This window comes from Pseudoalteromonas sp. L1 (assembly GCF_021728095.1).
Lineage (GTDB): Bacteria > Pseudomonadota > Gammaproteobacteria > Enterobacterales > Alteromonadaceae > Pseudoalteromonas.
Genome location: NZ_JAKKCT010000002.1, coordinates 519,042 through 634,384 on the forward strand (window position 1 = coordinate 519,042; position 115,343 = coordinate 634,384).

Consider the following 115,343-nt stretch of genomic DNA (forward strand, 5'->3'; position numbering starts at 1 on the left):
TTACCAGCAACTTGGACACTGACTTGGCTCGCTGCAAGTTTTTGGTTAGTGCTTTTATTCGAAAAAAGCTCACCGCAGTGGCAAACGTATCATATTGATTACCAAAAGATGCGATTCGTTTTAACCTCAGTGGTATTTGTATGCCATATATTTGTGATTGGCATGAGCATCTATCCTGAGTAGCCCTTTTCTCGCGTTTGCGGTAACATCCGCGGCTCAGATTTTTAAGGACTTGCTATGATAGATCAACTACGCGCCAAGCTAGACCACCTCGGCGAAAATTACGTTGAAAAAGGTGCTCACTTCAAAATTAAAGTGATCCCATTTTTTTGTGCGATTCACATCAAAAAAGACCACAAAAACCAAGGTTCTTTAAAGCTGTATTCAAATCAGCTCATTGAAATATTTTTAGCAACCATGTTTTTGCTATTCGGATTAATGCTTTTTGATACAGATGCAGGCTTTACCCATGGTCCTATTCATATCGTTATTGCCGTTTTAATTAGTTTTAACTTAATCTTTAAGCAAATTGCCATTGAGGGTTTGAAAACTCGCTTAGCACTTTGCCCTGAAATTACAGTTGAAACACCGCCAGAACAAGGCAAATAACAGCATGTTTTTAGACCCGAGTTGGCGCATATTAACGGTTGGCGATGGTGATTTATCATTTTCGCATGCTTTAGCAAGTCATTTAAAACCTAAAAAGCTTGTTGCTTCGACCTATGATGATGCAAATACCATAGAACAAAAATATGCCGACAATGCACTTAGCGCCTTGCAACAACTCAATATACAAACACTTACCGAGTTTGATGTAACAAAACCTGAATCGTGGCAGCGCTTAGGAGATGCTCGTTTCGATGTGGTAATTTTTCAATTTCCACTCATTCCAGCTTTTGTAGGTGAAGCTGCATTTAAAGCTAATACAAAACTCGGTGGTATGAATGTATTAAACCGTGCTTTGTTGCATCGCTATTTAGACTACGCTAGTCAATTCGCATTAAATAAAAACGGCCCAATGCTGTGTTACATCACCTCTAAAGATGTAAAACCCTATCGCGAATGGAATATTGAAGGCAGCTTAAATCAAGGGCTTAATTGTCAGTACTTGGGGCAAATGCCATTTGATATTAACCTGTTCCCTGGCTATAAAATTCGCAATGTTGACCGCGATAAGCACGTTAAAGACACCAGTGGCATTACCTACGTCTTTAGCGAAAAAACGAACAGCGAGATTACCTCTAAGCTGACTTTACCCGCTTATTTAGGTGATAAACACTGTGCATTATGCCGCGTAGGTCCTTATATGGCACAAGAAGATGAAGACAAACATTTGTTAAGCAAAAAACATAAGCAAATGGAAAAATTTGAACAGGATTGGCAAGCATGGCTTGCACAAAACAACGAGGAGTAACCATGAACTTTGTGATTGTCGGTACCAATTTTATAAGCGACACGCTACTAAGTGCAGCCAAACAAATTGAACAATTCTCCTTATATGGCGTGTGCTCTCGAGAGCAGCAAACAGGCGAAGCTTTTCTTGCAAAGCACGACATGGCTGACGCTAAAGTGTTCACTAATATTGAACAAGTATGCCAAGACCCATTAGTCGATGCTGTCTACATTGCTGCACCAAATAGCCTACACAAAAACTACGCTGTCATGTGTTTAGAAGCCGGTAAACATGTTTTAGGTGAGAAGCCTTCGGCTGCTAATAGCAAAGAGCTTGCGGCAATCATTCAAGCGGCAAAAACCCATCAACGCTTATACATGGAAGCGATGATGACCACGCATTTACCAAATTTTGCACGCTTAAAAAATGCCCTCACAAAAATTGGCACACCGCGTAAATATATTGGTCAATATAGTCAATACTCATCACGTTACGATAAATATAAAAATGGTGAGCGGCCAAATACTTTCTTGCCAGAATTTGCTAATGGTGCACTGGTCGATTTAGGTATCTATCCGCTTTATATTTTACTCGCTTTATGGGGCGCGCCTCAAAGTGTAAAAGCCAGCGGTGTGTTGCTTGAAACAGGTGTTGATGGCGCTGGCGATGTGTTATTGAATTACGCCGATAAACAAGCGGTGATCAGCTACTCTAAAATCTCGCAAGGTGATAATTTTACTGAAATTCAAGGTGAAAAAGGCCGTATTCGTATCGAAGCGGTATCACTATTAAAACGTATGCAGTTTATTGGTAATGATGGCACGGTTGAAGAGCTCTCAGAGCCATTTGATGAACACTTTATGCGCCACGAAGTAAGCCACTTTATTAATGCAGTAAAAGCAGGGCAGATTGAGTCGAGTGTCAACACACATACTTTATCAAAACAGGTTATGGCTGTGCTTGATGAAGCAAGAGCTCAATTAGGTGTTGTCTACCCTGCTGATAAATATAGCTAAACTTTCGTTTAGACTCTACAGCCTTAAATAATCATTAAGTTTGAAATTATTTTTTCTTGCTGTGATTATATTTACTCTCATTATTTTTGCACTATGGTTAATAATAACTGTTGTAAATTAATGAGAGTTTACCTTTGTCTATTAGGTATTTATTAAGAGCTGTCTTTGCAGCAACGATTACCCTAGCAGCTGGATTATTAATCATTATCCTAATGCTAAAATCAGGTCTATCTGACAGCCAACAGGCTGCACAACAACGATATGAATTGAGTCATCTCGCTAAATTATCGTCGTCTAACTCTATCAAATTAACAGAACTTGCTAGGCAATATGTTGTTACTCTACAGAGCAAGTATAAGCAACAATACTTTGAACTAGTTGGACAAATCCAAGGGGATATTGCTTGGCTCAATGGCGAAAAGAAAAGCTATTTAGCAAGGCTACAAACCTATAATGTCGATAAGTCTGATTTAGCATTACTCGCAGAGTCAAACGAGCTTTCCTTGAAATTAGTCGAAACAGAAGAGCAGGCATTCGCCCTAGTAGATCACCTTGTAGGGCAAGATCCTCATGTAATCAGTGAGAAAGACAAAAGCCAATGGATTGACGCTATCGTATTACTTACCGATGAAAATTACATGACTGAAGTGGGCAAAATCCAGCAACCTGTTAGTGCATTTTTGTCTTCTATAGAGCGCAAAAGTGCCGAACAAGTCACACAAAACAATGATAAGGTTTCAACATTCAGTATTATCAGTATTGCTTTTGTTATTGCAATTATATGCACTTTAATACTTTGCTATATTCAGCTAGAGAAAAAAGTGATTAAGGCAACACAAGGGCTGATTACTGAAGCAAACCGAATTTCACAAGGCGATTTATCACGCTACATTGACCATGTCAGTAACGACGAAATTGGTAAGCTTGCTGCCAGCTTTAACTTAATGGTTGATAAACTTTCAAGCCTTTTAAAAGAGATTAATAGTCTTTCTGATCAAGCACAGATTTCAGCAGCTAACCTCGATAGCGTATCTCAGCAAGCAAAAATACTTAATGATAGACAAAGCCAAGCTATCGAAGTTATATCTAGCTCCGTTTATGAAAACTCCACAGCTGTGAAAGAAGTATCGCAGAACTGTGCAGAAGCAGCGCAAAGTGCAACAGCTGCCAATAACAAAACGCAAGAAGGCTTAACCATTGTCGATAAAGGGATCAAATCTGTAGAGTCCGTCGCCGCCACACTCAATCAATCATTGAATGACCTCAATAACTTAGAGTCATCAGTCAAAGAAGTGACCGTTATTTTGAGTGTGATCAGTAACATTGCAGAACAAACTAATTTATTAGCCCTTAATGCTGCAATCGAAGCTGCTAGAGCCGGCGAACAAGGTAGAGGCTTTGCCGTTGTGGCTGATGAAGTGCGCACACTGGCGAGCCGAACTCAAAGCTCGACGCTTGAGATTCAAGATAAAATTGATTCGCTGCAAGCCGCGAGTAATGCCGTAACAAATCGCATACGCTCAAGCGATTCACAGATCAAAGAAGCTGTTGTTAACTCTGAAAATGTGGGGCTTATGCTAGAAGAAATAAGTACCCAAGCTCATTCAATTTCAGATGCAAACTTAACAATAGCGTCGGCTTCTGAGCAGCAATCTCAAGTCACTGAAGATATTGCTCAGCGTTTGAATGATGTTCAAGAAACAAGTAAAGAAGCTCAAATGCAAACTGAAAAAATTTCTGTTTCATCAAGTGAGCTTTCTAAGCTAGCCAGTAGCTTAAATGCACAAATAAACCGCTTCAAATTAAACTAGCCACCCAATGAGACTGGGTGACTAGTTTAATACCATTTAAAATCTATAGGTAACTGAAGCCCCTAAAGTTTGTGGGTTCACAACACCCACATAACCTTGCGGGTAACGACCACTGGCAGGCTCTCTTGCTGTGTACTCTTGCTCATCGAATGCATTATTAATAAATGCACTAATCAACCATTGCTCAGTATCGTAAGTAATCGTTAAACGAGTAAGGGTATAATCGCCCGCAACGCGCTCTTCTGTGTTTGTTAAGTCACCATAAAACTCATCAACATAATTAGCGCTCAAATTAACTTTTAGGCTATCTGTAAACCAATGCGATAAACCTAAGCTTGCTGTTAATTCAGGAGCTGAGTTAAGGTCATTATCCACAGCTTCAGGAAATGCTGACGATTCATCGATTTTAGTTTTTAATAATCCTAAACCACCATGTAATTGCCATTGGTCGCCCAACATACTGTATGCTTCAAGCTCTAAGCCGTAGCTGTGTGCATCTTCAATATTAGTAATTCTCCGTGCTGCGCTCAGTGCCTGATAACCGTTAAAGTTGTTATAAAACACATTAGCACTAATATTTAGATCGCCATTATTTAAAACACTACGGGAGCCAATTTCATAGGTGTTTACCGTCTCTTCATCGTAGTAGTAGTAATCTTCAGCAGTAAAGTCTAATGCGCCACCACCGGCGTTGTAACCTCTGCGAGCACTTGCAAATAACGTTGTTTCTTCGGTAATTTTGTATTGCAGGGCAAGCTTAGGTAAACGTAGAGTATGCGAGTCATCTAATTGCTCAACAAGCATGTCACCGCGAAATGCCATATTGAAGTTACGTACTTGTTCTTCACGTTCAATACGCAGCCCTGCTGTTAAAGTAAGTTGGCTATTCAAGTTAAAGCTTGATTCACCGTAAATTGACGTTGATTTGCTGCTATCGTCACCGAAGTAATAAGTAGCCCCTACACTCTCAAAATCTTGGTCGCGGTCAAAATAAGCAAGCCCGACAAAACCTGAGTAAAAATCACTATTTAAGCCAAAGTTTAATTTAGTATCTAGGGTTACATTTGATTCATCCATCGAAACATCTGATTCAGCACTTTGTTGCGGCTCATAGGCATCAAATGCCCATTTGTAATCCATATAGGCAACGAGCACATCCAGCGAGAAGTTTTCATTAATTTTGTAGTCAACATTGACCTGTGTTGTATCTGATTCAGTATCCAGAATACGTTGAAATAGCGGTATATAATCGGTTGGCTCAGCAGCTTCAAAGTATTTACGTCCAGCGTTACCCTCTTCGTTGTATGTTGAATAGGTCAGTTGTACAGATAAATCCTCGAATGGGGTATAAAGGAGTTTGGCACGGGTGCTACTGGTGTCCAGCTTGTTTAGTTCTTGATCTGTTGGGTTTGTGTCGTACACTGGTGGGTTAGAGAAAGTCTCACCATCAATATATTGCGTTGATAAGCGAAATGCTAACACATCTTCAACGAGTGCCCCCGATATAACCGCCGCCGTATCAAAATAGTTATCTTGATTACGATAACCAACGCGCACTGCTCCCTCAAATTCTTGCGTTGGGGCTTTAGTTTTCATGTATACCGCACCTGCAATACTATTTCGGCCATTGCTTGTAGATTGCGGGCCTCGGTATACTTCGATCTGCTCCATATCCCAAAGGCCAGTATCACCCGTAAGGTCTGCAACAAAGGGCTGGCTTACCCCATCAATTAATGTTGAGACACGCGCTTTCGAGCCACCACTAAACGAGTTAAAACCTGTTGCACCGCCATTGCCAGACACACCCCGCATATCCGGTACTGCGCCAGTTAACACAACCACATTAGCCATCTCTGAAAGAGCTTCTGATATAGATGCAAGCTGACCATTTTCAATTAATGACGTATCAACAACAGCAACTGATGACATGGTTTCTTTCAATGATTTTTCAGTTTTTTCACCGGTGACAACAATCGTATCCATCGATTTTCGATTACTTTCGTCATCAGCTAATACGGCTGTATTAGTAACAAGTAATAAAGCTGCAATCACAGCTGATAGTGAGTTTAATTTAAATGCAGTGGCCAATTTTCTTTCCCCAAAAAGAGATTATTAGTATTTATGAATGTTTGAGCTAATAGAAAAGCGCGAAAAATCTAGCACAACGAAAACGCTATTGCAATTGAGTTTAGTTATCATTTAGAATTATAAAAAATAACTACAACTAACTACCTATGTTTTTTACTTTATCAACCTTACTGCTTGCATTAGCGGTGGGGATATTTTATTGCACTCGAAAGCAGCAACGCTTATTAATAAAACCTTTGAACAAACGTTTTCGAGGGGTCGCTGTAAGCTTAGTAATCACCGCTATTATTTTGACCTCTCAACAGTTTTCAAACTCCGCAACTGTATTTTTAGTCATTTTTACACTGATGATAATGTTAATGCTGATCCCACTTCTAAGCTTGTTCTATAAAAAGGATAATTCATGACTCGCTCTCAAAAATATCAGCCAACATGGCTAGGTAAGACCTTCGCAGGCGCACTACTAGGATTAGCGCTTGCTTTTATACTTATCGCTTTTTTTGCGTGGTATGGTCCAGGCGGGATTGATGCGCGCGATAAAGTACAGTTCAACATGTGGATGATTCCCCCCTTGTGGTTATCTATTTTTAGTTTCACTTACTTATTTAATTCTGCAAAACAGGCATGGCTACTTTTAGGTGGGTTAACTGTACTGCTTTACACAGGCTTTTTTATGCTAAGAGGTGGGCTATGAAAGTAAGGTCTGATATTTTACGTACCTATCAAGGTGTACATACTTGGACAGGGATCATCGCAGGTTTAGTGCTATTTATTGGCTTTTATGCAGGCAGCTTAACCATGTTCAAGCATGAAATCCAACAATGGGCAGCTCCTCTACAAGCTTCTAAAGTTACGGTTGAGAACTATGATTACCAACCTTTAGTGGATGCTGCAATAGCTGAAAAGCCAGCGCAACTGGCAAAAGGATTTAGTCTCGATTTACATACTGAAAATGCGCCTCTTTCTTGGTATGTAAAAGGTGGCCCACGTGGTATGCACCTAGATAATGAGCTACAAACAGCTTATTTAAGCGCAAAGGGACAGCTCACAATAGAACAACAAACAGAGAACAAACTCGCTGATTTAGTGGACTATTTACATCGCACTGCAGGCATTGCAGGCGAAATTGGTCATGATCAGTCAGGGGTTTATGTGTTGGGCATCGCTTCTGTCTTGTACTTTTTGGCGCTTGTCTCTGGCGTAATTATTTTATTGCCGACCTTAGTGAAAACATTTTTTGCGCTTCGTAAAGAAAAAGGCCCAAGCCGCTTTTGGCTCGATAGCCATAATCTAATTGGCATTGCCAGCTTACCTTTTCATTTAGTGATTGCATTTACTGTTGTGGTGTTTGCTTTTCACGATTTTATTTATGGTGGTCTTGCTCAATTTTATGGCGATAAGCCTTTATTTGAACGCACTCCCCCAGCAGCACAAAGCTATCATATTAAAGATTTACCACGTATAAATGAGCAAATTTTAGCTGCTAAAAACTATGCACCAGGCTATACCCCGATTCATGTCCGCTACAGCAACCTAAATTCAGCCACTCCATCAGCTGTATTTATGATGAGTAATAAACAAGCCGTCGTACGCGGTCCAGAAACTGATTACTTGTTTATGAATCCGTATACTTTAGAAGTGGTAAACTCTAGCTATCCGCAAGGTGATGAAAGTATTTGGGGCAATATGGTCGCCAGTATATTTTCTTTACACTTTGGCACCTACGGTGGTGAATGGGGACGCTGGGGCTACTTTATTATGGGCCTACTGGGCGCATTTTTATTCTATTCTGGTAACTTACTATGGATTGATAAACGTTTTAAAAAAGACCCGACTAAACGCAGTACTTTATTCATGGCAAAGCTTACGATTGGTGTGTGTTTAGGCTCGATGCTTGCTGTCGTAAGCACCTTGATCACCGCCAAATGGCTGCCCAGCATCGCTGCTAATACTAATTACGGCACATTAATATGTTATTACGCAGTATTTTTTGCATTTGTTGGATTCACCTTTGTAAAAGGCACAAGCAGAGCAACTGCAATGGGCTTATATTTACTTGCAGCCTTATGCGCAACCATGGTTATTTCTAGTTTTGTAAAATTGCTGACAACACATAATGGCTTTGCTCTGTATTCAAGTTATTTAGTGGATGCTGTCGCCATTATTTTCAGCGTTATTTTCTTTGCACTTGCTAAGCGAAACCAGCGCAAAGCAGAGCCTGACAGGATCATGCCAAACTTCAATAAACTAAGCCAAGCTTAAGCTAGCACTTAGCTGGGGTAGTAAAAGAATTTACTACCCTGTTCACACTACTAATAACTAAATTCATTTAACGAAAAATATTTCTTAAAACTAAAAACATCAGTAGAATCGCGGCAAATTCTAGCTTAAAAATTTCATAAGGACAGTGATGCCGCGCACTATACCACCGTTTCTAATTGCTGTTATTTGCGTTCTTCTAGCCATGGTTACAATTCAATCAGGCGCTTCTGTTGCTAAGCAATTATTCCCTTTGATTGGCCCTGAGGGCACAACCGCTTTACGCCTTGGTTTTTCTGCCGCCATTTTATGTTTAATTTTTAAACCTTGGCGTGCCTTTCCTCCTGTTGGCCAAAGAATGCCAGTCATTGTTTACGGGCTGAGCTTAGGCGGTATGAATATTCTGTTTTATTACGCCATAGAGCGTATTCCTTTGGGTATTGGTGTCGCACTGGAGTTTACTGGCCCACTTGCAGTTGCCCTACTTTCATCACGAAAAAAGCGCGACCTTTTCTGGGTTGCCTGTGCGATTGCTGGCATTATTTTGTTACTACCCGATATGAAAGGCGAAGACAGTTTAGATCCGGTAGGTGTTATATTGGCATTAGCTGCCGGTGCTTGTTGGGCATTTTATATTTTGTTTGGCAAAAAGACCGGTAACCAAGGCTCTGGCGGTATGACTGTAGCAATGGGTATGAGTGTTGCTGCTATTGTGTTAGTACCTTATGGTGCAGCGTCACAAGGTATGGCCTTATTAAGCTGGGAAGTTCTGCCATTAGGTATTTTAGTTGCCGTTATGTCGAGCGCATTGCCCTATACCCTTGAGATGGTAGCACTGAGAAATATGCCAGCCCAAGGCTTTAGTATTATGATGAGTTTAGAGCCTGCCATAGCGGCACTCGCCGGATTTATAATCTTAAGTGAATTTTTAAGCATATGGCAATGGCTTGCTATTTTACTTGTGATAACAGCATCAGTGGGCAGTTCAATGTCCTCTAAAGAGTAAATTTTAAGTCTCAAAAAACATGTAAAGTACATTCTATGAGTGTAGCCAAGAGCCACACTCATAGACTTTTAGTTTTTAAAAGCTCAACCCAAGTGATACCCAATAACGTCGACCATCTTCAACATAGCCGTATTCATCTTCAGTGATTTCTTTATCAAACAGATTATAAACACCAAAACCTAACTTAATGCTGCGGCTTAAATCATAGTTACCACCAATATCAGCCAAGGTGTAGTCTGGTGCAATTAGGCTGCTTTGTGATGGCCCTGTTGTAGGCTGGCTTTCTTCACCACGGTAATGAACGCGTAACCACGTGCCTAGCTTATCAACCGGACGCCAATTTACTGAGGTTTGGACAATATGCTTAGGTAATTGGTTAAGTGGACTGCCCTTATATTCACCGGTTTTTTGCTCAGAATCTGTGTAAGTGTAATTTGCACTTACATCAAGCTCACTGGTAATGTCGTAAGATACAGATAACTCAAAACCTTGCGTGACGGCTTCATCCACATTGACATAGGTCGTCGGCATTGAACCAAACTGGTTTGGTCCATCGGTACACTGTGTTAATGGGCATGAAATACGGGTAATTTTATCATCAAATTCGTTGTAGAATATTGTACTCGAAAGAGTTAAATCACGATTTGCATCATAATAAATACCCATTTCATAGTTTACTGACTTTTCAGGGTTCAAATCAGGGTTACCGTAAATGTTACCGCCACGGCTCACTTGCCCCCAAGCTGCGGTAGATTGACGAATATTCGGCGCTCTAAAGCCTGTTGAAATCCCCCCTTTAAGTGTTATCGCTTTTGATGCAGTGTATACACCATATAATCGAGGACTAAAGTGGCCTGCAAAGTTACCATCATGATCGTAACGAAGCCCTGTTGTTAGCTTGAAACGCTTAGTTGCACTCCATTCATCTTCAGCAAACACCGACCATTGCTCATTCTCCACATGGGTTAAATCACTAATGCGGTTACTGGTGTAATCGTCCAGCTCTTCTTTTAAATACGACGCACCAAATGCAGCGTTATGATTGGTAAAAGGTAAAGTCCAGCTTGTTTGTGCATCCGTATTTTCAACATACATTTCACGAGAAGTATTATCGAATTTATCGTATTTTATGTAACTGCGTGATGAGCCAAAATCATAAAAGCCATTATGACTCAATGAATAGGTCTCTTGCTCATATTCAGTTGTTGATGATTCAGGGCAACCATTGCGCCCACAACTTTCGCCCTCAGCTAAAGGAGCAACCGTTTTACCTAATGTTTCATCGAGCTTTTGTCGTGCGCCGCCTATCTCAAGCATCACTTCGTGACTATCTGATGGGGTTAAAATAAACTTCGCTTTTAAGTTACTTTGCTCTTTGCCACGAAAGCCTGCTTCAAAATCGTCTTCATCACGCTTTGAAAATTGACCCGATAGCTGCATACCTAATAACTCAGGAATTAAGCCACCCGCAGTAAAGAAACTGCCTTGATTGATATTACCCGACTCACTTGACTCTTGAATGGTGCTGTCTAAACGCAGTTCGCCATACCATTTTTCTGGTGTTTTGCGAGTAATAATATTGATAACCCCACCAATTGCATCTGAGCCATATAATGACGACATAGGACCGCGGATAACTTCGATACGTTCAATCGCCGAAATAGGTGGAGTCCACGCCCCTTCAACACCTGGGCCATCACTGTTTGGGCGGGTTTCGCGTGAGGTTTGGCGTTGACCATCAATTAAAATTAAGGTGTATTGGTTTGCCATACCACGTAGGCTAATGTCCTTTCGGTCCCCGCCGCCTGTTACAACAACACCGGGCACGTCAGTCATGGCATCTGTTAAGTCACGATAAAAGCGTTTTTCTAGTTGTTCACGATCAATCACACTAATACTCGCAGGCGCTTCTTTAAGCATTTGCTCATAGCCAGATGCTGATACCACGATTACTTCCATATCTTGTTTTTTATCATCTGCATTTGCGTAGCTAGACAATCCAGCTAACACTGCTGCGCTAAGTGGTAAAAGCGTAGAAACTACCCTCGACATAATAATACTCCGTGACATTTGTTTTATAAATGATAATAATTAGCGTTTGCGATATTAATGAGAAGTCCCTATTTCTACAATTTACGATTTCTTAAAACTGAATTAAGAAGGCCTGAACAATGAACTCAAAACTAGTTAAAACATTACGAGTATTTTCTCGAACAGTTGAAACAGGCAATATGAGCAGTGCCGCAACAGAGCTGGCAATGACCACATCTGCGGTAAGCCAACACATCAAACATTTAGAACAAGAGGTTGGGTTAAGTTTATTTAATCGAAGCCCAAGAGAATTGACCCTAACAGAAGCTGGGCATGTGTATTATCAAAGCTGTTTGAAAATGCTCACACTGGCAGAACATGCCAGTAGTCAATTGCAAAATTTGCAAAGAAATCCAAGTGGGGAGCTAAAACTGGTTGCGCCGGTTGGTTTTGGCAGTGGTTTATTGAGTGAGCCGTTAAAACAGCTGATCCATCAATTTGATGATTTAAGCATTCAGCTTGTTTTAACAGATGAACCCGTCGATATGATCAAATCTGGCGCTGATTTGGCCATTGCAATCGGCCCTTTAACAGATTCTAATTTAGTGGCTCGTAAACTCGCAACATGGCCACTTAAATTATGCGCCCATAAAGATCACCCGCTCAGCAAAATTCAGCACGCAACATGGAATGATCTTGAATGCCATGCCAGAGTTTCCCATATCAGCGCCGACAGTAATGCATTCAATGCACTTACCCTTGACAGTAAACCATTACCTAAGGCAAAAATTATCGTCAATAATATGCAAGGTCTTACCAAGCTAGTGTGTGATGGCGTGGGTTATGGTGTACTGCCTGAGCCTGAAGTGAGAAGTTTATTAAAAAGCAAAGAGCTTATAGAAATTGCTCCTGAGTGGTCTTTACCTGACTATACTGTGTTCGCCGTTACACCCGCTAGAGATAGCCTTGCAGCGAAAACAAAAACAGCAATCGAGACACTAAAGCAATGCTTTAATCTCGTAACCAACGATAAAGAGCTCATTTAATTAGAAAAGTGTATGGTTAGCCCAAAGCTAACCATACACCAACAACCATCATCAAAGCACCGGCAATACGGTTCAACCACTTAACGTTATCGCCTTTATCTAAAAACACCCGCAAGCTCTTACCACCTGTGGCATAAATAAGCATACAAATAAACTCACTAAGCATAATAATACTCAGCAATATAGCTAACTGAGGTGCAACGGCGGCATCAACATTAATGAAAGGGGGCAAGAGTGATATCATAAATGCCCACCCCTTAGGATTCGCTATCGCAGTAATAAACCCTTGCGAGAATAATTGGCTACGCGCTATTTTCTGCTTAGCCTCGTTGCCAAGTTTAAAGCTTGTTTTTGCGCGCCACATATTGATGCCAAGGTAAATAAGGTAGGCCCCTCCTAAGTATTTTAAAACAGCAAATAACTCAGGATAGTTAAGCATTACACTGGCAACTCCAATCACTGCAGCAATAGCAACCACTGCAACACCGAGCACTTCACCTACCATCATCCAAAGAGTACGTCTAACGCCTACACTCATACCGAGTGTCATGGCAAGTGTCATACACATTCCTGGTGTAATAGAAACAAAGAAAAAGGTCGGAATAAAAACCGCGAGTACTGCCAAATCGAGCATAAATGCAATCACATGTTCGTTGCTTAAAAAGAGAAAGCGATTAAATCACATTCATTTCAATAAGCAAACAAACACGCGATCACTGACATCACACTCGCTTGAGGATTATAAAAACATGCCACCCGATGCTTCAATACGCTGTCCGGTGACCCAACGATTTTCATCGCCGAGTAACTGAGCAATCATAGGACCGATATCATCCGCTTGACCAACTCGCCCCATAGCGGTAAATGAACTCACTAATTGCGCAACATCTTCATTATCACGCACAACACCACCCCCAAAATCAGTGGCAATTGCGCCAGGTGCAACGACATTCACCGCAATATTACGCCCTGCAAGTTCTTTTGCCATGTATTTGGTCATGACCTCAACAGCCCCTTTCATGGTGGCGTAAGCTGCCTTACCTGGTAAAGCAAACCGTGTCAGCCCTGAAGATAAGTTAATAATGCGCCCGCCACCGCTTATCATCTCATGCAGTGTTTGCGTTAAGAAAAACACTCCTTTTACATGTACATTCATCAAATTATCAAACATGGCTTCACTGGTATCAGCAAATGCACTGTCACTACCATGACCTGCATTATTGATTAAATAATCAAACCGAGATGTTTGCCATTGTGTTTTTAAAATGCTTTCAAGTGATTGTTTAAATTCAGCAAAACCTAAAATATCGCTAACATCAAGTTGCATAGCGACTGCTTTTGCCCCCAGCGCTGTGACTTCCTCTACGACTTGTTGCGCTTCATCTTTATGGCTTCGATAAGTAAACACACAATCAAAACTCTTACGTGCCAAACTTAATACCGTATTTTTACCTAAACCGCGATTACCACCTGTGATCACTGCAATTTTGTTGCTCATCGTTGTTACCTTTTTGCTTTGAAGTAATTTTGAGCAACCAGTATATTTACACTGCAAAACTAGATAAACCATGTAAAATTGAATTAACTGTTCGTAAAAAACAAACAATCATGAATGAACTTAATGCTATGAAAACCTTTGTTCAGGTAGCTGAGCTAAAAAACTTTTCAGCTGCAGCACTTGCACTGAGTATGCCTAAGTCGTCTGTCTCGCAGTTAGTTAAACAACTCGAAGATACCCTAGGTGCTCGGCTCCTAAACCGCACAACAAGGCGGGTTACACTCACCAACGAAGGCACTGTTTTTTATCAGCGATGTAAAGATATGCTTGCTGATATAGACGAACTACAAACTCTATTTCATAAAAATGACGAAGCGTTATCAGGGCGTCTTAGAGTAGATATGCCACAACCAATTAGTCGGCGCTTAGTGTTGCCGAATCTAGAGCATTTTTTATCTGCACACCCACAATTAGAGATTGAACTGAGTAGTTCAGACAGGCGTGTGAACTTAATTGAAGAAGGGTTTGATTGTGTAGTGCGAGTCGGTAATTTAGAAGACTCATCGCTGATCGCTAAAAGAATTGGCCACTGCCCGATGATAAACTGTGTAAGCCCAAGTTATATTAAACAGCATGGCAACATCACTAAACTGGCTGATTTAGCCGAGCACTACATTGTTCGCTATAGCCAAACACTCGGTCAACTTGACCCAGGCTTTGAATACCAAGATACACAAGGCGATTGGCAAATTCTAGCCATGAAATCGCAGCTCACAGTTAACAATACGGATGCCTATAAAGCAGCGTGTTTAGCAGGGCTTGGCCTTATTCAAGTGCCACGCCATGGAGTTATCGATGAGCTTAGCCGAGGTGAGCTCGTACAAGTTTTACCTGACTATAACTTGCCGCCCATGCCAATTAATATCGTCTACCCGAATCGACGTCATTTACCAAGGCGTACTCGGGTGTTTATTGATTGGTTAAGCGAGCAACTACAACCTGTTATCGAGCAAAAATGATAAGCGTTCATCAGCTTTAGATGGCGTTAACTCAATGATTTCAGGTTTAACTACATTTTCGATTACAAAAGGATCTTCAGCGACAATTTCTTCGATCTCCTGCTTGGAAACATCGACTGCAATAATGCCGCCGCCTGCATTAGGCTGTAAGCTTCCAGATAACACAAAGATACCTTTATCGAACCCCGACTGGAGCCATTTTTTATGGCCTTCCATGAAATCTTTAGCTTGAGATTTATTATCTGAGAACGTTAGTTGAATTATAAACATTTTTTATTCCTTTTTACGTATAGCTTGAATTAACTTTCAAAATACTTGGGCTACTGTAAATCACATAAACATAATGACTTCCATATGGAGCTAACCACATCTTTTAGTTGACGTAATCAACAGTAAAAGTAATGTAATTTCCTGCTTTAAATAGTTATAAAACTGCTTATCTATTTTTTAATACTTTATTATGATACAAATCCTCAATGGGAAAGATCATCGTATAGTCATCCCAATTAAGATTTCCATCCTCAATATCAAAATTTAGAAAGAGCTCTACTTTTTTATAAGGTTCATAATCAGGGTGACCGACAGAGAAAATAAATATTGCAAAATCGACCGTGGAAATGTGCCCATCATTAAACTCAATATCTAATATATGCCCCGAAATATGTTTTGCATTAACTACCGATAGTTCTGACATGTTTAAATAAACATTACTCATGATACTTACGAATTACCGCAACTTTATCATCTTCTAGTTCAAGCACTTCCATCATTGTTTGAGAATATTCAATCGGCTGTTTACTTTGTGGGTGTACACCTTTTGCATAATTTTTGTATCGAATCGCAATGGCTGATTTGTTAAAAACAAATACGTCTAATAACGTCGCTTCATATTCAGTATGTGCTCCCAAATAAAAAGTCATCCCCTTTCTCATCGACTCTTTGCCATCAGGTAATCTAGAATCATCAACAACATAAGGTAAATGGGAATGCCCAATATCGTCTGTTAGTAAAGACAGGTATTTTTCTAACTCAACACTAGATGCATTAGGAGACTGAGTAGCTGTCATAAGCTTGAAATATGTTTGTGCGAATTTTTCCAAATCTAACTCTTTAGAAGCTAAAGAAAAAGAAGAGGTTAATAATAAGGTAAGCAATAAAATATTTTTCATTAAAACTCCATTTTCTAAATAAACTTAATATCAAGCCAATGGGCTTTTTCCATATTTAGCTCAATTTAATCTTAATACCTTTAACAACTAATTATTAATAACAGAAAATCTTACCTCTATCTACAGCAAATAAATGGCAAATTGATATTTGGCTAATGTAGTAACAAAAACAACTCATTAAATCGATTTCTTTACTTTGAAAGAAACTTTACAACCATAAATACAAAAATCCCCGCTTCGAGGGCGGGGATTTTTAATATAAACATTTAACTAATTACTGAGTGACACTTTCAGCGGCAGCTGGCTCTACAGGCTCTTCTTCACTTAGTAAGTATTTATCAAGCCATTGCTCTTGCTCCCAAAGCACATGCAATAGGCTCTTACGAGCGCGATAACCATGAGCCTCATACGGCAGCATCACTAAGCGGGCTTCTTTACCAAGACCTTTTAATGCCGCGTACATACGCTCGCTTTGCATTGGGAATGTACCTGAGTTTGGATCTTCTTGACCGTGGATCATTAACATTGGCTCATTGATTTTCTCAGCATGGAAAAACGGTGACATAGCCGCATACACACCTTGGGCTTGCCAAAAATCACGCTCCTCACCTTGGAAACCAAATGGCGTTAAGGTGCGGTTATAAGCACCACTGCGAGCAATACCTGTTTTGAATAAATCACTATGAGCTAATAAGTTTGCCACCATAAAGGCACCATATGAGTGACCAGCTATAGCAATGTTATCTTTATCTGCAATGCCCCTTTCAACTAACACATCAACCGCAGCTTTAGCACTTGCCACCAGCTGTTTACGAAATAAATCATTTGGCTCTTTGCCATCAACACCCACAATTGGCATTTTCGGATCGTCAAATACCGCAATCCCTTTTGCAAGATAAGGCATTGGCCCCCAATAACCAATATAGGTAAATTGATAAGGAGACTCACGTACCTGTGAAGCAACCGCTTTATCTTTATATTCAAGTGGATAAGCCCACATTAACACAGGTAATGTGCCTTGGGTTTTATCATAGCCTGGTGGCAGGTATAAGGTACCACTTAGCTCAACACCATCATCACGCTGATAACGAATAAGCTCTTTTGTGACCCCTTTAAACTCAGGGTAAGGATGCTCAAACGTCGTTAGTTGTGTCAGCGTATCGTCGTCTAAATCACGGATAAAAAAGTTAGGTTGCTCGGTTTTAGATTCTCTAATGGTAATGAGTCGCTCACCTTCATCATCCAGCATCGCACGAATACGTTCATAATAAGGTGCAGCTGATTGCCAAATACGCATTTTTGAGTTTGTTTTTACATCATAACGATCTAAGAATGGGATATTCCCCTGTTCAGATGCCCCATTACCACGTAGGAAAACATAACGCCCGCCAACGACTTTTATAACACTTACACCGAGATCGTTTCGCTCATAAATGGGTTTACCTGGATCCTTATAAGCATCGTTATAGCTGCGCTCTGAAAATAACACGCGATTTCGATCAGCATTGCGCGGCTGAATAACGTATGTGCGTAACTGCCTATCACTAAAGCGCCATTCAGATAACAGTGCAACATTATTATTGCCCCACTCTATTGAATCAAAGCGACGTTCGACTTTAGCAAATAATTTTGGGTCACGTTTAAACGGTGCACGCAAGCTATAAAGATAGTCATGATGAGGCACGTCTGTTTTCATATCGCCGCCATCTTGCGCCTGTGCCCAAATAACTTCTGCACCTTGATCTGCACGCCATTGAAACTCACGAGGACCAGTACGAACACTGTCATAACCTTGTGGGATGTTGTCTGCTAGCGGCTGCTTAGCAAGTTCAGCTAACGTATACCCTCGCATACCCCATATTTGCCATGTGGCTGCAAACCGGCTGTAAGGAACTTGATATGAGAATGGCTCATCAATCATGCCTACTAAAATATTGGTTGAATCAGGTGAGACTGAAAATGATTTAATTAAGCCTGGTTGGCCAATCGGCTGTGCCTGACCACTAAGCGGAATATAGGTAAGTTGGCTTTGTCCATAAAACTTAAATTGCGCCTCATCAAATGGGCTACTAAGTAAATTTTGATACGTACGCGCAGGGGCTTTTTCACCGCTACTTTGTTGAATAACGGGCACTGCCCCCGTAGTGTCATTCGAAAGGCGTGCTTTGCCTAAATTAACGGCTGCATTAGCAACCAACGCACTGCTATCTGGTAGCCAACTATAGGGCGAACGAGTAAGCACTGAGTTTAAAGCGGTGTCACTTAACTGCCTTGCTTGTTTAGTACTGACATTATAAACCCATAAGTTTGCAGCAGACGCTTGTTCTACAACGAACGCTAAATACTGGCTATCGCTAGACCAACTTGGCGCGCGAATAATGCCTTGAGGTAACCCCGTTACCTCTATTTCGGTGCCTGTTTCAAGATGCTTTAGAACGATATTTGTAAATTTTGTTCGCTCTCGAGAACGTGAGAAATTAGCAGGGTTAAGCTTTATACCCGCTAACTTAAGCTCTTCTTTTGACAGGTCTTGTAATGTTTCAATGCGTTTTCTATCGAATAACGCCAACCACTGACCATCATTTGATAGGTAGCTACTGGGCGCTAATTTAGCATCAACAACAGCCGCAAGAGCTGGTGACGGAGTTTGGTATCCTTCGTTGGCAAAACTGGAGGCACTAACGGATACGCCAATAACTAGCGCAAAAAGCAATTTAAATGCTTTCATATCGGTTCCTTTTTCGTTTTTATTCTCGATAATCTAGACAGTTTAGGGCAATTCATAAAGAGTTTCGACTCTTTTAGCTGCCAATCAGTGACTTAAACCTGAAAATTACGCTAAAATAAGCGTACTCTTTTCACTACTTATCGCTAAATATAATGATTAAAAAAACAGGCAAAGTCACAATTTGGGATGTTGCTAAAGAAGCTCAAGTATCCAAATCTACCGTGTCTTTAGTCCTAACAAACAGTGATAAGGTCAGTAAAAAAAGTAAGGATAAAGTACTTAGCGCAATTGAAAAGCTGGGGTATGTATACAATCGTGATGCAGCGGCACTGAGAAGTAAACGCTCAAACTTGGTTGCCCTTGTCATTAATGACTTAACTAACCCCTATTCTGCGCAACTGGCAGTAGGCCTTGAAAAGCATATTTTAGCTTTAGGTATGTTACCTATGTTGGTAAACATTGCTGAGGATGTTGAAAGGCAAAAACAAGTTGTAAAAACATTAAAAGAATATAATGTCGCTGCTTTTATCATGTGTCCGGCTCCTGGCACTGAGCAAAGCTGGCAAGATGATCTAATAGAAAGCGGGTTTCCTGTTATTAATATTATGCGTGAGATCCCATTTTCTGCAGCCCCTTGTATTCTGCCGGATAATAAAAAAGGCACGCATGTAGCCACCTCCCATATTCTGTCACAGGGTATTGAAGACATTGCTTTTTTAGGTGGCACTAGTGAAATATCTGATTACCATGAACGATTAAGCGGCTTTTTATCAGCTTTAAAACAATTTAACATTCATGATGAAAAATGCGTCATTGAAGCCCCCACCAATCGCCAAGGTGGACGCGAAGCGTTCGATAAATTGATTACGCAAGCACCCAGTACGCAAGCAATTATTTGTTTTAATGACGTGATAGCATACGGCGTTATTGAAGCTATGCGCCAACATGGCCTTGAGCCTGGAAAAGACATCAAGGTCGTTGGCTTTGACGATCTTGAAGACTCACGCTTGATGCTGCCTTCTTTATCAACCATTGCTATCAATGCCGATGAAATAGGCAAAAGAACCTGCCAAGTACTCAACGAATTGCTCAATCAGTCGACTCCCCCTGTTCGAACCTTGGTGGACGTCAACCTACAAATAAGAGACTCAAGTAAATGAAAAAAGTGTTAGTGATCGGCTATGTGTGGCCTGAGCCAAATTCCTCAGCAGCCGGCACACATATGATGTCATTATTGCGGGCTTTTCGCAGCGAAGGTTGGCAGGTTGAATTTGCAAGCCCTGCACAAAAAACAGAACACATGGTCGACCTCAGTGATGATGGCATTAGTACACAGGTTATTGCACTAAATTGCTCAAGTTTTGATGACTATGTGCAATCTTATAATCCCGATATTGTTATGTTTGACCGTTTTATGATGGAAGAACAATTTGGCTGGCGTATTGATAAATACTGCCCTAACGCTCTGAAAATTCTCGACACTGAAGACCTTCAATGTTTAAGAAACGCCCGCCACGAAGCACATAAAGCAGGGCGCGAATTTACCACAGCAGATTTACACAGCGATATTGCAAAACGTGAGATTGCCGCCATCTTGCGCTCTGACATTAGTTTGATCATTTCACACTTTGAAATCCAGTTACTGAATGACGTATTCAACGTTGATGCAGCCTTGCTCCATCACCTCCCCTTTTTAGTTGATTTAACAACATTGCCCCTGGCCACTAAATCATTCAGTGAGCGCAAACATTTTATGACGATAGGTAATTTTCGTCATGCGCCAAATTGGGATGCTGTTTTGTACTTACAACAGATTTGGCCGTTTATTCGAAAACAATTGCCTGATGCCGAATTACATATTTACGGCTCTTATCCACCACCCAAAGCAACGGCACTTAATAATCCAAAAACAGGCTTTTTAATTAAAGGCTGGGCTGAAGATGCCTATAAAGTAATGGAAGAGGCTAAAGTGTGCTTATCGCCACTACGTTTTGGGGCTGGGATCAAAGGTAAATTACTTGAAGCGATGATTATGCAAACACCGAGTGTCACCACCCCAATTGGCAGTGAAGGTATGCACAAAGATGAACCTTGGCCGGGTGCCCTATGCGAAAGTACCGAGCAGTTTGCCGACGCAGCGGTTGCACTTTACAAAAGCGAAGCGCAATTTACTCAAGCCCAACAACATGGGCAACAGTTACTGCAAAAATATTATGATAAATCAAAGCTTCAAACCCAATTAATCGCTAAAATAAAGGCCGTGAGTGAATCTCTTATTAGCCATAGGCAAGCAAATTTCACGGGGCAAATGCTGAAACATCACACTATGCGTTCAACACAATATATGGCGCAATGGATTGAGGCAAAAAATAAGTAAATTCCTCTTAAATATTACTAGACATAGCGGCGTTTGCCGCTAAAATCGCGCTGGAAAATTTAACCGATATTGTCTTTAGCAATGACTATATCTTATTGAAATTTGGTCTATCCTTAACTGAACAATTTAACCTTTGGTTCAAAACACCTTTGAAAAACGCAACGTTTACTGAAAAACGAAAATTTATCGTTAAGCTGGGTAAAATGCTCCATAAATATGGCACACCTGCTTACCGACTTGAAGCGCACCTAATGGAAGTTGCTACATACCTTGGGCTCAAGTCTTCCTTTGTTATGTCGCCCACATCCGTTACTTTTGTGATCTGGACAGACGGTCACGAAGAAGAATACACCCATGTTGCACGTGTAGATCCTGGCGATCACGATTTAGGCTCTCTGGCTGATACCGATGACTTAGTAAACAAAATGCTCAATGGCGAGTTAACGTTACAAGAGGTTGATAAACAGCTCGACATTATTTACACCATGCCTAATCCGTACAACAAATTTACCACAGGTGTCGCGTTTGCAACCTCTGGTGGTGCATTTGCAATGTTAATGGGCACCAGCTGGAATGACGTATTTTGGTCAGCATTACTCACGCTCGTTGTTTATTTATTTGTACTTTGGTCAACACGTTCTAAACGTGTCGCTCATATGCTCGAACCATTAGTCGCAATCGTTTCAGCAATTTTAGCCTGTGCAATTAGTGTCTATCTTGATGCCGAAATAAACATACGCTTAGTGGTGCTTTCTGCCATTATTGTGTTTATACCTGGGCTTGCCCTTGCCCTTGGGCTCGCTGAACTTGCAGCAAGACACTTAGTATCTGGTACAGCAAGGGTGATGGACTCCTTTATGCTGTTATTTAAGCTTTATTTTGGTGCTTTTATAGGGATTGGAATTGGCTTTGCCCTCTTTGGACAAACAGACTTTATACAACCTGAGCCATTACCCAAGTGGACAGCATGGCTGGCTATTTTTATGCTGTGTAGCAGCCTAATTGTCATTTTTAGAACCAAGATTAAACATGCCGTTTGGTCTATTGCCTCTGGCTTTATTGCTTATGGAACCAGTATTGGCTCGGCAATGTATCTAGATTACACATTAGGTACTTTTGTTGGTGCACTTGCTGTGGGTGTGTTTAGTAATTTATTTAACCGTGTAGCAAATGCGCCTGCTTCTATTGTTGCTATGCAAGGCTTAATTGTATTGGTTCCGGGCAGTAAAACTTATATTGGTCTTAACTCATTAATTGAGGGTCAAGATTTTGTATATGCTGATCACATTGGTCAACAAACCTTTTTGATCTTCATGTCGCTCGTGGCAGGCCTTATATTCGCAAACGTTGCACTGCCACCGAAAAAGAGCTTGTAACACTATTAAGCCCTAGGTTTCCTGGGGCTTTTTGCCAAAAATAACTCACCAATATCAATACGAATAAAGATTAAAAACCCTTTCCCCTATCGAGTTCTTCTTTACATTAGTCCATATAACTAGTTTACAAAAGCAGCATTCAATGAAAGTATAAATAAAGTGCACATCGTCTTTAAACATATAGTTATTTGCTTTATTTGCCATGTAACAAGGAGGTTTCATGTTCCCACTCGAGGTTTTTGTAACTTATACACTTGCTTGCTTATTGCTCGTTATCTCTCCTGGGCCAGATAATTTACTCGCGATTGGACGAGGATTAAGTCAAGGTCGAATGGCGGCGGTTATGTCGGGAGTGTCTTCTGGTGCGGGTATTTTATTTCATGTTATTGCCGCTACTTTTGGCCTGACGCTGTTAATTCAAACCTCTGAAGTCGCATTTTATGTCGTAAAACTAGTTGGTGCCGCTTACCTAATTTGGTTAGGTGTAAAAGTGCTACGTACGAAAAACCTCTTTTCATTAGAGCCTGCTAAGAAGCAATCTCTAACAACTATCTTTTCTACCGGCTTTCTCTCAGCTGCATTAAACCCCAAACCAGGGATCTTTGTTCTGGCATTTGTACCCCAGTTTGTGAACCCTAACTTGGGTTCAGTAACAATTCAAATGATTGGTTACGGGGTTTGGTTTGCGATATTAACAGCAATTGGCTTTAGCCTAATGGGTGTTTTTTCATCGCAACTCTTTAAATGGTTGAAAGATAAGCCCAAGCTAGTCTCAGGGCTAAATATTGGAGCTGGGATCACGTTTGTTTCTTCAGGGCTGGCTGTCGCATTTATGAAACAACGATGAATTATCAGTAGGAGGTAAAAATGAAGTGTTCAGTAGATAGCAGAAGGTATTTTCTTTATCGAGTACACAGTAAATTCGCGCATACATTTTTGTAAAAAAAACATAGAGTTATTAATTTAGCATCATCTTATTATTGGTATTAACTAGCAGTTTTTGCACTTAATGAACGTCAAAATTAGTTCTTGCCGCGTAAAAGTAGTGGACGAAGATAAAACAACTAACACTATCTCCACTCTGTCTTTTCATCAGCAAAGGAATTTCAATGAAAACGTTTTTATTAATCATAACCACATTACTTTATTCTCTCCCCTCATTAGCGAATAAAGTGTTAGCTCCCACATTCATCAACGTATTTAATGAAGGCTCGCGCCTTGAGGTCATTGATTATGTTTCTAATAATATGTCTGAAAATGTAATAGAAAGGTTTGGTATTGATGCGCATGTAGGCGACTTTCTAAACTCCCAAAATACCTATGGCGAGCTCCAGCTAGTAAACATTTTACCATCCGAAGGTAACAATGAAATAGTCGAAGTTATATCCAGCAACAATCAGCTAAAATACAACCTAATCATCAATAAAGAGGAGAACCCTCCTCATAAATTTAATTATTTCACATTACAAGACCCTGAATCCCAAGAAATACCTAAAAAGCCGATTTCTAAGCAAGAACTAAAAAAAGCACTGACTAGCTTTATAAATAACCTAGCTGCTAAAAATGCTTTTTCAGGCTCTGTCTTAGTCGCTAAAGGCCGTAACATCATTTATCAAGACGCTGTTGGCTATGCGAATCGAACATGGAATGAAAAAAATGAAATAGATACACGATTTGCCTTAGGCTCAATCAACAAAATGTTCACTGCAATTGCGGCGTTACAGCTAATTGAGCAAGGGAAATTAAAATTTGAAGATAAGCTAATCCAGTATGTTGATAAGAGCTGGCTACCCAAAGAACACGCTGATTTGATCACTATAAGGCAGCTCATGACACATACATCAGGATTAGGAAACTTTTTTAACGACGAATTTAATCAAAGTAATAAAGAAATATACAGAGATCTAGCTGCATACAAGCCACTGATATCAAAGAGCGAACTGCTATTCAAGCCAGGTACACGAAACCGCTATAGTAACTCAGGAATGTTAATGCTTGGCTTAGTTATCGAAAAAGTCTCTGGCGAAAGCTATTACGAATATGTTCAAAAAAATATTTACAATAAAGCAAATATGCCTAATTCAGGAAGTTTCGAGCTTGATTCGGTAACAAATAACTTAGCATCTGGTTATTTAAAAAGATCGTATAGCGACCAGTGGGTAGACAGCCGTTACACCAGAGCGGTTAAAGGCAGCCCCGCAGGTGGCGGTTTTTCTACTCTCGAAGATTTACATAACTTTTCTCTGGCTCTAACCGAATTTAAATTACTCAGTAAAGCTTTTACCGAAGACGCTTACTCTGAGAAGACACAATATAACTCTGCTTTTTGGTACGGCTATGGTTTTTCTGTAAGTGGCGAGCCTAACAATCGTAAAGTAGGACACGGCGGTGCCTATTTAGGGGTTGATGCGCGTTTAGATATTCATCTTGATAGTGGATTCATTGTCGTCATACTAGCAAACCAATCAGATGTAGTCGCCCCAGTGAGAAGAAAAATTGACGAGTTAATCAGCCGTTATAATCTATAAGCCCAAACTATAAGCCCAAACGAAACGTTTAGCTGAACGACTAAAGGAAGACTTGGATATTGCAAAACTAGAAGCTATCTTAATTTTTATTCTGGATTAGCTGCTTACACAGTAAAAGTAAATCGAACACTTCGCTAATCACGATAGCTCATCTACATTTGAGATAGAAAAAACAATTTTAGTAATATCCATACTGCTACAAGCTTGCAATTAGATTGTATTAATAAGATTACTGAACATTACACTGAGCCCAAGGAAGTTAAGTTTGTTGTAAAACATTTTCATCATCTAGCAAACTTGGAAACAACGCTTAACAAGTTAAGCAGTAATAATTTAGTAAGCTGAAGAATTCAGAGAGGTAAAATAATGAGTAAAGCAGAACTTCCTGTAGCCTGGATTGAGAATGAGCCCCCTATTCAGCCAGGGTTATATTTTGTAGCTGTTAGGTATGAAACTGGGTTTGGTTCTTATGATTATATTGATTGGGATGGCGAGAAATGGGAAAAAGATAAATCTATAAAGGTTGTTGGTTGGGTGGCTTTGTGTGACTTTTTAAAATTAATTGATGCTGGTTGGCCTTTAAGTGATGATCAAGATTCAGCATTAAAAGACTCGCTTAAAAAATATAAAGCTAACGACGATAAAGGCTTTGTCGAATTTAAATAAGCTTTACTCATATTATCAAAATAATACCAAATGCTTGGCTAAGTGTTCATTTTTCGCCAAATATAGCCAAGCACTTTCTGCAAATTTAGTGGATATTAAGTTGAGGGGATTAAAATTCTGTATCAGCTTAAACTGCTAAATATCTAGCACAGCATCTAACCTACCTTCGAAGTGGATGGCTAATTGAAAAATATAAGATTCCAGCTATGGATTGGCATTGTCCATTCCTTTGAAGCGCTCAATATGTCCACATACATAATTTCATCAAACTATTTTCATTGGGAAGTGCGCCCTTTGTTTCAGTGAGCTTTCTAAATTGGCGGTGCACAGCTTCATAAAACCCATCACTTTTAAAAATACTCCTCCCTGCGTTATGATGTACCAAGCGCATTATTACCTCTTAATCTCATGATAGAAAAAACATTTAATCAGTTACTCGCCGCTTCCATTTCGGCAATTAATTCAGTCACGTTTACGCCTAAGTTAGTGGCTTTTATCAATCATATTGTAAATTTTGATTGTGCTGTTATAACGGGTTTAAGAGGTAATAAACATCCAATTTATTTGTTTGACTCAATTACAGAGTCACGTGAGCTACTTTTTGAGCGCTACTTAACGGCATCGTTTCGTGATGATCCCTTTTATCAGATGATTTTAAGCAACAAAAAACAAGGGGTTCATTCTTTAAAGGATATCATGAACAATAAAGCTAAAACCTCCTCAACCGATTACTCACATTTTTACTTACAAACAGGTTGGCAAGATGAGCTTTGCCTCGTTATTGAGATAGAGCCTGAGCGCTGGGTCATTATTTACTTAGGTAAAACCAAAAAAGACCATTTATTTACTCATGAAGATATAAACACATTAAAGTCACACTTTTGTCTAATTCAGTCACTATGTCAGCAACATTGGCTACAAGCAGAATTTCTTCTTGCTGAATCTTTATTGCAACCTGCGCTTCATACTGAGAAAAAACGCGAATTAATTAAGCATGCCCTATTCACTTTTGGTCAGCACTTACTTACAAAACGTGAAAAACAAATCGTAACCTTAATTATTCAAGGCCTTGATAGCCAAGAAATAGCAACCCAGCTTGGTTTATCTGAAGGCACAGTTAAAAACCACCGAAAACGCATCTATGCAAAATTACACGTGGCTTCATTAAGTGAACTTTTCCAGCTTTTCTTAAACCACCTAATTACGCAATAAACCTAAAACTGTCCCTTTTGAGACATACAAATCGCGGTTCTCTATCCGTACTCTGTCAACCTGATAGTAAAAATTAAGACAAGACAGATGACACTTATTCAACAATTAAATGATCGCGGGCTAATTGCTCAAGCTAGTAACATTGAACAGATGCAGCAGCAACTCGATGATGCACCTCAAACTGTGTACTGTGGTTTCGACCCAACTGCGGGAAGCCTTCATATTGGTCATTTAGTACCACTTATTATGCTTAAGCGCTTTCAAGACGCGGGCCATCAAGCAATTGCGCTTATAGGTGGCGCTACAGGTATGATTGGCGATCCTAGCTTTAAAGCTAATGAGCGCAACTTAAATAGCGAGCAGATAGTCACAGATTGGGTTAAGGCATTAACAAGCCAAATTCAAAATTTATTATTGCCTCATTTAGATAAACCCTTACTAACGGTTAACAATGCTGACTGGATAAAGGAAATAGATGTCATCACTTTTTTCCGTGATGTAGGCAAGCACTTTTCTGTCAATAATATGATCAACCGAGAGTCAGTAAAACAACGTCTGCACCGCGCTCAGCAAGGTATTTCGTTTACTGAATTTAGTTATTCTTTGCTACAGGCTTACGATTACGCACAGCTAAATCGTCAGTATGGTTGTAGTATACAAATTGGTGGTAACGATCAATGGGGTAATATTGTCAGTGGTATTGATCTTACTCGCAGGCAAAATAGCGCTCAAGTCTTTGGCTTAACCTTGCCGTTAATTACAAAATCAGATGGCACTAAATTTGGAAAAACAGAAGGAGGCGCTATTTGGCTTGATGCAACAAAAACGTCTCCTTATGCTTTTTACCAATTTTGGTTATCAACAAGCGACGCTGATGTTTACACGCTTTTGCGCTATTACACCTTTTTAAGCTGTGAAGACATTAATGCAATTGAACAACGAGACAAAGCAAGTACAGCTAAACCTGAAGCACAGCTGATACTCGCAGCAGAAATGACACGCTTTGTTCATGGTGAAAAAGAACTTAAAAGCGCACAGCGCATAACACACGCTTTATTTACAGGTCATGTTCAGCAGTTGAGTTTAAGTGAGCTAAAACAATTAGAACTCGATGGTTTGCCTTGCATAGCAAGTGCAACGCAAAACATGCTAGCGTTATTAGTAGAGACTGGATTAGCTAAATCAAAGCGTATTGCGCGGGAACTAATAGACAGTAACGCCATTAGTGTCAATGGCGATAAAGTAACCTCAGATAATCAAGAGCTTGATTTTGGGTTATTTGACCAGTATTGGCTAATCCAACGTGGTAAAAAGCACTTTTGCTTAATTAAGCGACAAGGTGCCTAATAGCCTTCACTAAAATGCGGATAAACGTGCCTAAAACACGTTTGTTCGCGTCGCCACATTCACAAAGAACTGTTAATAATTGCGAGTTCAAATAGCGAATATTTGCACACTTTTACATCTATAAGTTATGAATCATGCGCTAATTTTCATCTCAAAGTTAATAAGTAAACTTAATTTATTAAAGAAACGAAACTTTTTAACAATTAAAAAATGCAGTAAATTCAATTAAATAAATCATAAAAAGCCATTTGATTTAATCTATTTTTAACATTTCATAACTTTTCATTCAGATTCAAGACTCCCCTGCATTTAAAAGCGTTTAATAGCCTCTCAAACTTAAAATGACAGCGCTGCCTAAAATCAGAGCAAGAAAAATAAGCAACATTAAGTTGCGTTAGTTTGACAACAATTCAGTGCTATGTGCATCCACACAAGTACAAACACAAATGATAAGACAACAGTTCGAATTCAAGGGGATCGACAATGTTAAGCTTGAACAAAAATAAATTAAGTTTAGCTATCAGCTTGTCATTGGTAAGTGCGGGTATCAGTTTACCTGTATTTGCTAATGAGGCAGATAAAGCTACCACCGATGAAGTAGAAGTTATTCAAGTCCGCGGTATTCGCGGCAGCGTTGTAAAGTCACTCAATACTAAACGCTATGCAAACTCAATTGTAGATGCCGTTACATCAGAAGATATTGGTAAGTTTCCTGATCAAAATGTTGCCGAATCGCTACAACGTATAACGGGCGTATCAATGAGCCGCGCGTTTGGTGAGGGTGAACGTATTAGTATTCGTGGTACCTCAGAAAACCAAAACCGTACTTTATTAAATGGCCAAGCAGTTGGCTCTGCAGATTGGTGGGTCGATTCATCAGCAAGCAGGGGCTTTAACTATACGATGCTTCCTTCTGAAATAGTATCAGGCCTTGAAGTCTATAAATCACCTGAAGCCGACATTGATGAAGGTTCGATCGGTGGTACGGTAATTGTTAGAACACGCAAACCTCTCGATCTTGAAGCAAATAAAATAGCAGGCTCAGTGCTGATGCAGCACAGCGAGGTTTCTGGCGAAACAGACCCACAACTTGCAGGTCTTTACAGCTGGAAAAATGACAACGAAACGTTTGGTGCACTCGTCTCTGTTTTCAAACAAAAACGTAATCTTCGTCGCGATGGTATTGAAGCATGGAGCTGGACACACCGCGATGTCACTCTAGAAGATGGCTCTGTTATTGAAGATGTGTACACACCCGGTGGTGGTGGTTCAGCCATGTTCACCCAAGAAAGAATCAGAACAGGCTTCAATTTAACACTTCAATACCGCCCAACAGACGATATTGATATTACCTTTAATGCACTTGATTCAACAATGAAAGCCAATAATGCCAACCAAAACTTTCTTTGGTTACCTGGCTATGGTGGTTCACAATACACGTCTTTAGATGTGGTTGATCATGACAAAGTAGGTCGCTTCGCCCAAGCTGGTACCTTTGGTTTATCTGAAACTGGGAATAATGTTCTTGATGAAACAAAAGTTCGTAATTCAGAGCTTAAAACCAATTCATACGATATTAAACTGGTTCATGAAGGCGAAACGTGGAAATCATCTTACCACATTGGTGTAACAGAAGGTTCGGGAGGAACTCAAACAGACCGAAGCGTTGGCTGGGAAGGTAACACGGTACATAGCTACAACGCGGCAAACACTGAAAGTATTGAAACAAGTTACGCCAACGATCCTGCCGATGGTAGTTTATGGAATTTAGGCTTTTTACGTTACGACTCAAATGATGCACTCGATAAAGAATACTATGCGCAAACAGATTTTGAGCGTGCAATTGATGTCGCAGTATTCAGTAAAATTAAGTTCGGTGTTAAATACCGTGATCACAAGCGTGAAAATGTTCGCTTGCAGTCACAGACTCGCACAGATCTAAACTGGAGCCTAGCCGACTATTCGAACCCTGCACCAAGCGACTTCTTATCGGATATTGGATCAAGCGGTACATTGCGTGATTATGCAATGACGGATCTTGGAAAAGTACGTCGTGATGGTGATGCCCTTGATTGGCAATATAACCTACTGTTCGATAGTAACTTTGCAATCGAAGAAAACATCTTCGCAGGTTATGTAAAAGCTGATATCGATGTGGAAGGTATGCGTGGAAACGTGGGTGTGCGTTTAGTTGAAACCAAACAAACCACAGGTGCCTATGTAGGACCTGCTGATGCTAAAGCGTGGCAAGAAGAAGAAACCAGTTACTTTGATATTCTTCCAAGCTTAAATTTAGCAATTGACTTAAATGACGACATGTTACTTCGTATTGGTGCTGCACGTGTAATGACGCGTCCAGACTACGCCGCAATGACGAATGCCACAACCTATAACACAGAAACTCGTGTAGGTACTGGTGGTAACTCAAATATCGACCCATACCGTGCAACACAATTTGATGTTGGCTACGAGTGGTATTTCGCTGATGCAGGCATTTTTTCAGCCGCTCTGTTCTATAAAGACTTACAGTCTACTTTAGGCAATAACACCCAAACCGAAATATTTAACGGTGTGGAAATTGAAATAAGCCGTCCGATTAATGGTCCGTCAGGCACATTAAAAGGAATAGAGCTTGGTTTCCAAACAGAAATAACAGAAGGGTTTGGGGTCGCAGCTAACTACACATTTGTTGATGGAGAGTCAAAAGACTTAGAAGGCAATGATGTGCTTATTCCTGGTATTTCTGAGCATACGTATAACATCAGCACTTACTACGAAACTGAACGTTTTGGCGGTCGAATTTCTTATAACTTCCGTACTGGTTACGACACAGGTCGTGCATGGCCTGGTTATCAAGATGATTACGGCCAAGTTGATGCCACTTTTAACTTTAATATCACTGAAAACATCACCGCTGTTTTCGAAGCAACTAACCTAACAGATGAGCATACCTTCAGCTATCAAGAGGAAGGCGTTAAGCAAGCACTTACAGGCGTATATGCTGATGGGCGTCGCTTTTCTGCTGGGGTTCGTTTCAATTTCTAGTCGACACACTTGCTAACACAGGTATCCGACTATCGCCATGGATGGTGAGCCTCAATGCCCTGAGGTCTTTGAGCGGTGGACTTTGTTCACCGCTTTTTTTATTGATTAAATAGCATGTGTTGTTCTAGCAATCATGGCTAAAACAAGTACAATCAATGACTAAAGAGCTTTTAAAATCTTAAAATAAATTACCAGTGTCGCTCATAACCACTCACCCAAAAGATGCAAAACGTGCAACTCGAACCATGCAACTATTTGCATGGCTGGTCACTTATGCTCTTTTATCTTGTAGTGTAAAAGCCGATCTTCTCGATGCCACATTAGCTTATCATCAAGGCGATTATAACAAAGCTCAGCAACAGTTTTACGAGCTTGCTCAATTAGGTAATGTAGATGCGATATATAACATTGGTGTTATGTATTTGCATGGTCAAGGCCGTGAGAAAAACCCAGCTAAAGCCTATGCGTGGTTTAATTTAGCCGCTGATTTTGGCCTAGAAGAAGCACGCGATACTGCAAGGCTTATCGCCAAACAAAGTGAACAACAACACCAAGCACTTGAAGATGCATACGCAGCCTTGTTAACGAATATTAGTTATGAAAAGTATGATCAAGAACTGCGCCCAGAACTAACCGCAGAGCCTGTGCATGAACAAAGTGTGTATCGTAGCTATACCGTTGAACCAACCTACCCCGAACACGCCTACAACAATGGTTTAGAGGGTTGGGTTTGGTTAGAGTTTGATATTGATAAAAACGGCGCTGTTGGCGATATTACACTCGTAGACTCTTACCCCAAAAATACGTTTGACAAGCCTCTCATAAATGCTGTCAAACGTTGGCAATATGAAGCACCTAGCGAGATAGAGCACGCATATTATAATCGCTCTTTGCTCTATCACTTTACAACCTTCAAAGGTGAGCAATACCAGCAAAGTTTTCAGCGTCAGCAAAAAAGTTACCAAAGTGAAATAAGCGAACTAATAGATGCAGCCGAACAAGGCAATGCACTAGTTCAATACTATATTGCTAATTGGTTAAGCTCTGATAAGTACAATGCTAGTAAATTATTAAAATATCACTGGCAAAAAGACACCGCCAGTAGTGAGTTATTACTTACCTCAGCCCGTAATGGTTACGCTAATTCTCAATACCGAATAGGCGCTAATTTGCTGCGCGGTGATTATGGTCGAGTAGACAGGCAAAAAGGCTTAAATTGGGTTTTATTGGCCGCGCAAAATGGTTTTGCTAATGCTCAATATCGCCTTGGTCGTGAGTTATTAAACAAACAGTATGTTGATTATGCGCCTAACAAAGCACGAAAATGGTTAATTGCGGCAGCCGCACAAGGCCACTTTAGAGCTAAACGCGATTTAGCAGCACTTCTTTTTGAATTAAACGAACCCGTTGCTGATATTCAACAGGCATTAGATGATGCATTAAAACTAGATAAAAGCCATCCACAACTATTGTTGCTACAGGCCAAACTTCAACAACAACAAAAACAAATCGAAGAAGCTAAGTTCTCTGCACAAGCTGCTCTCAATGAAGCACGCGACAGAAACTGGAGTACTCAAGCCATTTCAGCCTTTTTAACGCTACTTAATTAACCACTTGATGTAACAAAATATCAGTTTCAATACCATCAACCTGACTAAACACTAATTGTGTTCCATCCACAGAACTACTCATTGTCAAATTAACTCCTATATCTAACCCATAAGCACCTAGTTTTTTAATAAATATATTTTCTTGTGAAGCAATGACATAACAATACAAAGATAACTGATGGCCTTCACGAAGAATATAATACATCCCCCCTTCAAATAAGGCTGGCTTATATAAACTAAGTGATGGCAATAGTTGTGATAAGGGAACATGTTGCTCTAAAGCTGCTGACAGGTAAACACGCAATGTGTGCTCATAGTTAATGTAGGACGGATTCAATTGCCACAGAGGCTGAGCTGGCGATAACCTGCGGGGTGTCACATTATTTGCCTTTAATGAGTTACTGCTCAGTTGCAAATCATACTGCCAATCTTGCCATTCACCCTGCTGCGATTTTGCTTGATAAAAAATAGTTTGGCTATCATCAGACCAACGAACCGCGTTCAATTGCTCAAAGCCTGAAATAACGGGAACCAATCGGCGTGAAAAAGAATTTATTAAATACACATTTTGTCTTTCATCTAGCAACAATAATGTATCGCCATTAGGCGAAAATTGCAGATATTTTGGCGTAATATGGCTGGGTAATTGAGCCACTCGATTGGCTCCTTTTCGGCGTTGATGTTTAATCCAAATCTCTGCTTGAGAATACCGAGTGACACCAGGGCGCTGTACAGAAATAAATGCAACCTGCTCACCATTGCTTGATATGGTAGGCATGAAGTCCATACGGGTTGAAGAGGCAAGCTGAGTGGTTTTATCAACACTTATTCCGTCACTGCCTTTATGTAAACTGAGTTGATAGGCATTTATTTGCGCTAACCCCTCTGCATGGGCAACGTCGCCATTAACAGGGTTTACATCTAAACTGGCAATAAACCCCATAGGTTTATGTAATGAGTGTTTTACCCCCTGTAATGTGCTGCGCATCAGTTCATCTTCCACTGACCAAATATGTTTTGCAAACGCGCCATAGATGGGCTGTTGTTTATACTGCTGACGACTAATAATGCGCTGCTCACTCAGGTTATGCAAATTCACTTCGCTTAGTGTGTACCAAATGCCCTGCTTTTCAACAATCAGCATTTTTCCTTCGCCACTAATATCAAACGCGAGAGGTTTAAACTCCCCTATCAAGGTTGTATCTTGCACTCTGACTTTATCACCCAAACTCAGCGTGTATTTCATCAAACGGGGCTGGTTGTCGTGCCAAACAATGCCAAAAAGTGCATCTGGCTTATACCACTTGAGCCGTGTAGGAGCGCTGCTGGGCTGGCACTGTGTTAAGGTATACTCTGGACTCAAACGCCATGTTTCAATCGCGTTATTAACACCTATTATGCGAATATCACAGCGTAACGGGTCATAACGATAATATGCCAACCACTGACCATCTGGTGACCATACTGGTGCTTCTTCGGAATAACCTGAGCTTTTAATATTATGAACTGTTTGGCTTTGTTGATCGAATACAGCTAAGTCAAACTGATTTTGTAATTCGTTTGACTGACTAAACGCTAAATATCGTCCATCTGGGGAGTAACGTAAAAAAGCCTCAGTGCCTGGTGCAGATGTTACGCGAGCACGGTAATTAAACTCTGTCGGTTTGCCCTTTGCCGTGAATAAATACTGTAAAAATAAAGTGCTAATTACACCGACAACAATACCTGTGACGCCAAACAATGCCATCTTTTTTGGTGAATGTTGACGAGCCTTATCAAACAGTGTTGGCGGTTCACTCACATTGGCAATTAGCTGATAGCCGATTCGAGGAATCGTTCTAATAATTTGCGGTGGAGACTTATTATCATGAAGGCTTTTTCGAAGTTGAGTGACCAGTTGACTCACCGAGTTATCACTGACGATCACATCTCCCCATAGCGCATCCATAATCTGTTCTCGTGAAACAGCTTCGCCCTGTTTTTTTAATAACAAAGACAACAAGGCTAATTGCCTAGACTCTACATCAACCCATTCGTTCTGTATTTTTATTTTCAGGCTCACAAAGTCAACGATGACATCGTTAAGCATTACTTTTTGTTGGGTTGACATCGACATTTGTTCAATTGTTACACAGGTTAATCTATGGTTAAATTAATCGAGAAAGCGTAAAATATAAATAAGGTACTGACAACAAGCAACAAACTCTTGATTTTATTATCATGAGGCAACTTGAAGAACACATTAACCGCTTTATTGGATTTGGCATGGCTTTAAGAACGCTCAATTTTATTAACATTTTTACCTATATTGGTTTTATTTTACTTGTATTTAGTTCAACGTACAGCTTTGCTCAAACAAGTGATAAAGAAAAGAACGCTTTAGAAACCATTCAAATCAGGGGTTTTCATGACAGCGCTGTCAAGTCACTCCATGATAAACGAAATAGTCAATCAATTATAGATACTATTAGCGCACAAGATATCGGTAAATTTCCTGATAAAAATGTCGCAGAGGCACTCCAACGTGTGACCGGTATTTCATTATCACGTATTCAAGGTGAAGGTGAGCGAGTGGGTGTTAGAGGAACAACACCAGAGCAAAACCGTACTTATTTAAATGGTCAATCAATTGCATCAGCCGATTGGTGGATTTCCTCGCAACCCAACAGAGGGTTTAACTATACCTTGTTGCCCGCTGATTTAGTTGCTTCACTCGAAGTCTATAAAACACCACAAGCGGATCATGATGAAGGATCATTAGGGGGAGCGGTTAACATAAAAACTATGCGCCCTCTTACAACACCGAATAAGCACTTTGTGATAAATACGCAACTGCAGTATAACGACCTATCAGGTGAGTTTGATCCACAACTAGCGAGCTTCTATAACTGGAAAAATAGTGCACAGAGCACTGGCTTATTACTAACTTTTAGTCGAAATGAGCGCTCATTACGTCGTGATGGCCTAGAATCATGGGGGTGGCACGAACAAAACTACGCCTTGAATGATGATAACAGCCTCTCCCCTGTAGACAGGCTAGCCGATATAAATCGAGTTTGGACGCCAGGCGGTGGTGGCTCGGCGCTCTTTAAGCAACGTCGAATTCTTACCACTGCAACATTTGCTTTTGAGCACCAACTTAATTTTGATTGGAATATTCAACTAAATGGCTTGTATTCAGTGCTTGATGCCGATAACAGTAACCAAAACTTTTTATGGCAACCAAGCAGCGTTTTTGCCAGAGGGGGCCGCATTCATGACGCTGAAATAATCAACAATACATTGGCTTTTGCTCGTTATAGCAAAGTCACTGATATAAATAGACCTTATAGCACTGCAATGGAAGCTATTTGGCGAGAATCACAAATCGACACGAGCAGTATACAGTTGGTCGCATCGCAACAGGCTGATTTGTGGAATAATACTTACCAGTTAGGCTTTACTCATGGCGGTGGAGGCTCAAAGCAAGACTATACCTCTCAATTCTCAGCAAATACGGCGTTTAGTGTCGACACACGGCAACAACAAAATATCATTGCTGATTATGCCATTTCACCTCTTGATGCTGCACAATGGCAACTCACCGAGGCCAGAAACGACAGTCAAGATTCCACTGATCAAGAGCTTTATATACAAGCTGACTTTGAACGTGCCGTTGATCATTCAATTATTTCTTCTATAAAATTTGGCGTAAAATACCGTGATCATCAACGTGACTTTATTCGCTTACGCTCAATTAATGGCTCATACGATAAATTAACAGAGCAACTTGCTTGGACACTCGCTGATTTTCCTTCGGCTATCCCAGATGATTTTTTAACCGGCATTGGTAATCAGCACACTTTAAAGAACTATAGCTATGTTGATATCAATTTACTTGCAGAGCAATTTAATACACTTAATTTTGAACAGCAGGAAGAAAAAGCCAGTCGTTTTGATATACAAGAAAGAACGACTGCGGGCTATGTTAAGCTAAATTTAAATGGCGATACATACAACGCAAACCTTGGGCTACGAGTTGTTAATACTCGTCAAGATAGCGCTGCTTATGCTCGCATCGCATCGCCTATTGAGCTTCCAGACAGCTACCAATGGCAAACCCACTATAAAAATTACACAGACTTACTGCCGAGTATAAACCTCAACATTGATATTACCGATGATGTGATTTCTCGATTTAGTGTAGCCAGAGTCATGTCTCGCCCGCAATATAATCACTTAATGCCTTCTACCAACTACAATGTCACCCAAGCACAAGGCCAAGGCGGTAACCCTGATTTAGACCCTTACAGAGCCAATCAATTTGATGCGAGCCTTGAATGGTACTTTGCTGATGCAGGGCTATTGTCTGCCGCTTTATTTAATAAAGATGTTGAGTCATTTATTGAGTTTAACCGTGGTGTTGAAGTGCATGAAAACATTGCTATGACAATAGACAGACCAATCAATGGCAGTGGTGGTACGATTCGTGGCTTTGAACTCGGTTATCAACAAGAACTATTTTATGGTTTCGGGTTAATTGCAAATTATACCTTTGTTGATGGCCAAAGAAGTAAACGTAATAATGCCAGCCTTAACGCTATTCCTGGTACTTCAAAACATACTATAAACTTAACTAGCTACTACGAAAACGAACACTTTAGTGGCCGTTTAGCATACAATTATCGCACTGACTTTGCGACTGGCGTGGGTGAAACCATCATGGAAAACTTCGGTCAATTGGACGGTAATTTAACCATAAAACTAAACAAACAATTCGATATTATCGTTGATGCAATAAACCTTACCAACGAAACAACCTACACATATGAACGTAATCAGTATGCTCCTACGGGCATCTATAAGAATGGCCGACGGTTTTATTTAGGTATTCGTTACAGCCACTGATCGCATTTGTTACTAATGCGATTCCACACTGCTATAATCACCGCAGAACATAACAAGCGAAGGGAACTACTATGCTAAAAACTGCTTTAGCCTTAGCCGTTGGTCTTTCAAGTACATTTGCTACTGCCAACGACACAATTACAATTGACGACATTCCAACAATACAATCAGTTATCCAAACAAGCGTAAGCCCTGATGGTGACTCGGTTGCGTTTACCCGCTCAGTGCCACGTACACTGTACAAAGATGAAAATGGTCGTAATTACAGCGAACTTTACATTGTTGATGATGAAGGCGTTGAGCGTCCGTACATTACAGGTAAGGTTAACATCGGCAGCATTCAATGGTCTAAAGATAGCAAAACCATTTATTTTCTTGCTAAATTAAACGATGAAAAATTCACTTCACTGTATCAAATACCCGTTGACGGTGGCCAAGCTCAAAAAGTAATGTCTTTAAAAGACACATCAATATCAACTTACGAGCTAAGCCCTGACAATCAAAAAGTCGCTATTTTAGCACTCCCTGCCAAAAATAAGTCTGAAAAAGAGCTAAAAAAATTAGGTTTTATGGCAGAAGTATATGAGCTTGGTCTTGATAATAAACAGCTTTTCATTGTTAGTCTTGCAAAAACAGACACGCCATTAAAGCCAACGGCATTAAACGTTAGTGATTATGTTAGTGATATGAATTGGTCAGCTAACGGTGAAAAACTACTTGTTAAAACTCAACCAACTGCTCTTATTGATGACAAATACACTAAGTCAATGTGGCATTTATATGATGTTACAAATGACCAGGTAACCTTATCTTTTAAAACCGAAGGTAAATTAGGCGATGCCGAATTATCTGCTGATGGTAAGTACATCGCGATTTTAGGTGCTGAGGATAAACATGATCCAGCTACTGGTCGCTTATTTATTGCTGATACAAAAACGGCAGAAATCACAGAGTGGCTACCAAATTTTATGGGCCATATCGTTGATTTTGAATGGTCTCATAAACGCAATACACTAAACTTCATCGCAAATGTTGGTACAGAAAGTTTTGTTGCAAGTATTAAAACGGGCAGTAAAAAGTATAAAAAGATCATTGAAGAAGGTCGCTTTATTGCCAGCAATTTAAGTGTGTCTGATTCAGATAAAACCTTAACTGTGCGCGCTAATACAGCAAAGCATCCAAATGAGGTGTTTATTATCCGTGGTAATAAAGCAACCCGTTTAACTGATTCTAACCCTTGGTTAAATGATAAACGCTTTGCCAAACAAGAGACTATCTCACTTAAAGCACGTGATGGTGTCGATATAGAAGGTATATTGGTTTACCCTCTTGATTATAAAGAAGGTACCCGATACCCACTAATTATGTCTGTCCATGGTGGGCCTGAAAGCCATGATAAAAATGGCTGGGTAACCAATTATTCTCGCCCTGGGCAAATGGGAGCCGCGCGTGGTTATGCGGTTTTCTATCCTAACTACCGTGGTTCAACAGGTAAGGGGGTTGATTACTCAAAACTAGGCCAAAACGACTATGCAGGCAAAGAATTTGACGATTTGGTCGATTTTAAAAATCACCTTGTAGAAATGGGACTTGTTGATACAAAACGTGTTGGTATCACCGGTGGCTCATACGGTGGTTATGCCTCAGCGTGGGGTGCAACAAAGCTGACTGAACACTTTGCAGCAAGTGTGATGTTTGTGGGTGTATCTAACCAACTATCAAAATTTGGAACAACGGATATTTCTAACGAAATGAATCTGGTTCACGCACGCTCATATCCTTGGGATAAATGGCAGTGGTATTTAGAGCGCAGCCCTATTTACTGGGCGGGCCAATCTAAAACACCACTGCTTATCATGCATGGTAAAGAGGATCCGCGCGTACACCCTGCTCAATCAATGGAGCTTTACCGTTACATGAAAGTACAAGGCAAAGATGTACGCTTAGTCTACTACCCAGGTGAAGGACATGGTAATCGTAAGGTTGCCGCTCAGTACGATTACAGCCTTCGTCTAATGCGTTGGATGGACAACTACTTAATACAGGGCAATAAAAACATGCCTGAATTTGAGATTGACCATGCAGCCAAACTAAAGGCTGTGAAAGATACAGATAAATAATCTATACGCCTTGCTTTAAAAGCAAGGCGTTTTTCTTTTTGTCATTGGCTTTACTTACACTCTAAAACTAATATAACTTATTAAAAGTGTGGGCAAAAAGTAAAAAGGAATTATTTAATGGTGCGTGTAGTATGCTTTTTTATTGGATTGACTATATTCAATTTACAGGCCGAACCAGAGTGCGCAAACTGCCACCAAAGCCAAGTACAAGATTGGCAGTCTTCGCACCATTTTCATGCAATGGAAAGAGCCACAGCCGCTACTGTGCTCGGTAATTTTAACGACCAAACTCTCGAATACGAAGGCCAGCAAGCGCGTTTTTACAAACAAAACCAACAACTTTTTATTAGCATGCCAAACCTTGATGGCAAACTAACTGACTACCCAGTTTTATACACTTTTGGCTATAAGCCATTACAACAATACATGTTTGATATGGGCAAAGGCCACATACAGCTTTTTCCATTTGCTTGGAACTCGCGTAGTAAAGCTGAGGGGGGACAGCGTTGGTTTGTACTGCACCCAGAGCAGAAAAAGCACGACCTATTTCATTGGTCGCAAAAAGGCCAAAACTGGAATCACATGTGTGCTGATTGCCATTCAACTGATTTCAAAAAGCAATTTGACCTTAAAGCTAATAGCTTTGATTCAACTTACTCCAGTATTAACGTTAGCTGTAAAGCTTGCCATGGCGACACCCAAGCTCATTTAAAATGGGCTAATGGCGATAGCAGCATTGCCGATAAGGGCTTTACTCATAATATTAAAAAGCAAACCCCACTTTTTACTCAACAAGCAGATGGCAGTATGAAAAGCGTGCAACCACTCGTAAAAAGCGAGCAAGTGCAAATGTGTGCAACGTGCCATGCTCGCCGCTCACAGCTTGATGACCGCAAAGATCCACACAGCTTTTTACACACTTTTCAAGGTTCATTACTAACACCCGAGCTGTACCATGTTGACGGCCAAGTTTGGGATGAAGACTATGTATGGGGATCTTTTTTACAAAGTAAGATGTTCAATGCGGGGGTTACCTGTAGTAACTGTCATAACCCTCACTCTGGAAAATTAAAGCTACCGGGTAATCAAACCTGTACACAATGCCATAGTCAGGAGATATTCGACACACCAAAACATCACGGCCATAAAGTGGCTACAAGTGGTAGCCAATGTGTTGATTGTCATATGCCTGCAACAACTTATATGCAAGTCGATGACAGGCGCGATCATAGCTTTCGTGTGCCGCGCCCAGACTTAACATTAAAAACCAACGCCCCGAACGCATGTAATAGTTGTCACGAAAGTAAAACCCCACAGTGGGCGGTTGCAAAAATAAAAGACTGGCATCCACATTCAAAACATCTTGGCACAGCGCACTTTTCTGAAGCCTTTTATGCCGCAGATAACCGCTTACCTAATGCATCAACCATGCTAACGAAAATAGTACAGAATAAAGACTTTCCTGACATCATTCGTGCGTCAGCATTAAGCCGCTTAGCAACAACGCCTGATAATAACGCCATTGTTGGAATTGTTCGCTCAGTCAAAGACCCTGAGCCACTCAAGCGACAAGCTGCCATAGAGGCGGCAATGCCATTTGATATTAATCAACGCTGGAAAATGCTGAACCCATTGCTTGATGACAAACACTTACCGATAAGGAGCGAAGCTGCACGTGCTTTAGCCCCCATGTTAATGGAACCCTTCCCAAGTGGTTTAAACGAACGAGATACCAAGCGCTTAAAATCTGCACTCGAAGAGTATAAGAAAAACCAACTATATCAATCAGAAAGAGGCTTTTCGCATACAAACCTTGGCAATCTAGCACTTTCATTGCAACAACCTGAAAAAGCAAAAGCTCACTATTTAAAAGCCATTCAGATTGAGCCGATTTTTGTACCTGCTTATGTTAACTTAGCTGATTTATACAGAAACCAACAAAATGAGTTAGCTGCAAAAGAAATATTAAATCAAGGGTTGGCTATCAATAATACCAGTGCTGACCTTCACTATGCGCTCGCGATGAGTTTAGTTCGCTCTAAGGAAAAGAGAAAAGCACTAACACACCTACAACAAGCGACTACGCTGGCAAGAGATAATGCCAATTACCACTTCACCTACGCCTTGCTGTTACAAGATTTAGGAGATATGCCACAGGCTATTGCAGCTCTTGAACAGGCATTTGAGTTAACACCAAACAACCCTGACATTAGCTATAGCTTAGCACAGTGGTACACCGCACAAAAAAATTACGCTCAAGCACTATTTTACGCACGTAACTTAGCACGCCTAGTACCTAACAATCAGCAAATACAGCAATTTGTTGGGCAACTTGAAATGATGAATAGTATTAATAAATAAAGTAAAAAAGGGCCAATATGGCCCTTTCTCAACTAAATTTATATAGTAATTAATGACCGTAATTCAGTGATTTAGCTTTCTCAATTGCTTCGTTAACATTTAAAGAAGCAGACTCTTGACGAGGTGGAAACTCTACAAATGTTTTAACGTGTTCATTCAGCTTTGCAATAATGGGTTGTAATAACCAACTCTTACGCATAATTTGATGAAAACCCGTTACGCCATCATAGTGCTCTAATGGATCTTTACGTAAGTTGAAAAGTTTAGGCATGCTATGAGTAATCATATCATCATAGTATAAGCCCGTTGGTTTCGTTGCAAAGTGCATTTTCCATGGACCAAAGCGTATTGCTGTTAACTGAGACTCATAGTAATAAAAGAAAAAGTTTCGCGCTGATTTATCCGCTTTACCTGTCCAGTAATCAAGGTTGTTTTCACCATCGATATAAACTTTGTCTGACTTTTTAAGCTTTTCACGCAAGTTCTTTTCACCAAGTGCGGCAGCAATTGTTGGAAACACATCTTCATGCGATGAAATACCATTTAGCTTTAAGCCTTTTGGTATTTTGTTAGGCCAACGTACTAAGAAAGGTACACGAACGCCCCCCTCCCATGTTGTCATCTTTTCACCGCGGAACGAAGTCGTCCCTGCATCAGGCCAACTTGACTGCTCAGGGCCATTATCACTGGTATAAATAACAATGGTGTTATCAGCAATTTTTAGCTCATCTAATTTATCAAGCAGCTGACCTACATGCCCATCGTGCTCTATTAAACCACTACCAAACACATCTTCTTCAGAGCTAATGCCCGTCGCTAAATTTCGACTTTCAGGTTTTAAGTGAGTGTAAACATGCATGCGACTTGTGGCGTGCCAGATAAAGAATGGTTTTTTTGCTTTTACTGCTCGTTCCATAAAGTTAAGTGAGCGTTCTAACACCTCTTCATCAAAGGTTTCCATGCGTTTGCGAGTAAGTGGGCCGGTATCAATAATTTTGCCATTGGCGTAAGATTCGATAACACCTCGTGGGCCAAACTTTTTCACAAACTTAGGATCTTTTGGGTAATCAGCTTGTTCTGGCTCTTCGGATACATTTAAGTGGTATAAGTTACCATAAAATTCATCAAAACCATGCTTAGTAGGCAAGTGCTCATCTAAATCACCCAAGTGATTTTTACCGTATTGAGCCGTCATATAACCGCGGTCTTTTAAAAACTCAGCTAATGTTGGATCGGCTTCTTTAATACCTAAAGGATTACCTGGTTGACCAACAGTTGTTAGCCCTGTTCTGATGGGCAACTGACCCATCAAGAACGCGGCTCGACCTGCGGTACAGCTTGGCTGAGCATAGTGATCTGTAAAAAGTGCTCCCTCATTTGCTATACGATCTATGTTAGGCGTTGGGTAAGTCATGCCGTGAGAGTATGCGCTTAGGGAGATGGGGGCAACATCATCAACCATAATGGCGAGTACATTTGGCTTATCAGCGGCGAGGCTCACTGTGGAGACCAAGCTACAAATAGCGGCCGCTATTATTTTTTTCATAAATCATCCTTTTTGTTTAACTAGTACCTTTACTCTAAAAAGAGCCTATTTCAGTATAGGTTAAAAATATAGCTATTCTAGTTCCGAACTACGAAAAAACGATTTAAATCAAGTTTTCATTGAATAAATTGATTACTTTATTTATCTAATTTTGTGCAAAATCAAATAATATTATCTTACTTGTAAAATAGTCCTTTGTTCATTTTTAATACTATTGAACTAATACTTTAAATAGATTATAAGTAACTAAAGCGTACTTTTTCACTTCCACTTTGTGTAAGGAAAGCACATGAACTGTCGAAAAATCACTCTGTTATTTTCACTACTAATGCCATTTTCTGATGCGCTTGCTGAACAAAAAGAAGTTCAAGACATGTCAGACCCCCTAGCTGTTTATACTCAGGTCGGAGCAGGTACAACCAATAAAGGAATAAATCTTAAGGTTGGGCAAGCTTACGACACAGGCGTTGAAACAACTGCTGGAATGAATGTTATTGAAGTGAAGGGCATTTATGGTGACGCACTGGGTTGGGAGAGCGATCATGTAACAACAGACTCTATTGATTCATTTCGTTTTCGTAATTTCTCTGTTGACCTAACCACAATGAGTGCCACTCAAATAGATGCCAACTATAACTTGAATGCTAATTTAGTGGCTGATGAAAGCATGGATTTATCCTACAGCTATATCAAAGCATTAAAGCCCGTAGGACGTTTTACCTTTTACCCATTAGCAGGTTTAGGCACATCTTTAGGCGAAAACACGTTAGAGGACGACGGCACTCGCGATAGTGGCTATTCAATTATGGGCGCTTATGGCCTAGTAGGTATGTACGCAAAAGTGACAATTACTGACAAAATTTGGCTCAACTATAACCCTTTTTGGCTAACCACTATCGGTGGTAGTGATACCTACAAAGACCATTATTACGGTTACGATCAAAGCCATATTCTAACACACGAATTTGCCGCAAGTTATCAAATAAATCCCAGAATGAACTTCCGCTATTTTGCAAACTGGAATGAAAATGTTGATTTTATGGATGGCGATCATCGCATTGAGTTTAACTATCAGCTCTAACCGTTTTGCAATTTATGCTCTTCTCGTTAACAAAAAACAGAGGCAATAAATAAGTGAAAAAAGTTGTATGTCTGAATTTGTTGGCTGCAACTTTAATAAGCAGCTGCTCCTTTGCTTCTAGTTACGATGACTATGCAATTAAGCCTGCAGAAACACGGCTAGATAATCAACAAAAGATTGATGAGCCAATTTCTTTTTTACCTATCCCTGCTTTTATCACTGAGCCAGCTGTAGGGCCTGGCTTAGGGGTTGTTGGTTTATTCTTTCACGATAATGAAAAGAAAAATAAAACGGGCACAACACTACCAAATAGCATTAGCTTAGTAGGCCTTATGGGCACCAAAAATGGTACTAAAGGTGCTGCCATTGGACATATTACTTTTTGGGATCAAGACCGTATACGCTACCAAGGTATTGTTGGCTGGGCGAGTATTAACCTAGACTTTTACACCTTCGACGAAATAGAACTCCTTACACCGTTATCCCTGAATATTGAAGGGCCTGCCATTTTTCAAAATTTAAAGTTACGTTATGATAATAGTAATTTTTTTTATGGCTTAAAACAGATTTACCGCCAAGTCGATATCAGCCTTGCAGACAACCCTATTGAAGATTTTTTGCTCGATAACGACATAATAAAAGAGCATTTATCGTTAGATATCAATACATCGGGAATTGGTCCCTTACTTGAGTATGATAGTCGTGATAACCCCCTAAACCCAGAAAAAGGCTATAATTTCAAAGCTGAGTACCTCTACTTTGATGAAAGTATTGGTAGTAAAGTCAATTACACAAGTCTAAAATTAACAGCACTTAATTACTGGCAATTGACCAATAGAATTAACTTAGCATTACGAATGCAGTATGACACTGTCACCAATCGAAGTAATAAACGCCTCCCTGTCTACATTCCCCCCAGCATTAATTTACGAGGTGTTTCAGCAACACGATACCAAGGGTTTGATGTGCTTGTTACAGAAGCTGAGTTCAGCTACAAAATAACCAAACATATCAAGCTAAATGCGTTTACAGGTATGGGCTGGACTGCTGACAGTTTTTCAGGTTTATCCAAAGCCAACACAATTGATACAGTCGGAGCAGGCGTTCGCTATCTAGTCGATGAACATTACGGTATAACTATCGGTGTGGATGTTGCGCATGGCCCTGAGCAAAATGCAATTTATATACAAGCGGGTTCAACATGGTAATGAAAACCCTTTGCTCATGACTCAAACCGTCTCAATTTAATTTAGAGTATAAATATTGACCTTGTTAAATTCGCTGCTATTATCAAATACTAATAATTATTAACTAATATCAAAGGCTCAGGGATTGAACTAATGCACAGCATAGCCTCAACTAAATATTATCCATACGCAGATTTTAAGCCCCACGGCCTTGTTGAGTTTTATCAACGTCAAAATACACTTTTTACAACCGCCGTCGGCCCATTCAATGAAGAGATTATTGATGCCCTGTCATTTACTCAACAAACTTATATTGAAAAAATCATCGCAGAGCATGGTGACTGGTGTGAATTAGTTGAGTTTGAAAACTCGTGCATGGCAACGCCTGGTGCCCTTGAAAAACTAATGATGTATTTAGCTGATTTAAAACGCCAGAATAGTGCACCGAAAAAAACAGCCTTTATCATAAAAGAGGGGCTTGAAGGTGGAAACCTGCTGAGTAATACGTACTGCAATTTATATAAAAAAACAGGTATGACTATGCAGATATTTAAATCTAAAACATCTGCGCTGAACTGGTTATCAGGCGAGACAACCACTGCAATAGCTTAGTTATTTAGCACATGTTTTTCTTCATCACGTAAAGTTAATATTTCCACTCCATGTGCGTCACAGCGAGTGGATGCCTCCATTGGGAGGAAGGTTTCTATTTCTCGTAATAACAGTCTAACCGTCAGGTTTAATTTTTAACTTAGCCATTTCTCACTTTACAAAACACTTCGTGCAGCTCTCACTAATTAAAAATACCTATAATACGGGTCAAATACTCATGCACAAATCACATATGACAAGATCCAAAAAGAAGAAGTAAGAACTTTTCACTACTTGCAAGTTGGAATAGCAAGTTTAATTAAGGCTTTTCTCTATAAGTTAAAAAAATTCATCTATCAGGTTTATTTTAATCGTTTGTCGATTTAGAGGGATTACTCTAAAGTTAACTCATCAGCAAACGATGCTGCGATTAACGAGGAAACTAATCATGTTTAAACCACTTTTAAAACGACTTGCTCTTAGCTCATTACTAACATGTTCAGCTTTTGCAATCGCTGAGCAAAGTGACTACAAACTGATGGTAATTAACGACTCAGATTCATCGCAAGCAATTATGCAAGGCCAATACGACGCGGTGTTAAATAGCACAGCGCAAGCAACTGATTTAAATAGTCAATATGAACTTGCATTCAATCGTTGCGCAGCAAGCGTGAAATCTAAAAATTTCAGCCACGCGGAATCTTTGTGTACCGAAGCTATCAAGCTTCTAAATAAAAGCGAAGTACGCGGCTATAAACGTCGAGAGCTTACATCATTCGCTTTAAGTAACCGTGGTATAGCACGCATAATGTCGAAAAACGACACAGCTGCACTATCAGATTTTTATGAAGCGGTAAAAATGTCGGGTAATGATTTAGTTAATCACAACCTCAACCGCGCTAAGAAAAACTTAGCACTTTAATCAAATTGTTGTCACAAAAAGCCTAGTTTGTGTGTTCTCTTGGCTTTTTTATATCCGGAGTCATTGCACACGCGGTGACTTAACCACATTGTTGTCGAAAGCTTAGTTTGTGTGTTCTCTAAGCTTTTTTATTCCGAGTCATTGCACACGCAGTGACTCAACCACATTGTTGTCAAAAGCTTAGCTTGTGTGTTCTCTAAGCTTTTTTATTCCGAGTCATTGCACACGCGGTGACTCAACCACATTGTTGTCGAAAGCTTAGCTTGTGTGTTCTCTAAGCTTTTTTATTCCGAGTCATTGCACACGCAGTGACTTAACCACATTGTTGTCGAAAGCTTAGCTTGTGTGTTCTCTAAGCTTTTTTATTCCGAGTCATTGCACACGCAGTGACTCAACCAAATTGTTGTCAAAAGGCCCAGCTTGTGTGTTCGCTGGGCTTTTTTATTTTTAGCCCATTTAAATTTCATTAAAAAAATTTTCATTAAAAATCATTAATATAAAAATAAGAAAATAAATTTATTCTATTTAAATTAAGCTAAGAGTATTTAAACTAGTTTATAAAATCACACTACATACTTCACATCTTCATCACGCATTAAATATAATGTAAAACAGGCTGCCCACATTGGCCATGCAGCAAAGAAAAGTAAATTATTAAACCCATCTATATATTGAGCATACGAAGAAAGTGTGGATGCGCCGTGTAATAAAAATATTAAACCGTAAGTGACTTTTTTCTTAAACCCCACCACAAAAGCAAACACTAAAATTATTTGCAAGCTTCCTAGAATATAGGCAATTGTATCTGTTGAGCCACTCAACCCATAGAAGTGCTCAAACACAATAGCACTATGACTTGGATTTACAAATTTATCTAAGCTCCACATTAACATAACGATAAACACGCCCAAACGTAATGATAAAAGCGACCATTGCAAGCGATTGTGTGTATCTGATGTAGTTGATTGAATCATTATTTTTCCTTTGAACTATTCACGCTTAAAAACAACAAGACCGAAAATAAAAAGAAACATTACAAAAATAAAATAAAAATGCTTTGAAAGTATTTTTTCTGGCTGTTGGTCTCATTCATCGTCAATAAATTATTTAATCGCAGAGAGAACATTTTGAAATACGCATTTTTAGCGCTGAGTATTTGTGCAAGCTTTGTATCACTTGCTACCGAGAATAATGAGATTGAGGTTATTCAAATATCAGGCGAGCAATTAAAAAATACCCAAATGACACCTAAAGATACGCCTATAAATGGACCTTTTGGCGATGATCTTTTTCTACAAGATATTGCACGAAGTGTAACGCCAATCACCAGTGAAATGATCGAACAACTCAATATCACCACCCTGCAAGATATTTTATCTATTACACCTAATAGCTATTCAGCTAGCGGATTTGGTAATCCGAGCTTACCAACTTTAAGGGGGCAGTTAGGTGAACTATTTCAAGATGGCGTTCGCCGACAAGCAGGTAATAACGGTTTTGGCATTCCAATATCCTTCAATGCTATTGAGCAAATAGATGTAGTAAAAGGTGCACCACCCGTTTTATTTGGTAGTAGTCAGCGAAATGGGGGCTTTGTAAACCTCAGCTCAAAAAAGGCAAATACTGAACAATCTCAAGGCAAACTGGTGCTTTCGGCTGGTCGCTGGGATCACTACTCGGCACAGCTCGATTACACAGCGCCGATAGTAGAAGGTAAAAGTGGCTTCAGAGTAAGTGCTGAACATATTGATAATGGTAGTTTTTATGATTTTTCAGGTTATAAGAGCGATAGTTTATTTGCAGCTGTGCGCTTCTTGCCTGACGCACAAAGTAGTTTAGATATAAATTTCGAGCTTTATCAAGTTGAATTTACAGATAACGCAGGTATCAATCGCCCTACTCAAGCGCTTATTGATGATGGACTTTATATTACTGGTCAAGGTATACAACCCAATGGCAGTACTATTGCAGGAGCGGGGGCTATTATTTCACCCACAGGGCAAGTCCGTATACCGCGAAACCGAGTTTTAACAGACCCCAATAATATCAATGAAGCCACGACCTATTTACTTCACAGTATCTATAAACGTGAACTAAATGATAAAACGACCCTTAAAAATACAACTTATTTTCAGCACCTGCAACGTGAAGAAGTCGCTCAAAATAGCTTTGTAGAGATCATTGATGGTGCTGACACAGCCCAAAACCGCACTGAGTTAAGCTACCAATGGAATGATAGTCAAAGCTCTATTTTTGCGTTTGATGTTCGCTTTAACAAAGTAAAAGGGTTCAGCCAATTTACCACTGAAGCAGATTTGCCCATTGATTTAACAGGCCCGATTGAAAACCGCCGTATCCCGCTCACAACAGAGCAAAAATCAAGATTAGTTGAATTAAAGCCAGGTGTATTTGTATCTCCGGGAGCCCAATACGATTTAGATAACGACGGTGTTGGAGATTTTTCACTCTCTGATACAACCGATTCAACCAGTTGGCAAACGGGGCTTGCTTTTGTGCATGACAGTCAATGGTCTGAAAAATTGCGCACAAGTTTAGGCTATCGCCTTGACTATTATGATGTAGAAGCTCGGGATCCCATTGCACCACAAGGTCAAGTTGCAGCGCGCGATAATATTTATGAAACCCTGCACGCTGGGCAGATTAGTGTTAACTATAAACTCACTTCAGAATTAACCTCTTATATTACAGGGAGCTATAACGAAGCGACCTCCAATAGCATGGCCGGTGGTAATGTTTTAGGAAGTGATAACCAAATTAGCGCACAAAATTTTGCAACCGATAACACCCTTGCTGAAATTGGTTTAAAATTTTCACCAACTGACAGCCCGTGGTATGTCGATGCGGCTTTATTTAATCAACGTCGTAGCCTCAGGAATCGTGATGGAAGTAATACGGGTATTCGTACAAAAGGCTTTGAAACGCAGGTGTTTTATGATGCTGGGCAATACTGGTTTAATGCCGGTTACAGCTATATAGATGCCCGCTACGATAATTCAGCAAGTAGCCAAGACTCAAACCAAGTCGCTGATGCATTTGATAATTCTCGTCCTGATATTATTAATGGTACAGGTATTGGCGCACCTAATTTCGCGTCTTTTCCGCCATCAACTAGGCGAGTGCAAGGTATTCCCGAACAATCATTTAGCTTTAACAGTGGTTTTTCTATCACTCCTCAATGGGATATTGGCTTAGGCGGTATATACACCAAAAGCTATCCGCTTGATTTTTTAGCAACCGTGCATATTCGCGATCAATACACTTTGAATGTGAATACACGATATGCCTTCAGTGAGCAAACGTCTTTACGTTTAGATATCACAAATGTGACTAATCAAGATAACTGGCGTCCTGTTTTTGAAGGCGGTTACTTTGGCTCAACTTTAGTTTTTCCTGAGCTTCCTATTCATGCCAAATTGACCTTTCAACATACCTTTTAAGTAGGGCTACTCATGTTAAAGAAAATAATCTTACTCGTCGGCGTCTTAATTGCCGTTACTGCATTTTTCTATTTCGATTTACATCAGTTATTAACACTGAATGGCTTAAAAGGTTCGATGGATCAATTTAGTCAGTGGCGTGAACAATCACCACTATTAGTGATAGGCGCGTTTTTTTTACTTTATGTTGTCGTTACTGCACTGTCACTGCCAGGTGCAACAATTTTAACGCTGGCAGCGGGTGCGTTATTCGGCCTCATTGAAGGTCTACTTATCGCTTCATTTGCTTCAACTGTGGGTGCAACAATCGCATTTTTGGTTTCTCGTTATTTACTGCGTGACGCAATAAAATTGCGTTTCCCAGAGCGCCTTACAGCCATAGATGCAGGTGTTAAAAAAGAAGGTAGCTTTTATTTATTTACGCTACGTCTTGTACCTATTTTCCCTTTCTTTCTCATTAACCTTTTAATGGGTGTAACGGCGATTAAAGCCTGGACTTTCTTTTGGGTAAGTCAGCTAGGTATGTTGGCAGGCACGTTTGTCTTTGTAAACGCGGGTACACAACTAGCGCAGATAGAAAGCTTATCTGGAATCTTATCGTTTAACTTAATTTTGTCTTTTACTCTATTAGGTGTTTTTCCTTTTATAGCCAGAGCGTTATTAAATACCATCAAAAAGCGCAGAATCTATAAGAACTTTTCAAAACCAAAGCAATTTGATCGCAACATGATTGTCATAGGTGCCGGTGCCGGCGGATTAGTAACCAGTTATATAGCAGCTGCCGTAAAAGCAAAAGTGACATTAATTGAAGCAGGTGAAATGGGTGGTGACTGCTTAAACTACGGATGTGTGCCCAGTAAAGCGATTATAAAAAGTGCTAAAATTGTTGAACAATTTCAACAAGCTGACAAGTATGGCTTAGAAAAAAGCAGTGCAACCTTTTCATTCAAAAAGGTGATGGCTCGAGTACACCAAGTTATTGCCGATATTGCCCCTCACGACAGTGTTGAAAGATACACTAAACTGGGCGTTGAAGTTATTAAAGGTTATGGCAAATTAATCGATCCATGGACGGTTGAAATTGCTTTAAGTACAGGTGGTAAACAAACTCTTAGTGCACGAACAATTGTGATTGCTACGGGTGCTCGTCCGTTTGTTCCACCTTTACCAGGCTTGGAAGAGGCAGGTTATGTCACCAGTGATACGCTTTGGAGTAAATTTGCTCAGTTAGATGAGCCGCCCAAAAAGCTCGTTGTGTTAGGCGGTGGGCCAATTGGTTCAGAGCTTGCGCAAAGCTTCGCTCGACTTGGTTCGCAGGTCACACAAGTAGAAATGGCTGAGCGGATCATGATAAAAGAAGATTTAGAAGTCTCTGAATTTGCTACTCAAGCACTGAAAAGCAGTGGCGTTAATGTATTGACCAACCACCAAGCACTTCGATGCGAAGTTCGTAACAACAAAAAATACTTGGTTGTTCAGCACCAAGAGAAAGAGTTCGACATTGAGTACGATGAGTTACTATGCGCTGTGGGTCGAAGTGCTCGCTTAACAGGTTACGGCCTTGAAGAGTTAGGCATTGAAACCAACCGCACTATTCAAACCAATGACTATCTCGAAACCCTTTACCCTAATATTTTTGCCGCGGGTGATATTGTTGGTCCATACCAGTTTACCCATGTTGCTGCGCATCAAGGTTGGTATGCCGCGGTTAATGGTTTATTTGGCCACTTTAAAAAGTTCAAAGTCGATTATCGTGTTATCCCTTGGACGACATTTATCGACCCTGAAGTCGCCCGTGTTGGGCTCAATGAACAAGATGCAATATCACAAAATCTAGACTACGAAGTAACTCGTTTTGAGTTTGCAGAACTAGACCGTGCCATCACAGAAAGCGCAACGAATGGCTTCATCAAAGTAATTACACCTAAAGGTAAAGATAAAATTCTAGGCGTCACTATTGTTTCTGAGCATGCGGGTGACTTAATTGCTGAATTTGTCCTCGCAATGAAACATGGTCTAGGCCTGAATAAGATACTTGGCACTATTCACAGCTACCCAACATGGGCCGAAGGAAATAAATATATTGCAGGCGAGTGGAAGCGTGCCCACGCCCCCGAAAAAGTACTCAACTTACTTGAAAAGTATCACACTTGGCGAAGAGGTTAATATGCTGAAATTTATACGCTTTATTGGTTTTTTAATTTTACTTACTATTATTAGCAATGCCACGGCAAAGGATAACCCAGCCCAAGAAGAAGCATCGTTACACTCTGTTTGGCAGGCATTACTTATCAAGCATGTCGTTGCAATTAATAACGCTACGAATACGCAAGTTGATTATGCGGGATTTAAGGCCGACCAAACTCAATTGCGCAGCTACTTAAGTGCACTTTCTCAAGTAAGCCAAGCAGAATTTAACGCATGGCCAAAGTCCAAACAGTTGGCCTTTTTAATCAATGCTTATAATGCGTGGACCATTGAGCTTATTTTAACTCGGTATCCAAAAATTGATTCCATAAAAGAGCTTGGCAGTTTCTTTAGCTCTCCTTGGAGTAAAGAGTTTATCCCTTTATTAGGTGAAACACGCAGCTTAGATAACATAGAGCATACTTTAATCAGAGGGAGTGATACTTATAAAGAACCACGCATACACTTTGCTGTAAATTGTGCCAGCATCGGCTGCCCAGCTCTGCGCGGTGAAGCCTATAACGCCACTCACCTTGATGCACAGCTAGAAGAGCAAACAACACGCTTTTTAGCAGACACAACGCGCAACTATATAAATGAAGATAAACTTCACTTATCGTCTATTTTTAAGTGGTACAAAGAAGACTTTGAGCAAAGCTTTAGAGGAGCCCACTCGCTGAGTGAATTTATATTGCTTTACTCAGACGCATTAAATTTAACAAATAATCAGATAGCTAAAATAAAAGCAAACAAGGTGGCTATTAAGTTTTTAGATTACGATTGGGCACTTAATGATACTCAGTGATCAACCTACATTAATTCGTTTTTTATTGTTTTTAGCAAGCATGGCTTATTCGGTTTTAGGCCATGCTCAAAGCTGGCAAACAACAGTAAATGAAGGGGTAAATAAACCTGTTTACTTTCATGCTTGGGGTGGTGATGCACAGATTAATAGCTACATTCAGTGGCTTGGTAAGCAGGTTAAACAGCAGTACAACATTGACTTAGTTCACATTAAACTTGCAGACACCAGTGAAGCGGTAAGCCGAGTGCTTGCAGAAAAGTCAGCCGGTAACCACACTCAAGGTAAAGTAGATCTTATATGGATTAATGGTGCTAATTTTGCCGCTATGAGTAAACACGGGTTATTAAAAACAGATTGGGCAACTAAACTTCCCAATTTCTACCTAACAAATCCGGCAAAAAACCCTGCTGTCACTCACGATTTTGGATTACCTACGCAAGGTATGGAATCACCTTGGGGGCAAGCCTCACTCACGTTTTATTATGATAGTAAAACCGTTATTCATCCCCCTAAAAACTTAAAACAGCTTTTAAACTGGAGTACAAAAAATAAAGGTCGCTTTACGTATTCAAAACCACCCGACTTTATCGGGGTGAGTTTTTTAAAATATGCGCTTATAAACTTAACACCGACAGAGCAACGCAGCTTACTTTATCAACCTGCCACTGAGAAAAGTGCAGCACAGTTATTGCCCGCTTTATGGCAATACTTAGACGAATTACACCCAACTTTATGGCGAAAAGGTACTTTTTTTGTACAAAACAGCGCAGCATTAAAGCGCTTGGTAAGCGATATGGAGCTTAGCTTATCACTCACATTTTCAGCCGCAGAAATACCAGCCGCTGTTGAACGATATGATTTACCCCTAGCGACTAGAAGTTACGCAATGCATGACGGCAGCTTAAGTAATACACACTTTGTTGCTATTGCGTATAACGCAAGCCACAGCGAAAGCGCAAAATTAGTCGCCAATTTTATGTTAAGTGTTCAAGCACAAGCCCAAAAGCAACAACCCGCTAACTGGGGAGACAACACGGTGCTTGATTTATCTTTACTCTCGAAAGAGCAAGCTGCACTTTTCAGTCAACAAGCCCCTCACCCAAGTAGCTTAACTACAAACAATCAAAGTCCGGCATTAGCTGAGCCACATCCAAGTTGGAGCACATTAATAAACCAACAATGGCAATTACGCTATGGCACCTACAACCGCGGTACAGTAAGTAATGATTAAAACTCATGACACATTCACGCGCTTAATTAAGCTTAGCCCAACACTCTTGGTCGCCTTATTAGTTATACCTGTTATAGGGGGACTAATCGGTGTGCTATTACCTGCTTTTGGTTACCTTCCAGCTTTGGGCATGAAAGAATTCTCTTTACAGGGTTTTAATGCCTTGATACAAACTGATGGTTTTAGCCATATGTTATTTCTCAGTGCCAGCAGCGCACTGATTAGTACATTATTGGCACTTACAATGACCATATTGATTCTCGCTTGTTTTTTTAACAGCCCATGGCTGAAACGAATTCAACGCTTATTAGGCCCTATTTTAGTTATACCTCATGCCGCAGCAGCTATTGCGATTAGCTTTTTAATTACCCCTTCGGGTTTTATTTCACGGCTATTCTCTCCTTGGTTAACTGGTTGGGAATTACCGCCAGACTGGCTACTCCCTCATGATATATGGGGGGTAAGCATGATTTTGGGGCTTACGCTAAAAGAGCTCCCCTTTTTATTGTTGATGGCCTTAGCTGCATTTGCTCAAGCTGATTTAGGTGCAAAGTTGCGCGCTCAACACAAAGTTGCCATGAGCTTTGGCTACTGCCCTATGACTGCATTTTTTAAAGTGGTACTGCCTAATTTATACACTTATATTCGCCTTCCTGTTTTGGCTGTGTTGGCCTATGCCAGTGCCAGTGTTGAGATCCCATTAATTTTAGGTCCTAATGCACCGCCAACTCTCTCTGTGGCTATCATTAACTGGTTTAACGACGTTGATTTAACGTTACGTATTAAAGCCTCGGCTGGCGCAATTGCCCAACTTATGCTCACCGCCACTTTATTAATAATTTGGTGGCTGTTAGAAATAATAGTGAAGCGCGTGTTTTATTTTTATGTGACTAACAGAAAGCGTGATTATGCTGGTAATGCGATTATGCACTTCACTCGCATAGTAACGGTTATTTTAGTGGCTAGTATTTTATTATCTTTACTTGGCTTAGTGCTTTGGTCATTTGCTGGTTTTTGGCGCTTCCCTGCGTTTTTGCCTGATCAACTTGTATTAATCCACTGGCAAAATGCGCTAACTAATATACAGCCTGCACTGTTAAATTCGTTATACATTGGCTTTGCTGCCAGTGCGATTGCGATCATTCTTGTGCTCGTAACATTAGAAGCTGAGCAACAACGTGCCTACGCACTATCTCACCTCAGCAGCTTTATTATTTATCTCCCTTTACTTGTTCCTAGCGTTGCATTTTTATTTGGTTTAGTTTGGTTGCAGGAGCAAATAAACTGTCATCATGCCTATATAAACGTTATCTTTAGCCATCTACTATTTGTACTTCCTTATGTTTTTTTGTCACTGGCAAGTAGCTACAGATGCTTTGACTCCCGCTTTTCAATTTTGGCAGCAAGTCTGGGAAAACCTCCGGCTAAGGTATTTTGGCAAGTAAAATTACCCATGCTAGTTACCCCTATATGCATCGCCTTTGCATTAGGCTTAGCAATTAGTTTTAGTCAATATTTACCTACGTTACTCAATGGCGCTGGGCAAATAAATACAATTACTACAGAAGCTGTGGTGCTTGCCAGTGGCGCAAGTCGGCGTACCAGCTCAGTGTACGCACTCATACAAATGCTGCTTCCAGCTCTAGCATTTGTTCTTGCTTGGCTTACTCCTAAGCTGGTCTATAAATATCAAAACAAGGCTTAATATGTATTCCTCATTAGATATTAAAGAACTCACAATTTGGCGTAATAAAACAGCACTTCTTTCACTTAATGAATCTATTCAAGGTGGTGAGATCCTAAGCATTATGGGACCATCAGGGAGTGGAAAGTCCACCTTGCTTAATTGGCTAACAGGTATGTTGCCACCAACGTTTAGTGCCCACGGTAATCTCTACTTAAACCAACAAAATATTACCCATACTCCCTGTCATTTGCGTCACATAGGCTTACTCTATCAAGACCCATTACTCTTTCCACATCTGTCTGTTGAGGGCAATATTGCATTTGCTATGCCTAAGTTAAGCAAAAAGAAAGACCTTGAAAACGTGAGTCTTGCCTTAGAAAAAGTTGGCTTAGGTGGTTTAGAAAAACGCTCTCCAGCAAGCTTATCTGGCGGACAACAAGCTCGTGTGGCACTACTGCGTGTTTTATTAAGTAAACCAAAAGCCATCCTTCTTGATGAACCCTTCAGTAAACTAGATAGTGAGCTTCGCCAAGAAGTTCGTGACATTGTTTTTAAACAAATCAGAGAACATCAATTACCCGCTATTATAGTCACGCATGATCACAGTGATGCCATAGCAGCCAGAGGGAATATTATTAACTTAGCAACCTTGGAAAAACGCTATGCTTGATAGATACATTACACCAGTCATAAAACCGCTACTAATGCCGATTGTTACGCAATTGGATAAACGAGGCGTAACGGCTGATCAACTCACTTTAACTGGATTCATTCTAGGCCTACTCGCCGTTCCTTTTATTGCCTTTAAATTATGGAATTTGGCGCTCGCTGCTATCATTTTAAACCGTATATTTGATGGTTTGGATGGCGCACTGGCCCGATATAGCAATACCAGCTCAAGTTCTGGTGGTTTTTTAGATATTACTCTCGACTTTTTATTTTACGCCGCGATCCCTTTCGGTTTTATCTTGGCTGACCCACAACAAAATGCGATTGCTGGCGCAATTTTACTAGTGAGTTTTACTGGCACAGGATCAAGCTTTCTTGCCTTTGCAGTTGCTGCTGAGAAGTTTCAGCTAGAAAAGCCTCAATTCAAAAACAAAAGCTTCTATTATCTTAATGGATTAACCGAAGGGAGTGAAACCATCGCTTTGTTTATAGCGCTGTGCTTATGGCCTAGCTACTTTCCTGTATTAGCTAGCCTATTTGCTGTAGCCTGCACCATCACTATTATTACACGCATCTATGGTGGTTACTCAACCCTAAAGCACCAAGAGCTAAACAATGACAAATGAACTATATTGGCGAGTTGGCTGCTTTCTCAGCATATTAATCATTATGATGTTACTTGAATGGAAAAAACCTGCAAGATTATCGCCTATTGCAGCAAGGTACCGCTGGTTTGGTAATTTTTCATTAGTCATTGTATCTTCTATCATTGCACGTTTAGTGGTGCCGGTAAGTCTTACCGCCCTTGCTGATTTTAATCACCAGCAAGCACTAGGATTATTTAACTATTTAGAGCTGTCGCTGTGGTTAAGCATCCCACTAAGTTTATTAATGTTAGATATGCTGATTTACTGGCAGCATCGTTTATTCCATCGAGTCCCATTACTCTGGCGGCTCCATAAAGTTCACCATGCTGATTGCCACGTTGATACCAGTACGGGGTTGCGCTTTCATCCAATAGAAATTGCCCTGAGTATTCTTGTTAAACTCATCGCCATAACAGTGCTTGGTGTACCAGCGGTAGCCGTACTCATCTTTGAAGTTGCACTCAATGGTTTTGCGCTATTTAATCATGCAAATATCTGTTTATCTGAAAAGCGAGAAAAAGCCCTACGCCTATTTATTATTACCCAGAAACTGCACCGCATTCACCATAGTACAAACATCGATGAAACCAACAGTAATTACGGATTTAGCCTAGTTTGGTGGGATAAGCTATTTTCAAGCTATCGCAGCGTGGCAATAAAGGGCGATGACTTGCAAGACATTGGTTTGAGCCAATATAAAGCGACAAAGCAAAATACATATTTAACAACACTATTAAGCATGCCATTCAAATAACTTATTTAGAAAAAACGCCACATATAGGTGGCGTTTGGTTAGCTTCGACAACAATAAGAAAGGGAATTTAAAAGAAGCCTAACGGGTTTTCGCTGTAACTAACTAATAGGTTTTTCGTTTGTTGGTAATGATCAAGGGCGAGCTTATGAGTTTCACGGCCAATGCCTGATTTTTTATAACCACCAAATGCAGCATGCGCAGGATACATGTGATAACAGTTGGTCCACACTCGGCCCGCTTCAATCTTACGACCAAAGTGATAAGCACGATTCATGTTTCGACTCCACACACCAGCACCTAAACCAAACTCTGAGCTATTAGCCAGTGCTAGCGCTTCGTCTTCATCTTTAAAAGTCGACATTGAAATAACGGGACCAAAAATCTCTTCTTGGAACACGCGCATATCGTTAGTGCCTTTTAACAACGTTGGTTGAATATAGTAACCGCCGTTAAACTCATCCGACAATTGCTCGACTTCACCACCAGCGAGCACTTCAGCCCCTTCTTTTTTACCAATCTCAATGTAGCTTAGAATCTTATCAAACTGAGCTTGTGATGCTTGCGCACCTACCATGGTTTCAGTATCAAGTGGGTTACCACGTTTAATTTGTAAGGTGCGAGCAAGTACACGTTCAATAAATTGCTCGTAAATATCTTCTTGAATAAATAAACGCGATGGACACGTACAGACTTCGCCTTGGTTAAAGTACGCAAGTACAGCCCCTTCAATGGCCTTACTCAAAAACTCATCGTCTTTTTCCATTACATCGTTAAAGAAGATATTTGGCGATTTACCACCTAGCTCGACCGTTGATGGAATAATATTGTCAGCGGCGCATTTTAAGATATGTGACCCCACCGGCGTTGAACCTGTAAAAGCAATTTTTGCAATACGTGGACTTGTTGCCAGCGCTTCACCCGCTTCTTTACCATAGCCGTTTACAACATTTAAAACACCCGCTGGTAATAAATCACCAATCACTTCAAGTAACACTAAAATTGATGCAGGAGTTTGCTCAGCTGGCTTTAAAATCACACAGTTACCTGCAGCAAGGGCAGGTGCAAGCTTCCACGCAGCCATTAACAATGGGAAGTTCCAAGGAATAATTTGCCCTACTACACCCAGTGGCTCATGAAAATGATAGGCAACGGTGGTTTCGTCTATCTCGCCAATTGAGCCTTCTTGAGCCCGCACACAGCCTGCAAAATAGCGAAAATGATCAGCCGCTAAAGGCACGTCTGCCGCAAGTGTTTCACGAATTGCTTTACCATTATCCCAGGTTTCTGCAACCGCCAGCATTTCTAAATTCAGTTCAATGCGGTCAGCTATTTTTAACAAGATATTGCTGCGCTCCGTGACCGATGTTGTTCCCCATGCGGCTTTTGCATCATGGGCTTTATCAAGTGCCAGTTCGATATCTTCTTTTGATGAGCGAGGTATTTTACAAAACACTTTACCATTCACTGGGCTAATGTTTTCAAAATACTCCCCCTTTACTGGAGCGACCCATTGGCCACCAATATAATTTTCGTACTGGGCCTTAAAATTGACTTTAGCGCCTTCGCTACCTGGATTTGCATAGATCATAATGTGTTCTCTCTTCAAATTGTTGTATTTTATTTAAGCGGTGAGTTATTGTTTATTTAACCGCTAACGATTTACGTTAGCCCAGTTACACAAAATGCACTTGATTCTCAGTCCAGACTTTTTGACTATCTGTCCATAAATAAGGAAAAGTGAGGCAACAATGAACACATCAATCACCAATAGTCGCTCAAATAAAAAACGCCAACGTATTGATGTGCTTATTGAAAATAAAGTAAGTTTTGCTGGGGAGCACGCTGAATTAAGCATTTACGACACCTATTTAGACGCGCAAAAAGTGGCGCTACATTCCACTGAATTACTGTTCTGTGGCATGATCAGCGGTAAAAAAATCATGCATGTTGCCGACAGTGACTATCATAAAGAGTTTTTACCTAATCAGTCATTTGTACTTGCCCCAGAGCAAGGGGTGCTAATCGATTTTCCTAATGCGTCTCTTAATCAACCAACAACCTGTTTAGCGATTGAAATCAGTACCGATAAAATCAGCCAAGTAGTTGATGCTCTTAATTTTAATCAACAAATTACCCAGGATGACTTTTTCCAATATCAAGCGAAGTTAGTGCATACCCAGCATAACTTACAAACTCAACAACTGCTTGAACGGATGATCACTCTGTTTAGCGAAAATGAACAACACCGAGATTACTTAATTGATTTATCACTCAATGAGCTAATAACCCGCTTGCTACAGCAACAAAGCCGAGATTTGATGATCGCAAGCTGCAAGCAAGGTAAACTTGCAACCCCACTGAGCCAAGTAATTAGCTACCTAGAACAACATCTTGCTGAGAATATCGATATCGACGTGTTATGTAAGATTGCCTGTATGAGCCGTAGTAAGTTTTATCAGCAATTTAAGCTGGCATTTGGTGTTACACCTGCTCTTTGGCAACAACAACTACGCTTACAAAAAGCCTATAAACTGCTCGAAAAAGGTGAGGCGATTAGCCAAGTTTGCTATCAATTAGGGTTTAATAACCCGAGTCATTTTAGCCGAGTGTTTAAACAAGCCTTTGGCGCAACACCTAAGAGTATCGCTAATCATTAAGCTCTGGATTGCGATGAGAATAAACGCGATAGGTTAAGGCGAGTAAAATACAAATAGCACTTGGTACATAAAGCGCCGCAAAGCTCAATTTTGCAAATAACCATGCCCCCGCTAAGCCACCAAAAATAAACCCAATAATAATTAGGCCGAACAGTTTAGCCTTACGTTTATCAAGCGCCTCACCACGTAAAACCCGACCAAACATGATACCTAAATCAGTAAAGATACCTGTCACATGGGTGGTACGAACAATTGCGCCACTGTAAGTTGTTGCCAAGGCATTTTGTAACCCACATGCCGCAGAGGCTAAAAAGTGTCCGTAGCCCGAGCCATTAAACAGTAACCAAAGTGCACCCAATAAAAGCCCTGCCTCAATCAATAATGCCGTGTCGTAATGACGACCTAGTTTAAGTGCTGAGCTATGCAGTAAAAACCCAGCAGTACCAGATCCGACTAAAAATGACAGTAATACACCAAATAAATGCAAAGCATCAAGGCTATTACCTTGCATAAGATCTGCGCCAAGCAAGGTGGCAGTCCCCGATAAATGCGATACAGCTTGATGCTCAAAACTAAGTAAACCAACTGCATTTACGCACCCAGCCACCAGCGCCAAAATAAATGCGCCAATCTCAACCCATTTTGGTAACTTAGAAATCACTCGCTATTCGCCTTTTTCTCATACTCGAACTCATTCTTTTATGGTACGCCTAATTTAATGACTAAAAACACTTTTTTTCGACTCTTTATATGGTAATTTACCATTAAGTGAATCGATTAAGAACCGACAATGACAAAGCCAAAAAGCTGGACGCTGAAAAGTATTGCCCAAGAGTTAGGCGTTTCAAACGCCACCGTATCAAATGCGTTTAATCGTCCTGATCAATTATCGAAAGCACGCCGCGAAGAGATTTTAGCTGCCTGTAAAAAGCTCGGCTATTTTGGTCCTAACAAGGCGGCGCAATCATTACGCCGAGGCACCTTTAATATTGTTGCTTTAGTATTGCCAGACAGCGTTGAATATATGGTGTCAGATCCAGTTGCTAGCAGTTTTATGCGGGGTGTATCGGCGGTACTCGAAAAAAATGGCATTAATCTTTTATTATTTTCAGGTAACAATGATAACCTCAATAGCGTGGTTGATTTTGTTGATGGCTTTATTTGTTATGGTCGCCCGCGTAATAAACAACTTGTTGAGCAGTTAAAACAGGTTGCCAAGCATGTGGTGACGGTTGATTTTAATATTGGTCGCGATGCCTCAGTAAACGTAAACAACCAACAAGCCAGTTTCGATATTGCCAAACATGCACTACAAAAAAATGATGATCGGGTTGCCATTTTAGGCCTGCGTTTACTCGATAACGACGTATTATGCCGAGTATACGAACATCATGAGTTTGAAGTAGGTCAGTCGATTGCTCATCAACGACTGCGCGGTTATCACCAAGCAATCAGCGATGCTGGTGTTACCCTTGGCGATGATAGAACATGGAATATTCCAGAAAGCAGCGAACGCTTTGCTAGCATTGCCGCTAAAGAGGCGCTTAGCAGCACACCAAGGCCAAACGTGTTGTTGTGCATGAGTGATTTAATCGCCCTTGCCGCCATGCGCGAAGCATTAAAAATGGGCTTATCGATTCCTGAAGATGTCAGGATTGTTGGCTTTGATGGCATCGATGAAGGCCAACGATTTGTGCCAAAACTCACCACTGTCCATCAAAATAGCGAAGAAAAAGGCCGCATTGCTGCGACCTTGTTTCTATCGAAAGAGCAGCAAACAGCCGAAATCGACTATCAACTGCAATTGGGTCAAAGTAGTTAAGCTAAAAAGTCAGCCAAATCAACAATGCGTTGTTCGCCTTCACGGTGATCAACTATAATCACTTCACGGCTAGCAAAGTCAACTTTCAACTCGATTGAGCTGGTATCATCATGCCAGCTTAAACGGCACACACTGCCTTCACCTTTAGCAATAAACTCACCGTTAAATGCTGGGTGCTCATTACGTAATTGAATCAGCTTGATTAAACCTTTCACCACAGGTTTAGCAAGCGCAGCATCAATGTCTTGTGCATTTAAGTAAGGGCGATTGATATCACGACCTACATTGGTACGAGCCAGTAATTCCATATCGTTTTCACAAGCGAACAGGCCACCATAATAAACTTGCGGAATACCTGGCGCGAAGAACTGAATTGCACGCGCTAATAAGTAATCAAAGTCATCCGCACCCAAGGCATTGTAGTAAGTGCAGTTTACTTGATATAAATCGACATTACTTGCTGCTGCACCGGTTGCTAGGCGGCTTTGCCCTTCACTCTTTTCATGAATGGTTTCAACCAAGTTATCAATTTCTGCTGCATTTAATAAACCCGGTTTATCACCCATTGGGCCTGCGTCAATGATGCCAATGCCATCATGGGTATCGAGTACCGTTAAACAGTTACGCGGCGAAATGGTTAGCCAGTTCAATAAGGCTTGCGCATCATTGCTAAACAAACTGTGTAAAATAAGGGGTGGTAAAGCAAAGTCATAAACCATATTTACACGCTTTGCGACTTCAACCTGAGTTTGGAAATGGCTATGGATCTCGGCAATGGTTTCCATACCTGCTTCATTTGCTTGCGCCGAAAGCTTATTTAAATACTCAAAGGTTTCATCCAACATAAAGCAGTTTGTGCCAGCTTCTTTGATCGCATAGCCTGCCGCATCTAAACGAATAATGTTGACATTATTATCAGCAAATTTGCCAAGCACCATATTTAAATACTCGATACCCGCCGTTGATTTAACATTAATATCAATTTGATTATCGGTAAATGTGGTCCAAAAATCATAGGTTTGCCCATCACCACAGGCAATAGGTGTAAAACAACTCCCCGGACGCGGACGATAAATCGCTTGTTGCTCAGCCTCAGACATACCATGTGGGAATACATCGTCTTTGGTTAGAAATAAATCCCAGAATTCAGACTGTTTACCTTTAGCTAGCACATCTTTAAATTGGAAAGATTGTGCTGAAACATGATTAACAATTAAGTCAGCCATTAAGTCATAGTTTGCACCAAGCACGTTAATATCGTCCCAGCTACCAAGACGCGAGTCGACTTCACTATGATCAATAGGATCAAAGCCAGCATCACTGCCATCAATCGGGTTATAAAATGGCAACAAATGTACACCTGCAAACACATTGTTAAGTGGGCCATTTAATAAATTACTTAATTCATCAATACCTTGACCAGTAATACGGTCTGCATAGGTGATTAATTGCACTTTATTGTTGATCATAATTGTTAATACCAAGTTGAAACTTAATCGATTAAGATATATCTTTAACCACGACAGCAAATTATTCAAGCAGTTTTTATCGTTTTTATACACTAATATACATAGTAAAGGCGCAGACCTTTCGGTGGGGATACAACAATGAATAGAACACACGATCCTTTGCAAACCATTAGATGGCTGACATACATGATGTTTTTTATGTTTGCGATGACCTCTGATGCGGTTGGTATGATTATTCCTGAGCTTATCGAAGAATTTAATTTAACTATGACCCAAGCCAGTGCTTTCCATTATGCGCCTATGGCACTTATTGCCTTTAGCGGCTTATTTTTAGGTTTTTTGGCCGACAGTTTTGGGCGCAAGCAAACCATCATACTAGGACTCGGCATCTTCACTATTTGCTGTTTTCTGTTTGCCGTTAGCAGCAGTTTTAGCATATTTGTAGTGCTGCTTAGCTGTATTGGTCTTGCAATTGGCCTATTTAAAACCGGTGCTTTGGCGCTGTTAGGTGATATTTCTACAAACAATTTAGAGCATACAAAAACCATGAATTTGGTCGAAGGCTTCTTTGGTGTTGGCGCTATTGTAGGCCCTGCCCTTGTCAGCTTTTTGATCACCCAACAAGTAAGCTGGACATACCTTTATGTTATCGCTGGGGTTTTATGCTTAGTTCTAACCTTAATTGCTTGGCGTGCAGATTACCCTAAACCTAAAAAGCTTGAAGAACACGCAAAACCTGCCTCTCTTGCAACCACCATGAGCATGATGAAAAATCCTTATGCACTTGGCTTTTCGTTAGCGATTGCTCTTTATGTTGCAACCGAAGTGGCAATATACGTATGGATGCCTACTCTGCTTGGCGACTACATTGGCCCGTGGCAATTGCTGGCAACCTATGCACTGACTTTATTTTTCATTTTACGCGCTGCGGGGCGTTTCTTAGCGGTGTGGCTGTTAAATCACTTAAGCTGGCAAGCGGCGATGCTGTATTTAAGCTTAGGGATCGCACTGTGTTATTTAGGTTTAATTTTTGGTGGCGTTGATTGGGCTGTATTCTTATTACCCTTATCAGGGCTGTTCATGTCAATGATCTACCCAACTTTAAACTCAAAAGGTATTTCTTGTTTTGCGGTGCAACAGCACGGTGCTGTTGCTGGGGTTATTTTGTTTTTTACCGCCCTTTCGGCTGCTGCAGGCCCATTATTAATGGGTGTGATCAGTGATTATTTTGGCCACATTCGGTACGGCTTTTATCTCGCTACAGGCTTCGCATGTTTATTGTTTTTAGCCATGCTATATAACTACTTACGTAACCCTGCTGAGCAAGCGTTAGCGCAACACAGTGCACTAAGTCACTAAATAAAAATCGTTAAAAATCAATTATCGAACATAAATTGTGCAAGTTTCCTGCTAAAAAGACTTGCACTGTGTAAAATTATTGTTATCTTTACTTAATCGATTAAGACAACAAACCATCTGGGATTGAGACGAGGCACATTATGACAACACACAAACATGCCCTTTACACATTAAGCGCGCTTGCATTAGCAATAAGCCAAAACTTACACGCCGAAGAGCAAGCACAACCAGAGGCCAAAAAAAGTGGCCTTGAAACAATCGTTGTAACAGGTGTACCACGCCGCACAACTATCATGGCATCAAGCTCATCGGTTAGCAGTGTGACATTAGCTGAAATTGAAGTATCAACACCTCGTTCTACTGCAGAAGCCTTCAGAACAATCCCTGGTGTGCGCTCAGAATCGACGGGCGGTGAAGGTAACGCGAATATCGCGGTACGTGGCTTACCGGTTGCATCGGGCGGTGCTAAATTCTTGCAACTGCAAGAAGATGGCTTACCTGTTATGCAGTTTGGCGATATTGCCTTTGGTAACGCAGATATTTTCATGCGCTTAGATTCAACAGTACAAAGTGTTGAATCAATCCGTGGTGGCTCAGCCTCAACAGCAGCAAGTGATGCTCCTGGGGGTATCATCAACTTTATTTCAAAAACGGGTGAGAACGAATCAGGTAGTGTATCAACAACGGTTGGCCTTGATTATGACTCAATTCGTACAGACTTTGAGTATGGTACGTATTTAAACGACAGTGTGCGCTATCACATTGGTGGCTTTGTTCGCCAAGGTGAAGGCCCCCGTGAAACTGGTTATACATCTAATAAAGGCGGCCAAATTAAGGCAAACCTAACCAAAGAGTTTGATGCCGGTTATGTGCGTGTTTACTTTAAACACCTTGATGATAAAAGCGTAGGTTATCTACCTATGCCTATGTATTCAAATGGTGACTCAATCCCAGGTTTTGATGCGCAATCAGATACACCGCATTCAGCGCTTTTCACACAAACTCTGCGTTTAAATGGTGATAACCAAATCAGCACGGGCGATATGACTGACGGTATGAACCCAGTTGTTACCTCAGTGGGTTTTGAGGCGGCATTTGATTTAGAAAACGACTGGCGTATCGAAAACCGCTTTAGAACATCATCAGTAAGCGGTAACTTTATTTCTCTTATTCCTGCAGAAGTTGCATCTGCAAGCTCTATCGCTTCTAGTATTGCTGGTGATGGTGCATCACTTGTATATGCCAATGGAGGCGAAGCCTATGGCGATGACGATTTAGCAATGCGTATTCACACATTCGATGTAACGCTAAACGACATGGGTTCAATAGTTAATGACCTTAAGCTAACTAAGTCGTTCTCTGATGACACTAGTGTTACATTTGGTTACTTTGCATCAAGCCAATCAATTGATATGTCGTGGCTTTGGAACTCATATGTTATGGAGCTTAAAGGCGACAACGCTGCATTGCTTGACGTTTACGCTGCAAATGGCGACAGCTACTCAGATAATGGCTTGTATGCTTATGGCACACCTTACTGGGGTAACTGCTGTCAACGTAACTACGATACAGAATACGAAACACGCGCACCTTACATTAACTTAGCCACTAAGTTTGGTGATTTAAGCATTGATGCAAGTGCTCGTTATGATTCAGGCGAAGCACGCGGTAACTACGCAGGTGCCGTAACATCAACAATTGATATGAATGGCGACGGTACCATCTCAATTCCTGAGCAAAGTGTTGTTGGTATTGATAACGCGAACCCAAGCATTGTTAACTACGACTGGCACTACACCTCATACTCAATTGGTGCGAACTACCAAATTGATCCAAGCTTTGCGACATTTACCCGCTTAAGTAAAGGCGGCCGTGCAAATGCAGACCGCTTACTATTCGGTAAAGTAGAAGCAGATGGTTCGGTTGCCGAAGCGGATGCAATTGATGAAGTAAACCAATACGAAATCGGTGTGAAAAAACGTTTTGATTCATTATCAGTTTTTGCAACAGCATTCTACGCAGAAACTGAAGAGCAAAACTTTGAAGCAACATCACAAAAATTCTTTGACCGCGAGTATGAAGCTAAAGGTATTGAGGTTGAATCAACCTACTATATTGGTGATTGGGATTTCCGTGGTAACTTTACTTGGACAGACGCAGAAATTGCTAAAGATGCGTTATCGCCAGAGTTAGTCGGTAATACACCACGTCGTCAAGCTGACCTTATTTACTCACTAATGGCAACTTACAACTTTGACAAAGGTGCTGCTGGTCTAAGCTTTATTGGTACAACGGATGCTTACGCACAAGACAGTAACGACCTTGAGTTCGATGGCTATACACAAGTGAATGGTTTTGTAAGTTACAATCTATCTGAAAACTTAAGCCTTTCGCTTAACGTGAACAACCTGTTCGACACCGTAGGTATCACAGAAGCAGAAGAAGGCTCAGTACCAGATAACGACATTATCCGTGCCCGTACTATTAACGGCCGTACAACGTCGCTTACTTTAAAATACTCTTTTTATTAATCACGCTCCTCCCTCGTTTTAGCCCAGCATTTACTGGGCTTTTTCGTTAAATAGCAGTCTGAGATAACAATGTTTGTTTTGCAGTTAATTCTTTATGTTTAACTAGCTTAAACAACAGCAAACACCCTAGTGCCAAGCTTGCAGCTAGCATAGAACCAAGGGTTGCGAATCTAAAACTATAAAACTGTGCAATAACCCCTGTAGACCCTGCCCCACACATAACACCAAGTTTAATTGCGTTGGTATAAAACGCAGAGGTGAACCCTATCCGCTCTGGGAGCTGATCTTGTAATACGGTTAAGCCAATGCCCGCAAAAATACCGTAAAACAGCCCATTTAAAACTTGCAACGCGATTAAATGCCATACTTGAGTGGCAAAAAACACCCCTAAATAAAATACAATGGCACAACAAAATGCGAAGGCAAGCATCGAGACTTTACTGTATTTTTTAGCAAGCTTTGCTCCATACAGCATGATAGGAATTTCTAACAGTGCCACTACACCCATAAACAGCCCAGGCGTATGTTCAGCAAATCCTAGTTCAGTAATGCTATAAAGCGGCAGTGCCGATGAATACATAATATTGCCCGTTGAACCAAGCATAATGGCTAAGCCTAACAACCAAAATGATAAACTTGTTGCTTCTGCTGGCTCTAAAGCGTGTTGTGTTTTTTTAGTGCTGTAGTCAGGAATAAACTTAAATGCAAAGATAAGTGCAACCAATGCACACACCGCAGCAAAATAAAACGAGCGGCTAAACTCACCTCCCGCAGCTAACAAATAACCAAGCGGCGGACCGCCCACCCAAGCAAAGGAAATAGCAGCACGTAAACGCGAATTAAAGCTGGTAATGTCGATGTTCTGTTGACGCCCTGCCCATTGTCTTGCCACGGTCATCATTTGCGGAATTGCCGCATTGCCCATAGCGAGAAATAACACGCCTGCGAGCAGGACTTGCCAAAATGCAGTGGCATTAGCAAAGATCACTAACGCACACACCATACCTGATACAGCCACCATAAATAACTTACGCGCACTGGTGCCTTTATCAGCCATGCCACCCAGCCACTGACTAATAACTAACCCAGTAATGGTGACCGCCACCATATAAACACCCAAATATACGGGCGGTGTTTGCAGCCCTTCGACAATGAATAAGCTCATCAACGGGTTAACAAATGCTCCCATTAACCCTGTTAGCATACTTAGAAGAATAAAAATTACACCATGCTGTCTCAGCAATGCTTTCATTCACAACCCCACATTAATACGACACGTAAACAGATAATTTAAAGGGCGCAAATTATACACAGTTTTAGCGAAAACTTCATTTTGTAATACAAATGAAATTAAAACCCAATTGATAGATTTTAACTATCACCTTAATAGAAACAATCAGTTTTACCAAATTAAAACGCCTTCATATAATGGCTGCAACAAAACGCCAATACCTTGGTGACTTATGAAGAGGTTTATTATGAAATTTAATCGCACACTGACTTTAAGCGCACTTGCTCTTGCTATCAGCCTTCCTGCATCCGCTGCAACACTTACCAAAGACAATGGTGCAGCCGTGGGTGATAACCAAAACTCTATAACAGCTGGCCCACGTGGCAGCGTTTTACTTGAAGACGTTCATCTAATTCAAAAACTGCAACGCTTTGCTCGCGAACGTATTCCTGAGCGTGTTGTTCATGCTCGTGGTACAGGTGCACATGGTGTGTTTGTTGCGAGTAAAAACCTTGAAGACCTAACCATTGCTGCGCCGTTTGCACAAGCAGGCAAAGAAACAGAGGTATTCGTTCGTTTTTCATCGGTTATTCACGGTAAAGGTAGCCCAGAAACTCTTCGTGACCCACGCGGTTTTGCTACTAAGTTTTATACAGATCAAGGTAACTGGGACTTAGTGGGTAATAACTTACCGGTGTTCTTTATTCGTGATGCAATTAAATTTCCAGATATGGTGCATTCATTAAAACCATCTCCAGTTGATAACATTCAAGATCCAAATCGCTTTTTTGATTTTTTCTCACATGAACCAGGTTCAACACATATGCTGACATGGGTTTACAGTGACCATGGAACACCAGCAAGTCTGCGTAAAATGGATGGCTTTGGGGTGCATTCTTATAAAATGATCAACAAAGACGGTGACGTAAAATACGTAAAATTTCACTGGCTTAGCCAGCAAGGCATTGAAAACTTAAATGCTAAGCAAGTTACTGAAGTACAAGGGAAAGATTTTCAGCATTTAACCCGTGATCTGTACCAAGAAATCAATAACGGTAATTTCCCGAAATGGGATTTATATATCAAAGTACTAGACCCATCTGAACTGGATGACTTTGATTACAACCCATTAGATGCAACAAAAATGTGGTTAGGTGTTAAAGAGACCAAAGTGGGTACCATGACACTAAACCGTATGCCGGGCAACTTCTTCCAAGCAACAGAACAAGTCGCTATGGCCCCTGCGAATATCATTCCGGGTATTGAACCATCAGAAGATCGTTTATTACAAGGTCGTGTGTTTTCATATGCCGACACCCAAATGTATCGCCTAAGTGCAAACCACCAGCAGTTGCCAATTAACCGCGCCAAAGTAGAAGTGGTTAATTACAACCAAGACGGTGCGATGAACTTTGGCCATACCACCAGCAATGTGAACTATCAGCCAAGCCATGAAAACGTGCAAGAAAATCCAATTGCTCGTAAGGCTCAAACGAAGCTGGCTGGCTATGTTCAACAAGCAGCGATTAAAAAGCAGCAAAACTTTGCTCAAGCTGGCGTGTTATATCAAAGCTTTACTAAGCAACAGCGTACTAACCTGATCAACAACTTAGCGGGTGATTTAGGGAAGGTAAAAGATAGCAAGGTAAAGCACATTATGCTCAGTCACTTTTACAAAGCAGACAGCGAATACGGTACGCGCTTAACCAAAGCCGTCGGCGGTAACCTAGCAACCGTGAAAAAACTAGCAAACTCACTTTAATTCACTCTCCCAACCTTGATGAGGAAGGCATACCCTTCCTCTTTTTTAGGAGTTAACTATGCGTATTTTTGCTTTTCTACTGCTGAGCTTTTTATTAACAAGCAACCCTGTTAATGCTGATCAGCAAACCGATTCACAAACACAGTATCAAACCTTGCTTGCCTATTATTTTGCTGCTGCGCGAACCGCAGAGAACGACATCATTGAACAATTCGTTGAGGCCGGATTACCAATCAACAGTGTTAATGAAAAAGGCTATACCGCGCTGATGATTGCCACTTACCATGGTCACAAGCAAACGGTAAACCAACTGTTAGCATTAGGCGCCAATGCGTGTCTTGAAGATAAACGCGGCAACACCGCATTGATGGCCGCAATTTTTAGAGGTGAATTTAGCATCGCTAAAACGTTAATGAAACAAGACTGTGACACAGAGCATGCGAATAAAGCAGGGCAAACCGCCGAAGCATTTGCAGCACAATTTGGTCAACAGCATGTACTCGCTTTACTTACGCAATATAAGAAAGCAAAACAATAAAAAAGCCCAGCGGAAACTGGGCTTTGAATAGTAGAACAATATTAGTCGAACGATACCGTTACAGGGTTAGAGCAAACGGTTTCAGTCACACATACCTTGTACTCATAACTTGGTAACTCAGCATTACGCTCTACATCACGATAGAAACCACGATCAGCTACTGTTTCAAGTAGTTCTCCGTTACGGTAGATGCTTACTTGATCAGCGACTGTTTGCCAGCTTAAATCAACACGCATAGTACCTAAACGCGTTTTACTTGAGCGTTTAAGCGATAACTCGATTTCAACATCAGATACGACGACTGTTTGCGTAAACGTATCTGTTTGGCCTTCGCTATCTGTTGCTGTTAGCGTCACTTCATAGCTACCCGCTTCGGCATAAGTATGTAGTGGATTTGCATCTGTCGATGATGCACCGTCACCAAAGTCCCATGCCCAAGAGACAATATCATTATTGCTATCTGTGCTTGTATTGGTGAAAGTTACATTTAAACCTGATGCTTCAAATGCAAAACCTGCTTGTGGTGGCTGCGGGCTTACTTCACCAATTGCGCTGAAAGTAAGTGACCAGCTGTTTAATGTACCTGTATCAGCAGCCAGTACGTCTTTGACATTAAGTACCCAATCACCTGTTGCAACTTCACCATTAAAGTTAGCCAGCGAATAGCTTTGTACTAAGTCATCTGCGCCACCTCCTGATTGACTGTGAAGCGTTGCAGTTGTTCCTTGCGGCGAAGTTAACGTAACGATTAAATCACCAATATAAGTATGAGTAATATCAATACTTGCATCCGTTGAGAATACTGTCAGCTCGTCAGCAACTGTTATTATTGAATCAATACCTGTGTCATCGTTATCTGGAATAGTCAAAGGTGTTTCATTTGAGTAAGTAAAATCATTTAAGCCAACAGGATTAACGAATAGTGACACAGTGCTTTGTTTTGCAAGTTCACCTGACGTTGCATCAACAATAAAACTATAACTACCCCAAGCCGTTTCTTCTTGTGTGGGAACTGTTAATGTAACTACATCACCCGGCACTGCTTCAGTTTGCGATAGCGTTGCACCTTCTAAATCAGCTTGAAGAGCTAGGCTAACAACGCCTTCCCACTCGGCAATTGAGCCAATTTCAAAGGTATAGGTTGCAGTTTCACCTGCGGTGATTTGTTGCGAACCTGGCGAAACCGAAATTCTGAAGCTTGGTGTCGGATCAGCTTGTTCAAGCGCTTGATGCACATTTAAACGATTACCCGATACCGTTTTACCTTGCAGTGCTTCATTTTGGTCACCACTATTCATTAACAGTTCTTTTAGCTCAAGCGCTGTTAAATCAGGGTTGATTGATAACACCAGTGCCGCAGCACCTGCAACATGCGGTGTGGCCATTGAAGTACCAGAATAGCTTGCATAACCATTACCAGGTACAGTTGATAAAATTGCACTACCTGGTGCACCTAAATCAACACTGGTTAAACCCCATTGTGAGAAGCTCGACATATTGTCTCTGCTATCAGTGCTGGCAACTGATAACACACTCTCGTGCTCGTAGTTTGACGGGTAATGCGGGTTTTGATCGTTATCTACCGCATCATTACCTGCCGCTGCAACAAATAGAATATCAGCTTGCTCGCTTGCAGTGATCGCATCTGCCAATGCTTGGCTAAAGCCACCACCACCCCAGCTGTTATTTAAAACACGTACATTGACGCCTTGGTTTTTAAGATCAACCATGTAATCGATACATTTTATCGCATCAGATGTAGAGCCTGTACCATCCGCACTTAAAAATTTACAGCCTACAATTGATGCTTCTTGGTTTACACCGACTACACCTGTACTGTTATTGCCTGATGCACCAATAGTACCTGATACATGCGTACCGTGGCCCTGATCATCCATAGGGTCACCAGCATCAGTAATTGCATTAATACCATGCACATCATCGATGTAACCATTACCATCGTTATCAATACCATCACCTGGAATTTCACCAGGATTTATCCACATATTGTCCGCTAAATCCTCATGGCTGTAATCGACACCTGTATCAATTACACCAACAACAACATCACGACTCCCTGTTGAAATACTCCACGCTTCAACAGCATCTATATCAGCATCTTCTATACCACCGGTTTGTCCTTCATTATGCAACCCCCATAATTGAGAGAAGTCAGGATCATTCGGCACATTTGCTATTGATACACGATAATCAGGTTCAACATATTCAATTGCAGCATGGCTTTGCAGACGCTTGATAGCTTCTTTGCTGCTCATACCAGCAATTTTAAATTTAGCTAAACGACCAGATAAAATTGCTGAGTAATTGTCATCAACACCATCTTGGTTAACATCACTAATCGTCGCTTTCACTAGGTTACGGGCATTTTCTCGCATCGCGACAGAGGTGCCAGCTTTATACATGACCAAAACTGAGTCTTCGCTTGCACCGACTACGGTCGCTTTTGCTGGAGTGCTTATTTGCGCAGCACCTAAACATGGTAATAAAGCTAGGCTGAGTACAGATAATTTAGTTTTCATATTTTCTATCCATAATTAGTTGAACTGGCCGAGAGGTAGACTCGACCAACAAAGCTCATTACTTCTGAATGAATATCACATGGCATATTTTATAAATGGCAAATCACATTCAACTAGCAAGGAAAATACCTATTGAAACAAAAAATCCACACTTTTAAATGAGAAAAACAATATAAAACCGCCAAATAAAGCACTTTTTAATGAGTTTCTCATTTAGGAACTCAATCCATATTAACTAGCACTTTTTGACCACCTTCAGCTTGTAAATTAAACAAAAAATTAACAAACCCAACTTAAGACCTTGAAAATAAATAATATTAAAAACAGCAAAAAGTGATGATTTTTTATTCCTAAAAATCAGCCTAGAGTAATTACTTGTTAATCTTGAATTCAGATTATCAACGAGTAGTAAATACGTTTCATTCACTTCTGAACGTCACAAAGAATATCACGCACTTAATCCGGCAAGGCATGCCGGTACATAGTTCTAAACCAAAAAAACATTAGAACTTTGATTAATAATAACTGAAAGGAAATAATCATGAAGTTAAAAAGATCTCTACTCACATGCGCAATTACCTTCGCTTTGGGCTCAAGCTTTACTGCATACGCTAATATTGATGATAAAGCTCAATCAAGCTCAGAGCTTGCTACACAAGTAGCTGTGCAAAGCACAATCAGCTCAGTTTCGATTGATCAAACATCGACATCTGGAATAGGTAACTCACATGTTGTTATACAGCAAGGTACTGGTCAAACTGCGGAAACAACCAGTATGGGTGATGGTAATTTACTTGAGGTTACTCAAACACAAACGAGTAACTTATCACTCGTAAGTGCAACGGGTAATTTTAATACTATAACCCACAATCAAAATGGCACACTCAATGGTGCGTTATCCGAAGTTACTGGTACAGACAATATAATTGATGTGACACAGCAAGGTGCTGGCTTCTTTGGCATTAATAATGAAGCAATTAACATCATCGAAGGTGACGCAAATACTATTGAAGTCAATCAAGGTGATGGCGGTCATTGGTTATATAACTTCAATATGCAAGGTAACGACAACACAATTAGCGCATCGCAAGTAGGTTTATTAAATGAAGCGACATTCAATGTAGTTCAAGGTGATGATAATACACTTGAGGTAGCACAAGACGGTGTATTCAATGCGTTTACTTCGGATGAAATCGTTGGAAACAGTAATGAAATTATTATTGATCAAACCGGTTCTTTCAACAGCGCTATACTCACCTCATTGCGTGGAGATGCCAATGAAGTAGAGTTTGAACAAGATGGCGATTCAAATAGTGTTGTTATTGCTGAAATCACTGGCAATGATAATGAAATTAACGCTGATCAAGAAGGCAATAGTAATAGCTTTGAGTCTGCTGTAATGATGGGTGATGGAAACGCTCTTTTAGTTAATCAAGCACAGGATAATAATACCGTCACTCTTGACGCTATTGGCAATGATAATGAACTAACAGCATTTCAAAATGGTAACGGTAACGACGCTTACCTAGGCGCCGTAGGCGACGAAAATGAATTCACCACCAACCAAATTGGTGATGCTAACAGTGCACATATCGCAAACTTTAATGGTAGTGATAATGACGTTGATATTAGCCAGGCTGGTAATGAAAACACTGTACTTGTGCAGTCGTCATACCCTGACACTTCTCTAACTTCAAATAATAACGAAATTACCGTTAACCAAGAAGGTAGCTTAAATGAAGCTGCTCTTACATTTGCAAGCGTTCTTGATAGTAACAGTAACCAAGTTTCATTTGCACAAACTGGTGAGTTGAATGCGATAGATCTCATTATGGAAGGTAGCGGCCATTCTGTTGATATCAGTCAGACTGGCTCTGAAAACTTTGTAGTAGGTGTTGATCAAGGTGCTTTTTTGGTCGGTGGCGAGAATAACTCATTTGTTGTTGTGCAAGAAGGTAACGCGAACCTTGTTGAGGGCTCAATTATTGGTTCTAACAACGCTGTGATGATCACACAAATTGGTGATGGCAATATCGCAACTGTAACTCAAGAGTAAACTGTTAGGAGGGAGCTCTGCTCCCTCATTCAATTATGAAAACACAACTTTTAATCCGTATTTATTGCATTTTTTTAGCTTTCAGTTGTTTTACAAGCCAAGCGAAAGAGCTTGAGATTGATGGTCTTGTGCTCGACAGAAGCATAAGCCGTTTTGGGCACCAATTTTATTTTGAGTTTGCGAACCTCTGGCGCGATCTCCCTTCTACGGCTGGCTTTAATATCGAAATAAAAGAAACGGTATTACCGCGAGCAGGCACACGACTCGTACTAAGAATGAATAATCAAATCGTGTATGTCACTTACTTAGGCCGTCGCCTTGAACCTTTGGATGAGCGTGTAAAACAAGCAATGTACAGCGTTATGGACGCGATGGCGCGTAGTCAGATGCAACAATCATCACCGGATATGGCAAAAAATGGATGGTAAAATGAAATATATCATTACACTAATAATAATTTTCAACTTACAAACTAGCTGGGCGACTGAACTCGTTTATACCCCAATTAATCCCAGTTTTGGCGGAAGCCCGCTCAATGGCAATATGTTATTAAGTAAAGCACAATCACAGAATAAGCATAAAGCCCCCATTATTGAGCAAAATTATGCAGATAAATTTCAAGATTCACTTGAGCGAACTTATCTAAACCGTATGGTCAGAGAAATCACCGATATGGCATTTGGTGAAGAAGTAGATGACAGCATTTTCAATGGCGACTCGTCATTTATCACCGGAGACTATGAAATACAAATTATCACCAGTACCACCGACACCATCACTGTTAGAATAACAAGCATACTAGATGGCACTGTGACAGTTATTGAAGTACCGAGGTTTGAATAATGATTAAGGTAATTTTAAGTGCGATACTATTGATACTTACAGGCTGCTCATCAATTGGCAACCTTGTTCCACCAAGCAAGGGGTTAGCCGAAACATTAGAACCAACCGAAACGTTTAGAGCCCTACAAGCACTGCCTCATCCTATGGGCAGTATTCCTGTTTCTGTTTATTCATTTAGAGATCAAACAGGTCAATACAAACCACAAGCGAATGTGAGTTCATTTTCAACCGCCGTCACGCAGGGTGCAAACTCAATTTTAGTACAAGCTTTGCACGAATCTGATTGGTTTATTCCTGTTGAACGTGAAGGCTTACAAAATATCTTAACTGAACGAAAGATAATCCGTGCTGCACAAGCAGAAAATAAGGATTTACCTGAACTCCCTCCCCTCACAACTGCCAAAATAATTCTTGAAGGAGGAATTATTAGCTACGACACCAATATTAAAACGGGTGGTATTGGTATGGAGTATTTTGGTATTGGTGCATCTGAGCTGTACAGAGAAGATGCAATCTCAATCTACTTGCGTGCTGTGGATGTTCGAACGGGTCAGGTACTACTATCGGTCGCCACCAGCAAAAAAGTACTAAGCCAAGAAATGCGTGCCGGCTTTTTCCGCTATGTGAGTTATAAACGACTTGCCGAAGCAGAAGCAGGCTATACAGACAATGAGCCTATGAGTATATGTGTTACTCAAGCGATCGAAAAAGCGCTTAGTGACTTAATCCTAAAAGGCATCAATAAAGGTATTTGGTCAGCTAAAACGGTGTAACTTAATCTAGGGCGCTGATAACAGCGCCATTGATACAACGGCTTATAAAACCCAAGCCATGTTTTACTGCCTTTGCAAAGATAAGCTCACAGCCATATAGTTTTGTGCCCAATTAGCAAGTTCAACACGATTACGCGACGCTGTTTTTTTGAATGCACTATAAAGGTGAGTTTTTACAGTGTGATCGCTAATATTCAAGCTTTCAGCTATATCACGATTACTTGCTCCTTGTGCGAGTAAATGAATAACTGATTTTTCACGCTTGGTAAGTGAATTTAGGTCTATTTCCGTGCCAGTTGTATCATTGTTTGTATTAAACTGGTTTCGTGAAATAGCCGACCACATATAGTTAAATACGACGGAGATGCTCTTTGAGCTAAAAAATAGCTCGCCATTGAGCACTTTCATTAGCCCAGAAAAAATATCTTCTGGCGATTGCTCCGCAAAAAATACGCCTTTTATACCATTGAGAAGTAAATTCTTCTCGCACACAGAATTAACTTCAGCATTAAAAATAACCACTCGATTTTTTTTTGCTAGTTGCACTAATTCTGCTGGAAGCAAGTCAAGCCAATAAGCCCCTGCGCTATCAATAAGATAAAGATCAAACTCTTCGCGCGATGACTCCAATGGGAGCCGCGAATCAATTTTAACGCGTACAAAGAACGCATCTAACATTTTGATTAAATATTGATAATTTTGGCTACGGTTTTGTGGTGATGGTTGAGCCTTTAGAAAAACAGAAGTTGATTGAATCATTTTATTTCCTCCCTGAAATACCCAATTAACAATACCCAGTTTAGATACATGATTCAACCAAAATTAACTCAGCATTTATAAATAGTTATGAACAAGGAAAGACAACCAAATTATTTACTTATGTTAAAATATAATTTTAAATTGTTATTTTTTAAGCAGTTTATAGAATCGAGATGTTACTCCATTAGTCCAACCAAACCCTTGCTGAACAATGTACTCTCCTCCACAAGCACGGTCTTTAATGTTGCATACATTGTATTTCTCAAGCAGGCACTTATCCTCAGAAAAACGCACTTCAATCATGCTTAGCCAATTTTCCATAATGCTTTCAGCTTCGCTGACAAAGCCATATTCAGTTAAACCTTTTACAGCAAACCATTGCAGCGGCGCCCAGCCATTAGGACTATCCCATTGCTGTGGTGTACTACACAATGTTGTCACTAAACCACCGGATTTTAAAAACTCACTCATCAGTTTTTTCTTCACTTGTTGAGCTTGTTGTACAGATGCAGCACCTACAAACAAAGGAACAGCCATTGCCATTGAATCAACACTGCTTTGCTGATTGAGTCGAATGTTGTAATCACGATAAACACCCGCCTCAGAATTCCAACAATAGATATTAATTGCATCTAAGCGCAATGTAGCCTGCTCAGCAATCGACTGACTCTTTTGTTCTTCACCAAGTAAACGGTAAAAACGCGCAAGGGTTTGCTCTAGATTATACAATAAACTATTCAAATCAACAGGTATGATATTGGTCGTTTCAATACTTTTCAGATCGCTATGATCGCTTAGCCAACGACTACTAAAATCCCAGCCAGACTCGCATGCCGCACGGATATGTTGAAAATAGCTTTGTTGCTGCTCAGTTGTCAGCCCTTCAGCATCATGTAAATCTTCTTTTAATGACTCTGGGCGAGGTGTTGCCGCACTATCCCAATAGCGGTTTAAAATAGCCTTATTGGGCATTTTTACAACACGCCTAATGGCAGGTGTTTCACTGCTTAGGTCGTTATAGCCTTGCATCCAAAATTGATACTCAGCTTCAAGTGCTTTTACAGCGTTTGCCAGCCAAGTTAAATCTGCTTCATGTTTATATTTCGCATCCCATAACATCGCTATCATTAACGCCAAAACAGGTGGTTGCGAGCGAGAGCTATAATAAACACGGTTACCATTTGGGATACAGCCATTACGCTTTTGTAGGTCAATAAAGTTATTAACCATGGCTTCAATGGTTGCTAGGTCGCCAGTATCTTCTAAACCTAAGGCAGTAAAATAACTATCCCAATAATAAATTTCTTGAAAACGGCCTCCCGGCACAATGTAGTCAAACTGAAGTGGCATCAGTGAGCTTGCTAAGTCAGTATCAGCATTGCGATGCAAGTGCGGCCATAAATCAAGAATGTACTGCTTAACAGATGCGGTGTCTAATTTAGCTGTCGGAATGGACTGATCTGCAAACACAAAGTTCGACATAACAAATTTACGCAGCTCATCACCTTTTAAAGGGCCTACAAGTTGATACAACTCACAGGCACTTTGCCAAGATAAGTTTGGCACTGCATCAGCAAACATTTTTGAATCAGCAAACACTTCAGCTAGCTGTACGTCTTTAAATAATTGACTATTAACGAAGTTCATGATAATCCCTTATTCTGCGCTTGAAGCCGCTTGATATTGTGATTTTAGAGTGATTTTTTTAAAGACTGAAACGGTGATTAGTAGCAAGGTTATTGGCACTAATGTGAGATAAAACGCATGCTGCCCGCTAAATTTATCAAATACAAAGCCCGTAATAATTGAGCCTGTTGTTCCTCCTAATGCTGAGAAAACCACGATTAAACCTGTCATAGCAGCATGCTTGTGCTTAGCTAGTGAACTCAGCATCACAGAGTTGAGTAATGGGTAAATCGGCGCCATAAAAAAGCCAATCAGCGGCAGCATGTATGCTGCAAAAGGCACATCAAACACACTTTTTATTTGGCTGCCATCTACATCATGAGTCAAAGGCAACACTAATAATACAAGCACACCCATGGCAACCAAACAGCCCATTAGCATACTAAACCAACTAATAAACCTAAGTACTTGCCCTGCTACCAAACGACCAAGCGCTAACGCAGCGGCAAACAAACTGGCAAGTTGAATACTGACATCAACAGGTAATTTTAAAACTTGATTATTAAAGGTAGGTAACCAAGTGCCCACACCTTGCTCTATTAGTACATACATAAATGCACTAGCAACAAAAATAAGCACCAGAGGTTGATAAGTCAGCTTTAACATATCAATAAAATCATGCAGCTGAGATTGCTGGTTGGCTTTTAATTCTGGCGATTTTATTGGTGCCGCAATCACAGAAACAAACGCCACTGCAACAATTGCTGCAAGCAAGTAATAAACATTTAACCAGTGACTACTTTGCGGTTTATCAGCGTCTATAAATAGCGCAAAAATCCAATAGCCCGACAGCACGCCAAGCATAAACACCCCTTCAATGGTGTTTAATAACGCTGAATGTTTATTAGCATTATCAGTCACTTGACCAATAACAGAGTAAACAGAGATTTTCATAACAGCAAAGCTACAACCTATTGCAGCAAAGAGCGCTTTTAAGACCCAAAAATCAGCAATACTCGGAACAACCAAGCACATCACTGCAACCAATAATAAAGCGCCGAGCATGGCCACTTTATAGCCTATACGAGGGATAAATGACGCCACTAAAAATGACACAATGGCAATACTTAGATCCTTAAATCCTTCAAGAACAGACGCCTGAGTTTTGCTTATATCTAAGCTATTGATTGCTTGTAAAATAACAGTGCCCACACTATTAAGCATAATAGCAAAGACAAAATAGCTGCATGCCAGCGCGATGGTTATTCTTATAGGATTCATTCACTTCAACCTATGATTATTTTTATTCAGTCTAGTTTAGCGCAAAATAAAATGCAAACGTTTGCATTTAAAATTACACATCCTGCTAACATTCAATAGACTTAGCGCTGGCTCGACTGCCTATTTACGAGTTCTATTTCAACAACTTGAGATTCTACCGACTGCCCTGCTAACTGGGCTAACAACTTTTCAACAAGAATAACTGAAGCGCGTTGGGTATTTTGTTTAATACTCGACAAAGAAGGATGACTGATATCCGCCATGGCAATATCATCAAAGCCAACCAGTGCAACATCGGTTGGAATACTAATATAACGCTCTTTTAGCGCTTTCATCGCACCAAAAGCCACCATATCACTACACGCCATAATGCCATCAAAACACAGCCCTTTCTCTACCAATAACTGGTTAATTCCTTTGTAAGCAGCACTACTGGTAATATCAATAGAGACCACGTGAGGTGTAGCTTTTGCTTCAGAAATAGCATCTAAATAACCGCGGTGGCGCTCTCCTATTTCAGCATGCCCAGGATCGCCTAAAAACAAAATATCTTTAGCGCCATTCGCCAATAAGTGCTCAGTTGCAAGACGACCTCCTAAATAATTATCACTCCCGACAATAGGATAGTTACTTTTACTTTTAGGATCTCCCCACACAACTAAAGGGACACCTGCATTTGCAGCAGTTTCAATATTTGCTTGGCTTTTACCTTGACCAACCACAATGATGCCATCGGCTCGGCGACTATTAATAAAATAGTTAGCCCAATCATCACTGGCCATAAATGAGTTTGATAGCAAAAGCTCAAGGCCATGCTTGTTCAAAGCAAGGTTAATCTCACCTACAACTTTAAGTAAAAATGGGTCGTTAATTGACTGTTCTGTATCGCCATCAAGATTAATGATTACAGCGACAACATTTGTTTTTTGAGTACGTAAACGACTAGCAGCTGTGTTTAAACTAAAGTTGTGTTTTTTAGCTAATCGTTGAAGCATTTCTCGCGTTTCTTTTTTTATCAATGGGTTATCATTGAGTGCACGAGATACAGTCGATGTGGAAACACCGGCCAACTTGGCTAAATCAGCTAACTTTAGTTTTTTATCATTCATGATGCTAACACAGAGCCTTACTAAATATAGAAACAAGCAATATACCATTAATCAGCGCAATCCGCTGCGCCGTAGGAAATATTATTTTTCCCAATGTATACATGAACAAACGTAGATGATGTTCAAAAATCCGACAAAGAACTGCAAAAAACAATTGCAAACGTTTGCATAACATTCTAAGGTTTAAATAAGCATTGCATTAACATCTTTAAAACAGCTGTTATCGCTTTGCACTCAACAATACAAAGAATGGGAACACACAATGACAACTACATACACACGCAGTGCGCTAGCCTCTGCAATTTTGCTAGCTTTAAGTGGCCAAACTGTTATGGCCGAAGAGCAAACTGAACAGCCAGCTAAAGAAAAAGTTGAACGTATTATTGTATCTGGTACACCAGCAGGTATTGGCGTACGTAAAATTGATGCAGGCTATGCCGTAACCAATATCGATGCTGATCAAATTGTTAAATTATCGCCAAAAAGTACGGCTGATTTGTTCAAAGCCGTACCAGGTGTGTGGGTAGAAAGCTCGGGGGGTGAATCTGGTGCGAACGTGTTTGTACGTGGTTTTCCTGGTGGTGGCGATGCTCCATTTTTAACCTTAAGCCTTGAAGGTTCGCCAATCTACCCTGCGCCTACTTTGTCATTTTTAGAAAACTCGTCGTTATTCCGTTTAGATGAAACCATTGAAACAATGGAAGCACTGCGCGGTGGCCCAAACCCTGTTGTATCTAACGGCCAACCTGGTTTAACAACTAACTTCCGCCTTAAACGTGGTAGTGAAGATACCGAAGGCGTATTCAAATACACAACCTCAGATTACGACTTACAACGCATTGACGCTATGGTTAGTGGTGAGATTTCTGATGACTTATACTTCATGGTGGGTGGTTATGTTAAACGCTCTCCAGGTATTCGTGATGCAGGTTTCACATCAGAAAAAGGCAGCCAGTTCACAATTAATATCACTAAAGAGTTGGAAAACGGCACTATTAATTTATACACCCGTCAAACTGACGACCACGGTGCTTGGTACTTACCTACGCCACTAAATGTTGACGGTGTTGATGCAAGCTACACACAACTAGGAACTTTAAATCGCCAAGCGACAATTTACACAGGCGCAAATAATGACGAGCAACAAATCGACTTAGGTGAAGGCCGTGGTTGGAAGGGCCATGTTTCTGGCGGTAGCATTAAGCTTGAATTCGATAACGGTTGGAGTTTCACAGATCGCTTTAACATCACCAAGGGTGATGCAAACACGTATGGTTTAGTGCCTGCTGGTTCTGCAACAACGGTTGGCGCTGTTGCTGATAATGGTGAAACAGCAACAGGTGCGGTAACTGGCACAGAATATAATGCAGGCACAGCGGTTCAACAACTTGGCCGTTGGGTGGTTTTAAAAGAAATCAGCGCATTCACCAATGATTTAGCATTTGCTAAAAAGCTTGATAACTTATCACTGGCATTTGGTTATTACACAGCAAGCACATCAGCAAATGACTGGTGGAGCTTAGGTAACACAGCGTATCATGTACTTGAAGCGGGCGGCGAAATGCTAGACGGCATCGAATGTAATGCAAGTGTTGATGGTTGTGACTTCAACTACGATATCAACTCTACAGGTGATGCGCGCACCAATGCTTTTTACACAACGGCTCAGTATAAATTCAACGATGACTTTACACTTGATGCTGGTGTTCGTTTTGAAAACCACGAAGTAGAATACTCAGTTGATGAAGGTCTTGATGGCGTAATCGACAAGTCTGTTCAATATGACGAAAGCAAAACATCGTGGACAACGGGTATTAACTACTCAATTAACGATGACATGGGTGTATTTGCCCGCGTAAACCGTGGTTACAAAATGCCTTACTTTGACGACTTCCGCGATAACTTTGATGCATACGAAGGTGGCGAAAAGCTAATTAAAGAAGTAACACAAGCCGAGTTTGGTTATAAACTATTAACTGATAGCACCGATTTCTATGCAACACTTTTCACAAACGAAGTAAAAGGTGACACCTTTGTTCGTCGCCCAGGCGTACCAGCAGAAATCTTAACCAACGAAGCCTACGGTATTGAGCTTGATTATAACTACAACCACGAATCTGGTTTCTCAGTTAACTTAAACTCAACGCTTCAAGAAACTGAAATCACTGAAAGCCCAAGCAACGAAGGTAACGAAAGCCAACGTCAGCCAAAATGGCAAGTACGTGTAACACCAAGCTACGACTTTGAAGTAAGTGGCATGTATGCAACCTTATACGGCACAATCTCAGCGGTTGATGACCGCTTCGGCAACAACGAAAATACAGTTGTGTTAGAAGGCTACGAAAAAGTAGACTTAGGGTTAATTGTTGAGCCTATGGAAGGTATTAAAGTGCAGTTAGCGGTTGATAACTTAACTGACGAGCAAGGTATCACTGAAGGTGACCCTCGTAATGCGGATGCACCGAATGGTCGTTACATTATGCCTCGTACTACACGCTTAAGCATTAGCTACGAGTTTTAAGCGATTATCCCAAACCCCTTGATTGAAAGAATCAATACCCAAGCCACAGTGTTTTATAACCTGTGGCTTTTTACTAATCTAAGGCGCTAAAAACAGCTCTCTAATTAATGCGCTATCGCTACTTTTAGCATGCGCTTGCAAAGCACGTATGAAATCCATAGAAGTTGCGGGTCGATTTGGGTATGCATAGTTTTTCCAAACAGACTTGAGTGCTTTTATGATCACTTCATCACCTACTTTATTCCTTAACTTTGCAAACACAATCGTCGCTTTAGAATATTGCTCATAACTTTTTGTTGAATTTATAAATGCCTGTTTAGCTGAAGTATCTGCCCGTAAAGCTTGCTCATACCGCCTAGTTTCGTAATCAACGAGTGCATTCATCGCCGCTTTTCCGTAACGCTTTTCTATCATGACTAACTCTATGTACTTCGCCATCGATTCAACTAAAAAGGCACTGTCATCAGGAACGCTGTTACCTATATCATGACCAAACCACTGATGAGCCGTTTCATGAACTGCGCGCCGATAGCGCTGATCAAAACCAGCATCAAAGCTAGGAGATGCCCTAAAGCCAACTTTATTACCAATAAGTATAATCTCAGGCAAGGCATAACCCGTTCCACCAAACTTGGGCGCGGCAACTATGCTAAATGTTTTTGCTTTGTAAGCAACAATATTATCTTTAAACCAAGTCAGTGTATCTTTCATCGCCTGCATATTAACTGCCATTGAATCTGATGACTCAGTTAAGTTTTTTCGAGGTGCATATACCTGTAATTTTACCTCATCTAGTTGCTCTGTTATTGGCGGTTCTGGGATAGAAATCCATGCAGGTAGATTATTAAATGCCGTATCTGTTTTAAACTTAAAAACTTCGCGATTATCTTCGCGCTGATGGGCTATTTGTGTGCCTTGCGTCACAACATGATAGCCAATTGCGGTTGATATCGTGCTCGACATAGTTATGCGATCATATCTCTGTGGTCTATTTCCCTTAACAGCAAACAGCTCTGACGGTACAGGAATTACCTTATTTAGCAAACCATGTTCTTTGCGCAGATGGCGGTCTGTTAGTTCGTAATTTACTTGATACCCAACCGTTGGCAATACGGGAACCGCACGAATATAGCTAAACTCAGGAGTGAGAACTTGATGCCCCACTGCGGGCCAAAGCTTTGCTTGGTGAACTTCAAACTGCGTGGTGAGCTTTGTGATTTCACCTGGTTTTATAGCAGACTCAAACTCATACACTGCTTGATTTAATGATGGATAAAAAGCAACTTGGTTCGCACCTGAAATTTTTATGTCTGCCCATTTATAAAAGCCAGCTCTGCCAACTAGGATACGTTTTATAGCAATAGAATGAGGGTTGGTTAGAGTATATTTGAGTTCAAATTGTGCAAACTGTTTATCAGGATAAAAATCAATATTAGCATCAATATGACTAATGATTGGTTGTTCTTTATATTTCCAATGAGCAAATGTGCTTTCGTAGTTGGCTTTAAATGTTTCACGTTTATGTGAGTTAGTTAACGGCTTTTCTGCCACTAAATTAAAATGCAACTGCGTAAATAAATAAACAGATAAAAGGACAGGCAGCACTAACCATGTATCTTTCACTTTTATGGCCCGTCTTCCAAGCCCAGCACCACGATGATTATAAAGCTGGCTTATGACAACAAAACTCAGTACCGCGACAATCCACACTCTCATATATGGCCAATAACTGTTTACACTCGCTCGGTACCCCCAAAACTCGCTAGGAGCTTGTAACGGTGTCCAGGCTAGGCTCCAAAAAGTATGTGTGAGACCAAAGGAAGTCATTACCGGCGTAAACTTGAGTATTAAGATAACAATAACAACTAAGCCAGCCACTAAGGAAGAGCGGAAAATATTGAAAAGACATACACTCACCCAAGCAACTAAAGTAAGTGGCAACAACATTAGAGCGAGTATATAAATATGCTGACTAGCATGGTACTGACTGCCAGCAAACCACTCAGCAAAAGAAGCTCCCAAAAAGCTCATCACAGAAAAAACAATTGCTAAAGTCGCTACCGTGAATAATTGGCTGTGTAAAAGCGTTGCCGTTTTTACTGGTGATGCAGCAATCAATTCAGCCATATGAAACCGCTTTGCCGCACAACTAACCTGCCAACTCCAAAGCACAAGTAATAAACAGCCAATGAGCAAATGCATATCAAACGCATAATGGTTAATTGCATCTATACTCGTAGGGCTAACCACGCTCATTGCTTCTGCATATTCAAAAGAGGACGCAACGCTGTTAAATACAATGACTGACCATAATACTAAAGTCAGTTGTGTTATAGGAAGCTTGAGTACATTTAAAATTGAAACTTTATAAAGTGTTAAAAATATGAAGCAATTATGCCCTTTTGGTGCAATACCATTGTATTGCACTTTTAAATTTAAGACTGGCTCTGAGGCCTTTGTACCTTGTTTAATATTTTTCTTAGTGGTGCGAACTGCCACAATATAGATAACAATTGTAAGTGTTACTACCATCAACCGATTTATTACAAGCGCCCAATATTGAGGCTCTACGAAGCCCGCAATAATCGTGGAGTAAGCAAAAGGATCAAGCCAAATAGATGCCTGATATAAAGACTCACTTATAATACCACTACCTGCCAAAATGGGATTGCCGGTAATACTTGCGAAAAACAAATAACCAACCCATATGGCACCCAGAATAGTGTAAGTTACCAATGTACTTTGAAACCGCTTACAAACCCAATAAGCCAAAACCACCAAAAAGCTGCAATTTGGAATAAGTACCAAAAAACTATTTAAGAATAGAGAGTTAACAGCTTCCCAATCAAAGCCTTGCACTCTTAACTGCCAATACCAAACTATCAAAGATCCTATAAAAGAAATCATGATAAGACATAGTAGTAAACTCGCTACACGAAACAGCTCTCTGTATTTTGAAGTAATCGGGGTTACACCTATCAGCTCATCCATGTTGTGTAGTTGGTCCCGTAAAAAAATAGCAGGGGCAAGTATTCCCACTAATACGGCAAGCTGCATCATGTGTATTGATATTAGGTGTAAAGAAAATTGTTTAAGGTTATCCCCCTCTTCAATAGCCAAACCTGAAGATAACGTAAATGCAAAAAGTGGTGCAAACACACAACATAACCAAACAATAGGTTGAGTAAAAAGGTACTTTAATTCATTACGAAATCGCATTTTTAGCCCCTTGCGATTTCAACTCATAAAAGTATTTATCTTGTAGCGTCGCAGTTGCAGCGACTGCCTCAGGTTCTGGGCATTGAGGGGCGTAAACACGAAATATAGGCTTACCATAACGATAACTTTTGCTTAATACTAAGGAGCCTGCAGGTAGCTCTGATGGTAAGCGTTTCAAAGCCCAAACATTACCTGCCAGTTGATTCACTAGTTCATCAACATTGCCACTTTGAATGAGTTTGCCTTGATTGATCATTGCGACAAAGCGGCACTGATTTTCTATATCTTCAACAATATGGGTAGATAATAAGACTAAACGCTCTTTGCTAATTGAAACCAATAAGTTATTAAGGCTCTCACGCTCAGCAGGATCAAGCCCTGCGGTTGGCTCATCTAAAATAATGAGTTTAGGATTACCCAGTAAGGCTTGTGCGATTCCGAAACGCTGCTTCATACCACCAGAAAATTTACTCACTTTTTTGTTTGCAAACGCTGTTAAATTTACAAGTGACAGTAATTCATTAATTTGTCGCTTACGTTGCTCTGAATTAAGGCCTTTCAATATGGCAATATGCTCTAATAAAGCATGGCAACTCATTGCAGGATAAACACCAAACTGCTGTGGTAAATAACCTAGCTGCTTACGCAATTCATCTGGGTACTCTAAAACATTTAAACCATCAAAATTAATTTGGCCTGTGTCTACATCTTGTAAGCAGGCTAATGTTCGCATTAAGCTTGATTTTCCTGCTCCATTTGGCCCAAGCAATCCCACCATTCCTTTGGGCAAATGGATTGTTATGTTATTTAATGCGTGCGTGCCATCTGCATATTTCTTATTAATATTTGCGAGTGTGAGCATAGGTACATTCCTTAATTAACGAATCGTTACATTAAGTCACTGTAACCAAACCGGTTAGCCAATTATGATCAAACTATAAAAGCACAGGATAAAAGTAAGTATTTGGCGTTCATCAATAAAAAAAGTACTTTCATCATTACATTCGTGCATTAACAACGAAAATCATTAATCTTACTTGAGTATATAAGGGCATGAAACAGCATGATTTTAACTATGCTCATAGGTCATCATGTATTAAGCTGGTTTGTTAGGTTGTAAAAATAAAATGGAGTAGCGTTTGCGGGCTATTTTTTCTCTTCTATCAGGCAATTCAAATAACAAATATTTGATTGCGTTGCTGCCAGTATTTGCGGCCATTTTGCTTGAAGGTCATACACGCTACCTGTCGTTAAGGCTTGACTCCCCTGCTTTATATTTAAAAATAAATCTGCAACTGTTATTGGAATGCCTGCCCTTTTTAATTGCCCACCTTTTAACATTCAAGGGAACATATAAAAGCCCAACCTTGGTGTGGCTTACAGGCTTCACTCTGTATCCGCTCTGCGTATATACACTTGCTCTAGTTTCTTCAACTTACGCTCAATGGCAATACTTAAGCGTGCAATGTTGGATTTTGTGCTCGTTAGCCAGCTTACTTTGGCTGGTTTCACAGCGTAATAAGACCAATAAAAACAGCTTAATTGCTAGATGGTTTATCTCTTTTATATCATTAGATAACGTGGTGCTAATGATACTGATTTGTTGGGCTTTTTTGTTCGCAGGTATACTTAATAGCCATCAAGACCCTTTATTAAATCAACCATTCGAACTAATTTTTGATGTTGGCAAATTCTTTTCAGAGTTTGATCAGTTTTTATTTTACTTTCTTCAACTTGGCGTTTATGCCGTTATCATATACAGCTTATATTTAATAAATCGCTACGTGCTTATTCGCCATTTATTAGCAAACTACGGTGTCTTCACTTTTGTGGCCTCATGCCTCATTTTTATGGCTACACTAACCCCGTTACTTGTCGCACTGGTGCTAACATTACCTATTAATGATTTACCACAACATATTGCGAATCTAACACCAAGTGGTAACCAAAATATTTTTGCTAAATATAATTATCAGTTTATGTTTTTCTTTCTGATCATTACTACACCTATCATCCTTGCTTTTGAAAGACAGCAACAGCAAAGTAAATTAAATGAAATAGCAAAACAGCAAACCAAAACCGAATTAAAACTTCTTCAACAACAAGTTAACCCACATTTTTTATTTAACACCCTAAACAATTTATATGCACTCACGCTCACAAAATCAGAGCATGCGCCACAGTTGGTTATGCATTTAGCAGATTTATTAAGATACACTGTCTATGAAGGACAAAAGCCAGTGGTTTTATTAGAAAAAGAATTGGCATACCTAAAAAGCTTTATAGAGCTACAAAAAATTAGAAGCGCAAACAAATACTTATTTAACCTAACTTGGCCTGATAGAGTCGACGATCTTCATATAGCGCCTTTATTACTGATTATAATCGTCGAAAATGCCATTAAACACGGTGTAGAACCTGCATCGGACTCAACAAAAGTAACACTCACAATTACTATAAATGACACTGTGCTAACTCTCTTTTGTGAAAACTCTATAAATACCCAAACTGAAAAAAGCCACCCGGGCATGGGGCTTAGTAATCTGCAAAAAAGACTAGAACTGTTATACCCAAATAAACATACCTTAACAGCTAAAAAACACGCGACACACTGGCAGACAACCTTAACTTTGGAGTTATCAAAATGATAAGAGCAATCATCGTTGACGATGAACCCCTTGCCCATCAAGTGATTGAACATCACCTACAGACACATTCTGATATTAAGATTATAGCTCAATATGTTAGCGCAAAAGATGCCCTTTATGGGTTAGCTAAATCCACTATTGACTTAGTGTTTTTAGATATAAATATGCCAGAGCTAACAGGAATCGAATTATTAAGAACTCTGGCACACCCTCCCCAAATCATCATTGTAAGCGCGTACCAAGAATACGCTATAACAGGGTTTGAATTGAATGTGACAGATTACTTACTCAAACCCGTGTCTGCGCCAAGGCTTGAACAGGCTCTCAATAAGGTGCGTGAGCGTTTAGTTAAACCAAATATAACTGAGCCTAATAACATTACGCTTAAAGTTGATAGAGAAAAACGAAAGTTTAACTTAGATTCTATTGAATATATTGAGGCATATGGCAACTATGTGAAAGTGCATCAAGCTGAGCAAGCAACACTTGCGAGCACAACACTAAAACAGCTTAGTGAACAGCTATCCCATTCATTTACCCAAATTCATAAATCGTTTTTAGTAAACAAACAAAAGGTGATAGCTGTAAACAGTGAATTTGTTGAACTAAATACAGGTAAAACCCTGAAAATAGGTAAATCTTTTAAAGATCTTTCACAAACTCTACTTTAAAGGTATTCAAATAAATAGTCGGCAAGTAACTTATGCTCTTGGGCCTGCCAATGTACGCCCTCTGTTTGGCAAGGAGCAAGGAGAGCATAACCGTTTATAAAGTGACACTCATGGCGTTCTGTGACTAATTTATACTCAACTGTTAATTGCTTCGCTTTTTTGGCAGCGCCCGCATAGATAGACTGATAAGCCCCAACCTCATATACCGCAGATGGACTCAGCACCACTATTTTAGGCATTTCTCGATGCAGATAGTGATTTTCGATGTCGACTATTAACGTATCCAGTGCTTTGGCAATATCATCGGCTGCTAATCCAAAACGACGCTTTAAATCGTTCGTACCTAGCTGAATAATGATGACATCAATATGATACGCTCGAAGATATGGCTCTAAGTACTTAACACCTAATTTATCACCACTAAATGGTGGCTCATCAGCTATCGTACGATTTGGTAGCCCTGCTTCAATAACCAAATGCCCTGCACCGAGCTTGTCTGCAAGCAAACATGGCCAACGTGTATGTTCGTCAAAGCGCTTACCATCTAGCGGTGAAATCCCATAGGTATTAGAATCACCAAAACAAAGAATATTCATTAAAATGGATTCAGGGTATAGCCCTGCTGCTGTAGTTGTGCGTGCGCTGTCATGGCAGATAATGCCATTTGCACACCTGGTATCAGTTGCTCTTGCTTAACCTGCATATGTGTTGCCGACTGACCACATACATAAACAACGGTGTTGTGCGCGAGTAATTGTGAAATCAATTGTTGATTTTTATTATCGCTATTAAAACGTTGCTTATAAGCGCCCGTTTTGAGTACATCAACACTTGCACTGCCATGCACAACCAAAGCAAGTTCAATGTTTTCTGGTTTCACCCCATGGGCAATGTGCATATTAATAAAACGTGCTAGCGAGTTAATACTGTTATTTTGCTTACCTCTTTCTGCGGCATCGGCCACATCAAAGGCAATTTTAAACCTTGTTTGCTCATCAATAGCCGTATGATTTTGCACAGTATAATAAAAACCAAATCCTTTGATCGCGGGCTCTTTTTGCTCTGCATGGCTTAAATTTGCTACCAATGCGAGAGATAAACCCAACAATGTTAATTTCATAAGTAACCCTGTTGTTTTTTATCTCTAGCCTAACCTTTTTTTCTGACTTTAACTAGCCTCAATATGCTGATGTGCTTTAAAGGTCATGCCTAAATAGTTAAAGGTATTTTTAAACATATCAATAAACGCACTTGGCGCGTTAACCGAACCTGCATTTGATAGCAGTGAGAACTGCTTTTCACGAAGCGTTCTAAGCTTAGGTCTGAGAATCTCATCGTCCATATAATCAGTAATACGGTCTAAAAATGCTTTAAATTGTGGCGTTGTGTTATACCAATAAACCGGTGATGCTATCACCCAATGTTGATAGCTTAATAGAGCTTCAAAAACGGCATAAAAATCATCATTTTTATACTGTTTATCGTAGCGGTAAGCTGAAATAATATAATCATCAAGGCAGATGATATCTCCTCCATATTGCTTTTTATAATCATTAACTTGTAAGCTCGTATTTCCTTGTTTTCTTGCACTTGAATAGATGATTACTGTATTTTCAGTCGGTTTTTGTTGCATTATTATTGCTCCTTTTTTTATGATGTGCGCAGCGTAAAACCTCAAGCTAACTTTAGGTCAACACTTTGGAGCAAATTATGTCAGGATCAGAAAAAAAACTCGTTGATGCAAACCTATCGGTTGGCTTTGTGGCTAAGCGCAGTGGCGTTAAAGTCTCAACACTGCATTTTTATGAAACAAAAGGCTTAATCCGTAGTTGGCGTAATAATGGCAATCAGCGTCGTTATAAGCCTGATGTACTTCGCCGTATCGCCGTGATAAAAGCAGCACAGGCCATGGGCATTACCCTAGAAGATATAAAGCACACGCTGAGTACTCTACCTCAGCAACGCACACCAACAAAACAAGACTGGGCAGAGCTTTCAAAACGCTGGCAAACTCAATTAGATGAAAAAATTCACTATATGCAACGACTCAGAGACCGAGTGAACGGCTGTATTGGCTGTGGCTGTTTGTCTATGGCTAAGTGCCCTATTTATAATAAAGAAGATCATTTAGGTGAAGAACACTCGGGTGCTGTGCTTTTAGAAAGAGATTAGCTTTGTTATCTAGTGATTAAACTTTCTTTATCTATTACAATGTTTTAATAGTATAAATGAAAGGAATCTAATCATGGATAACAGTAATAAAACCCCACCAAAGATCAGCAACGCCCTCAAAACAGTGGATAACAAAGAGCTAAAAAGTACCGGCTTTTGGCTCAATCAAGTTTTTTTAGTGCTATCAACTGTTTTTGGTGTTTATCTCGCAGCGCAAAGTGGTTTAGAGCAAGCGCTAAAGTTTGATACTTTTAGCAAGATGGAAGATAACTATTACCTTCGTACTTCTTTGTACGATGAAGTGAAGGATAACGCAGATAATCTTAGTAAGTTTGCAGCCTTGTTGGCTAAAAGCCCACCTAAGTCTGAGCTTGAATATAATAAGCCAACAATCGAAAAGTACATTTGGCAAACAATGCAATATTCGCCGACAACATTAGAAACACCAAGCGAGTTTCTAACTCAAGTGCGTCGCTTTTACAGTAAGAGCCAATTTATTATAGATGCCGCAATAAACCGAAAAATGTCAGCCAAATATGCATCTGAAGAGCTGAAAAAAGCAGTAGCGATAATTGAAAATCAAACCTTACCGAACCTACAGAGCAGTGCAGCATTACTTAAAACTGAGCTAAGTAAAAACGGGATCGATATCGGCACGTTAAAAGGGAATAACAACTAATAAAAAGGGCATGCAGTGCATGCCCTTAAATATTTTAGTCTAGGCCATTTAAACCATCTCTTGCAGCTTGATATAAGGCACCAAGCGTCGAGTCGAATGCCCATTTAATCACACTGTATGTTAGCTCTACCGCCTTACCAATCACTTTCCCTGCAAAAACCAGCATATGACCAATTAAGCCCAAAGTCTGAGATGCAAATGAAGCAGACGCTTTAGCAATCTTATCTAATGTGCGAGCCAACATATCGTAAAAGGTTAAACCTGTACCAATTGCCGCTTGTGCCGCCACAGCACTGTAATAACCCGCATCTTTTAATAAAGTGACTAACGCAGCTCCTAATTTATCGGCCCAATGGGCATTAAATGATGCTTGGTTTCTATCTTCAAAGTTGAGTCTTACAGGCGTGTTAAGGTAATGGTTTGCTTTAACGGTTAAGTTATTCCAATCACTACTATTGGCCGTATTTACGTAACCTGGGTTTCCGCTAAGCTTATGTGCCGCACCTTTAAGGCCTTGGCCGCTGTCTAGGCGTATTTCTTGACCATTATAAGGCGCATGAGAAAATGGCCATAACGGTACTTTAGTTACCGGATCAGCACCATGCGTACATCGGTAAATGTGATCTATTCTTGAAGTAGCCGATCTTGAGAAGTCTTCTAAACCTACCCTTGGCGAACCAAATGTATAAAGTTTTACTGGTAACGAATATTCTGCTTTAATCCAATCGGCAGCCAGCGTTGCTAAAGCGCCCCCTAAGCTGTGGCCAACTAAATGAACACCCGCTGTAATTTTATCTCTTACATTCGCTGCCATAAACTCTTGAAGAGCTGGCTTCATTGTATAAAACGTTTTATTAAAACCAGCATGAACCATGCTGCCGTTAGCGCCACCACTTAAACCGAAATGTGCATCAGTTAGGCCGTCTCTCAGTGAAGCAGTCCCGCGAATGGTAATAACTGAATGCCCTTGGAATGCATTTTTACCATGTGCAACCAGACCAAAGCCTGTGCTTAAGCCAAATAGGTGAGAGAAAAAGCCGCCTGAAACGCCCTGTATAGACTTACTATTGATAGAGAAATCAAACTGGTCTCGCAAAGACGCATGCAACAGCCCATTTAAAAGTTTTGTATTTTTTAATTCTTTAGCATCATAGGCAAGTGACGCTAATTGAACTGCTTGAGTAGGTGTTAACGTATTCATTTTAAATCCCTTTATTGGTTTTAAACGTTAGAGCTTACAAGTGGTAAAAACAGCAAATGTATGCTGCTTATCTTCTTTAGCCGCTATATCATATGTTTGTGGTTCATGTGCGATATCGCACACCAAATCATTCAAGTATTCGGTGAGTGTATCTTTGTGCTCATAAGGAAATACTCTAACAGCCCAAATAGTTACTTCCTCTGCATTTTCATCTAATGTGTAAATATGTTGAATAACAGATTCATTGTCGAACATGTTTGATGGCTTTGATGTTTTGATCACTTTTTCAGGAAAAGAAAAACGGCCATCAGTACCCGTTGTTACTTCATCAATATAATCATCGCCATAATTTAGTTTACGAAATACCTTTTTACCAGCAACAGGCTGCTCTTCGTATAGCAAACGACCTTCAACCGGCGCTGATAGTTCAAACTCTTCCTTACTAAAAAAACCAAACATATTTGCAAAAACCTGTGTTGTAGTAAATAAAATTAGCAAAGCCACTGCTGCAATAAGCATTGGCAATTTAAATCGCTCTATTAACAATATAATCTCCTTAAAATCACAACTCACAAGCGCCATAGATTGTAAAATAATGATCTAATGCTTCTTTAATAGGCACATCATAGGTGTGTGGTTTTTTAGCAACATCACACCGTAACCCGTTAAGAAGCTCCCTTAGCGTTTCACTATTTTCATAAATTGAAATACCCGCATACCACAGCACAATGCCTTCGGGTGTGCCATTGTCAAGGTACACATGCTGAATTAGTGCATCATTATCAAACATATTTGATTTCTTTGAGGTGCGAATTCGTTTTTCATCAAAGACAAAAAAGCCCTCTTCATTTGTTATTGCTTCATCTATGTACTCGTCGCCATAGGTGAGTGAGCGAATAACTTTTGTATTTACAACGGGCACCCCATTATCTAATAAAATCCCCTTAATAGGAGCCGATAACAAAAAATCGTCTTTATTAAACAAACCAAAAATATTCGCAAAAGCGTGTGAGCCAGTGAATAACGCCATAATCGTCACGATTACTGCCAACAATGAACACTTTAACCGCGACAACAGCAAAACTCCTTTTTAGCATTCAGATAAAAAATAGGCTCTGTAATTAAGCTACTTTAAACGTGAAATAAGAATCTATAATGACTTAAATACGATTTAAGCGCTAAACACACTAGTACAGCTAAAAAATATAATTATTTATTCTAATAAGGTACAAGTCGGATAACAAGCAAATTGCGCAAAAAAGATACTGCAAATTCACTTAAACTTAATTAAAAAACAGCTCATAAATAACTTTGCATATCACACTAAAGCCTATTCCCATCATGAGTATATACCCAAAAAAAAGCCCAATCGCCCCTGCTGATGGATCCTTTTTTATATCAATTTTTAAACACAAGGAGCAAAAAACAATAAAGATAATAAAGTTAGCAATAATCCCAACAATATAGGCTTCTCCAGCTAACGGGGCAATCCCCGCCAGCGCTGCTCCCAGCGTAATAAGCAGGCCGGAAGGTGCTTTTTTAAATGAACTATGATGTTCAATAACCTTTATCACAAGCGTTATGATCATGAGGACTAAAAAGTACAATGTAGGCCACAATGCGTTATATAAATAATCTACACTAAATAGCTGACTCACTGAAAAAACGCTTTCATCGTTTGCGGGGGGTATAGCAGTCTGTGCGGCCTCTGCGGGGTCATCCATAAAAAAGTACGCAATTGCCATAGCAATTAATTTTATAATCCCAAAAAAGATAAAGCCTGCAATCGTAAAGCTGATAGCATCATCCTTTGTGACGGTTTTTTTGGCTTTGCTTGCCAAAATTACAGCGAGTAATAACCCTAATACCCAGACCCCACCTAGGTAGAGTAACGCCTCAAAAAACTGGCTAAAATAGAAAACAGATACCCCAGGGGTGACAAACAAAAATAGAGCATCATCATTTTTGACCGGTGTATCTGTCATAGGGTGAAATTCTGGCTGTTTAAACAGAGCCAAATAAACAAACAACGGCTGTAAAATCACCATTAACATACATGTATTAATTAATGTCACACATCATCCTTGAAACTAAGTTTTTCTAGCAGAGGCCTGTCTAAATTCCTGTTAAAGATTAATCTTTTGAAAGTAGGTTTTTAACTTTAACAACCCTGACTCAAGCTCAAACTGTTGTATTTTAGGGTTTTTAAACTTAAACCCATTGGAAATATGCGTATTAATCATAGCAGCCATGCCTTCAAAGCCTGAAGGCGCACTCGCGACTAAATCAGTCAGCAAAGGCTCAATAAGCGGCTGATGCTCTTCAATTAAATCAGGCTTGTTGTAAACATCGTTTACAAGCTGTGTGAGAGTTTGTTGGTGTTGTTGTTCCATAATATTTCTATAACGCTTTGGAGTTCGCGTTTATAGCTCCTTTTTCAGTGACGAGGATTGCGGCACTTTGTTTATTTTTTAAGATTATCTTTTTATAGCGAGGAAGAGAATACCTCAGTTTAATTAAAAGTAACTGAGGTAGAATCACAAAAATCCTCTGTAGTTGTTCCTAATACACCTGTAAAAGCTTAGCAAATACAAAATGTTGACTAGTGGCTCTGTTTGCAGAGACCATGACTGAATATGCTAGCCTTATTACTAAACTATCATGTGCAAAATTCAAGTTACAACTAATTACCCACTTCCCTTTTAGTAGCCATTCCTAAAAGTTCTCAATAGAAGGTAATTTGCTAACACTTGAATCATCACAAAGCCAATAGTCTTTTTTGGCATCATGTTCAATAGTGACTGATTTCTCTTTAGTAATCATACCCAGCTCTTCACTATGGTAGTCACTCACGGTTATTTTATTACCATTGTGTGTAAACGTCATACTGTGTTCATTAACCAAGGAACGATGATAACTGGATTTACTCGCATCACTGATAGAGGTCATTTCAGTAAGCTTGACCTGTGCGGTGTTAAATTGCATAAGCTTATAACTGCCATCATGTTCACTGACAACCACATCAATCTGTGTGGGTTTATCCGCATGGCATTTAAAAATAATCGCTGACTCATTTTGCGATGCGCTGCACGAAGCAATAAAGCATATTGGTAATGCAATAAAAATCGAAGAAAGTTTACTTTTTATCATATTTATCAAAAGCCTTTTTTAATTTCACGTCATACTTATTTTGTGCGTATTGAGAACCATTGTAACCTTCAGCAAATGCAGCCCAATTCAATGTTATTAAGTGTTTTTCTAATCCTTTACTTTTTACAAAGTTGACAAATGCATCTAACTGTTTTCTTTGTGATGTAAACATTGTTTGAACAAACGCCTCTACACTAGCAAATCCTGCAGCACTATAGTTAAACCCCATAATTTGAAAACGCCCCCAAGAAGTCGATTTTAAAGCTTCTGTTACATCTAATTCCATAGCCTTTTCAAGCCTTGCGTATTCCTGCGGACCTCCTACGTATAAACTACGATTCCAACTTCTGCTCGAAATAGACGGATGACTTGAATCATATTTATGATTCGTTAGACGAGAGAAAATATGCGCTTCATATAGAATCTTAGGTTTGCCATTTGAGAAAAAAGCATCACCTGCGGATTCAACCTCAGCAACAGCTTTAATAGCAGCAACCTTACACCCAAGTTGATTCGCAACATCTTGAAAATCAGATTCTGACAATGCTTGTACATTCGAAGAGGCCACTGGTAATTTAAAATGAACCTGACCTATCGTTGTCAGCTTTTCATTTATTTTTCGGTGAGAACGACCATTTGGATCTATCTTGCCATCGGGACGTACCATACCTACAACTTTGCTTTGAAACTGTTTTATTGCGGCAACAGTTTTAGAGTTTTCTGGGCGAGAACCTAAACGTCCATCCACAACCAACGCTTTTGTTGGTGAGATAAGTTTTAGTAATTTATTTAAAGCGGTTTGTACTGTTTTTACATCGGCTGGGGTATTAACACCACCTAGCCCAACAGATTGGGGGATTCTAATTACTGACATATGAAAGTCCTTTTCCGTATTTTTATGTTTAAACGCTATTTTTATAGCCATTTCATTTTACATCAACGAAGTGCTTATTTATTTCCCAGACAGAGGTTAGTTTAATGTTAACAACCCGCAGTGATTAACCTTTTAAACACTATTTTTTATGCAGTTCACTTACCGTTCTCCTTAAGCCCGCACAATAAAGTTAGGAATATTTAGCGGCTATATTTTTCAACTCTTCTAACAACCCATCTTTTAACATGTAATTGGGTATATCCCACTTTTGAGGTGTCATGTTGAAAATATAGCTTTTCCTGTTGCCGTTCCAAATATTCAACCCTGGTAGATTTTCAGCACAACAATGAACCATTGCATTAATGCCAATCGTCTCTCCATCAAACTCAGCCGACGTACTGCGCTCGAAATTTGAAAATCCCCCTTCACTTTTCTTTTTAAAAAAGCCATTTTCTATTCGATCAATTATCCAAGGCAATGCAGTTAATGGGTATTCAGATTGCGTATATCTTCTTATTTTTTTCATTTTAGAATAGAAGTCAGACGACACGATTAAATAATCACCTTTTTTGATAAGTAGGTTTTTTTTATCTTCAAACATTTCATAATTAAGAGTCAAAAGTACTACTTCATCACTCTGCATATTTTTATGATCAATTAGCCCTAAAGGAGACTTTATTATATCCTTCACTGTGTTTATCTTTTAATGTTGTTTAGAGATTAGCTATCATATAACAACTTTCTCAAAAATAAACATCAACCCCTGAACAAGATTTTCAAATCGACCACAGCACTTGAATAGCCTGTAACATTGCTCAAATCACTTTCTAAGAATAAGTAGATTAGCCGGATTTACCCCAAAGGTAGTAAACTTTCATACTGCTAATTTATTTAAAAAAAGCTTTAGAGCCTGCAATGATTTTGAAGTGGCTCTGCTACTCCCCTAGCTGAAAGCATTTTCTCTAATTTATTATATCATCTATGAATAACTGAGTTTTTATATGAGAAAAGATTTGTTCTTCCTCTAGCTTTTAACCCTATTACTCTTTAATTTTATCCATAAACCTATTTACTTTTTTAACTAGTCAGTTTTGAAGCTCACCAAACTCATAATATTTAGGAGAAAATATCTTCTAGGCACCTTTTATCTTTCAGGTTAATAATGTCTAATAAAGATCATGTTTTCTTTATTATTGAGCTCCTTTTAGTTCTAAAAAATCTTGATAGATAAACCTAAAAAATTAGATTCATTGCCTGCTTTTTGTTTTTGCATTGTCTCTTAACTCTCTCGCTAGAGCCTCTGAACCATCACCTTCACTGTGTTCAAGCACATATTCCGCATGGTTAATAACACTCGGCCAATCCTCAAGCTTTGTATAAATTTTCGCAAGATCATAGTGGATCCGCTTTAACAAACGAGGTGAAGCACCTGTTGCTTTTGTGAGGTAAAGTTCATATAAGCGGGCTGCTTCAGTCGAGTTATTTTCAATGAATAAGCCATCATCATATAGCCATGCTAATTTACGAATAGCGTTGATTTCATCATTAGCTGCACGCTGCTTTACTTCATGAACGTAACGCGAGCCATCTCCTGTATGATACCCAATATAAAGCAGCGCTTCCCAAGCTCCTAGTTGATAGGCTTTCTCACACCAGCTTTCAAGTTCGTTAACTGCATATTTCAAACTCCTCTCGCATTGGCGCATTACTGTATTCTTAGAGAGGTTGGGATCATTAATATCAAGCTCTTTCCATAAAGAACTTGATACCGATTTACCCTCGACATAGGAAGAAACAGTGAATATAACTAAAAGTGCTAAGAGTTGATGTTTTACCATTTTAAAGTGCCATCTTGGTTAACCCGTTGTTCTGGAATATGAAACTGAAGTGCTTTTACAGCATGCTTATAGGGGAAGTCCATATTTCCCTATCCATTTTATTAGAGCTCTTCAATGAGCTCTTTAATATCAACAATAAAACTAGTTTCGTCACTCCTGTGGAGTCACTTAGTTATGTTTATTACAGCTAGTATCAATCCAGCCGCAAGCTATTCCTCTACCTATAAACGTTGGCAATCAAGTGGAGAAAAATCTGTACTTTCTATCTTAATTGAACAATTCATATTAACCACATCTTGGCTCAACAAAGAGAGTTCTAAATCAAATGTTAGAGTCTGTGAGTTAACTTTCAAATTGTAGATATCTAAAAATGATAACTTTTTAAAATCGTGTGTAACTTTCAATGCTTCGTCATACACGTTACAAATATTCTTTTGCTTGATAAGCGCGTTACTACCTGCTTCTAAAATATCTAGTCTTAAACAAGGGAACTCGCTATCAGGATGAAATTTTATCCAGCGGAATAAATTATCATTAACCCTTTCCACATTCATCTCTATAACATCAAAGCTGACATACGTTTTGTCATCATTACTTAGTGCTTCAGTACAAAAAAAAGTAAAAATCAAATAAATGCTAGTAATTAGCTTTTTCATCAAACACCTATAAATTTATTAAAAACAACAGTCTTCACCAGAGGCTCAAGCTACAAAAATGATGTTTTTCATAACTAAAAACCAGTTGCTAATGGGCTGTTTTCAGATAAATGTTCTTGATAGCTTTTCCTGTGTACTGATAAAAGGCCACTTTTTCTGAATTGTACGGGAGAGCATTGCTATTGCGAAATGCAACCACTACTGCTTTGAGCTACCAAAGAGCCTTAATAGCTTCATATTTATAAATAGTAGGGTTATGACTCAATTCACTCGGCATTAGTAAACGAGCATTTCCTGCCATTGTTTTATAATTAACATCCGTGTTGATTAATTTATTACTTGTCTTTGCTTTTATCTAAATTTTCAAAGCACCATCTATAAAACTCTATAGCGTTGTTATTTTCAGAGCCATAAGGAGCAACTGCGTATTCATAGCTCATAGCGAATAACAACTCATCTGGAGTAAAATTACATTCTCCTCTTTTTGAGTAACAATGCTTTACCTTTCTCCACAATTTTATAGCGCAGTTTACATACTCATCACCCCACTTATCTTTAAACTGCTTGCTCGGATTGTTTTTGAGTGTAAATTCAGCAATATCACGAAAGGTTAAGTCAGTCATGATTAAAGCTCCACAATAAAAATTAGCTTATAGGGGACTTGCAATATATTTTCCCTAAAGCTGAAATAACCAAGTCGTCGGGTACTAAAGAATGTACAGATACCAAATGTAGGATAGATGAATCTACAATTAAATTTGTTTCCCCATTTGGTATTCTATATTCATATTTGGGTATAATTTTCTTTTCTTCTAATAATAAAAAATTTTCTTCGTCACATATAGGACAAATAGCTATATGGCGCCTTTTATTAACAACTTCAGCTTTCTCGAGTGCGCTAAGAAACCACTTTAAAAAAATTTCTTTATCTGAGTTTGATTTGAACTCGTTGTTCATCAAATCTAAGTTAACCTTTCGGTCATTAGGCTTTCGTGAAATCACTCACAACTCCTTGTAAAATTAGCTTCAACTAATCTAAGGCAATTAAGATAAAATAAACATGATACCTATCTATAGTTTTATTTTCGAAGACAAAAAGTCATAATAAAATTTGCCTTCCTCTTCATGTTCATCAAAAATTTCCTTACCAGCAAGCATATAAGCCTTTAACAGCGAGTTCTGACTACTTTCTATATTACCTAATTGATATTGGCATTGTCCGACCCTAAAATGTATAAATGCGTTTTCATTTGCTTCAGGATAATTTAAGGCGTCCAATAAAGAGTCTAAAGACTTTTCATATTCATCCATCATGTAAAAACTATCACCAATTGAAACCTTGAGCCACAGCACTTCATTCCAATCTTCATTAGGATCAACGATTAAATCAAGCGCTTTTTGCCAAATGGCTATAGCACCTAAAAAATCATCTTCATCGAACAAGTCATTACCTTGTTCGCAATACTGCTCTATTTGATCATGAATATCCATTATTTATACTCACTATAAAAAGTTTTATACTTCTTCGGCTGACTAACAAAGCAACGCCCTTTAGATATTGTATTCGCTTTATCAAACCACATTTTTGCTAGATCTAGTTCACCTTGCTCAAAATAAATGGCTCCCTTTAAGAATATAGGTCCATCATCATACTCATCTAGATGATCCGAGCTCAAGAGTTGATCCACTATCTTATGAGAATTTTCATAAAAACCTAACTCCTTATACATTTCGCATATTCCAGATACAAAGCTGAGTGTTACGTCCCAGTCGAATTTAGGCTCAGGTAATAACTCCCATGCTTTTTCTGCTTGCTCTTTCGCCGTATTAACATCTTTTTTTTCTAATGCTTCATAGGCAGAGATATAGAGTGCATCGATTTTATCTCTCAAATTTACAGGTAAGTTTTTCATATCTATCCTAAAGGTGGTTCATAACGTTCTTTCAATTTAGCTCCAGCGGAGCGATTTAAACTGTAATGATCTAGAGTATAATTATTTGAATCCAACATCCATTTTCGAACTTGTTTAGATTTAGCGCCATGTTTTCGTCCAGTCGTATTCCAGTATTTTACCGCATCCATTGGTTCATGCGCCATATCAGCTTCTGATAAAGGATACCACTTTCCATTACTAGCTTGAAATTCAGTACCTTTAAAAGAGGATCTTATTTTACCCTCCGCTTTCATTCTATTAATCACTTCTTTGCCTGTTTTAGATTTTTTACCCGGCGTGCGACCTAGGTACTTCAGACGTAATGATTTCTTGCGTTTTTTCTTAGCTTTAGGCACGCTTGCAGGCACAGCACTTCTCAAATTATCAGAGATCTTTTTAGGATTCCTAGTGTTATCGTTAGCCCCTTCATCATCTAAACTTTGCCAATTGCCGTCTTTTAACTGTGAATACTGTCCTGACTCTTCTTTAAAAATACCTTCTTCATCATGGATAACATTAGAGTTTTTATGCCCAGCTATATATGTACATGCAGCCCAGTGGTATTCACCCATATCTTCAGCTAGCAGTTCAGATATATGCTTGCTTTCAGAAACCTGAATTGAATTGGATGATATGTTTAAACTTCCACAATTTGGATGCAGCATATATCCAGGGATTACATCGCCTTCAGTGTATACTTTTTTGAAAACACCACTTGAAACAGTACCATCTTCAATTTTACTCCCTAAATCATCGGTAATTGTAGCACCATCCCATGAGTAAACGGTTAAGCTAGTCCCCATCGGAACCGTTGCTGGCCTCACAATGTCTATCGAACCGTGCCCTGCAAATACTTGTTTCTTCAATGTCTCCTTACAACTCAACCCCAACGGATCTACCCAATTCACTGGATTCGGCGCATATTGGTAATGATTAATACCACCTACCAAGCCAATTGGGTCTTGGTTTATAAAACGTTGTTGTTTGGGGCTGTAATAGCGGTAACGGTTGTAATGTAAGCCGCTTTCTTCATCAAAATACTGCCCTTGAAAACGTATTGGTTGAGTGAAGCTGTTTTTAATAGATGCCTCAGGCTCTTCATAGCCATACACATCCGCGTGGTTTTGCCATACCACTTCTGCGTTTTTATTAGTTACAAAACGTGGGGTATTCAGCTGGTCTAGGTGGTAGTAATACACCTCACCCTGTTTAATCAGTGCGACTGGGTGAAATTGATTGGGTAGGTTGATATACCAAGTGTATTCACCGTGTTGGTATTCGCCAATTAATTGGTCGTTATCCCAAATGTAATCAATCTTGCCATGCTCGGTATGCTTCGCGATGCGTCGACCCAATGGGTCGTAATCATAATGAGTGAGCGTACCATTGTTATTAAAGCTGCTTAATTGGTTGAACGCATTGTATTGACGGTGTGTTTTAATACCTTTACCGGTTTCACGTATTTGGTTACCACATTCATCGTAATGAAAGTCGCTGTCGCCAAAGTGTGTTAAGCGGTCGGCCTCGGTTGCGCTTTGAATAACAGTATCATCGGTTAAGTTACTACCTGATGCTGTAACCGAATCGTTATATTCGCTGTGAATAACATCATTTGTATACGCTGAATCGTTATTTTCAACGTGATTGATTGTTTCGTTGGTATCAGGTTGCGATTCGGTTAATTCGCCATTTTTTAGTTTTGACTGCCTAACAGGGTTACCAAAGCTGTCCCACTGGTATTGGGTAGTAGTATCAACCTCAGAGCTTGCTAAGTTTTGCTTAATTAACTGGCCAAGGCTGTTGTATTCAAAATTAATATTATGACTACTAACCCCTTCTTCTTTACGCGCAATCAACTGGTTGATGTTATCGTAGCGATAGTCACAGGTATCAAATAATACTTGCTCAGGGTGTGTGAGCGCTTGCTGCGTTAAGCGGTTAAATACATCAAACTGTTGGGTAAGGGTGACATCATTACCAAAGTGCTGTGTCTGAATGTTATTTTGGCTATCGTAACCAAGTTCAACCAGTTTTGTTAAATCACCATTCGCCTGCTTTACTTGAATTGCACTAAGCTGACCAAATTCATTGTAGTGATAATCAAGCGTTGTTGAGTCTGGCAGAGTGAGTGACTGTCTTCTACCATAGTCATCGTAGGTGTATGCAAGTTTATGTGTTTGATGTTGATTATGAATTTGCTCAACACTAATTAATCGCCCGCCCTTATCAAACGCTTGTTTTATCGTTGATTGCGCATTATGAGCTCGCGCTATTTTACCTTCTGCTGTGTAGGTGTAATGGTTAGCGTTATTAATGATTTGTTTGCCTGTGGCAAGGCTTGCGTGCTGCGAAATTATGCGGCCTAGTTTGTCACGCTTAATTTTTACATGGCGTTTATCGCTTTGTGTTACTGACACTAAGCGATTACAAGCATCATACTTGTATTGTTGTATCGTGCCATCAAACCCCGTTACCTGAGTTGGGTTTTCATTTGCATCGTAGTTTATACGGTATACATGGCCGTCACTGCGCTCAATTGCCGTTAAGTTGCGCTCTTTATCATAAGTTAAATGCAGTGCGCTGCCGTCGGGTTGAATAACACAATGCGGCTGGCTTAGCCCTTCAAAGTGTTGCTCTGTGGTATCGCCGTTGCTGTTTTGTGAGCCAACTAACCTACCCGCTTCATCGTATGTGAAGTATTGCTGTTGCTTATTTTCTGGATCATTTTGAGCAAACGCGGTGGTTTGCACAAGTTGTCCCTGCTCATTGTATTTATACTGAGTAAGCAGCCCTGCTTGGTTTATTGTTGCATTAATGCGGCCTAAGTTATCGTAGCTATAACGAATAAGCTCATTATTATGCTGCTTAGCAAGTAACTCACCATGCTCGTTCCACGTATATTTTAAAACATGGCCGTTAGGCGTGATATGTTGCGTTAAGTTACCTTGTTGATCGTAGCTATAAAGCGCAATTCGACCATCTGCTAGGGTTTCGCTTTGCAGTAATCCAGAAGCACTGTACTTACGTTGGATCTTGTCGCCATTTGGCAAGATAGTTAACACTTGTTGGCCGAGTTGGTTATAGCCAAACTGAGTACGAGTACCATCAGGTTGAGTGACAGAGGCAAGCTGACCATACTCTGTATAGGCATACTGAGTTTGATTGCCCAAGGGGTCTGTTTGTGTCAGCTTTTGTCCAAGCGCATTGTATCCGTAGGTTGTGGTGTGACCGTTGGCATCCGTATGCTCAATCAATTTACCTTGTTCGTTATGAACAAAATGCTCTTGATTACCGCGAGAGTCGATACTGGTTGTCTTATTCCCTTGATACTCAAACTCATAGCAATAGATATTGTCATCACCCCATTGTTTTATACATTTGGCATCGTAACCGTATGAATCCCATTCAAAATGATGACTAAAACCGCTTGCTCTGGTCCGCTTTATTAATAAATGCGCTGCATTGTATTCATAGCGCTCTTGCTCATCATGTTGGTTTGTTGCAGCAACTAAATTTTGCTGTTCATCGTATTCATAACGTGCCAGAGGCTGATCAATCAGAACAAGCTTATTGTGTTCATTTGTTCTATAAGCGTGAACTGTTTTTAGCAGCCCTTGTTTATTATATTTTAAAACGCAACCACGTGCTTTATTCACCTCTATGCGCTCTAAGCGCTCTTGAGAGTCATAATAAAAACGTGTGCTCTGGCCTTTTTCGTTAATGATTTTTTCAAGTAACCACGCAGACTCGCTAGGCATGAACGTTAAGTGATGGTCATTCGGTGTTACCAACACTTGTTTGCCATTTGTTTTGTAATGCAAGGCAAGGTTACTGCTCAGCTGGTAGCTAGACTGGCCTGGTTTTACTTTTTCAAATCGATGAGTCGCACCATGTTCATCATGGTACTCTAACCAGTAAGTGCCTTTTTTCTTAGGGCCAACTTTTGGGGGTGGTAAGTAATGCTCTGTTAATTTCACCATGTAATCATGGCGCCAACCATTACCAAGCAATGAGCGTTGATTACACTTTGATGAGCGATACAAACGTCGCCAATTAAGTGGCTTATTCGCAGCGAGCGTAAAATCCACTAACGGCAATATTTCCTCGCCCGTCAACATTGAAACAGGGTCTGAACGACACTCTTGCTCTGTAATTGGGGTTTCACTGGCAGTGGCATTGCTTGCCCCCCCGCTATTACTTGCAGGTGCTTGCGTTGCCTTTTTACCACTACTTGAGCTGCTTTGTGATTGTGATTTTTTGGCTTGCGATGGACGAGTATTATCGCTCACTTGAATAACTGTTTTAGCTTTTTGTCGGTAACAGCTCACTGCGCCAGAGGTAAGCGCACTCACTAAGGCGGTGGCGGTTTCACGCGCAGATGCTTGCCTTGGACAATGAATACCCGCAGATTGTAGTAGTTGAATGAGATCTAAACGTTTCGATGCATCGCCACTTAATGCCGTGCCTAACTCAGCAACGTACTTGTACGCACTATCCGGCGTGCTCGTCGAAACAGGCTCAAAGCCACTGGGGGCTTTTTGCTTAGCTAACACCACACAAATTGGGTAGCTTATTCCTTGTAAAACAACTGCTCTGCTATCCATTAGTTGCACACTTCCTTACTTGTCCATAAGTATGACGCGACGGCTTGGTACTTGTTACTTTCTTGAGTTATCACTAACGCCTGAGACAAACTGTCATTATAAAATGGGCTATTTGTCAGCGTTGCAAGATTGATAATCCCTTCTAATGCACCTAGTTTTCCTAATTTATAATTAGGTAATTGAAAAATCGTCTGTTCATTAATTTTGTTACTTAACACTGGTAAATAATTTAACCAGTCATCACTTTCTACGCCATTTCCTGGGGCGAAAATTATGTCTATTGGCTGCTCATTAAGCGATAAAACACGCTTTAGCTCCCCTTGAATAGGGTTATGCTTAGCAAGGTCTATCGAAGCAACCATCTCTGCTGATTGTAACACCCAACCAGTATTTATAAACTCAATATTAGCCGTGCTTGCTGCAACACCTAAATAATCAAACTGCTCGCGCTTATTTGCCTTAAAAACACCATCAATGGCAATCACTGTTACATTTTCAAGGCTGCTCTCTTGAGCCAGCATTAGTGCTGAATGTATACCATGGCAACCTTCAAAAAACAGATGTTCTAAGGGTGTGCCAAAGCATTGCTGTAAGCTCGTTGCAAAAAGTGTTTTTAATTCACTTTGGAACGGCAACGCAGGCAAAAGCCACATTACAGTGCCATTTTGCGCGAAATCCGTTTTAAAAACAGACTTAGCTTTCATGATGCAGTCGTACACAAACGCATCAGTTGAATGCCAAGGAACTATACAGCCTTCACTAGAACCACCTTCTAATAGTAATTCTTCAGGACTGAGCTTATACGGCGTTTCAAACTGATCGATGTTAATTTTAAATGCACTCAATGAACACTCTCTTGATAGTTTTTACTATCCATCTTAAGCGCATTTAAAATTGCTAATACTTGCCAGCTTTGTTGATCAACACCTTGCTGTTTTACTCTATCAATCGGTTGATTTAATGCATAGCCATATACTAAAGTTTTGCCAACGTAATATGACTCGTGCTCAGGCCAATGCTGGTTAAACTGCTGTTGGAAATCAACGATTGCTTGCGCATCTGTTTGTGCTTGCACTTGAGTTTCATAGGTCACTAAATTATCTAATTCAGCCCCTAAACAACGCTTTATACCATTAATAAGTGGCTCTGCATCCTCAACATCCGATAATAACGACACAACTAACGGAACATATTTAGGCATGCCTGTATGTAGCATCACTTGTAACGCCTCTTCTCGAGACAGTGCTTGGCTTGCAAAGTTGCATACATGATTCACGCGTTGTTGATCTAGCAATAATAAATAAGCAGACATTAACGGTGAATTAATTAAATTTAGCTCAGCAAAATCGTTCGTGGTTTTAAACAACACCTTTGTTGTTGGTAATTCTATAGCGACTTGTTTAAATGCTTTAAATAACTCAACATGCTGAGCAGACTGACTAAAGTAAATCGGCTTAAGTGCATCAAATGTCTGCGCATAAGCCGTTTGTGTACGACCGCGATAAATTGCTAACTTTTCAACGAGTAGCTGTTTAACTGGCAGCTCTTTTTCGTCACTTTCATTTAAGTGTGTTACGCACTCATGGGTTAACTTTTTAGGTGACGTTAATAACGTGACCAAGCATGCTTCAGCCAATGTGCTTGCTAATACTGCGCCAGTGTTCAAGTCTCGAAGAGCTTGCAGTAACTGGGCGGCTGACAATGTAACTTGCAGAATCTCAGAATTATAAGCATGAAGTTTTAATATGAGTTGCTGACGAGCTTGCATCAAATAGTCAACAGAATAAAAAGGATTCTGTTGTGCACTGTGTAGTTGATTTAAAGTATTTGAATGCGCTTTTAGCAACATAGTAAGCATGATTAACCACCGATCAACACGGTGGGATTACCAACGATAATTTTGCCGCCATGAGACGTTCCGTCGCCCATTCTAGCCGCTGGCTTTCCGTTTATTTTAACGGTAGATGATCCGCTATTGATGCTATCAGGAGGGCCAACACAAATCAGCATATCGCCTTTTCTTGCTGCTGGCATACTACCAATTAATACATTTGATGAACCCGCCACAATAGGGCCACCAACGTGAGGAACTTTTGCAGTTACTTTAGGACAAAGGTGCATATGACCAATTGTTGAAGCGGGTTTACCCATAACCTATTCCTTGTTTTCACATCCATTAATCGTACAGAGGGATAACTTGTAACTTATTAACACTCACAAGCTTCGCTAGCTCTTCTACGATATCATCATACGATAAGTCGTTTATGATTGAGCTGGTCTGTGTCGCATATTGATATACATAAGAAAGCACATTACTACTGTTTAAATTAGGATGAAGGTTATAAAAAAATTGCTCAGCAAAATAACCATCATGGCCTTTAAAGTAATCAATTGGCAGACTCAAAAAAGGATCATCCGGACGGTTTACCGATAAACACACTAAATGCGGTAAACCATAGCGACAATATACTGTAAAGCCGCTGCTAGCAGCTCCATGAACAGCACCTGTTTGAAAAGTTGTAATCAGTTCCATAGCTTAATTCAGCTTAATCATGCCGGCAGAGAGTGTAATTGCACTGCCATCTACTTTTACATTACTGCCTTTAATATCAATATTCGTGCCTTCAATGGCAATATTACCACTGCTGCTCATCGTTATTTTTGCTGAGCCCGTTTTAATAACAATTTCTTTTCCAGCTTCAATATTAAGTGTTTTACCCACTTTTAACGTGTCATTATCGCCAATATCAACCGTACGATTTACTTTTATTTTCGCGTCATCGTTGTTGCCAACTTCTAGAAAACGATCGTTATCAATTTTCTCTTTTTGATCGTTCTTTACATACAATTGTTTGTCTTTTTCTGCTTGCATGTAAACTAATTCGCTGCCTTTTTTATCTTCAAAACGCAGCTCATTAAAGTTATCGGCCCCACCTTCTTTTGTAGAGCGAGTTTTTATACCACTTTGTGTTTTTTCAGCAGGTAAAGCATACGGAGGCATTAGATCGGCGTTATAAACCGCGCCGCTAATAATCGGTTGGTCAGGGTCACCATTTATGAAGTCAACCAACACCTCTTGTCCAACGCGAGGGAAAAAGAATGCGCCCCATTTTTTACCGGCCCAATTTTGAGCAACCCTAATCCAACACGAGCTTTGAGAATCTTTTTTACCTTCACGGTCCCAATCAAATTGCACTTTTACACGACCATACTGGTCGATCATAATTTCATCGGCACTGTCACCCGTCACGATGGCCGTTTGTACACCGTTTATAACAGGTTTATTTTTAATATGGGCTGCACGGTAAGGCACATCTTTTGGAACACACTCAAAGTGGTTAGAAAAAACTTCTTCAGTTTGAGATTGTTGTCCGCCAGATTGGTTTGGCACCGTGATCGCGGTTAGCAATGAGGTAATTGCAAATGTTTTGCCCTCTAGGCGCGGATCTTCATGCTTTTTAAAACTGAACAGTTTACCAACAGAAAAAGATCGGCAGTCACTTCGACCACTACTTAATTTCATATTTCGCTGGAGTGACTCTAGCTGCAGTGCCGCTAAATTTGCAGCACGAGGATGCGTTTCTGCTTCGCCTGTGTATTCAAATACTTCTGCAACCGACTGAGTGGGTAAATCAGCTTTAGCGTGATCACCATCTGGGTATCTTGGCGGTTGCTTAAAATCATAACCAATTCGTTTGTAGCTGCCTGGTGCTAAACTTAAGCCACCTTGCCATTTATTGACATGAGACTCGCTTAAATGACCAGAGCTAAAAACAACTTTAGCCTCTGCGCACTCTTCATAGGCAGTGATATCATCGGCAAGAACCAAAGTATGATTACTTTTACTGTGTTCGAAGAAGTAAAAAATCCCTTCTTGTTGTAGTAATCGCTGAATAAAGTCAAAGTCAGATTCTTGATATTGAACACAATATTCATACTTAGGGTACGTTTTAGTGGTGTTATCTTTGAATGCAACATTATGCTGACCAAATAAATCAGCAAAAATATCTTGAATGGTTTTCTTTTGAAAAATACGACTGTTTTTTCTGTTACGCATTGACGCTGCGTAAGGAACAATCGTTGCGTGATAATCAATATAATTCTTTTGTTCGTCTACATCAGCCGTGCGGCTTCCGTTAGATACCAACTGGCTAACAATACCATGAAAGTATCGCTCACCTGCACCGTCGGCATTTCGAACTTTTATGGAAACAGGCTTACCAACAAGATCTTCATGTGCGATTTGCGTCCCAATAGTAAACATATTCACTGACATCACAAACAAATCTGACATCGATTCTTGTGCGACGAGTCGAGTCAAATACAGTGCGTCTTTGCCTGCTGGGGTGTTTATCTGAATTACATTTTTATCTTGTGTTGCTTTTTGCATTCCTTGCTTCCTATTCCTACAGATCAAAAAAGCTCTGAGTAAAACTCAGAGCTAGTCGGTTTTGCAAAAAATTACATTTGCTGACCTTTAACGCCACTGTAACCATAAACAAGTGGTGCAGTGATGTTGTTTTTATCATCAGTAGGCGTCACTGTCATCATCATTTCAGTGTAGCTGATAGTGATAGTTTCAATTGGGCGATCGTTTTGAACTGATACAGAGTAGCTAGAAATCATTGCATCTGTTAATTCGATTTTCATGATTTCTTCAACTTTATCACCTTGTTTAGTGATATGGAAAACAGCTGGTAAGCCTTTACCAATAGTTGCTTCTTTGAATAAGTCCGGAGACGCTTTATCTTGAAGTTTAGTGATAGTTACATCGCCTAAACGAGTTGAGCTAGACTCACGGTCCATTGCTGTACCTGTGTGAGCTGAAATTTCACGACTTACATTCCAATCTAGTGATAAAACCGTGATTAAGTCTTTGAAAGACTCAGCTGTAGTTTCACCTTTAATTGAACCGTATTTTAAATATGTATTTGCTTGCATATGATAATGCTCCTTTTTAATTTATAAATTTTATCCATTAAACTGGATTATTTACTTTTGGTTACCCAAAATTCCTTTGAAATCACTATCTTTAACTGCGCAACGAAAGGGTCTTCTCAATCCTTTCCCTAGACGAAGACAATGTCTCAATGTTCCATCAATTAATGAAGACGGAGAAATTATAATCCGACTCAAAAAAAGAAACAAGAAAACTTATGATTAATAATTAACTTACTTTAAAATCAAAGTTACCATCATTAATAAATAATGATATCTCATTTAACTGTTCACCTGAAACTATGTTATCAAGTAATCTCTTCGATAAAAGTGGCAATACATTATTTTGCAACAATGTATGTATATTCCTAGCACCCGAACCAGAGTCATTGCAATTACTAACTATATAATCAATAACGCAATCAGAGTATACAAGCTCAGAATTATAATTATTCTTAACTCGCTTACATATTTTATTCAATTGCAGTCTTGCTATATCTGCAAGAGTACTCTTACTTAATGGA

The 115,343-nt window shown here is 40.0% G+C and carries 98 protein-coding genes and 1 pseudogene (2 of these 99 cut by a window edge); 50 read left to right on the top strand and 49 right to left on the bottom strand.

Translation table 11 applies throughout. The annotated features are described in order from the left end of the window. From L3V38_RS08490 to L3V38_RS08510, 5 genes are all read left to right on the top strand, one after another. On the top strand, positions 1 to 183 hold the 3' end of the coding sequence (locus L3V38_RS08490) for a DUF3429 domain-containing protein (RefSeq protein WP_237119086.1). It extends 237 nt beyond the left edge of the window; 183 of the gene's 420 nt are visible here — the last part of the coding sequence; the start codon falls outside the window, past its left edge; the stop codon is at positions 181 to 183. A 54-nt stretch (positions 184 to 237) separates the two neighbouring features. Then, the gene (locus L3V38_RS08495; RefSeq protein WP_237119087.1) at positions 238 to 609 is read left to right on the top strand and encodes a hypothetical protein; all 372 of its coding nucleotides are present in this window, start codon (positions 238 to 240) and stop codon (positions 607 to 609) included. 4 nt (positions 610 to 613) lie between these two features. Then, on the top strand, positions 614 to 1,414 hold the full coding sequence (locus tag L3V38_RS08500) for a class I SAM-dependent methyltransferase (RefSeq protein WP_237119088.1): 801 nt from the start codon (positions 614 to 616) through the stop codon (positions 1,412 to 1,414). 2 nt (positions 1,415 to 1,416) lie between these two features. Next, positions 1,417 to 2,409, top strand: coding sequence for a Gfo/Idh/MocA family oxidoreductase (locus tag L3V38_RS08505; protein WP_237119089.1), 993 nt, complete (start codon positions 1,417 to 1,419; stop codon positions 2,407 to 2,409). A 134-nt stretch (positions 2,410 to 2,543) separates the two neighbouring features. Then, positions 2,544 to 4,220, top strand: a complete 1,677-nt coding sequence (locus L3V38_RS08510; RefSeq protein ID WP_237119090.1) for a methyl-accepting chemotaxis protein — start codon at positions 2,544 to 2,546, stop codon at positions 4,218 to 4,220. Between the two features lie 36 nt (positions 4,221 to 4,256). On the opposite strand, the gene L3V38_RS08515 is transcribed toward L3V38_RS08510, so the two are convergent. Continuing rightward, positions 4,257 to 6,308 carry a TonB-dependent receptor gene (locus tag L3V38_RS08515; RefSeq protein WP_237119091.1) on the bottom strand — a complete coding sequence of 684 codons (2,052 nt, stop codon included), beginning with the start codon at positions 6,306 to 6,308 and terminating at the stop codon, positions 4,257 to 4,259. A gap of 403 nt (positions 6,309 to 6,711) precedes the next feature. On the opposite strand from L3V38_RS08515, the gene L3V38_RS08520 reads away from it, so the two are divergent. From L3V38_RS08520 to L3V38_RS08530, 3 genes are all read left to right on the top strand, one after another. After that, on the top strand, positions 6,712 to 7,002 hold the full coding sequence (locus tag L3V38_RS08520; protein WP_130152392.1) for a hypothetical protein: 291 nt from the start codon (positions 6,712 to 6,714) through the stop codon (positions 7,000 to 7,002). Then, positions 6,999 to 8,570, top strand: coding sequence for a PepSY-associated TM helix domain-containing protein (locus L3V38_RS08525; RefSeq protein ID WP_237119092.1), 1,572 nt, complete (start codon positions 6,999 to 7,001; stop codon positions 8,568 to 8,570). Before L3V38_RS08520 ends, L3V38_RS08525 begins: the two co-directional genes overlap by 4 nt. A 148-nt stretch (positions 8,571 to 8,718) precedes the next feature. Next, entirely contained in the window at positions 8,719 to 9,573 is an 855-nt protein-coding gene (locus L3V38_RS08530; protein WP_062567584.1) for a DMT family transporter, read from the top strand. A 75-nt stretch (positions 9,574 to 9,648) separates the two neighbouring features. Here the strand turns inward: L3V38_RS08530 and L3V38_RS08535 are convergent, their stop codons facing one another. Continuing rightward, positions 9,649 to 11,625 (bottom strand): ligand-gated channel protein, encoded by a 1,977-nt coding sequence (locus L3V38_RS08535; protein ID WP_237119093.1) that lies wholly within the window; start codon positions 11,623 to 11,625, stop codon positions 9,649 to 9,651. Positions 11,626 to 11,744: 119 nt separating this feature from the next. Here L3V38_RS08535 and L3V38_RS08540 point away from each other — a divergent pair, with 119 nt between their 5' ends. Then, positions 11,745 to 12,650 carry a LysR family transcriptional regulator gene (locus L3V38_RS08540; protein WP_237119094.1) on the top strand — a complete coding sequence of 302 codons (906 nt, stop codon included), beginning with the start codon at positions 11,745 to 11,747 and terminating at the stop codon, positions 12,648 to 12,650. 16 nt (positions 12,651 to 12,666) lie between these two features. Here the strand turns inward: L3V38_RS08540 and L3V38_RS08545 are convergent, their stop codons facing one another. Beyond that, positions 12,667 to 13,284 carry a LysE family translocator gene (locus L3V38_RS08545; RefSeq protein ID WP_237119331.1) on the bottom strand — a complete coding sequence of 206 codons (618 nt, stop codon included), beginning with the start codon at positions 13,282 to 13,284 and terminating at the stop codon, positions 12,667 to 12,669. A gap of 105 nt (positions 13,285 to 13,389) precedes the next feature. Next, positions 13,390 to 14,148: an SDR family oxidoreductase gene (locus L3V38_RS08550; protein ID WP_237119095.1), complete on the bottom strand. Its 759-nt coding sequence runs from the start codon at positions 14,146 to 14,148 to the stop codon at positions 13,390 to 13,392. Between the two features lie 110 nt (positions 14,149 to 14,258). On the opposite strand from L3V38_RS08550, the gene L3V38_RS08555 reads away from it, so the two are divergent. Further along, positions 14,259 to 15,167: a LysR family transcriptional regulator gene (locus L3V38_RS08555; protein WP_237119096.1), complete on the top strand. Its 909-nt coding sequence runs from the start codon at positions 14,259 to 14,261 to the stop codon at positions 15,165 to 15,167. Here the strand turns inward: L3V38_RS08555 and L3V38_RS08560 are convergent. The 4 genes from L3V38_RS08560 to L3V38_RS08575 form a co-directional block, all read right to left on the bottom strand. Beyond that, entirely contained in the window at positions 15,141 to 15,437 is a 297-nt protein-coding gene (locus L3V38_RS08560) for a hypothetical protein (RefSeq protein WP_237119097.1), read from the bottom strand. The genes L3V38_RS08555 and L3V38_RS08560 overlap by 27 nt on opposite strands. A 166-nt stretch (positions 15,438 to 15,603) precedes the next feature. Beyond that, a complete protein-coding gene (locus L3V38_RS08565) occupies positions 15,604 to 15,861 on the bottom strand; it encodes a DUF2442 domain-containing protein (RefSeq protein ID WP_237119098.1) in 258 nt (85 codons plus the stop codon). A gap of 13 nt (positions 15,862 to 15,874) precedes the next feature. Further along, positions 15,875 to 16,336 carry a nuclear transport factor 2 family protein gene (locus tag L3V38_RS08570; protein WP_130152402.1) on the bottom strand — a complete coding sequence of 154 codons (462 nt, stop codon included), beginning with the start codon at positions 16,334 to 16,336 and terminating at the stop codon, positions 15,875 to 15,877. A 274-nt stretch (positions 16,337 to 16,610) separates the two neighbouring features. Beyond that, complete coding sequence (locus L3V38_RS08575) at positions 16,611 to 19,064, bottom strand: prolyl oligopeptidase family serine peptidase (RefSeq protein WP_237119099.1); 2,454 nt, start codon at positions 19,062 to 19,064, stop codon at positions 16,611 to 16,613. A 152-nt stretch (positions 19,065 to 19,216) separates the two neighbouring features. Between L3V38_RS08575 and L3V38_RS08580 the strand changes: the two genes are divergently transcribed. The 6 genes from L3V38_RS08580 (at position 19,217) to L3V38_RS08605 (ending at position 26,011) form a co-directional block, all read left to right on the top strand. After that, a complete protein-coding gene (locus L3V38_RS08580; protein WP_237119100.1) occupies positions 19,217 to 20,224 on the top strand; it encodes a LacI family DNA-binding transcriptional regulator in 1,008 nt (335 codons plus the stop codon). Beyond that, positions 20,221 to 21,441, top strand: coding sequence for a glycosyltransferase (locus tag L3V38_RS08585; RefSeq protein ID WP_237119101.1), 1,221 nt, complete (start codon positions 20,221 to 20,223; stop codon positions 21,439 to 21,441). The genes L3V38_RS08580 and L3V38_RS08585 overlap by 4 nt, the downstream gene beginning before the upstream one ends. A 149-nt stretch (positions 21,442 to 21,590) precedes the next feature. Then, complete coding sequence (locus L3V38_RS08590; protein WP_237119102.1) at positions 21,591 to 22,817, top strand: threonine/serine exporter family protein; 1,227 nt, start codon at positions 21,591 to 21,593, stop codon at positions 22,815 to 22,817. A 220-nt stretch (positions 22,818 to 23,037) separates the two neighbouring features. Continuing rightward, positions 23,038 to 23,664, top strand: a complete 627-nt coding sequence (locus tag L3V38_RS08595; protein WP_237119103.1) for a LysE family translocator — start codon at positions 23,038 to 23,040, stop codon at positions 23,662 to 23,664. A gap of 262 nt (positions 23,665 to 23,926) precedes the next feature. After that, on the top strand, positions 23,927 to 25,345 hold the full coding sequence (locus tag L3V38_RS08600) for a serine hydrolase domain-containing protein (protein ID WP_237119104.1): 1,419 nt from the start codon (positions 23,927 to 23,929) through the stop codon (positions 25,343 to 25,345). A 366-nt stretch (positions 25,346 to 25,711) separates the two neighbouring features. After that, positions 25,712 to 26,011, top strand: a complete 300-nt coding sequence (locus tag L3V38_RS08605) for a hypothetical protein (protein WP_237119105.1) — start codon at positions 25,712 to 25,714, stop codon at positions 26,009 to 26,011. A 135-nt stretch (positions 26,012 to 26,146) separates the two neighbouring features. On the opposite strand, the pseudogene L3V38_RS08610 reads toward L3V38_RS08605, so the two are convergent. Next, positions 26,147 to 26,345: pseudogene (locus L3V38_RS08610) on the bottom strand (IS256 family transposase); the annotation flags it as partial. Positions 26,346 to 26,419: 74 nt separating this feature from the next. On the opposite strand from L3V38_RS08610, the gene L3V38_RS08615 reads away from it, so the two are divergent. The 4 genes from L3V38_RS08615 to L3V38_RS08630 all read left to right on the top strand — a co-directional run bounded on the left by L3V38_RS08615 (position 26,420) and on the right by L3V38_RS08630 (position 33,225). Beyond that, the gene (locus L3V38_RS08615) at positions 26,420 to 27,223 is read left to right on the top strand and encodes a LuxR C-terminal-related transcriptional regulator (protein ID WP_237119106.1); all 804 of its coding nucleotides are present in this window, start codon (positions 26,420 to 26,422) and stop codon (positions 27,221 to 27,223) included. An 87-nt stretch (positions 27,224 to 27,310) separates the two neighbouring features. After that, complete coding sequence (gene tyrS, locus L3V38_RS08620) at positions 27,311 to 28,570, top strand: tyrosine--tRNA ligase (protein WP_237119107.1); 1,260 nt, start codon at positions 27,311 to 27,313, stop codon at positions 28,568 to 28,570. 483 nt (positions 28,571 to 29,053) lie between these two features. Continuing rightward, complete coding sequence (locus tag L3V38_RS08625) at positions 29,054 to 31,615, top strand: TonB-dependent receptor (protein WP_237119108.1); 2,562 nt, start codon at positions 29,054 to 29,056, stop codon at positions 31,613 to 31,615. A gap of 194 nt (positions 31,616 to 31,809) precedes the next feature. Then, positions 31,810 to 33,225 (top strand): TonB family protein, encoded by a 1,416-nt coding sequence (locus L3V38_RS08630; RefSeq protein WP_237119109.1) that lies wholly within the window; start codon positions 31,810 to 31,812, stop codon positions 33,223 to 33,225. Here L3V38_RS08630 and L3V38_RS08635 read toward each other — a convergent pair. Continuing rightward, positions 33,218 to 35,335, bottom strand: coding sequence for a winged helix-turn-helix domain-containing protein (locus L3V38_RS08635; protein ID WP_237119110.1), 2,118 nt, complete (start codon positions 35,333 to 35,335; stop codon positions 33,218 to 33,220). The genes L3V38_RS08630 and L3V38_RS08635 overlap by 8 nt on opposite strands. A gap of 155 nt (positions 35,336 to 35,490) precedes the next feature. On the opposite strand from L3V38_RS08635, the gene L3V38_RS08640 reads away from it, so the two are divergent. The 3 genes from L3V38_RS08640 to L3V38_RS08650 all read left to right on the top strand — a co-directional run bounded on the left by L3V38_RS08640 (position 35,491) and on the right by L3V38_RS08650 (position 42,593). Beyond that, positions 35,491 to 38,112, top strand: coding sequence for a TonB-dependent receptor (locus L3V38_RS08640; RefSeq protein WP_237119111.1), 2,622 nt, complete (start codon positions 35,491 to 35,493; stop codon positions 38,110 to 38,112). 71 nt (positions 38,113 to 38,183) lie between these two features. Then, entirely contained in the window at positions 38,184 to 40,232 is a 2,049-nt protein-coding gene (locus L3V38_RS08645; RefSeq protein WP_237119112.1) for a S9 family peptidase, read from the top strand. A gap of 117 nt (positions 40,233 to 40,349) precedes the next feature. After that, a complete protein-coding gene (locus tag L3V38_RS08650; protein WP_237119113.1) occupies positions 40,350 to 42,593 on the top strand; it encodes a tetratricopeptide repeat protein in 2,244 nt (747 codons plus the stop codon). A gap of 49 nt (positions 42,594 to 42,642) precedes the next feature. Here L3V38_RS08650 and L3V38_RS08655 read toward each other — a convergent pair whose 3' ends face one another. After that, positions 42,643 to 44,139 (bottom strand): arylsulfatase, encoded by a 1,497-nt coding sequence (locus L3V38_RS08655; protein WP_237119114.1) that lies wholly within the window; start codon positions 44,137 to 44,139, stop codon positions 42,643 to 42,645. A 289-nt stretch (positions 44,140 to 44,428) separates the two neighbouring features. Between L3V38_RS08655 and L3V38_RS08660 the strand changes: the two genes are divergently transcribed. From L3V38_RS08660 to L3V38_RS08675, 4 genes are all read left to right on the top strand, one after another. Continuing rightward, positions 44,429 to 45,220 carry a hypothetical protein gene (locus L3V38_RS08660; protein ID WP_237119115.1) on the top strand — a complete coding sequence of 264 codons (792 nt, stop codon included), beginning with the start codon at positions 44,429 to 44,431 and terminating at the stop codon, positions 45,218 to 45,220. A gap of 53 nt (positions 45,221 to 45,273) precedes the next feature. Continuing rightward, positions 45,274 to 46,428: a BamA/TamA family outer membrane protein gene (locus tag L3V38_RS08665; protein ID WP_237119116.1), complete on the top strand. Its 1,155-nt coding sequence runs from the start codon at positions 45,274 to 45,276 to the stop codon at positions 46,426 to 46,428. A 132-nt stretch (positions 46,429 to 46,560) separates the two neighbouring features. Further along, entirely contained in the window at positions 46,561 to 47,019 is a 459-nt protein-coding gene (locus L3V38_RS08670; protein WP_237119117.1) for a hypothetical protein, read from the top strand. Positions 47,020 to 47,446: 427 nt separating this feature from the next. Further along, positions 47,447 to 47,920 carry a hypothetical protein gene (locus L3V38_RS08675; protein WP_130151755.1) on the top strand — a complete coding sequence of 158 codons (474 nt, stop codon included), beginning with the start codon at positions 47,447 to 47,449 and terminating at the stop codon, positions 47,918 to 47,920. 563 nt (positions 47,921 to 48,483) lie between these two features. Here L3V38_RS08675 and L3V38_RS08680 read toward each other — a convergent pair. Continuing rightward, positions 48,484 to 48,894 carry a hypothetical protein gene (locus L3V38_RS08680; protein WP_130151756.1) on the bottom strand — a complete coding sequence of 137 codons (411 nt, stop codon included), beginning with the start codon at positions 48,892 to 48,894 and terminating at the stop codon, positions 48,484 to 48,486. A 174-nt stretch (positions 48,895 to 49,068) separates the two neighbouring features. Between L3V38_RS08680 and L3V38_RS08685 the strand changes: the two genes are divergently transcribed. Genes L3V38_RS08685 through L3V38_RS08720 form a run of 8 tightly spaced genes read left to right on the top strand, consistent with a single transcriptional unit; the run spans position 49,069 to position 59,358 of the window. After that, a complete protein-coding gene (locus L3V38_RS08685) occupies positions 49,069 to 51,378 on the top strand; it encodes a TonB-dependent receptor (protein ID WP_237119332.1) in 2,310 nt (769 codons plus the stop codon). 12 nt (positions 51,379 to 51,390) lie between these two features. Continuing rightward, positions 51,391 to 53,544 carry a bifunctional TVP38/TMEM64 family protein/FAD-dependent oxidoreductase gene (locus tag L3V38_RS08690; RefSeq protein ID WP_237119118.1) on the top strand — a complete coding sequence of 718 codons (2,154 nt, stop codon included), beginning with the start codon at positions 51,391 to 51,393 and terminating at the stop codon, positions 53,542 to 53,544. 1 nt (position 53,545) lies between these two features. Continuing rightward, complete coding sequence (locus tag L3V38_RS08695; RefSeq protein WP_237119119.1) at positions 53,546 to 54,370, top strand: DUF547 domain-containing protein; 825 nt, start codon at positions 53,546 to 53,548, stop codon at positions 54,368 to 54,370. Continuing rightward, positions 54,357 to 55,601 carry an ABC transporter substrate-binding protein gene (locus tag L3V38_RS08700; protein WP_267136334.1) on the top strand — a complete coding sequence of 415 codons (1,245 nt, stop codon included), beginning with the start codon at positions 54,357 to 54,359 and terminating at the stop codon, positions 55,599 to 55,601. The genes L3V38_RS08695 and L3V38_RS08700 overlap by 14 nt, the downstream gene beginning before the upstream one ends. After that, the gene (locus L3V38_RS08705) at positions 55,594 to 57,306 is read left to right on the top strand and encodes an ABC transporter permease subunit (protein ID WP_237119120.1); all 1,713 of its coding nucleotides are present in this window, start codon (positions 55,594 to 55,596) and stop codon (positions 57,304 to 57,306) included. The genes L3V38_RS08700 and L3V38_RS08705 overlap by 8 nt, the downstream gene beginning before the upstream one ends. A gap of 1 nt (position 57,307) precedes the next feature. Continuing rightward, entirely contained in the window at positions 57,308 to 57,958 is a 651-nt protein-coding gene (locus L3V38_RS08710) for an ATP-binding cassette domain-containing protein (protein ID WP_237119121.1), read from the top strand. Continuing rightward, a complete protein-coding gene (locus L3V38_RS08715; RefSeq protein ID WP_237119122.1) occupies positions 57,951 to 58,583 on the top strand; it encodes a CDP-alcohol phosphatidyltransferase family protein in 633 nt (210 codons plus the stop codon). The genes L3V38_RS08710 and L3V38_RS08715 overlap by 8 nt, the downstream gene beginning before the upstream one ends. Further along, positions 58,573 to 59,358, top strand: a complete 786-nt coding sequence (locus L3V38_RS08720; protein ID WP_237119123.1) for a sterol desaturase family protein — start codon at positions 58,573 to 58,575, stop codon at positions 59,356 to 59,358. Before L3V38_RS08715 ends, L3V38_RS08720 begins: the two co-directional genes overlap by 11 nt. A gap of 67 nt (positions 59,359 to 59,425) precedes the next feature. Here the strand turns inward: L3V38_RS08720 and L3V38_RS08725 are convergent, their stop codons facing one another. After that, positions 59,426 to 60,946, bottom strand: a complete 1,521-nt coding sequence (locus L3V38_RS08725; protein WP_237119124.1) for an aldehyde dehydrogenase family protein — start codon at positions 60,944 to 60,946, stop codon at positions 59,426 to 59,428. 172 nt (positions 60,947 to 61,118) lie between these two features. On the opposite strand from L3V38_RS08725, the gene L3V38_RS08730 reads away from it, so the two are divergent. Beyond that, entirely contained in the window at positions 61,119 to 62,015 is an 897-nt protein-coding gene (locus L3V38_RS08730) for an AraC family transcriptional regulator (protein ID WP_130152418.1), read from the top strand. On the opposite strand, the gene L3V38_RS08735 is transcribed toward L3V38_RS08730, so the two are convergent. Further along, the gene (locus L3V38_RS08735; RefSeq protein ID WP_237119125.1) at positions 62,005 to 62,676 is read right to left on the bottom strand and encodes a YoaK family protein; all 672 of its coding nucleotides are present in this window, start codon (positions 62,674 to 62,676) and stop codon (positions 62,005 to 62,007) included. The genes L3V38_RS08730 and L3V38_RS08735 overlap by 11 nt on opposite strands. 129 nt (positions 62,677 to 62,805) lie before the next feature. Here L3V38_RS08735 and L3V38_RS08740 point away from each other — a divergent pair, with 129 nt between their 5' ends. Beyond that, a complete protein-coding gene (locus L3V38_RS08740) occupies positions 62,806 to 63,837 on the top strand; it encodes a LacI family DNA-binding transcriptional regulator (RefSeq protein WP_237119126.1) in 1,032 nt (343 codons plus the stop codon). Here the strand turns inward: L3V38_RS08740 and gtfA are convergent. Continuing rightward, positions 63,834 to 65,306: a sucrose phosphorylase gene (gene gtfA / locus L3V38_RS08745; protein WP_237119127.1), complete on the bottom strand. Its 1,473-nt coding sequence runs from the start codon at positions 65,304 to 65,306 to the stop codon at positions 63,834 to 63,836. The genes L3V38_RS08740 and gtfA overlap by 4 nt on opposite strands. A 138-nt stretch (positions 65,307 to 65,444) precedes the next feature. Between gtfA and L3V38_RS08750 the strand changes: the two genes are divergently transcribed. Both L3V38_RS08750 and L3V38_RS08755 read left to right on the top strand, forming a co-directional pair. After that, complete coding sequence (locus tag L3V38_RS08750) at positions 65,445 to 66,665, top strand: MFS transporter (RefSeq protein WP_237119128.1); 1,221 nt, start codon at positions 65,445 to 65,447, stop codon at positions 66,663 to 66,665. Between the two features lie 140 nt (positions 66,666 to 66,805). Continuing rightward, positions 66,806 to 69,196: a TonB-dependent receptor gene (locus L3V38_RS08755; protein ID WP_237119129.1), complete on the top strand. Its 2,391-nt coding sequence runs from the start codon at positions 66,806 to 66,808 to the stop codon at positions 69,194 to 69,196. Between the two features lie 46 nt (positions 69,197 to 69,242). On the opposite strand, the gene L3V38_RS08760 is transcribed toward L3V38_RS08755, so the two are convergent. Next, complete coding sequence (locus tag L3V38_RS08760) at positions 69,243 to 70,448, bottom strand: sugar efflux transporter (RefSeq protein ID WP_237119130.1); 1,206 nt, start codon at positions 70,446 to 70,448, stop codon at positions 69,243 to 69,245. Positions 70,449 to 70,674: 226 nt separating this feature from the next. Here L3V38_RS08760 and L3V38_RS08765 point away from each other — a divergent pair, with 226 nt between their 5' ends. Then, positions 70,675 to 72,189, top strand: a complete 1,515-nt coding sequence (locus L3V38_RS08765; protein WP_237119131.1) for a catalase — start codon at positions 70,675 to 70,677, stop codon at positions 72,187 to 72,189. Between the two features lie 58 nt (positions 72,190 to 72,247). Then, entirely contained in the window at positions 72,248 to 72,727 is a 480-nt protein-coding gene (locus L3V38_RS08770) for an ankyrin repeat domain-containing protein (protein ID WP_237119132.1), read from the top strand. A 41-nt stretch (positions 72,728 to 72,768) separates the two neighbouring features. Here the strand turns inward: L3V38_RS08770 and L3V38_RS08775 are convergent, their stop codons facing one another. Then, positions 72,769 to 75,267, bottom strand: coding sequence for a S8 family serine peptidase (locus L3V38_RS08775; RefSeq protein WP_237119133.1), 2,499 nt, complete (start codon positions 75,265 to 75,267; stop codon positions 72,769 to 72,771). Positions 75,268 to 75,808: 541 nt separating this feature from the next. Here L3V38_RS08775 and L3V38_RS08780 point away from each other — a divergent pair. From L3V38_RS08780 to L3V38_RS08795, 4 genes are read left to right on the top strand one after another with little or no spacing between them, the layout of a single operon-like run. Further along, the gene (locus L3V38_RS08780; RefSeq protein WP_237119134.1) at positions 75,809 to 77,323 is read left to right on the top strand and encodes a curlin; all 1,515 of its coding nucleotides are present in this window, start codon (positions 75,809 to 75,811) and stop codon (positions 77,321 to 77,323) included. Between the two features lie 35 nt (positions 77,324 to 77,358). Next, positions 77,359 to 77,751, top strand: a complete 393-nt coding sequence (locus L3V38_RS08785) for a curli production assembly/transport protein CsgE (RefSeq protein ID WP_237119135.1) — start codon at positions 77,359 to 77,361, stop codon at positions 77,749 to 77,751. Between the two features lies 1 nt (position 77,752). Continuing rightward, positions 77,753 to 78,166, top strand: coding sequence for a curli assembly protein CsgF (locus L3V38_RS08790; RefSeq protein WP_237115406.1), 414 nt, complete (start codon positions 77,753 to 77,755; stop codon positions 78,164 to 78,166). Further along, positions 78,166 to 78,939, top strand: a complete 774-nt coding sequence (locus L3V38_RS08795) for a CsgG/HfaB family protein (protein ID WP_237119136.1) — start codon at positions 78,166 to 78,168, stop codon at positions 78,937 to 78,939. The genes L3V38_RS08790 and L3V38_RS08795 overlap by 1 nt, the downstream gene beginning before the upstream one ends. Before the next feature lie 63 nt (positions 78,940 to 79,002). Here L3V38_RS08795 and L3V38_RS08800 read toward each other — a convergent pair whose 3' ends face one another. The 4 genes from L3V38_RS08800 to L3V38_RS08815 form a co-directional block, all read right to left on the bottom strand. Then, positions 79,003 to 79,698 (bottom strand): response regulator transcription factor, encoded by a 696-nt coding sequence (locus tag L3V38_RS08800; RefSeq protein ID WP_237119137.1) that lies wholly within the window; start codon positions 79,696 to 79,698, stop codon positions 79,003 to 79,005. 144 nt (positions 79,699 to 79,842) lie between these two features. After that, the gene (locus tag L3V38_RS08805; protein ID WP_237119138.1) at positions 79,843 to 81,345 is read right to left on the bottom strand and encodes a trehalase family glycosidase; all 1,503 of its coding nucleotides are present in this window, start codon (positions 81,343 to 81,345) and stop codon (positions 79,843 to 79,845) included. Positions 81,346 to 81,354: 9 nt separating this feature from the next. Further along, positions 81,355 to 82,605: an MFS transporter gene (locus tag L3V38_RS08810; protein WP_237119139.1), complete on the bottom strand. Its 1,251-nt coding sequence runs from the start codon at positions 82,603 to 82,605 to the stop codon at positions 81,355 to 81,357. Positions 82,606 to 82,706: 101 nt separating this feature from the next. Next, entirely contained in the window at positions 82,707 to 83,714 is a 1,008-nt protein-coding gene (locus L3V38_RS08815) for a substrate-binding domain-containing protein (RefSeq protein ID WP_130151780.1), read from the bottom strand. A 262-nt stretch (positions 83,715 to 83,976) separates the two neighbouring features. Here L3V38_RS08815 and L3V38_RS08820 point away from each other — a divergent pair, with 262 nt between their 5' ends. After that, positions 83,977 to 86,235 carry a TonB-dependent receptor gene (locus L3V38_RS08820; RefSeq protein ID WP_237119140.1) on the top strand — a complete coding sequence of 753 codons (2,259 nt, stop codon included), beginning with the start codon at positions 83,977 to 83,979 and terminating at the stop codon, positions 86,233 to 86,235. A 78-nt stretch (positions 86,236 to 86,313) separates the two neighbouring features. Here L3V38_RS08820 and L3V38_RS08825 read toward each other — a convergent pair whose 3' ends face one another. From L3V38_RS08825 to L3V38_RS08835, 3 genes are all read right to left on the bottom strand, one after another. Continuing rightward, positions 86,314 to 89,454, bottom strand: coding sequence for a M1 family aminopeptidase (locus tag L3V38_RS08825; RefSeq protein ID WP_237119141.1), 3,141 nt, complete (start codon positions 89,452 to 89,454; stop codon positions 86,314 to 86,316). Continuing rightward, positions 89,441 to 90,316, bottom strand: coding sequence for an ABC transporter ATP-binding protein (locus L3V38_RS08830; RefSeq protein ID WP_237119142.1), 876 nt, complete (start codon positions 90,314 to 90,316; stop codon positions 89,441 to 89,443). The genes L3V38_RS08825 and L3V38_RS08830 overlap by 14 nt, the downstream gene beginning before the upstream one ends. Before the next feature lie 284 nt (positions 90,317 to 90,600). Then, the gene (locus tag L3V38_RS08835; protein WP_237119143.1) at positions 90,601 to 90,795 is read right to left on the bottom strand and encodes a hypothetical protein; all 195 of its coding nucleotides are present in this window, start codon (positions 90,793 to 90,795) and stop codon (positions 90,601 to 90,603) included. 248 nt (positions 90,796 to 91,043) lie between these two features. Between L3V38_RS08835 and L3V38_RS08840 the strand changes: the two genes are divergently transcribed. Both L3V38_RS08840 and L3V38_RS08845 read left to right on the top strand, forming a co-directional pair. Next, positions 91,044 to 92,102 (top strand): histidine kinase, encoded by a 1,059-nt coding sequence (locus tag L3V38_RS08840; protein WP_237119144.1) that lies wholly within the window; start codon positions 91,044 to 91,046, stop codon positions 92,100 to 92,102. Further along, complete coding sequence (locus L3V38_RS08845) at positions 92,099 to 92,773, top strand: response regulator transcription factor (protein ID WP_237119145.1); 675 nt, start codon at positions 92,099 to 92,101, stop codon at positions 92,771 to 92,773. The genes L3V38_RS08840 and L3V38_RS08845 overlap by 4 nt, the downstream gene beginning before the upstream one ends. Here L3V38_RS08845 and L3V38_RS08850 read toward each other — a convergent pair. The 3 genes from L3V38_RS08850 to L3V38_RS08860 are packed head-to-tail and all read right to left on the bottom strand — an operon-like array spanning position 92,770 to position 94,406. Then, entirely contained in the window at positions 92,770 to 93,369 is a 600-nt protein-coding gene (locus L3V38_RS08850) for a GDSL-type esterase/lipase family protein (RefSeq protein WP_130151786.1), read from the bottom strand. The genes L3V38_RS08845 and L3V38_RS08850 overlap by 4 nt on opposite strands. Then, positions 93,369 to 93,893: a DsrE family protein gene (locus L3V38_RS08855; RefSeq protein ID WP_237119146.1), complete on the bottom strand. Its 525-nt coding sequence runs from the start codon at positions 93,891 to 93,893 to the stop codon at positions 93,369 to 93,371. Before L3V38_RS08855 ends, L3V38_RS08850 begins: the two co-directional genes overlap by 1 nt. Before the next feature lie 48 nt (positions 93,894 to 93,941). Further along, positions 93,942 to 94,406 carry an NAD(P)H-dependent oxidoreductase gene (locus tag L3V38_RS08860; RefSeq protein WP_237119147.1) on the bottom strand — a complete coding sequence of 155 codons (465 nt, stop codon included), beginning with the start codon at positions 94,404 to 94,406 and terminating at the stop codon, positions 93,942 to 93,944. A gap of 77 nt (positions 94,407 to 94,483) precedes the next feature. On the opposite strand from L3V38_RS08860, the gene soxR reads away from it, so the two are divergent. Both soxR and L3V38_RS08870 read left to right on the top strand, forming a co-directional pair. Beyond that, positions 94,484 to 94,945 carry a redox-sensitive transcriptional activator SoxR gene (soxR, locus tag L3V38_RS08865; protein WP_237119148.1) on the top strand — a complete coding sequence of 154 codons (462 nt, stop codon included), beginning with the start codon at positions 94,484 to 94,486 and terminating at the stop codon, positions 94,943 to 94,945. A gap of 73 nt (positions 94,946 to 95,018) precedes the next feature. Beyond that, positions 95,019 to 95,624, top strand: coding sequence for a hypothetical protein (locus L3V38_RS08870; protein WP_237119149.1), 606 nt, complete (start codon positions 95,019 to 95,021; stop codon positions 95,622 to 95,624). A 34-nt stretch (positions 95,625 to 95,658) separates the two neighbouring features. Here L3V38_RS08870 and L3V38_RS08875 read toward each other — a convergent pair whose 3' ends face one another. The 22 genes from L3V38_RS08875 to tssH all read right to left on the bottom strand — a co-directional run. Then, positions 95,659 to 96,825 (bottom strand): lipase family protein, encoded by a 1,167-nt coding sequence (locus L3V38_RS08875; RefSeq protein ID WP_062567636.1) that lies wholly within the window; start codon positions 96,823 to 96,825, stop codon positions 95,659 to 95,661. 27 nt (positions 96,826 to 96,852) lie between these two features. Next, positions 96,853 to 97,371, bottom strand: coding sequence for a DUF6795 domain-containing protein (locus L3V38_RS08880; RefSeq protein ID WP_062567637.1), 519 nt, complete (start codon positions 97,369 to 97,371; stop codon positions 96,853 to 96,855). A 16-nt stretch (positions 97,372 to 97,387) separates the two neighbouring features. Beyond that, positions 97,388 to 97,900 (bottom strand): DUF6795 domain-containing protein, encoded by a 513-nt coding sequence (locus L3V38_RS08885; protein WP_237119150.1) that lies wholly within the window; start codon positions 97,898 to 97,900, stop codon positions 97,388 to 97,390. A 208-nt stretch (positions 97,901 to 98,108) separates the two neighbouring features. After that, positions 98,109 to 98,900, bottom strand: a complete 792-nt coding sequence (locus tag L3V38_RS08890) for a hypothetical protein (protein ID WP_237119151.1) — start codon at positions 98,898 to 98,900, stop codon at positions 98,109 to 98,111. 51 nt (positions 98,901 to 98,951) lie between these two features. Then, positions 98,952 to 99,218: a hypothetical protein gene (locus L3V38_RS08895; protein WP_237119152.1), complete on the bottom strand. Its 267-nt coding sequence runs from the start codon at positions 99,216 to 99,218 to the stop codon at positions 98,952 to 98,954. A 322-nt stretch (positions 99,219 to 99,540) separates the two neighbouring features. After that, the gene (locus L3V38_RS08900; protein WP_237119153.1) at positions 99,541 to 99,975 is read right to left on the bottom strand and encodes a hypothetical protein; all 435 of its coding nucleotides are present in this window, start codon (positions 99,973 to 99,975) and stop codon (positions 99,541 to 99,543) included. Continuing rightward, positions 99,962 to 100,849 (bottom strand): N-acetylmuramidase domain-containing protein, encoded by an 888-nt coding sequence (locus tag L3V38_RS08905; protein ID WP_237119154.1) that lies wholly within the window; start codon positions 100,847 to 100,849, stop codon positions 99,962 to 99,964. The genes L3V38_RS08900 and L3V38_RS08905 overlap by 14 nt, the downstream gene beginning before the upstream one ends. A 190-nt stretch (positions 100,850 to 101,039) precedes the next feature. Beyond that, complete coding sequence (locus L3V38_RS08910; protein WP_237119155.1) at positions 101,040 to 101,540, bottom strand: hypothetical protein; 501 nt, start codon at positions 101,538 to 101,540, stop codon at positions 101,040 to 101,042. A 556-nt stretch (positions 101,541 to 102,096) separates the two neighbouring features. After that, on the bottom strand, positions 102,097 to 102,687 hold the full coding sequence (locus L3V38_RS08915) for a hypothetical protein (protein ID WP_237119156.1): 591 nt from the start codon (positions 102,685 to 102,687) through the stop codon (positions 102,097 to 102,099). Positions 102,688 to 102,908: 221 nt separating this feature from the next. Continuing rightward, a complete protein-coding gene (locus L3V38_RS08920) occupies positions 102,909 to 103,343 on the bottom strand; it encodes a hypothetical protein (RefSeq protein ID WP_237119157.1) in 435 nt (144 codons plus the stop codon). Positions 103,344 to 103,678: 335 nt separating this feature from the next. Further along, entirely contained in the window at positions 103,679 to 103,966 is a 288-nt protein-coding gene (locus L3V38_RS08925; RefSeq protein ID WP_237119158.1) for a hypothetical protein, read from the bottom strand. A gap of 22 nt (positions 103,967 to 103,988) precedes the next feature. Further along, complete coding sequence (locus tag L3V38_RS08930; RefSeq protein WP_237119159.1) at positions 103,989 to 104,345, bottom strand: hypothetical protein; 357 nt, start codon at positions 104,343 to 104,345, stop codon at positions 103,989 to 103,991. A 69-nt stretch (positions 104,346 to 104,414) separates the two neighbouring features. Continuing rightward, on the bottom strand, positions 104,415 to 104,834 hold the full coding sequence (locus L3V38_RS08935; protein ID WP_237119160.1) for a hypothetical protein: 420 nt from the start codon (positions 104,832 to 104,834) through the stop codon (positions 104,415 to 104,417). Further along, entirely contained in the window at positions 104,834 to 105,256 is a 423-nt protein-coding gene (locus L3V38_RS08940; RefSeq protein ID WP_237119161.1) for a hypothetical protein, read from the bottom strand. Before L3V38_RS08940 ends, L3V38_RS08935 begins: the two co-directional genes overlap by 1 nt. 2 nt (positions 105,257 to 105,258) lie before the next feature. Beyond that, a complete protein-coding gene (locus tag L3V38_RS08945; protein WP_237119162.1) occupies positions 105,259 to 109,881 on the bottom strand; it encodes an RHS repeat-associated core domain-containing protein in 4,623 nt (1,540 codons plus the stop codon). Next, complete coding sequence (locus L3V38_RS08950) at positions 109,881 to 110,726, bottom strand: hypothetical protein (RefSeq protein ID WP_237119163.1); 846 nt, start codon at positions 110,724 to 110,726, stop codon at positions 109,881 to 109,883. The genes L3V38_RS08945 and L3V38_RS08950 overlap by 1 nt, the downstream gene beginning before the upstream one ends. Then, positions 110,723 to 111,739: a hypothetical protein gene (locus L3V38_RS08955; protein WP_237119164.1), complete on the bottom strand. Its 1,017-nt coding sequence runs from the start codon at positions 111,737 to 111,739 to the stop codon at positions 110,723 to 110,725. The genes L3V38_RS08950 and L3V38_RS08955 overlap by 4 nt, the downstream gene beginning before the upstream one ends. A 2-nt stretch (positions 111,740 to 111,741) precedes the next feature. After that, entirely contained in the window at positions 111,742 to 112,032 is a 291-nt protein-coding gene (locus tag L3V38_RS08960; RefSeq protein WP_130151802.1) for a PAAR domain-containing protein, read from the bottom strand. A gap of 25 nt (positions 112,033 to 112,057) precedes the next feature. Continuing rightward, the gene (locus L3V38_RS08965; protein ID WP_062567649.1) at positions 112,058 to 112,414 is read right to left on the bottom strand and encodes a hypothetical protein; all 357 of its coding nucleotides are present in this window, start codon (positions 112,412 to 112,414) and stop codon (positions 112,058 to 112,060) included. Between the two features lie 3 nt (positions 112,415 to 112,417). Further along, entirely contained in the window at positions 112,418 to 114,271 is a 1,854-nt protein-coding gene (gene tssI / locus L3V38_RS08970) for a type VI secretion system tip protein TssI/VgrG (RefSeq protein WP_130151803.1), read from the bottom strand. Between the two features lie 71 nt (positions 114,272 to 114,342). Continuing rightward, on the bottom strand, positions 114,343 to 114,822 hold the full coding sequence (locus tag L3V38_RS08975; RefSeq protein ID WP_062567651.1) for a type VI secretion system tube protein Hcp: 480 nt from the start codon (positions 114,820 to 114,822) through the stop codon (positions 114,343 to 114,345). Positions 114,823 to 115,048: 226 nt separating this feature from the next. After that, a protein-coding gene (gene tssH / locus L3V38_RS08980; RefSeq protein WP_237119165.1) for a type VI secretion system ATPase TssH crosses the window boundary here: on the bottom strand, positions 115,049 to 115,343 show its 3' portion. It continues 2,309 nt past the right edge of the window; the window shows 295 of its 2,604 coding nt (coding positions 2,310-2,604); its start codon lies off the right edge, out of view; its stop codon occupies positions 115,049 to 115,051.

What these genes read in the sequence shown, in the direction of transcription:
- L3V38_RS08775 (WP_237119133.1), bottom strand. Translation starts at nt 75,267, where the DNA reads ATGAAAACTAAATTATCTGTACTCAGCCTAGCTTTATTACCATGTTTA.
- L3V38_RS08525 (WP_237119092.1), top strand. Translation starts at nt 6,999, where the DNA reads ATGAAAGTAAGGTCTGATATTTTACGTACCTATCAAGGTGTACATACT.
- L3V38_RS08595 (WP_237119103.1), top strand. Translation starts at nt 23,038, where the DNA reads ATGTTCCCACTCGAGGTTTTTGTAACTTATACACTTGCTTGCTTATTG.
- L3V38_RS08815 (WP_130151780.1), bottom strand. Translation starts at nt 83,714, where the DNA reads ATGAATGATAAAAAACTAAAGTTAGCTGATTTAGCCAAGTTGGCCGGT.
- tyrS (WP_237119107.1), top strand. Translation starts at nt 27,311, where the DNA reads ATGACACTTATTCAACAATTAAATGATCGCGGGCTAATTGCTCAAGCT.
- L3V38_RS08810 (WP_237119139.1), bottom strand. Translation starts at nt 82,605, where the DNA reads ATGAATCCTATAAGAATAACCATCGCGCTGGCATGCAGCTATTTTGTC.
- L3V38_RS08860 (WP_237119147.1), bottom strand. Translation starts at nt 94,406, where the DNA reads ATGCAACAAAAACCGACTGAAAATACAGTAATCATCTATTCAAGTGCA.
- L3V38_RS08710 (WP_237119121.1), top strand. Translation starts at nt 57,308, where the DNA reads ATGTATTCCTCATTAGATATTAAAGAACTCACAATTTGGCGTAATAAA.
- L3V38_RS08540 (WP_237119094.1), top strand. Translation starts at nt 11,745, where the DNA reads ATGAACTCAAAACTAGTTAAAACATTACGAGTATTTTCTCGAACAGTT.
- L3V38_RS08935 (WP_237119160.1), bottom strand. Translation starts at nt 104,834, where the DNA reads ATGGATATTCATGATCAAATAGAGCAGTATTGCGAACAAGGTAATGAC.
- L3V38_RS08545 (WP_237119331.1), bottom strand. Translation starts at nt 13,284, where the DNA reads ATGCTCGATTTGGCAGTACTCGCGGTTTTTATTCCGACCTTTTTCTTT.
- L3V38_RS08785 (WP_237119135.1), top strand. Translation starts at nt 77,359, where the DNA reads ATGAAAACACAACTTTTAATCCGTATTTATTGCATTTTTTTAGCTTTC.
- L3V38_RS08500 (WP_237119088.1), top strand. Translation starts at nt 614, where the DNA reads ATGTTTTTAGACCCGAGTTGGCGCATATTAACGGTTGGCGATGGTGAT.
- tssI (WP_130151803.1), bottom strand. Translation starts at nt 114,271, where the DNA reads ATGCAAAAAGCAACACAAGATAAAAATGTAATTCAGATAAACACCCCA.
- L3V38_RS08790 (WP_237115406.1), top strand. Translation starts at nt 77,753, where the DNA reads ATGAAATATATCATTACACTAATAATAATTTTCAACTTACAAACTAGC.
- L3V38_RS08720 (WP_237119123.1), top strand. Translation starts at nt 58,573, where the DNA reads ATGACAAATGAACTATATTGGCGAGTTGGCTGCTTTCTCAGCATATTA.
- L3V38_RS08795 (WP_237119136.1), top strand. Translation starts at nt 78,166, where the DNA reads ATGATTAAGGTAATTTTAAGTGCGATACTATTGATACTTACAGGCTGC.
- L3V38_RS08600 (WP_237119104.1), top strand. Translation starts at nt 23,927, where the DNA reads ATGAAAACGTTTTTATTAATCATAACCACATTACTTTATTCTCTCCCC.
- L3V38_RS08635 (WP_237119110.1), bottom strand. Translation starts at nt 35,335, where the DNA reads ATGTCAACCCAACAAAAAGTAATGCTTAACGATGTCATCGTTGACTTT.
- L3V38_RS08945 (WP_237119162.1), bottom strand. Translation starts at nt 109,881, where the DNA reads ATGGATAGCAGAGCAGTTGTTTTACAAGGAATAAGCTACCCAATTTGT.
- L3V38_RS08695 (WP_237119119.1), top strand. Translation starts at nt 53,546, where the DNA reads ATGCTGAAATTTATACGCTTTATTGGTTTTTTAATTTTACTTACTATT.
- L3V38_RS08550 (WP_237119095.1), bottom strand. Translation starts at nt 14,148, where the DNA reads ATGAGCAACAAAATTGCAGTGATCACAGGTGGTAATCGCGGTTTAGGT.
- L3V38_RS08845 (WP_237119145.1), top strand. Translation starts at nt 92,099, where the DNA reads ATGATAAGAGCAATCATCGTTGACGATGAACCCCTTGCCCATCAAGTG.
- L3V38_RS08800 (WP_237119137.1), bottom strand. Translation starts at nt 79,698, where the DNA reads ATGATTCAATCAACTTCTGTTTTTCTAAAGGCTCAACCATCACCACAA.
- L3V38_RS08640 (WP_237119111.1), top strand. Translation starts at nt 35,491, where the DNA reads ATGGCTTTAAGAACGCTCAATTTTATTAACATTTTTACCTATATTGGT.
- L3V38_RS08560 (WP_237119097.1), bottom strand. Translation starts at nt 15,437, where the DNA reads ATGTTTATAATTCAACTAACGTTCTCAGATAATAAATCTCAAGCTAAA.
- gtfA (WP_237119127.1), bottom strand. Translation starts at nt 65,306, where the DNA reads ATGATCAACAATAAAGTGCAATTAATCACCTATGCAGACCGTATTACT.
- L3V38_RS08780 (WP_237119134.1), top strand. Translation starts at nt 75,809, where the DNA reads ATGAAGTTAAAAAGATCTCTACTCACATGCGCAATTACCTTCGCTTTG.
- L3V38_RS08955 (WP_237119164.1), bottom strand. Translation starts at nt 111,739, where the DNA reads ATGCTTACTATGTTGCTAAAAGCGCATTCAAATACTTTAAATCAACTA.
- L3V38_RS08555 (WP_237119096.1), top strand. Translation starts at nt 14,259, where the DNA reads ATGAATGAACTTAATGCTATGAAAACCTTTGTTCAGGTAGCTGAGCTA.
- L3V38_RS08580 (WP_237119100.1), top strand. Translation starts at nt 19,217, where the DNA reads ATGATTAAAAAAACAGGCAAAGTCACAATTTGGGATGTTGCTAAAGAA.
- L3V38_RS08835 (WP_237119143.1), bottom strand. Translation starts at nt 90,795, where the DNA reads ATGTTAAAAGGTGGGCAATTAAAAAGGGCAGGCATTCCAATAACAGTT.
- L3V38_RS08725 (WP_237119124.1), bottom strand. Translation starts at nt 60,946, where the DNA reads ATGATCTATGCAAATCCAGGTAGCGAAGGCGCTAAAGTCAATTTTAAG.
- L3V38_RS08820 (WP_237119140.1), top strand. Translation starts at nt 83,977, where the DNA reads ATGACAACTACATACACACGCAGTGCGCTAGCCTCTGCAATTTTGCTA.
- L3V38_RS08825 (WP_237119141.1), bottom strand. Translation starts at nt 89,454, where the DNA reads ATGCGATTTCGTAATGAATTAAAGTACCTTTTTACTCAACCTATTGTT.
- L3V38_RS08680 (WP_130151756.1), bottom strand. Translation starts at nt 48,894, where the DNA reads ATGATTCAATCAACTACATCAGATACACACAATCGCTTGCAATGGTCG.
- L3V38_RS08805 (WP_237119138.1), bottom strand. Translation starts at nt 81,345, where the DNA reads ATGAACTTCGTTAATAGTCAATTATTTAAAGACGTACAGCTAGCTGAA.
- L3V38_RS08975 (WP_062567651.1), bottom strand. Translation starts at nt 114,822, where the DNA reads ATGCAAGCAAATACATATTTAAAATACGGTTCAATTAAAGGTGAAACT.
- L3V38_RS08855 (WP_237119146.1), bottom strand. Translation starts at nt 93,893, where the DNA reads ATGAAATTAACATTGTTGGGTTTATCTCTCGCATTGGTAGCAAATTTA.
- L3V38_RS08645 (WP_237119112.1), top strand. Translation starts at nt 38,184, where the DNA reads ATGCTAAAAACTGCTTTAGCCTTAGCCGTTGGTCTTTCAAGTACATTT.
- L3V38_RS08755 (WP_237119129.1), top strand. Translation starts at nt 66,806, where the DNA reads ATGACAACACACAAACATGCCCTTTACACATTAAGCGCGCTTGCATTA.
- L3V38_RS08850 (WP_130151786.1), bottom strand. Translation starts at nt 93,369, where the DNA reads ATGAATATTCTTTGTTTTGGTGATTCTAATACCTATGGGATTTCACCG.
- L3V38_RS08495 (WP_237119087.1), top strand. Translation starts at nt 238, where the DNA reads ATGATAGATCAACTACGCGCCAAGCTAGACCACCTCGGCGAAAATTAC.
- L3V38_RS08875 (WP_062567636.1), bottom strand. Translation starts at nt 96,825, where the DNA reads ATGAATACGTTAACACCTACTCAAGCAGTTCAATTAGCGTCACTTGCC.
- L3V38_RS08920 (WP_237119157.1), bottom strand. Translation starts at nt 103,343, where the DNA reads ATGAAAAAGCTAATTACTAGCATTTATTTGATTTTTACTTTTTTTTGT.
- L3V38_RS08530 (WP_062567584.1), top strand. Translation starts at nt 8,719, where the DNA reads ATGCCGCGCACTATACCACCGTTTCTAATTGCTGTTATTTGCGTTCTT.
- L3V38_RS08965 (WP_062567649.1), bottom strand. Translation starts at nt 112,414, where the DNA reads ATGGAACTGATTACAACTTTTCAAACAGGTGCTGTTCATGGAGCTGCT.
- L3V38_RS08915 (WP_237119156.1), bottom strand. Translation starts at nt 102,687, where the DNA reads ATGGTAAAACATCAACTCTTAGCACTTTTAGTTATATTCACTGTTTCT.
- L3V38_RS08615 (WP_237119106.1), top strand. Translation starts at nt 26,420, where the DNA reads ATGATAGAAAAAACATTTAATCAGTTACTCGCCGCTTCCATTTCGGCA.
- L3V38_RS08895 (WP_237119152.1), bottom strand. Translation starts at nt 99,218, where the DNA reads ATGGAACAACAACACCAACAAACTCTCACACAGCTTGTAAACGATGTT.
- L3V38_RS08750 (WP_237119128.1), top strand. Translation starts at nt 65,445, where the DNA reads ATGAATAGAACACACGATCCTTTGCAAACCATTAGATGGCTGACATAC.
- L3V38_RS08900 (WP_237119153.1), bottom strand. Translation starts at nt 99,975, where the DNA reads ATGATAAAAAGTAAACTTTCTTCGATTTTTATTGCATTACCAATATGC.
- L3V38_RS08765 (WP_237119131.1), top strand. Translation starts at nt 70,675, where the DNA reads ATGAAATTTAATCGCACACTGACTTTAAGCGCACTTGCTCTTGCTATC.
- L3V38_RS08840 (WP_237119144.1), top strand. Translation starts at nt 91,044, where the DNA reads ATGATACTGATTTGTTGGGCTTTTTTGTTCGCAGGTATACTTAATAGC.
- L3V38_RS08505 (WP_237119089.1), top strand. Translation starts at nt 1,417, where the DNA reads ATGAACTTTGTGATTGTCGGTACCAATTTTATAAGCGACACGCTACTA.
- L3V38_RS08770 (WP_237119132.1), top strand. Translation starts at nt 72,248, where the DNA reads ATGCGTATTTTTGCTTTTCTACTGCTGAGCTTTTTATTAACAAGCAAC.
- L3V38_RS08535 (WP_237119093.1), bottom strand. Translation starts at nt 11,625, where the DNA reads ATGTCGAGGGTAGTTTCTACGCTTTTACCACTTAGCGCAGCAGTGTTA.
- L3V38_RS08925 (WP_237119158.1), bottom strand. Translation starts at nt 103,966, where the DNA reads ATGACTGACTTAACCTTTCGTGATATTGCTGAATTTACACTCAAAAAC.
- L3V38_RS08960 (WP_130151802.1), bottom strand. Translation starts at nt 112,032, where the DNA reads ATGGGTAAACCCGCTTCAACAATTGGTCATATGCACCTTTGTCCTAAA.
- L3V38_RS08585 (WP_237119101.1), top strand. Translation starts at nt 20,221, where the DNA reads ATGAAAAAAGTGTTAGTGATCGGCTATGTGTGGCCTGAGCCAAATTCC.
- L3V38_RS08625 (WP_237119108.1), top strand. Translation starts at nt 29,054, where the DNA reads ATGTTAAGCTTGAACAAAAATAAATTAAGTTTAGCTATCAGCTTGTCA.
- L3V38_RS08940 (WP_237119161.1), bottom strand. Translation starts at nt 105,256, where the DNA reads ATGAAAAACTTACCTGTAAATTTGAGAGATAAAATCGATGCACTCTAT.
- L3V38_RS08870 (WP_237119149.1), top strand. Translation starts at nt 95,019, where the DNA reads ATGGATAACAGTAATAAAACCCCACCAAAGATCAGCAACGCCCTCAAA.
- L3V38_RS08570 (WP_130152402.1), bottom strand. Translation starts at nt 16,336, where the DNA reads ATGAAAAATATTTTATTGCTTACCTTATTATTAACCTCTTCTTTTTCT.
- L3V38_RS08690 (WP_237119118.1), top strand. Translation starts at nt 51,391, where the DNA reads ATGTTAAAGAAAATAATCTTACTCGTCGGCGTCTTAATTGCCGTTACT.
- L3V38_RS08700 (WP_267136334.1), top strand. Translation starts at nt 54,357, where the DNA reads ATGATACTCAGTGATCAACCTACATTAATTCGTTTTTTATTGTTTTTA.
- L3V38_RS08830 (WP_237119142.1), bottom strand. Translation starts at nt 90,316, where the DNA reads ATGCTCACACTCGCAAATATTAATAAGAAATATGCAGATGGCACGCAC.
- L3V38_RS08660 (WP_237119115.1), top strand. Translation starts at nt 44,429, where the DNA reads ATGAACTGTCGAAAAATCACTCTGTTATTTTCACTACTAATGCCATTT.
- L3V38_RS08605 (WP_237119105.1), top strand. Translation starts at nt 25,712, where the DNA reads ATGAGTAAAGCAGAACTTCCTGTAGCCTGGATTGAGAATGAGCCCCCT.
- soxR (WP_237119148.1), top strand. Translation starts at nt 94,484, where the DNA reads ATGTCAGGATCAGAAAAAAAACTCGTTGATGCAAACCTATCGGTTGGC.
- L3V38_RS08740 (WP_237119126.1), top strand. Translation starts at nt 62,806, where the DNA reads ATGACAAAGCCAAAAAGCTGGACGCTGAAAAGTATTGCCCAAGAGTTA.
- L3V38_RS08705 (WP_237119120.1), top strand. Translation starts at nt 55,594, where the DNA reads ATGATTAAAACTCATGACACATTCACGCGCTTAATTAAGCTTAGCCCA.
- L3V38_RS08650 (WP_237119113.1), top strand. Translation starts at nt 40,350, where the DNA reads ATGGTGCGTGTAGTATGCTTTTTTATTGGATTGACTATATTCAATTTA.
- L3V38_RS08575 (WP_237119099.1), bottom strand. Translation starts at nt 19,064, where the DNA reads ATGAAAGCATTTAAATTGCTTTTTGCGCTAGTTATTGGCGTATCCGTT.
- L3V38_RS08655 (WP_237119114.1), bottom strand. Translation starts at nt 44,139, where the DNA reads ATGAAAAAAATAATAGCGGCCGCTATTTGTAGCTTGGTCTCCACAGTG.
- L3V38_RS08760 (WP_237119130.1), bottom strand. Translation starts at nt 70,448, where the DNA reads ATGAAAGCATTGCTGAGACAGCATGGTGTAATTTTTATTCTTCTAAGT.
- L3V38_RS08520 (WP_130152392.1), top strand. Translation starts at nt 6,712, where the DNA reads ATGACTCGCTCTCAAAAATATCAGCCAACATGGCTAGGTAAGACCTTC.
- L3V38_RS08905 (WP_237119154.1), bottom strand. Translation starts at nt 100,849, where the DNA reads ATGTCAGTAATTAGAATCCCCCAATCTGTTGGGCTAGGTGGTGTTAAT.
- L3V38_RS08670 (WP_237119117.1), top strand. Translation starts at nt 46,561, where the DNA reads ATGCACAGCATAGCCTCAACTAAATATTATCCATACGCAGATTTTAAG.
- L3V38_RS08675 (WP_130151755.1), top strand. Translation starts at nt 47,447, where the DNA reads ATGTTTAAACCACTTTTAAAACGACTTGCTCTTAGCTCATTACTAACA.
- L3V38_RS08715 (WP_237119122.1), top strand. Translation starts at nt 57,951, where the DNA reads ATGCTTGATAGATACATTACACCAGTCATAAAACCGCTACTAATGCCG.
- L3V38_RS08565 (WP_237119098.1), bottom strand. Translation starts at nt 15,861, where the DNA reads ATGTCAGAACTATCGGTAGTTAATGCAAAACATATTTCGGGGCATATA.